The sequence below is a fragment of the Streptomyces sp. NPDC001717 genome, assembly GCF_042892775.1.
GTDB lineage: Bacteria > Actinomycetota > Actinomycetes > Streptomycetales > Streptomycetaceae > Streptomyces.
Map to the genome: position 1 here is coordinate 1 of NZ_JBIAUK010000021.1, position 111488 is coordinate 111488.

General features: G+C 72.5%; 107 protein-coding genes (1 of these 107 running past the window's edge). 61 read left to right on the forward strand and 46 right to left on the reverse strand.

What is annotated here, in order from left to right; translation table 11 throughout:
• Nucleotides 1–165: 165 nt before the first annotated feature.
• Nucleotides 166–477: a helix-turn-helix domain-containing protein gene (locus ACFYZL_RS27290; protein WP_384750762.1), complete on the reverse strand. Its 312-nt coding sequence runs from the start codon at nucleotides 475–477 to the stop codon at nucleotides 166–168.
• Nucleotides 474–848 carry a type II toxin-antitoxin system RelE/ParE family toxin gene (locus ACFYZL_RS27295; RefSeq protein ID WP_388682586.1) on the reverse strand — a complete coding sequence of 125 codons (375 nt, stop codon included), beginning with the start codon at nucleotides 846–848 and terminating at the stop codon, nucleotides 474–476. Before ACFYZL_RS27295 ends, ACFYZL_RS27290 begins: the two co-directional genes overlap by 4 nt.
• A gap of 160 nt (nucleotides 849–1008) precedes the next feature.
• Between ACFYZL_RS27295 and ACFYZL_RS27300 the strand changes: the two genes are divergently transcribed.
• From ACFYZL_RS27300 to ACFYZL_RS27335, 8 genes are all read left to right on the forward strand, one after another.
• Nucleotides 1009–1662, forward strand: coding sequence for an HAD family hydrolase (locus tag ACFYZL_RS27300; RefSeq protein ID WP_384750756.1), 654 nt, complete (start codon nucleotides 1009–1011; stop codon nucleotides 1660–1662).
• A gap of 52 nt (nucleotides 1663–1714) precedes the next feature.
• Nucleotides 1715–2944, forward strand: coding sequence for an MFS transporter (locus ACFYZL_RS27305; protein WP_388682732.1), 1230 nt, complete (start codon nucleotides 1715–1717; stop codon nucleotides 2942–2944).
• Nucleotides 2916–4064: an acetoin utilization protein AcuC gene (locus ACFYZL_RS27310; RefSeq protein WP_384750766.1), complete on the forward strand. Its 1149-nt coding sequence runs from the start codon at nucleotides 2916–2918 to the stop codon at nucleotides 4062–4064. The genes ACFYZL_RS27305 and ACFYZL_RS27310 overlap by 29 nt, the downstream gene beginning before the upstream one ends.
• Nucleotides 4065–4161: 97 nt before the next feature.
• Nucleotides 4162–4992, forward strand: coding sequence for a phosphatase (locus tag ACFYZL_RS27315; protein WP_384750754.1), 831 nt, complete (start codon nucleotides 4162–4164; stop codon nucleotides 4990–4992).
• 114 nt (nucleotides 4993–5106) lie between these two features.
• Nucleotides 5107–5316, forward strand: a complete 210-nt coding sequence (locus ACFYZL_RS27320) for a helix-turn-helix domain-containing protein (RefSeq protein ID WP_008738568.1) — start codon at nucleotides 5107–5109, stop codon at nucleotides 5314–5316.
• Between the two features lie 145 nt (nucleotides 5317–5461).
• Nucleotides 5462–5560 (forward strand): 30S ribosomal protein bS22, encoded by a 99-nt coding sequence (locus ACFYZL_RS27325; protein WP_003948845.1) that lies wholly within the window; start codon nucleotides 5462–5464, stop codon nucleotides 5558–5560.
• Between the two features lie 101 nt (nucleotides 5561–5661).
• Nucleotides 5662–6723, forward strand: coding sequence for an NAD-dependent epimerase/dehydratase family protein (locus tag ACFYZL_RS27330; protein ID WP_384750751.1), 1062 nt, complete (start codon nucleotides 5662–5664; stop codon nucleotides 6721–6723).
• Entirely contained in the window at nucleotides 6723–7709 is a 987-nt protein-coding gene (locus tag ACFYZL_RS27335) for a lysophospholipid acyltransferase family protein (RefSeq protein ID WP_384750748.1), read from the forward strand. The genes ACFYZL_RS27330 and ACFYZL_RS27335 overlap by 1 nt, the downstream gene beginning before the upstream one ends.
• 84 nt (nucleotides 7710–7793) lie before the next feature.
• Here the strand turns inward: ACFYZL_RS27335 and ACFYZL_RS27340 are convergent, their stop codons facing one another.
• The 3 genes from ACFYZL_RS27340 to ACFYZL_RS27350 all read right to left on the reverse strand — a co-directional run bounded on the left by ACFYZL_RS27340 (nucleotide 7794) and on the right by ACFYZL_RS27350 (nucleotide 11427).
• Nucleotides 7794–8990, reverse strand: a complete 1197-nt coding sequence (locus ACFYZL_RS27340) for a DUF5667 domain-containing protein (protein ID WP_388682589.1) — start codon at nucleotides 8988–8990, stop codon at nucleotides 7794–7796.
• Nucleotides 8991–9218: 228 nt separating this feature from the next.
• Nucleotides 9219–10040, reverse strand: a complete 822-nt coding sequence (locus tag ACFYZL_RS27345; protein WP_384750743.1) for an ECF subfamily RNA polymerase sigma factor, BldN family — start codon at nucleotides 10038–10040, stop codon at nucleotides 9219–9221.
• A 415-nt stretch (nucleotides 10041–10455) separates the two neighbouring features.
• Nucleotides 10456–11427: an HAD family hydrolase gene (locus ACFYZL_RS27350; protein ID WP_384750740.1), complete on the reverse strand. Its 972-nt coding sequence runs from the start codon at nucleotides 11425–11427 to the stop codon at nucleotides 10456–10458.
• Nucleotides 11428–11519: 92 nt separating this feature from the next.
• Between ACFYZL_RS27350 and ACFYZL_RS27355 the strand changes: the two genes are divergently transcribed.
• The 8 genes from ACFYZL_RS27355 (at nucleotide 11520) to ACFYZL_RS27390 (ending at nucleotide 19167) form a co-directional block, all read left to right on the forward strand.
• Nucleotides 11520–11798 carry a glutaredoxin family protein gene (locus ACFYZL_RS27355; RefSeq protein ID WP_384750737.1) on the forward strand — a complete coding sequence of 93 codons (279 nt, stop codon included), beginning with the start codon at nucleotides 11520–11522 and terminating at the stop codon, nucleotides 11796–11798.
• Nucleotides 11799–12070: 272 nt separating this feature from the next.
• Nucleotides 12071–12880: a redox-sensing transcriptional repressor Rex gene (locus ACFYZL_RS27360; RefSeq protein ID WP_384750734.1), complete on the forward strand. Its 810-nt coding sequence runs from the start codon at nucleotides 12071–12073 to the stop codon at nucleotides 12878–12880.
• A complete protein-coding gene (locus tag ACFYZL_RS27365) occupies nucleotides 12877–14622 on the forward strand; it encodes a glutamyl-tRNA reductase (RefSeq protein WP_384750731.1) in 1746 nt (581 codons plus the stop codon). Before ACFYZL_RS27360 ends, ACFYZL_RS27365 begins: the two co-directional genes overlap by 4 nt.
• On the forward strand, nucleotides 14619–15584 hold the full coding sequence (gene hemC / locus ACFYZL_RS27370) for a hydroxymethylbilane synthase (protein ID WP_384750728.1): 966 nt from the start codon (nucleotides 14619–14621) through the stop codon (nucleotides 15582–15584). The genes ACFYZL_RS27365 and hemC overlap by 4 nt, the downstream gene beginning before the upstream one ends.
• Entirely contained in the window at nucleotides 15581–17248 is a 1668-nt protein-coding gene (locus tag ACFYZL_RS27375; protein ID WP_384750725.1) for a uroporphyrinogen-III synthase, read from the forward strand. The genes hemC and ACFYZL_RS27375 overlap by 4 nt, the downstream gene beginning before the upstream one ends.
• A gap of 219 nt (nucleotides 17249–17467) precedes the next feature.
• Nucleotides 17468–17770 carry a hypothetical protein gene (locus ACFYZL_RS27380; RefSeq protein WP_388682595.1) on the forward strand — a complete coding sequence of 101 codons (303 nt, stop codon included), beginning with the start codon at nucleotides 17468–17470 and terminating at the stop codon, nucleotides 17768–17770.
• Between the two features lie 43 nt (nucleotides 17771–17813).
• Entirely contained in the window at nucleotides 17814–18173 is a 360-nt protein-coding gene (locus tag ACFYZL_RS27385; protein ID WP_384750719.1) for a hypothetical protein, read from the forward strand.
• 46 nt (nucleotides 18174–18219) lie between these two features.
• Nucleotides 18220–19167, forward strand: a complete 948-nt coding sequence (locus ACFYZL_RS27390; protein WP_388682598.1) for an alpha/beta fold hydrolase — start codon at nucleotides 18220–18222, stop codon at nucleotides 19165–19167.
• A 4-nt stretch (nucleotides 19168–19171) separates the two neighbouring features.
• On the opposite strand, the gene ACFYZL_RS27395 is transcribed toward ACFYZL_RS27390, so the two are convergent.
• From ACFYZL_RS27395 to ACFYZL_RS27405, 3 genes are read right to left on the reverse strand one after another with little or no spacing between them, the layout of a single operon-like run.
• Entirely contained in the window at nucleotides 19172–19690 is a 519-nt protein-coding gene (locus ACFYZL_RS27395) for an SMI1/KNR4 family protein (RefSeq protein WP_388682602.1), read from the reverse strand.
• 5 nt (nucleotides 19691–19695) lie between these two features.
• Nucleotides 19696–19941 (reverse strand): DUF397 domain-containing protein, encoded by a 246-nt coding sequence (locus ACFYZL_RS27400; protein ID WP_388682605.1) that lies wholly within the window; start codon nucleotides 19939–19941, stop codon nucleotides 19696–19698.
• The gene (locus ACFYZL_RS27405; RefSeq protein WP_388682608.1) at nucleotides 19938–20762 is read right to left on the reverse strand and encodes a Scr1 family TA system antitoxin-like transcriptional regulator; all 825 of its coding nucleotides are present in this window, start codon (nucleotides 20760–20762) and stop codon (nucleotides 19938–19940) included. The genes ACFYZL_RS27400 and ACFYZL_RS27405 overlap by 4 nt, the downstream gene beginning before the upstream one ends.
• Before the next feature lie 118 nt (nucleotides 20763–20880).
• Here ACFYZL_RS27405 and ACFYZL_RS27410 point away from each other — a divergent pair, with 118 nt between their 5' ends.
• On the forward strand, nucleotides 20881–21324 hold the full coding sequence (locus tag ACFYZL_RS27410) for an ATP-binding protein (RefSeq protein ID WP_388682735.1): 444 nt from the start codon (nucleotides 20881–20883) through the stop codon (nucleotides 21322–21324).
• A 2-nt stretch (nucleotides 21325–21326) separates the two neighbouring features.
• Nucleotides 21327–22328 (forward strand): porphobilinogen synthase, encoded by a 1002-nt coding sequence (gene hemB / locus ACFYZL_RS27415; protein WP_384750706.1) that lies wholly within the window; start codon nucleotides 21327–21329, stop codon nucleotides 22326–22328.
• 15 nt (nucleotides 22329–22343) lie between these two features.
• Here hemB and ACFYZL_RS27420 read toward each other — a convergent pair whose 3' ends face one another.
• Both ACFYZL_RS27420 and ACFYZL_RS27425 read right to left on the reverse strand, forming a co-directional pair.
• Nucleotides 22344–22520 carry a hypothetical protein gene (locus tag ACFYZL_RS27420; protein ID WP_384750704.1) on the reverse strand — a complete coding sequence of 59 codons (177 nt, stop codon included), beginning with the start codon at nucleotides 22518–22520 and terminating at the stop codon, nucleotides 22344–22346.
• Between the two features lie 197 nt (nucleotides 22521–22717).
• Nucleotides 22718–24376 (reverse strand): CocE/NonD family hydrolase, encoded by a 1659-nt coding sequence (locus ACFYZL_RS27425; protein WP_388682611.1) that lies wholly within the window; start codon nucleotides 24374–24376, stop codon nucleotides 22718–22720.
• Between the two features lie 319 nt (nucleotides 24377–24695).
• On the opposite strand from ACFYZL_RS27425, the gene ACFYZL_RS27430 reads away from it, so the two are divergent.
• The 7 genes from ACFYZL_RS27430 (at nucleotide 24696) to ACFYZL_RS27460 (ending at nucleotide 34014) form a co-directional block, all read left to right on the forward strand.
• Nucleotides 24696–25496: a TIGR03084 family metal-binding protein gene (locus ACFYZL_RS27430; RefSeq protein ID WP_388682613.1), complete on the forward strand. Its 801-nt coding sequence runs from the start codon at nucleotides 24696–24698 to the stop codon at nucleotides 25494–25496.
• Nucleotides 25493–27478: an acyclic terpene utilization AtuA family protein gene (locus ACFYZL_RS27435; RefSeq protein WP_388682616.1), complete on the forward strand. Its 1986-nt coding sequence runs from the start codon at nucleotides 25493–25495 to the stop codon at nucleotides 27476–27478. Before ACFYZL_RS27430 ends, ACFYZL_RS27435 begins: the two co-directional genes overlap by 4 nt.
• Nucleotides 27475–29073, forward strand: a complete 1599-nt coding sequence (locus ACFYZL_RS27440) for an acyl-CoA carboxylase subunit beta (RefSeq protein WP_388682618.1) — start codon at nucleotides 27475–27477, stop codon at nucleotides 29071–29073. The genes ACFYZL_RS27435 and ACFYZL_RS27440 overlap by 4 nt, the downstream gene beginning before the upstream one ends.
• An 8-nt stretch (nucleotides 29074–29081) precedes the next feature.
• Nucleotides 29082–31025, forward strand: coding sequence for an acetyl/propionyl/methylcrotonyl-CoA carboxylase subunit alpha (locus ACFYZL_RS27445; protein WP_388682620.1), 1944 nt, complete (start codon nucleotides 29082–29084; stop codon nucleotides 31023–31025).
• A complete protein-coding gene (locus ACFYZL_RS27450) occupies nucleotides 31022–32182 on the forward strand; it encodes an acyl-CoA dehydrogenase family protein (protein WP_384756222.1) in 1161 nt (386 codons plus the stop codon). The genes ACFYZL_RS27445 and ACFYZL_RS27450 overlap by 4 nt, the downstream gene beginning before the upstream one ends.
• Nucleotides 32183–32674: 492 nt before the next feature.
• Nucleotides 32675–33412, forward strand: a complete 738-nt coding sequence (locus ACFYZL_RS27455; protein ID WP_388682622.1) for an enoyl-CoA hydratase family protein — start codon at nucleotides 32675–32677, stop codon at nucleotides 33410–33412.
• A complete protein-coding gene (locus tag ACFYZL_RS27460; RefSeq protein WP_384756227.1) occupies nucleotides 33400–34014 on the forward strand; it encodes a TetR/AcrR family transcriptional regulator in 615 nt (204 codons plus the stop codon). Before ACFYZL_RS27455 ends, ACFYZL_RS27460 begins: the two co-directional genes overlap by 13 nt.
• Nucleotides 34015–34080: 66 nt before the next feature.
• On the opposite strand, the gene ACFYZL_RS27465 is transcribed toward ACFYZL_RS27460, so the two are convergent.
• Complete coding sequence (locus ACFYZL_RS27465; protein ID WP_376660498.1) at nucleotides 34081–35187, reverse strand: citrate synthase 2; 1107 nt, start codon at nucleotides 35185–35187, stop codon at nucleotides 34081–34083.
• A gap of 237 nt (nucleotides 35188–35424) precedes the next feature.
• On the opposite strand from ACFYZL_RS27465, the gene pdxH reads away from it, so the two are divergent.
• Together pdxH and ACFYZL_RS27475 are read left to right on the forward strand one after the other, a co-directional pair.
• A complete protein-coding gene (gene pdxH, locus ACFYZL_RS27470; protein WP_385128743.1) occupies nucleotides 35425–36048 on the forward strand; it encodes a pyridoxamine 5'-phosphate oxidase in 624 nt (207 codons plus the stop codon).
• 813 nt (nucleotides 36049–36861) lie between these two features.
• Complete coding sequence (locus ACFYZL_RS27475) at nucleotides 36862–38172, forward strand: PAS domain-containing protein (RefSeq protein WP_384756230.1); 1311 nt, start codon at nucleotides 36862–36864, stop codon at nucleotides 38170–38172.
• 189 nt (nucleotides 38173–38361) lie between these two features.
• Here ACFYZL_RS27475 and ACFYZL_RS27480 read toward each other — a convergent pair whose 3' ends face one another.
• The gene (locus ACFYZL_RS27480; protein WP_384756234.1) at nucleotides 38362–39117 is read right to left on the reverse strand and encodes an SIS domain-containing protein; all 756 of its coding nucleotides are present in this window, start codon (nucleotides 39115–39117) and stop codon (nucleotides 38362–38364) included.
• A gap of 219 nt (nucleotides 39118–39336) precedes the next feature.
• Between ACFYZL_RS27480 and ACFYZL_RS27485 the strand changes: the two genes are divergently transcribed.
• From ACFYZL_RS27485 to ACFYZL_RS27495, 3 genes are all read left to right on the forward strand, one after another.
• Entirely contained in the window at nucleotides 39337–40029 is a 693-nt protein-coding gene (locus tag ACFYZL_RS27485; protein ID WP_384582497.1) for a metal-dependent transcriptional regulator, read from the forward strand.
• Nucleotides 40030–40397: 368 nt separating this feature from the next.
• Nucleotides 40398–41258 carry an alpha/beta fold hydrolase gene (locus tag ACFYZL_RS27490; protein ID WP_384747993.1) on the forward strand — a complete coding sequence of 287 codons (861 nt, stop codon included), beginning with the start codon at nucleotides 40398–40400 and terminating at the stop codon, nucleotides 41256–41258.
• A gap of 242 nt (nucleotides 41259–41500) precedes the next feature.
• A complete protein-coding gene (locus ACFYZL_RS27495; protein ID WP_388682628.1) occupies nucleotides 41501–41761 on the forward strand; it encodes a hypothetical protein in 261 nt (86 codons plus the stop codon).
• Nucleotides 41762–41849: 88 nt separating this feature from the next.
• Here ACFYZL_RS27495 and ACFYZL_RS27500 read toward each other — a convergent pair whose 3' ends face one another.
• From ACFYZL_RS27500 to ACFYZL_RS27510, 3 genes are all read right to left on the reverse strand, one after another.
• On the reverse strand, nucleotides 41850–43496 hold the full coding sequence (locus tag ACFYZL_RS27500) for a transporter (RefSeq protein WP_384747988.1): 1647 nt from the start codon (nucleotides 43494–43496) through the stop codon (nucleotides 41850–41852).
• Nucleotides 43493–44365 carry an ABC transporter ATP-binding protein gene (locus ACFYZL_RS27505; RefSeq protein WP_384747985.1) on the reverse strand — a complete coding sequence of 291 codons (873 nt, stop codon included), beginning with the start codon at nucleotides 44363–44365 and terminating at the stop codon, nucleotides 43493–43495. Before ACFYZL_RS27505 ends, ACFYZL_RS27500 begins: the two co-directional genes overlap by 4 nt.
• Nucleotides 44366–44530: 165 nt before the next feature.
• A complete protein-coding gene (locus tag ACFYZL_RS27510; RefSeq protein WP_384747983.1) occupies nucleotides 44531–45214 on the reverse strand; it encodes a bifunctional DNA primase/polymerase in 684 nt (227 codons plus the stop codon).
• A 214-nt stretch (nucleotides 45215–45428) separates the two neighbouring features.
• Here ACFYZL_RS27510 and ACFYZL_RS27515 point away from each other — a divergent pair, with 214 nt between their 5' ends.
• From ACFYZL_RS27515 to ACFYZL_RS27525, 3 genes are all read left to right on the forward strand, one after another.
• A complete protein-coding gene (locus tag ACFYZL_RS27515; protein ID WP_384747980.1) occupies nucleotides 45429–46817 on the forward strand; it encodes a transcriptional regulator in 1389 nt (462 codons plus the stop codon).
• A 115-nt stretch (nucleotides 46818–46932) separates the two neighbouring features.
• On the forward strand, nucleotides 46933–47469 hold the full coding sequence (locus ACFYZL_RS27520; protein WP_384582516.1) for an NUDIX hydrolase family protein: 537 nt from the start codon (nucleotides 46933–46935) through the stop codon (nucleotides 47467–47469).
• Nucleotides 47470–47601: 132 nt separating this feature from the next.
• Nucleotides 47602–49137, forward strand: a complete 1536-nt coding sequence (locus ACFYZL_RS27525) for a hypothetical protein (protein ID WP_388682633.1) — start codon at nucleotides 47602–47604, stop codon at nucleotides 49135–49137.
• Nucleotides 49138–49146: 9 nt separating this feature from the next.
• On the opposite strand, the gene ACFYZL_RS27530 is transcribed toward ACFYZL_RS27525, so the two are convergent.
• On the reverse strand, nucleotides 49147–50451 hold the full coding sequence (locus ACFYZL_RS27530; RefSeq protein ID WP_388682636.1) for an ABC transporter substrate-binding protein: 1305 nt from the start codon (nucleotides 50449–50451) through the stop codon (nucleotides 49147–49149).
• Between the two features lie 196 nt (nucleotides 50452–50647).
• On the opposite strand from ACFYZL_RS27530, the gene ACFYZL_RS27535 reads away from it, so the two are divergent.
• Nucleotides 50648–51094 carry a hypothetical protein gene (locus tag ACFYZL_RS27535; RefSeq protein WP_384748002.1) on the forward strand — a complete coding sequence of 149 codons (447 nt, stop codon included), beginning with the start codon at nucleotides 50648–50650 and terminating at the stop codon, nucleotides 51092–51094.
• A 27-nt stretch (nucleotides 51095–51121) separates the two neighbouring features.
• Nucleotides 51122–52006, forward strand: coding sequence for a formyltetrahydrofolate deformylase (gene purU / locus ACFYZL_RS27540; RefSeq protein ID WP_388682638.1), 885 nt, complete (start codon nucleotides 51122–51124; stop codon nucleotides 52004–52006).
• Nucleotides 52007–52073: 67 nt separating this feature from the next.
• Here purU and ACFYZL_RS27545 read toward each other — a convergent pair whose 3' ends face one another.
• Nucleotides 52074–52592: an EF-hand domain-containing protein gene (locus tag ACFYZL_RS27545; protein ID WP_384747969.1), complete on the reverse strand. Its 519-nt coding sequence runs from the start codon at nucleotides 52590–52592 to the stop codon at nucleotides 52074–52076.
• Between the two features lie 342 nt (nucleotides 52593–52934).
• Between ACFYZL_RS27545 and ACFYZL_RS27550 the strand changes: the two genes are divergently transcribed.
• Together ACFYZL_RS27550 and ACFYZL_RS27555 are read left to right on the forward strand one after the other, a co-directional pair.
• On the forward strand, nucleotides 52935–53516 hold the full coding sequence (locus tag ACFYZL_RS27550) for a sigma-70 family RNA polymerase sigma factor (RefSeq protein ID WP_384747967.1): 582 nt from the start codon (nucleotides 52935–52937) through the stop codon (nucleotides 53514–53516).
• On the forward strand, nucleotides 53513–54817 hold the full coding sequence (locus tag ACFYZL_RS27555) for a maleylpyruvate isomerase N-terminal domain-containing protein (protein WP_388682641.1): 1305 nt from the start codon (nucleotides 53513–53515) through the stop codon (nucleotides 54815–54817). Before ACFYZL_RS27550 ends, ACFYZL_RS27555 begins: the two co-directional genes overlap by 4 nt.
• 100 nt (nucleotides 54818–54917) lie before the next feature.
• Here the strand turns inward: ACFYZL_RS27555 and ACFYZL_RS27560 are convergent, their stop codons facing one another.
• Complete coding sequence (locus ACFYZL_RS27560; protein WP_388682643.1) at nucleotides 54918–56513, reverse strand: class I adenylate-forming enzyme family protein; 1596 nt, start codon at nucleotides 56511–56513, stop codon at nucleotides 54918–54920.
• A 149-nt stretch (nucleotides 56514–56662) separates the two neighbouring features.
• On the opposite strand from ACFYZL_RS27560, the gene ACFYZL_RS27565 reads away from it, so the two are divergent.
• The 6 genes from ACFYZL_RS27565 (at nucleotide 56663) to ACFYZL_RS27590 (ending at nucleotide 61911) form a co-directional block, all read left to right on the forward strand.
• On the forward strand, nucleotides 56663–57877 hold the full coding sequence (locus tag ACFYZL_RS27565) for an amidohydrolase family protein (RefSeq protein WP_384747958.1): 1215 nt from the start codon (nucleotides 56663–56665) through the stop codon (nucleotides 57875–57877).
• Nucleotides 57877–59031, forward strand: coding sequence for an acyl-CoA dehydrogenase (locus ACFYZL_RS27570; protein ID WP_384747955.1), 1155 nt, complete (start codon nucleotides 57877–57879; stop codon nucleotides 59029–59031). The genes ACFYZL_RS27565 and ACFYZL_RS27570 overlap by 1 nt, the downstream gene beginning before the upstream one ends.
• A gap of 5 nt (nucleotides 59032–59036) precedes the next feature.
• The gene (locus tag ACFYZL_RS27575) at nucleotides 59037–59981 is read left to right on the forward strand and encodes an acyl-CoA dehydrogenase family protein (protein ID WP_384747953.1); all 945 of its coding nucleotides are present in this window, start codon (nucleotides 59037–59039) and stop codon (nucleotides 59979–59981) included.
• A 319-nt stretch (nucleotides 59982–60300) separates the two neighbouring features.
• Nucleotides 60301–60765 (forward strand): ATP-binding protein, encoded by a 465-nt coding sequence (locus tag ACFYZL_RS27580; RefSeq protein WP_384747950.1) that lies wholly within the window; start codon nucleotides 60301–60303, stop codon nucleotides 60763–60765.
• Between the two features lie 325 nt (nucleotides 60766–61090).
• The gene (locus tag ACFYZL_RS27585) at nucleotides 61091–61570 is read left to right on the forward strand and encodes a hypothetical protein (protein WP_388682647.1); all 480 of its coding nucleotides are present in this window, start codon (nucleotides 61091–61093) and stop codon (nucleotides 61568–61570) included.
• A gap of 26 nt (nucleotides 61571–61596) precedes the next feature.
• Complete coding sequence (locus ACFYZL_RS27590; protein ID WP_384747944.1) at nucleotides 61597–61911, forward strand: hypothetical protein; 315 nt, start codon at nucleotides 61597–61599, stop codon at nucleotides 61909–61911.
• Nucleotides 61912–62203: 292 nt separating this feature from the next.
• On the opposite strand, the gene ACFYZL_RS27595 is transcribed toward ACFYZL_RS27590, so the two are convergent.
• A complete protein-coding gene (locus tag ACFYZL_RS27595) occupies nucleotides 62204–62914 on the reverse strand; it encodes a hypothetical protein (RefSeq protein ID WP_384747941.1) in 711 nt (236 codons plus the stop codon).
• A 521-nt stretch (nucleotides 62915–63435) separates the two neighbouring features.
• Nucleotides 63436–64362, reverse strand: coding sequence for a cyclase family protein (locus ACFYZL_RS27600; protein WP_384747939.1), 927 nt, complete (start codon nucleotides 64360–64362; stop codon nucleotides 63436–63438).
• 160 nt (nucleotides 64363–64522) lie between these two features.
• Between ACFYZL_RS27600 and ACFYZL_RS27605 the strand changes: the two genes are divergently transcribed.
• Genes ACFYZL_RS27605 through ACFYZL_RS27615 form a run of 3 tightly spaced genes read left to right on the forward strand, consistent with a single transcriptional unit; the run spans nucleotide 64523 to nucleotide 67729 of the window.
• On the forward strand, nucleotides 64523–65434 hold the full coding sequence (locus ACFYZL_RS27605; RefSeq protein ID WP_388682651.1) for an SDR family oxidoreductase: 912 nt from the start codon (nucleotides 64523–64525) through the stop codon (nucleotides 65432–65434).
• Between the two features lie 13 nt (nucleotides 65435–65447).
• Nucleotides 65448–66665: an acyl-CoA dehydrogenase family protein gene (locus tag ACFYZL_RS27610; RefSeq protein WP_384747934.1), complete on the forward strand. Its 1218-nt coding sequence runs from the start codon at nucleotides 65448–65450 to the stop codon at nucleotides 66663–66665.
• Nucleotides 66662–67729: a Zn-dependent alcohol dehydrogenase gene (locus ACFYZL_RS27615; RefSeq protein WP_388682653.1), complete on the forward strand. Its 1068-nt coding sequence runs from the start codon at nucleotides 66662–66664 to the stop codon at nucleotides 67727–67729. The genes ACFYZL_RS27610 and ACFYZL_RS27615 overlap by 4 nt, the downstream gene beginning before the upstream one ends.
• Nucleotides 67730–67834: 105 nt before the next feature.
• On the opposite strand, the gene ACFYZL_RS27620 is transcribed toward ACFYZL_RS27615, so the two are convergent.
• Nucleotides 67835–68767, reverse strand: a complete 933-nt coding sequence (locus ACFYZL_RS27620; RefSeq protein ID WP_384747999.1) for a D-alanyl-D-alanine carboxypeptidase family protein — start codon at nucleotides 68765–68767, stop codon at nucleotides 67835–67837.
• A gap of 161 nt (nucleotides 68768–68928) precedes the next feature.
• On the reverse strand, nucleotides 68929–69540 hold the full coding sequence (locus ACFYZL_RS27625; protein WP_388682738.1) for a flavin reductase family protein: 612 nt from the start codon (nucleotides 69538–69540) through the stop codon (nucleotides 68929–68931).
• A 556-nt stretch (nucleotides 69541–70096) separates the two neighbouring features.
• On the opposite strand from ACFYZL_RS27625, the gene ACFYZL_RS27630 reads away from it, so the two are divergent.
• A complete protein-coding gene (locus ACFYZL_RS27630; RefSeq protein ID WP_384747928.1) occupies nucleotides 70097–70891 on the forward strand; it encodes a VOC family protein in 795 nt (264 codons plus the stop codon).
• Between the two features lie 23 nt (nucleotides 70892–70914).
• Here the strand turns inward: ACFYZL_RS27630 and ACFYZL_RS27635 are convergent, their stop codons facing one another.
• The 3 genes from ACFYZL_RS27635 to ACFYZL_RS27645 form a co-directional block, all read right to left on the reverse strand.
• The gene (locus ACFYZL_RS27635; RefSeq protein WP_388682656.1) at nucleotides 70915–71721 is read right to left on the reverse strand and encodes an enoyl-CoA hydratase/isomerase family protein; all 807 of its coding nucleotides are present in this window, start codon (nucleotides 71719–71721) and stop codon (nucleotides 70915–70917) included.
• 183 nt (nucleotides 71722–71904) lie between these two features.
• A complete protein-coding gene (locus ACFYZL_RS27640) occupies nucleotides 71905–74139 on the reverse strand; it encodes an acetate--CoA ligase family protein (RefSeq protein WP_384747921.1) in 2235 nt (744 codons plus the stop codon).
• Between the two features lie 188 nt (nucleotides 74140–74327).
• Nucleotides 74328–75533, reverse strand: a complete 1206-nt coding sequence (locus ACFYZL_RS27645; protein WP_388682659.1) for a flavin-containing monooxygenase — start codon at nucleotides 75531–75533, stop codon at nucleotides 74328–74330.
• Nucleotides 75534–75904: 371 nt separating this feature from the next.
• Between ACFYZL_RS27645 and ACFYZL_RS27650 the strand changes: the two genes are divergently transcribed.
• Both ACFYZL_RS27650 and ACFYZL_RS27655 read left to right on the forward strand, forming a co-directional pair.
• Nucleotides 75905–76357 carry a DoxX family membrane protein gene (locus tag ACFYZL_RS27650; protein ID WP_384747915.1) on the forward strand — a complete coding sequence of 151 codons (453 nt, stop codon included), beginning with the start codon at nucleotides 75905–75907 and terminating at the stop codon, nucleotides 76355–76357.
• Complete coding sequence (locus ACFYZL_RS27655; protein WP_384747912.1) at nucleotides 76354–76770, forward strand: Zn-ribbon domain-containing OB-fold protein; 417 nt, start codon at nucleotides 76354–76356, stop codon at nucleotides 76768–76770. The genes ACFYZL_RS27650 and ACFYZL_RS27655 overlap by 4 nt, the downstream gene beginning before the upstream one ends.
• 21 nt (nucleotides 76771–76791) lie before the next feature.
• Here ACFYZL_RS27655 and ACFYZL_RS27660 read toward each other — a convergent pair whose 3' ends face one another.
• From ACFYZL_RS27660 to ACFYZL_RS27670, 3 genes are all read right to left on the reverse strand, one after another.
• Nucleotides 76792–77307 carry a hypothetical protein gene (locus ACFYZL_RS27660; RefSeq protein ID WP_388682662.1) on the reverse strand — a complete coding sequence of 172 codons (516 nt, stop codon included), beginning with the start codon at nucleotides 77305–77307 and terminating at the stop codon, nucleotides 76792–76794.
• A 9-nt stretch (nucleotides 77308–77316) separates the two neighbouring features.
• Complete coding sequence (locus tag ACFYZL_RS27665) at nucleotides 77317–78027, reverse strand: pyridoxal 5'-phosphate synthase (RefSeq protein WP_388682664.1); 711 nt, start codon at nucleotides 78025–78027, stop codon at nucleotides 77317–77319.
• 1313 nt (nucleotides 78028–79340) lie between these two features.
• Nucleotides 79341–80570, reverse strand: coding sequence for an acetyl-CoA acetyltransferase (locus ACFYZL_RS27670; protein ID WP_388682666.1), 1230 nt, complete (start codon nucleotides 80568–80570; stop codon nucleotides 79341–79343).
• A 123-nt stretch (nucleotides 80571–80693) separates the two neighbouring features.
• Here ACFYZL_RS27670 and ACFYZL_RS27675 point away from each other — a divergent pair, with 123 nt between their 5' ends.
• Both ACFYZL_RS27675 and ACFYZL_RS27680 read left to right on the forward strand, forming a co-directional pair.
• The gene (locus ACFYZL_RS27675; RefSeq protein WP_384757815.1) at nucleotides 80694–81899 is read left to right on the forward strand and encodes an acyl-CoA dehydrogenase family protein; all 1206 of its coding nucleotides are present in this window, start codon (nucleotides 80694–80696) and stop codon (nucleotides 81897–81899) included.
• Nucleotides 81899–82378, forward strand: coding sequence for a nitroreductase family deazaflavin-dependent oxidoreductase (locus ACFYZL_RS27680; RefSeq protein ID WP_384757812.1), 480 nt, complete (start codon nucleotides 81899–81901; stop codon nucleotides 82376–82378). Before ACFYZL_RS27675 ends, ACFYZL_RS27680 begins: the two co-directional genes overlap by 1 nt.
• Before the next feature lie 107 nt (nucleotides 82379–82485).
• Here ACFYZL_RS27680 and ACFYZL_RS27685 read toward each other — a convergent pair whose 3' ends face one another.
• Nucleotides 82486–83133 carry a TetR family transcriptional regulator gene (locus ACFYZL_RS27685; RefSeq protein ID WP_376660656.1) on the reverse strand — a complete coding sequence of 216 codons (648 nt, stop codon included), beginning with the start codon at nucleotides 83131–83133 and terminating at the stop codon, nucleotides 82486–82488.
• A 294-nt stretch (nucleotides 83134–83427) separates the two neighbouring features.
• Here ACFYZL_RS27685 and ACFYZL_RS27690 point away from each other — a divergent pair, with 294 nt between their 5' ends.
• From ACFYZL_RS27690 to ACFYZL_RS27700, 3 genes are all read left to right on the forward strand, one after another.
• Complete coding sequence (locus ACFYZL_RS27690; protein WP_384757809.1) at nucleotides 83428–84228, forward strand: VOC family protein; 801 nt, start codon at nucleotides 83428–83430, stop codon at nucleotides 84226–84228.
• A gap of 183 nt (nucleotides 84229–84411) precedes the next feature.
• Nucleotides 84412–86850 (forward strand): PQQ-binding-like beta-propeller repeat protein, encoded by a 2439-nt coding sequence (locus ACFYZL_RS27695; protein WP_384757807.1) that lies wholly within the window; start codon nucleotides 84412–84414, stop codon nucleotides 86848–86850.
• A gap of 56 nt (nucleotides 86851–86906) precedes the next feature.
• Nucleotides 86907–87401 (forward strand): peptidylprolyl isomerase, encoded by a 495-nt coding sequence (locus ACFYZL_RS27700; protein ID WP_384757804.1) that lies wholly within the window; start codon nucleotides 86907–86909, stop codon nucleotides 87399–87401.
• A gap of 81 nt (nucleotides 87402–87482) precedes the next feature.
• On the opposite strand, the gene ACFYZL_RS27705 is transcribed toward ACFYZL_RS27700, so the two are convergent.
• On the reverse strand, nucleotides 87483–88334 hold the full coding sequence (locus ACFYZL_RS27705) for a helix-turn-helix transcriptional regulator (protein WP_384757754.1): 852 nt from the start codon (nucleotides 88332–88334) through the stop codon (nucleotides 87483–87485).
• A gap of 169 nt (nucleotides 88335–88503) precedes the next feature.
• Between ACFYZL_RS27705 and ACFYZL_RS27710 the strand changes: the two genes are divergently transcribed.
• Nucleotides 88504–89295, forward strand: coding sequence for an alpha/beta fold hydrolase (locus tag ACFYZL_RS27710; RefSeq protein ID WP_384757756.1), 792 nt, complete (start codon nucleotides 88504–88506; stop codon nucleotides 89293–89295).
• Here the strand turns inward: ACFYZL_RS27710 and ACFYZL_RS27715 are convergent.
• The 5 genes from ACFYZL_RS27715 to ACFYZL_RS27735 form a co-directional block, all read right to left on the reverse strand.
• Complete coding sequence (locus ACFYZL_RS27715) at nucleotides 89285–89587, reverse strand: putative quinol monooxygenase (protein WP_384757759.1); 303 nt, start codon at nucleotides 89585–89587, stop codon at nucleotides 89285–89287. The genes ACFYZL_RS27710 and ACFYZL_RS27715 overlap by 11 nt on opposite strands.
• Entirely contained in the window at nucleotides 89584–90159 is a 576-nt protein-coding gene (locus ACFYZL_RS27720) for an NADPH-dependent FMN reductase (protein ID WP_384757762.1), read from the reverse strand. Before ACFYZL_RS27720 ends, ACFYZL_RS27715 begins: the two co-directional genes overlap by 4 nt.
• A gap of 101 nt (nucleotides 90160–90260) precedes the next feature.
• Nucleotides 90261–91037 (reverse strand): enoyl-CoA hydratase/isomerase family protein, encoded by a 777-nt coding sequence (locus ACFYZL_RS27725; RefSeq protein WP_384757765.1) that lies wholly within the window; start codon nucleotides 91035–91037, stop codon nucleotides 90261–90263.
• Nucleotides 91034–91510: a Zn-ribbon domain-containing OB-fold protein gene (locus ACFYZL_RS27730; RefSeq protein WP_384591439.1), complete on the reverse strand. Its 477-nt coding sequence runs from the start codon at nucleotides 91508–91510 to the stop codon at nucleotides 91034–91036. The genes ACFYZL_RS27725 and ACFYZL_RS27730 overlap by 4 nt, the downstream gene beginning before the upstream one ends.
• Before the next feature lie 7 nt (nucleotides 91511–91517).
• A complete protein-coding gene (locus ACFYZL_RS27735; protein WP_384757768.1) occupies nucleotides 91518–92669 on the reverse strand; it encodes a lipid-transfer protein in 1152 nt (383 codons plus the stop codon).
• A gap of 105 nt (nucleotides 92670–92774) precedes the next feature.
• On the opposite strand from ACFYZL_RS27735, the gene ACFYZL_RS27740 reads away from it, so the two are divergent.
• On the forward strand, nucleotides 92775–94457 hold the full coding sequence (locus ACFYZL_RS27740) for a FadD3 family acyl-CoA ligase (RefSeq protein ID WP_388682674.1): 1683 nt from the start codon (nucleotides 92775–92777) through the stop codon (nucleotides 94455–94457).
• A 1-nt stretch (nucleotide 94458) separates the two neighbouring features.
• Here the strand turns inward: ACFYZL_RS27740 and ACFYZL_RS27745 are convergent, their stop codons facing one another.
• The 4 genes from ACFYZL_RS27745 to ACFYZL_RS27760 form a co-directional block, all read right to left on the reverse strand.
• Complete coding sequence (locus tag ACFYZL_RS27745; RefSeq protein ID WP_388682676.1) at nucleotides 94459–95040, reverse strand: Uma2 family endonuclease; 582 nt, start codon at nucleotides 95038–95040, stop codon at nucleotides 94459–94461.
• A gap of 28 nt (nucleotides 95041–95068) precedes the next feature.
• Nucleotides 95069–95836 carry a methyltransferase domain-containing protein gene (locus ACFYZL_RS27750; RefSeq protein ID WP_388682679.1) on the reverse strand — a complete coding sequence of 256 codons (768 nt, stop codon included), beginning with the start codon at nucleotides 95834–95836 and terminating at the stop codon, nucleotides 95069–95071.
• Between the two features lie 193 nt (nucleotides 95837–96029).
• Nucleotides 96030–96209 carry a hypothetical protein gene (locus ACFYZL_RS27755; protein ID WP_384591454.1) on the reverse strand — a complete coding sequence of 60 codons (180 nt, stop codon included), beginning with the start codon at nucleotides 96207–96209 and terminating at the stop codon, nucleotides 96030–96032.
• 200 nt (nucleotides 96210–96409) lie between these two features.
• Nucleotides 96410–99688 (reverse strand): BTAD domain-containing putative transcriptional regulator, encoded by a 3279-nt coding sequence (locus ACFYZL_RS27760; protein ID WP_388682681.1) that lies wholly within the window; start codon nucleotides 99686–99688, stop codon nucleotides 96410–96412.
• A 131-nt stretch (nucleotides 99689–99819) separates the two neighbouring features.
• Between ACFYZL_RS27760 and ACFYZL_RS27765 the strand changes: the two genes are divergently transcribed.
• The gene (locus ACFYZL_RS27765) at nucleotides 99820–101040 is read left to right on the forward strand and encodes an amidohydrolase family protein (RefSeq protein ID WP_384757849.1); all 1221 of its coding nucleotides are present in this window, start codon (nucleotides 99820–99822) and stop codon (nucleotides 101038–101040) included.
• Between the two features lie 95 nt (nucleotides 101041–101135).
• On the opposite strand, the gene ACFYZL_RS27770 is transcribed toward ACFYZL_RS27765, so the two are convergent.
• On the reverse strand, nucleotides 101136–102368 hold the full coding sequence (locus tag ACFYZL_RS27770) for an MFS transporter (RefSeq protein ID WP_384757852.1): 1233 nt from the start codon (nucleotides 102366–102368) through the stop codon (nucleotides 101136–101138).
• Nucleotides 102369–102423: 55 nt separating this feature from the next.
• The gene (locus ACFYZL_RS27775) at nucleotides 102424–103512 is read right to left on the reverse strand and encodes an alpha/beta fold hydrolase (protein WP_388682685.1); all 1089 of its coding nucleotides are present in this window, start codon (nucleotides 103510–103512) and stop codon (nucleotides 102424–102426) included.
• Between the two features lie 854 nt (nucleotides 103513–104366).
• Here ACFYZL_RS27775 and ACFYZL_RS27780 point away from each other — a divergent pair.
• Both ACFYZL_RS27780 and ACFYZL_RS27785 read left to right on the forward strand, forming a co-directional pair.
• Nucleotides 104367–104858 (forward strand): GNAT family N-acetyltransferase, encoded by a 492-nt coding sequence (locus ACFYZL_RS27780; RefSeq protein WP_384755912.1) that lies wholly within the window; start codon nucleotides 104367–104369, stop codon nucleotides 104856–104858.
• Between the two features lie 101 nt (nucleotides 104859–104959).
• Nucleotides 104960–105796 (forward strand): trypsin-like serine peptidase, encoded by an 837-nt coding sequence (locus tag ACFYZL_RS27785; RefSeq protein ID WP_384755909.1) that lies wholly within the window; start codon nucleotides 104960–104962, stop codon nucleotides 105794–105796.
• A 12-nt stretch (nucleotides 105797–105808) separates the two neighbouring features.
• Here ACFYZL_RS27785 and ACFYZL_RS27790 read toward each other — a convergent pair whose 3' ends face one another.
• The 5 genes from ACFYZL_RS27790 to ACFYZL_RS27810 all read right to left on the reverse strand — a co-directional run bounded on the left by ACFYZL_RS27790 (nucleotide 105809) and on the right by ACFYZL_RS27810 (nucleotide 109912).
• Complete coding sequence (locus tag ACFYZL_RS27790) at nucleotides 105809–106255, reverse strand: NUDIX hydrolase (RefSeq protein ID WP_384755906.1); 447 nt, start codon at nucleotides 106253–106255, stop codon at nucleotides 105809–105811.
• Nucleotides 106256–106378: 123 nt separating this feature from the next.
• Nucleotides 106379–107605, reverse strand: a complete 1227-nt coding sequence (locus ACFYZL_RS27795) for an ABC transporter permease (RefSeq protein WP_388682689.1) — start codon at nucleotides 107603–107605, stop codon at nucleotides 106379–106381.
• Complete coding sequence (locus tag ACFYZL_RS27800) at nucleotides 107602–108297, reverse strand: ABC transporter ATP-binding protein (RefSeq protein WP_384755915.1); 696 nt, start codon at nucleotides 108295–108297, stop codon at nucleotides 107602–107604. Before ACFYZL_RS27800 ends, ACFYZL_RS27795 begins: the two co-directional genes overlap by 4 nt.
• Before the next feature lie 5 nt (nucleotides 108298–108302).
• Entirely contained in the window at nucleotides 108303–109424 is a 1122-nt protein-coding gene (locus tag ACFYZL_RS27805) for a peptidoglycan-binding protein (RefSeq protein ID WP_388682692.1), read from the reverse strand.
• Entirely contained in the window at nucleotides 109421–109912 is a 492-nt protein-coding gene (locus ACFYZL_RS27810; RefSeq protein WP_384755898.1) for a hypothetical protein, read from the reverse strand. The genes ACFYZL_RS27805 and ACFYZL_RS27810 overlap by 4 nt, the downstream gene beginning before the upstream one ends.
• A gap of 89 nt (nucleotides 109913–110001) precedes the next feature.
• Here ACFYZL_RS27810 and ACFYZL_RS27815 point away from each other — a divergent pair, with 89 nt between their 5' ends.
• Nucleotides 110002–110664 (forward strand): response regulator transcription factor, encoded by a 663-nt coding sequence (locus tag ACFYZL_RS27815; RefSeq protein WP_384755895.1) that lies wholly within the window; start codon nucleotides 110002–110004, stop codon nucleotides 110662–110664.
• Nucleotides 110661–111488 carry the 5' portion of an ATP-binding protein gene (locus ACFYZL_RS27820; protein WP_384755892.1) on the forward strand. It continues 468 nt past the right edge of the window, so only the first 828 of its 1296 coding nucleotides appear in the window; the start codon lies at nucleotides 110661–110663; its stop codon lies off the right edge, out of view. The genes ACFYZL_RS27815 and ACFYZL_RS27820 overlap by 4 nt, the downstream gene beginning before the upstream one ends.

Consider the following 111488-nt stretch of genomic DNA (forward strand, 5'->3'; position numbering starts at 1 on the left):
GGAAGCTAAGCCTTTCAGCGCCGATGGTACTGCAGGGGGGACCCTGTGGGAGAGTAGGACGCCGCCGAACAATCATTGTGGGAAAGCCCCGCACCTTCTGGTGCGGGGCTTTTCTGCGTTCACCACCGATTCGCGGCCGGCTTACCGCATGCGCCGCCAGTCGAGTCAGGCCGCGTGTGCGGTGAATCGGACGTAGGTGTCGTCCGCGTCGATCGAGAGGTCGAGTTTGGCGTCCAGCGCGCGGGCCAAGGAATGGAGGAGGCCGAGCTCCGGGGAGACGGCTCCGCCTTCGATGTGTTCCACCTCGGCTTCGGACAGTCCGGCAAGCCGGGCGAGCTCGCTCGGAGAGAGACCCAGCGCGGTGCGTCGATCGTAGACGGCCTGGCCGAGCGCGATCGCGGCACCGGCTTCGATGTAGGCCGCATCTGCGCGATGGGCGTCCGGTACGTCCCACCGGGTGTGGTAGCCCTTGCTCACGACTGCTCCTCGAAGGCGCGATGGTAGATGGCCTCGGCGGCTGAGTGCTCGGACTCGCACTCCTTCTGCTTCCACAGAGCCCGCTGCACTTGGGACTCCTCCCGCATGCGGGACTTGGCGAAGACCGTCAGCAACACGATACGGCGGCCGGGCGCAAGCCAGTACGTGATGCGTACGGCCTCTGCGCCGAGGATGAAGCGAAGCTCCCGAACAGGCCCGTCGAGGTGCCGCGAGTACGGCTCGCCAAGTGTGGTCGGCGAGTCCAGGAGACGGTCGGCGTGGCGTTCCACGGCGCGGTAGTGGGCAACTGGCAGAGCGTCCAACCACTCACGGACCTCTGGTTCGATTTCCATGATCCAGCGTTCGGTCACCGACGGAGCCTAGGACTCGGCAGCGGCCGGGGGACGGGTGATCACGGGGGCGTCACCGGAAGGGGTGAACCCGCCGGGGCCTCGGCCGCATGAGTCTGCTGATCCTCTCATCCGGTGGCGTCGGGGCGGTCTGACACGATCTCGCTCGTAGGGTGGGGGTATGGGCTACGACCTCGTCATCTTCGACAACGACGGCGTGCTGGTGGACAGTGAGCCGCTCGCCAACAGTGTTCTCGCCGAGTACCTGACCGAGCTGGGGCACCCGACCACGTACGAGGACTCGCTCCGCGACTACATGGGCGCCGCCGTGCACCGGATCCACGATCTCGTCCAGGAGCGGACCGGGGAACAGCTGCCCGAGGACTTCGACCGGACCCTGATCGCGCGTACCTCCGCCGCCTTCGAGCGGGAGCTGAAGCCGGTCGCCGGCATCGAGGACGTGCTCGGGGCGCTGACCGCCAGTGGGGTCGGGTACTGCCTGGCGTCGTCCGGGAGCCACGAGCGGATCCGGGTCGGGCACCTGGCGGCCGGGCTCGACGGGTGGTTCGAGGAGGAGTGGATCTTCAGCTCGGACGACGTGGGCGAGGGCAAGCCCTCTCCGGAGTTGTTCCTGCACGCCGCCCGGCAGATGGGGGTGGACCCGGCCCGGTGCGTGGTCATCGAGGACAGCCCGCGCGGCATCGAGGCCGCGCGCGCGGCGGGGATGGACGTGTACGCGTACACCGCCATGCTCCCCGCCGATCAGCTGCCGGGGGCGACCGGGTACTTCGGGGACATGATGCAGCTCCCGGTGCTGCTGCAACTGCCTGTGTGATCTCTCTACCCACGAGTAGCCACGGGGCCTACGCTGTGCCGCCATGACGGCAATGGCAGATGTGCGGCTGCGGCGTGGGCGCGGCGCCCTGGGGTTCGGCTTCTTCGCGCAGGGAGTCACCTTCGCGCTGCTCGTGACGCGGATCCCGGCCATCCAGGACCAGTACGGGATATCCAACGGGCTGCTGCCCGCGTTCCTGGCCGCCGTGCCGATCCTGGCCGGCGCGTCGAGCGTCGCCACCGAGCACCTCGTGAAGCGGGTCGCGCCCAGCGTGGTGCTGCGGTGGGCGCAGCCGCTGGTGCTGTTGGCGCTGCTCGGGGTCGGGGCCGGCAGCCAGATGTGGCACGTGGCGGTGGCGCTGGGGGCGTTCGGGCTGTCGGTGGGTGCACTGGACGCCTCCATGAACATGCTCGGGGTGAGCCTCCAGCGGCAGTACGGCCGCAGCATCATGCTCGGTTTCCACGCCGCCTACAGCCTGGGCGGGATCGTCGGGGCGTCGGCCGCCTGGGCGGGGGCGCACTGGCACCTGGGCCTGTTCACGAGCTATCTGCCGGCCGTGGTCGTGCTCGTGCCGCTCGTGCTGGTGGGGAGCCGGTCGTACGTGGACCAGGGGGACCCCGCCGGCGACGTGGCGGGGGAGAAGGGTGCCGGGGGCGGGTCGTTCAAGCTGCTGCTGCCGCTGTGCCTGGTGATGGCGTGCGCGTACATCGGGGACTCGACGGTGGCGAACTGGAGTGCCAAGTACCTCCAGGACGTGCTGGGGAGTTCGGAGCAGCTCGCCACCGTCCCCTACAACGTCTACATGGTGACCACGCTCCTCGGGCGGGCCGTCGGGGACCTGGGGGTGCGCCGGTTCGGGGCCGTGGCCGTCGTGCGGTGCGGGACGGTGGTGGCCGCCGGCGGGTTCGCGGTCGTGGCGGCGGCGCCGGGGGCCTGGGTGGGGATGCTCGGCTTCACGCTGCTGGGGATCGGGTTGTGCGTGATCGTGCCGCAGACCTTCGCCGCCGCCGGGAGGCTCTTCCCCGGGGCGGCTTCCGACACGGCGATCGCCCGGCTCAACATCTTCAACTACGTGGGGTTCCTGATCGGGTCGCCGCTCGTCGGTGGGATCGGGGACGCCTGGAGCTATCGGGGCGCGATGCTCGTGCCGATGGTCCTGGTCCTGATCACGTTGTTCCAAGCCCGCTCGTTCGGAGCCGTGGAGGCCCGATACCGTGTCGGGCATGAGCGGCGAGCCGGTGACCGGGCTGTTGATGTGGGACGAGGCGGTAACGAAGTATGACTTCGGGCCCAGCCATCCGATGGATCCGGTGCGCCTGGCGCTGACCATGGGGCTGGTGCGCGCCTTCGGGCTGGACCGGGCGATGGAGGTACGGGCGGCCCGTGCGGCCGGGGACTCCACGCTGCGGCTCGTGCACCGGGAGGACTACGTCGCCGCGGTGCGCGAGGTGTCGGCGGACCCGGGGGTCGCGGACGGGTCGTACGGGCTGGGGACCATGGACGATCCCGCCTTCCACGGGATGCACGAGGCGTCCGCGCTGATCGCCGGGCAGTCGGTGGCGGGCGCGGAGGCGATCTGGCGGGGCGAGACCGGGCACGCCGTGAACTTCGCGGGAGGGCTGCACCACGCCATGCCGGGCGGGGCGGCCGGATTCTGCGTCTACAACGACGCGTCGCTGGCCATCGCGCGGCTGCTGGAGCTGGGGGCCGAGCGGGTCGCGTACGTGGACGTGGACGTCCACCACGGGGACGGCGTGCAGGCGGCCTTCTGGGACGACCCGCGCGTGCTGACCGTCTCGATGCACGAGCACCCGCGGACGCTGTTCCCGCAGACCGGTTGGCCGGAGGAGACGGGCGGCGAAGGGGCGGAGGGCAGCGCGGTGAACATCGCGCTGCCCGCCGGGACCGGCGACGAGGGGTGGCTGCGGGCCTTCCACGCGGTCGTGCCGGAGCTGCTGGCGGACTTCCGACCCCAGGTGCTGGTGACGCAGCACGGGGCCGACACCCACTTCGAGGACCCGCTCGCGCACCTCGCGGTGTCGCTGGACGCCCAGCGGGCCGTGCAGGAGGCGTGCCACGCCCTGGCGCACGAGTACGCGGACGGGCGGTGGCTGGCCCTGGGCGGCGGCGGGTACGCGGTGGTGGACGTCGTACCGCGGTCGTGGACGCACCTGGTGGGGATCGCCGCGCACCGGCCGGTGGATCCGCAGGCGGCGGTGCCGGACTCGTGGCGGGACGAGGTGTACGCGCGGACGCGGCAGTCGGCGCCGGCGCGGATGACGGACGGTCGGGTGCCCGAGTGGCGGGACTGGGAGGCCGGTTACGACCCGGCGGACCGTACGGATCAGGCCGTTCTCGCCACGCGGCGGGCGGTGTTCCCGCTGCGCGGGATGTTGACCTGACGGCAGTTGGGGCACAGGTGATGCATCGTTACGCCAACTGTGGGGCCATTACGCGGAATTGATGACCCGACAGGTGTGTGCGGGGCAGCATCGGAGGGTGTTGAGCACCGGCGCGCTGCGTGCGCATCTGCTGGCCGCCCGGTTGGCCGGGCCCGTCGCCACCTCCCGGGAGGAGAGCCTGCGCAGCTACCGGCTGTTCGCCGCGCGTGATCCGCGGGTGCTGCTGGGGCTGGATCCGGAGTGGGGCTGGGGCGAGGGCGATCTGCTGCGGCTGATGGCGGACAAGTGCGGGGTCTCGGCGGACCCGGCGCACGTCAGCGGCCCGGACGTGATCGATCCGGAGCGCACGATGGCCGCGCTGGACGCGTTCGCGGAGCGGCTGCGGGCGGTGGCCGGGCCCGGGGCACCCGTGTTGTTCGGGACGGGTCATCCTCACCGTCTCCTGGGGTTCTACGCCTGTTTGGCCGAGGCGATGTCGGCGGCGGGATGTGTTGTCCTCACCCCGGCGCAGGGGGCGGGTGTCGACATCGCGTCCCGGTTCGGCGTACGTACGTACCGCCTCGATTACGTACGGGGGGTCGCACTGGTGCGGGAACCCGGCGTGCGGTCGCCGGGGAGTGCGACCGGCGCGCACACGCATTCTCCGCTGCCGGTTCGGATCGCCCTGGGGGCCCTGGCGGAGGCCGGCGGGCCGTTGCCGGAGCTGGTGGTGGGTGATCACGGGTGGGTCTGCGGCGCAGGTCAGCTTGGTGTGGAGGCGATCGGGCTGGCCGACACGGATGATCCCGCGCTGTTCGTGGGGGAAGCCGAGGGGCAGGTGTCGGTGGCCGTTCCGCTTGATGACGCGGTGCGTGCGGACTACTACCGGCCGCTCACTCGCTATGTGCTCAATCGGGCGGGTCTGCCGGTTTGGCAGGAGGGGCCGTAGCTCCTCTTCCCCACTCGTCACGCCCGCCCCTACTCTGGGGAGTGAGCGTGCGACGACGAGGAGTAACCGGAGGGGAAGCCGGTGCCCGTCATGCGCGGAAGGTCAAGGTGTGTCATGGCTGCTGGCGAGAGGCCTCTCAGTGAGGTTCAGTTCCTGACCGTGGCGGAGGTCGCCTCGGTGATGCGAGTGTCGAAGATGACCGTGTACCGGCTGGTGCACAACGGTCATCTGCCCGCGATCCGGGTGGGCCGGTCCTTCCGGGTCCCCGAGAACGCGGTCCACGAGTACCTCCGAGAGTCCTATGTGGGGGTGGAGTCGGCCTGATAGTGACGGCCCTTCGGATGCCCTCGTAACTCCTGGGAAGCACTCGGATTACGGGCTCAGAGCTCGGGCGGGTAGGCTAGGCCGACGTAGGTCGTGTGGGCCCAGACGCCCCGCACCAGTGAAGAAGAAGTGAGCGAGGGTAGTCGTGGGCTCTGTTATCAAGAAGCGGCGCAAGCGGATGGCGAAGAAGAAGCACCGCAAGCTGCTCAAGCGCACCCGCGTCCAGCGCCGTAACAAGAAGTAAACGGCAGCTGTACGTGTTCTCCGCAGCCCCTCCACCATTCTGGTGGGGGGGCTGCGGTGCAGCCGGAGACGGGTGTTCCGATCTAGGGAGGCGCTGAGCTCGTGGGGAAGGTCGTGCTCGTCACCGGGGCTGCCCGGCAGCTGGGGGGCCGCTTCGTGCGCCGCATCCAGCGTGACCCGGAGGTCGAGCGGGTGATCGCCGTGGACGCGGTGGTGCCGCCGCACCGGCTGGGATCGGCCGAGTTCGTCCGTACGGACATCAGACAGTCGGCGATCGCCCGCGTGCTGGCCGAGCACGCCGTGGACACCGTGGTGCACCTCGCGGTCACCGGCGGCGCCGGGGGCAGCGGCGGCGGGCACAGCGCCGTCAAGGAAACGAACGTCATCGGGACGATGCAGCTCCTCGGGGCCTGCCAGAAGTCCCCGACGGTCCGGCGGCTCGTGGTGAAGTCCAGTACCAGCGTCTACGGGGGCACCTCCCGCGATCCGGCCGTCTTCACCGAGACCACGCAGCCCAAGTCGCTGCCGGCGGGCGGTTTCGCCAAGGACGCCACCGAGGTCGAGGGTTACGTACGGGGCTTCGCGCGCAGGCGGCCGGACGTCGCGGTCTGCGTGCTGCGGTTCGCGAACATCCTGGGGCCGTTCGCGGACTCGGCGCTCGCCGAGTACTTCTCGATGCCGGTGATGCCGACCGTGCTGGGCTACGACCCGCGGCTGCAGTTCGTCCACGAGGACGACGTGCTCGACGTGCTGCGGCTGGCCGCACAGGAGCCCCGGCGTGGCACGCTGAACAGTGGGACCTTCAACATCGCGGGCGACGGCGTGCTGCTGCTGTCGCAGTGCTCGCGGCGGTTGGGGCGGCCGACGCTGCCGCTGCTGCTGCCCGCGGTGACGTGGGCCGGGCAGGCACTGCGGGCGGTCGGGGTCACCGACTTCTCGCCGGAGCAGATCAGGCTCCTCACCCACGGCCGGGTCGTGGAGACCGCGCAGATGCGGGACGTGCTCGGCTTCGAGCCGATGTACACGACCGCCGAGACCTTCGCGGACTTCGCGCGCAGCCGGGGCGGCGGCCTGCTGCCGCCGGAGCGGGTCGGCCGCGCCGTGGACCGGGTGGCGGCCATGCTGGATGCAGACCTCGAAGCGGTTGAAGGAGCGAAGCGATAGTGGCGGACGCCAAGGTCATCCCGTTCGACGAGGACCGGCCGCGCCGGCGCACCCCGGGGCGGCGGGTCCGCGCGGTGCCCGAGCCGGCGCACGAGCCCGAGACGGCCCCCGTGACCGAGCCGGCCGCCGTCGCGGCTTCGGCGGGGGACGGCTGGGACAAGCGGATCGCCGGGGGACTGGCGTTCCTGCGGCGCCGGATCACCGGGGACTACGAGGTCGACGAGTTCGGCTACGACAAGGAGCTGACGGACCAGGTCCTGATGTCCATGCTCCGGCCGCTGTACGACAAGTACTTCCGGGTCGAGGTCAAGGGCATCGAGAACATCCCCAAGGAGGGTGGTGCGCTGATCGTGGCGAACCACTCGGGGACCCTGCCGCTGGACGGGCTGATGATGCAGGTGGCGGTCCACGACCACCACCCGGCGCAGCGGCACCTGCGGCTGCTGGCGGCGGACCTGGTGTTCATGCTGCCGGTGGTGAACGAGTTGGCGCGGAAGGCCGGGCACACCCTGGCGTGCGCGGAGGACGCGCAGCGGCTGCTGGAGGCCGGGGAGCTGGTCGGGGTCATGCCGGAGGGCTTCAAGGGGATAGGGAAGCCGTTCGGGGAGCGGTACAAGCTCCAGCGGTTCGGGCGCGGCGGGTTCGTGTCGACGGCGCTGCGGGCGGGCACGCCGATCGTGCCGTGCTCGATCGTGGGGGCGGAGGAGATCTACCCGATGGTCGGCAACGCGAAGACGCTGGCGCGGCTGCTGGGGATTCCGTACTTCCCGATCACTCCCACGTTCCCTTGGCTGGGGCCGTTGGGGGCGGTGCCGTTGCCGACGAAGTGGACGATCCAGTTCGGCGAGCCGATTCCCACTGCGGGGTACGCCGCTGAAGCCGCTGATGATCCGATGCTGATGTTCAATCTGACGGATCAGGTGCGGGAGCAGATTCAGCACACGCTGTACAAGCTGCTGGTGCAGCGGCGGTCTGTCTTCTTCTGACCGTTGAGTGCCGGGGCTCTGCCCCGACCCCGCGCCTCAAACGCCGGCGAGGCTGAATTGCCTCGCCGGCGTTTGCGCGTACTACTACCCCGCGTCCTCCGAGTTGAGCCCCAGGCCCGGGAGGATGCCCGGGAGGAGGGGCGGGAGGGTGATGTCCGGCTTGGTCTCGGACGGGCCGCCCGAGGACGGGGGCGCGGACTGGCCCTGCGGCGGGTTCAGCAGGTTGCCCGTACCGCCCAGGAGGCCGCCGGCCGGGGGCGTGGTGCTGCCCGACGGGGACGGCGCGGGGCTGCCGGAAGGCGTGCCCGGTGCGGGGGCGGTCTGCTGCTTGCCGCCGGGGGTGCCCGGTTTGGCGGGGGAACCGGACGGACCGGTGCCGCGCGTCTGCTCCGGGGGCTTGGGGAGCAGGCCCTGGAACGGCGCCACGTCTTCGTCTATGGCCTGGAAGACCGACTCGACGTCGCTGCCCACGTCGCCCAGCTGCGGCGGGAGCTTCTCCCGCAGCTTGCCCCACGCGTCGCGGTGGGCGCGGGAGAAGGACGACAGTGCCTGGATCGGGCCGAGCGAGCCGTCCCGGTCGTGGGCGGCCTGGAGGAGCCGGTGGCCCTCCTCGGCGTCGTGCTTCATGCCCGCGAGGGCCCGGCGGATCGCGCCGAGCGACTCGTGGTCCAAGTCGCCCGTGCGGCCGCGCTCCATCAGCCTGCGGGCTTCCGACAGCCGGCTCGAGGCCTGGTCGAGATAGAGCTCGCCCCGATCCGAATCGTCGTCGGCCATGCCCAGCTTCAGGTCCTCCATGCCCAGCTTCACGGGGTAGAGGTGGTCACCGGGCAGGGCGTCGGAACTGGCAGCGGCCACTCCGCTGAAGGCCCCCGCGGCCACACCCACGGTGAGGCCGCCCGCTGCGATGCCCTTGGACCAGCGGGAGCGGGGCCGCAATTTCCGGAGCGGGGTCGCCCGATGGGCGCCGCGGCCGGTCCGCTGTTCGGGCAACTGAGGGTCGGCGGCACCGCCTCCGGCCCTCTCCTCCAGCGCCATGGCCTCCATGGCGGCAACGAGCTGGGCTCGCTGCACCACTTTGACCTCTGGGTCCAGCACCGGGCGCGGCATTCGTTCGCCGAGCACGCTCGCCAGGGCCAACAACCGGTCGTGGTCGGCAGGTTCGGCAGGTGCCTCGGACTGCTCGGCCGCCGGGTCCGGTTCCGAAAAGTCGGACGGGGTCCGCTCCTCCAGGGCCTGGGCGAAGGCGTTCGCCCGCCGGTGCGGAGTGACGTTCGCGATCACTGGCGGCACCTCCTCTCGTCATGACGATCGACTCCCCAAGGTGTCCGGAAGGTTGCCTTCCTTGAGCACATCCACACTTTCGAGTGAGCGGCTTCGGGCAGGGCGTGTCCACAGGGAGCCTGCATTCCGCACAACGAGCGTCGCGGCACTTGGGTTACGGACGAAGGATGATCGGACCACAGCGTCATCGAGGGGTCACCGAATGTGTTGTCAGTAAGCGTCTGAAGATCAGCGGGCGTCGTCCGGAAGGAGGCGGGCCAGGGTGCGGACCGCCCGGTACTGGAGCGTCTTGATGGCGCCCTCGTTCTTCCCCATCACCCGGGCCGTCTCGGCGACCGAGAGGCCCTGCAGGAAGCGCAGTGTCACGCATTCCTGCTGCTGCGGATTGAGTTTCCGTACGGCCTCCAGCAGGGCCGCGTTGGAGAGGGACTCCAGGACGGAGTCCTCGGGACTGCGCTCGACCTCGTTCGCGTCGAGCATCTCGCCGGTGGTGACCTCCAGCCGGAACCGGCTGGACTTGAAGTGGTCCGCCACCAGGTTGCGCGCGATCGTCACGAGCCACGCACCGAAGTCGCGGCCCTGCCAGGTGAAGGTGGAGATGCGGCGCAGCGCGCGCAGGAAGGTCTCGCTGGTGAGATCCTCCGCGGTCGCCTTGCCGCCGACGCGGTAGTAGATGTAGCGGTACACCGTGTCGCTGTACTGGTCGTACAGGCGGCCGAAGGCCTCGGCCTCGCCTGCCTGGGCGCGCTCGACCAGGTCCATCATGCGGGCCTGGTCGCTGTCCGCGGTGGGGCGGCGGGGTGTGGGGGTGGTCTGGGTGCTCGTGCCGGCGGAGCCGCCCGAACCTCCGGCCGCGCGCCCTCGTCTGCCCACCGTCGCTCCGCCGTCGGTCAGGGCGTAGCAAGGTCCGGCCGGGCCGAAGCCGGCAGGGACCGCGGCGGCGAAGGCGGGGACGGCGTACGCGGTGGGGACGAAGCCGCGCAGGTGGTCGAGGACCGTTGCGCGCAGCGTAGCCAGGCCCGAGGCGTCAACCCCGACAGGTGGGTACACGGGACTCCCAGAGGCAGAGCTTCCATCACGTGCAGTGCGGGACCGTTCACCCGTCGTGGCGACAGATGGCCGGTGGCATGCGTTTGAGGAGAATAACGCTTCGTACAGGCAGCACTACACCCAGTTGCTCAAATCATCGATTCCGACACTTCCGTTGCGTGTCGAGGGCATATTCGGGTGCGGTTGGTGATCGATTCTTGATCACTTGGGTGCGCGGAATGGGCGCTTCCAGGGGGGCCGCGACCGAGTCGCGCGGGTCCGCGTGGTCCGCCGGAGCCGGGGGTAGAGCTGGGGGAATGCCCCGCGCCCACGGGCCCGAAACGCGGGCGGAGCCGCCCCGCGGCGGGCGGGACGGCTCCGGTGCTGGTGGCGGCCGGTGTCGGGCCGCCGGGGCGGTGGTGCGGAGGGTGCCGGGTTACTTGCGGCGGCGGTGCAGGGCGATCGCGGCGGCCGCGCCACCGGCGATCGCGCCGACTCCGGCGGCTGCCGGGACGCCGACCTTCACGGCCTTGCGGCCGGTCCGATAGTCGCGCAGTCGCCAGTCGTTGGTCCGGGCATGCTTGCGCAGTTTTGTGTCGGGATTGATCGCGTACGGATGCCCGACCAGCGACAGCATCGGGATGTCGTTGTGCGAATCGCTGTACGCGGCGCAGCGGGCGAGGTCGAGCCCCTCGGCGGCGGCCAGGGCGCGGACCGCCTCCGCCTTCGCGGGGCCGTGCAGCGGTTCGCCGACCAGGCGGCCGGTGTAGACGCCGTCGACGGACTCGGCGACGGTGCCCAGTGCCCCGGTGAGCCCGAGGCGGCGGGCGATGATCGTGGCCGTCTCCACGGGGGCGGCCGTGACCAGCCAGACCTTCTGACCGGCGTCGAGGTGGGCCTGGGCGAGGGCACGGGTGCCGGGCCAGATCCGCTCGGCCATGTACTCGTCGTAGATCTCCTCGCCGATGGACATCAGCTCGGAGACCCTGTGTCCCTTGACGATGGACAGGGCGCTGTCGCGGGCGTCCTGCATGTGCTCGGGGTCTTCGACGCCGGCGAGCCGGAACCAGGCCTGCTGCCAGGCGAAGCGGGCGAGCTCGCGGCGGCGGAAGAACTCGCGCTTGTAGAGGCCGCGGCCGAAGTGGAAGATCGCGGCGCCCTGCATGACGGTGTTGTCGAGGTCGAAGAAGGCGGCGGCGAGGTCGTCGCCGGCCACGGGGAACTCGATCTCTTCCTCTTCTTCCTCGAGGGCTTCGAGATCGGTGTCGAGATCGAGGTCGGAATCCGTGAGGTGCGGTGATTCGCCGAGTGCGGACTTGCGGGCGGCCTCGGCCGAGGCCTCGCCTGCCAGCACGCTGCGCGCTGTCGCGGAGCGTCTACGGGGTGTGAGCCATCCGAGAGCGGCCATGTGGCGAGCATAGCCACTGTGTTCGGGGGTTCCCGAACCGATGGGAAACGGAGGCGTTAACAGTTCGCTTCGCGGCGGCCGAGAATGGGTGCATGAGCCCTTTGTTGCGCCGTAAAGAGAAGAAGCGTCCCGAGGAGCGGATGGTGACGCTCATCGGGAAGCCGGGGTGCCACCTGTGCGACGACGCCGAGGAGGTGGTGGCGAAGGTGTGCGCCGAGACGGGCGCGCGGTGGGAGAAGAAGGACATCTCGCAGGACGAGGAGCTCCACCGGCTCCACTGGGAGCAGATTCCGGTGGTGCTGGTCGACGGCGAGCAGCACACCTTCTGGCGGGTGAACCCGGACCGGCTGCGGCAGGCATTGGGGGCCTGACCCCGTTCCTGGTTACCATCATGGGCGATTTGTGGGGTCTGGGGGCGTCTGCGTGAGGAGTGTGTACTGCTTTGCCCCCTTTTGGATTTGAACGGGTTCGGCGCACCCTTGACGCCACTCCCCTAAGCCGTGGTTGCGTGACCCCGGTCACTTTGGTCGGACAAATTGGACACAATCTTTGTGCACGCGTTCACAAAGGCATAGCCTGCTGTCGACGGGGCGGTCCTGGGACAAGTGACCGCCTGCAGCCCCGCTCATCCCGCAGGAGCATCGTGGCAACTGGCCGAACTCACCGACCGGCGACCCGCAGCCGAGGTATTCCCGAGGCCACTGTCGCCCGGCTTCCGCTGTACTTGCGTGCCCTCACCGCGCTCTCCGAGCGATCGGTGCCCACGGTGTCCTCCGAAGAGCTCGCGGCCGCGGCCGGAGTCAACTCCGCCAAGCTGCGCAAGGACTTCTCCTACCTGGGTTCCTACGGCACCCGCGGCGTCGGCTACGACGTCGAGTACCTCGTCTACCAGATCTCCCGCGAACTGGGCCTGACCCAGGACTGGCCGGTCGTCATCGTCGGCATCGGCAACCTCGGCGCAGCCCTCGCCAACTACGGCGGTTTCGCGTCGCGCGGGTTCCGCGTGGCCGCGCTGATCGACGCCGACCCCGCGATGGCCGGAAAGCCCGTCGCCGGGATGCCCGTCCAGCACACCGACGACCTCGAGAAGATCATCGAGGAGAACGGCGTCTCGATCGGTGTCATCGCGACGCCGGCCGGTGCCGCCCAGCAGGTCAGCGAGCGGCTCATCGCCGCCGGCGTGACCTCGATCCTGAACTTCGCGCCCACCGTCCTGCAGGTGCCGGACGGCGTGGACGTGCGCAAGGTCGACCTGTCCATCGAGCTCCAGATCCTGGCGTTCCACGAGCAGCGCAAGGCCGGAGAGGAAGCGGCGGCCGCCGCCTCCACCGGCGGCTCCTCCGTGGGCGGCGCCGCCCCCGCCGCGGCCGTGGTGCCGCCGGCCGGCCGGGCCGCCGCCGAGGCGCGCAAGGGCAACCCCGACGGTGACGTCCCGGCGGTGATGCCGGCATGAGTCTGCTCGTCGTGGGGCTGAGCCACCGCAGCGCGCCCGTGAGCGTGCTGGAGCGCGCCTCCCTGTCCGCCGACGCCAAGGTCAAGCTGCTGCACGACACGCTGGCGGCGGAACCGGCGGCCGAGGCGACGGTGCTCGCCACGTGCAACCGGATCGAGCTGTACGCCGACGTGGACAAGTTCCACGCCGGTGTCGCCGAGCTGTCCACGCTGCTGGCGCAGCACAGCGGTGTCGCGCTGGAGGAACTCACTCCGTACCTCTACGTGCACTACGAGGACCGGGCCGTCCACCACCTCTTCTCGGTGGCGTGCGGGCTGGACTCGATGGTGGTCGGCGAGGGCCAGATCCTCGGCCAGATCAAGGACGCGCTGGCGCTGGGCCAGGAGCAGCACACCGCCGGGCGCCTGATCAACGACCTCTTCCAGCAGGCGCTGCGGGTCGGCAAGCGGGCGCACTCGGAGACCGGGATCGACCGGGCCGGGCAGTCGCTGGTCACCTTCGGGCTGGAGCAGCTCGCCGTGCACGTCCCCGTGGGGGAGTGGGCCGCGGGCAAGCGGGCGCTGGTGATCGGCGCCGGGTCGATGTCCTCCCTGGCGGCGGCGACGCTGGCGCGGGTGGGTGTCGCCGAGGTCGTGGTGGCGAACCGGACCGCCGAGCGGGCGGAGCGGTTGGCGGAGATTCTGGTTGCCTCGGGCACCGGGGTCGATGCGCGGGCCATTCCGATGGCGGGTGTCACCGATGAGCTGACACGAGTCGACGTCGTGGTGTCCTGCACCGGGGCGACCGGTCTCGTGCTGACCGCCGACGACGTCCTCGCCGCCGTGTCCCGTGCGGGGCTGGACGTGGCCGATGCCGCGAGTCCGGTGCCGGTCACCGAACGGGGCTCCGCCCCGGACCCCGCGCCTCGAACGCCGGCGGGGCTGGATGTGCGGCTGGACCCGGAAGTCGTGGCGCGGCTCGTGGCTGCCGCCGAGGCGGGTGGCCGGCTGGCCGACGCCGGGGCGGCGCGGACCATTTCGGCCGCCGCCGGGACGGACGGGTGCCCCGTCGGGCTCGACGACCCGGCCGCGGATCCCGCGCGGAGCGCGAACGGGCGGGCCGCTCTGACCGGGGTCGACGCCAACGCCCTCGAACTGCACGGGACCTGGGCCGACCAGGGCGAGGCCGCCGCTCAGCGGCAGCCCCGCAAGAGCGGCCGGAGCCTGGCCGACGGGGCGGCTCCCGTACGGCTCGCGCTGCTCGACCTCGCCATGCCGCGGGACATCGACGCCGCCGTGCACCGGATCCCCGGCGTGCGGCTCGTCGACATCGAGAGCCTGGCCGAGGCCTCCGCCGACGCGCCCATGGCCGCCGACGTCGACGCCGTGCGCGGCATCGTCGCCGAGGAAGTCGCCGCCTTCGGGGCGGCGCAGCGGGCCGCGCACATCACGCCGACCGTCGTCGCGCTGCGCGCCATGGCGGCCGAAGTCGTCGCCATGGAAGTGGCGCGGCTCGACGGGCGGCTCCCCGATCTCGACGACCGGCAGCGGGCCGAGGTCACCCAGACCGTGCGCCGCGTCGTCGACAAGCTCCTGCACGCGCCGACCGTGCGCGTCAAGCAGCTGGCGAGCGAACCCGGCGGCGCCGGGTACGCCGACGCGCTGCGCGAACTCTTCGACCTCGACCCTCAGACGGTGGCATCCGTCAGCCGGGCGGACGCGGCCGATCCGAAGAACGACGACGACCCAGGACGGGCATCATGAACACAAGTCCCGACCAGCCGCTGCGGCTCGGTACGCGGCGGAGCAAGCTGGCCATGTCGCAGTCGGGCCACGTCGCCGACGCGGTACGGGCGATCACCGGCCGTCCCGTGGAGCTCGTGGAGATCACGACGTACGGTGACGTGTCGCGCGAGCACCTCGCCACGATCGGCGGGACCGGCGTGTTCGTCACCGCCCTGCGCGACGCGCTGCTGCGCGGCGAGGTCGACTTCGCCGTGCACTCGCTGAAGGACCTGCCGACCTCCCAGCCCGACGACCTCGTGATCGCGGCCATGCCGCTGCGCGAGGACCCGCGGGACGCGCTCGTCGCCCGTGACGGCCTGACCTTCGAGCAGCTGCCCGACGGGGCCCGGATCGGTACCGGTTCGCCGCGCCGCACGGCGCAGCTCAACGCGCTGGCGCTGTCCCTGGGCAAGCGGATCGAGACGGTGCCGATCCGCGGCAACGTCGACACCCGCATCGGGTTCGTGCAGGCGGGCGAGCTCGACGCCGTCGTGCTGGCCGCCGCCGGGCTGAACCGGATCGGGCGCGGTGACGAGGCGACCGACCTGCTGTCCGTCGACAACATCCTTCCCGCCCCCGGCCAGGGAGCCCTGGCCGTGGAGTGTCCCGCGTCCTCCACGGACCTCATCGCCGCGCTCGGCAAGCTCGACGACCCCCACACCCGGGCCGCCGTCACCGCCGAGCGTTCCCTGCTCGCCGCCCTGGAAGCCGGTTGCAGCGCGCCCGTGGGCGCGTACGCCGATCTCCTGGCCGACGGCCGGAATGTCAATGAAATGCGCCTGCGCGGCGTCGTCGGCACCCTCGACGGCTCGACGCTGGTGCAGCTGTCCACCACCGGTCCCGTGCCCCAGTCGTACGACGAGGCCATGGCGCTCGGCCGCGAACTCGCGGACGAGATGCTGGCCAAGGGCGCGGCCGGTCTGATGGGGGAGCGAGCGTGAGCCCCACAAGTCCGAACACCTCCGCCTATCCGGCCTTCGCCGCACACGGGCACGTCACCTTCCTCGGTGCCGGCCCCGGCGACCCGGGTCTGCTGACGCTGCGCGCCGTGGAGGCGCTCGCGGCAGCGGACGTACTGATCGCGGAACCAGAGGTGCTCGACGTCGTACGGACGCATGCGCGCGCGGGTGTCGACACGCCGCAGCTGACGGTCGCTGACGAGGCGTCAGCAGCCGCCGGGCTCCCGGTGATCCGCGATGCCGCCAATCTTGTCATGGAGGCCGCGCGCTCCGGCAGGCGGGTCGTCCGTGCCGTCACCGGCGACCCCGGACTCGACGGGAGCGCGGCCGAGGAGATGCTCGTCTGCGCCACCGAGGGCATCCCCTTCGAGGTGGTCCCGGGCGTCGCGACCGCGGTCGGCGTGCCCGCGTACGCGGGTGTGCCGCTCAGCGACAAGAAGGGCGCGGACGTCCGCTTCGTCGACGCGCGCAACGCCTCGGCGCGCTGCTGGAGCGAGGTCGGCGCGAGCGACGGCATCCTCGTCGTCTCCGCGACCCTGGAGACGGTCTCGGCCGCCGCCGCGGAACTGGTGAGCGCCGGGCGCAAGCCCGACACCCCGCTGACCGTGACCGTCGCCGGCACGACCACGCGCCAGCGCACCTGGCGTGCGACCCTCGGCACGATCGCCCAGGTGTTCAAGCAGGGCAAGGTGCTCCCCTCGCCCGAGGGCGCCCGGCCCGTCATAGCCGTGGTCGGTGAGCACGGCGCCGCCGCGTGCCGCGAGGAGCTGGCCTGGTTCGAGTCGAAGCCGCTGTTCGGCTGGCGGGTCCTCGTGCCGCGCACCAAGGAGCAGGCCGCCTCGCTCTCCGACCAGTTGCGTTCGTACGGCGCGGTGCCCCACGAGGTGCCGACCATCGCCGTGGAGCCGCCGCGCACCCCGCAGCAGATGGAGCGCGCGGTCAAGGGCCTGGTGACGGGCCGCTACGAGTGGATCGCCTTCACCTCGGTCAACGCCGTCAAGGCCGTCCGGGAGAAGTTCGAGGAGTACGGGCTCGACGCGCGTGCCTTCGCGGGCATCAAGGTCGCCGCGGTGGGCGAGCAGACCGCGGCCGCGCTCGTGGAGTTCGGCGTGAAGCCGGACCTGGTGCCGAGCGGCGAGCAGTCCGCCGCCGGTCTGCTGGAGGACTGGCCGCCCTACGACCCGGTCTTCGACCCGATCGACCGCGTGTTCCTGCCGCGCGCCGACATCGCCACCGAGACGCTGGTGGCCGGTCTGATCGAGCTGGGCTGGGAGGTCGACGACGTCACGGCCTACCGGACCGTGCGCGCGTCGCCGCCGCCGGCGGACACGCGCGAGGCGATCAAGGGCGGCGGCTTCGACGCCGTTCTCTTCACGTCGTCCTCGACCGTGCGCAACCTCGTCGGCATCGCCGGCAAGCCGCACAACGTGACCGTCATCGCCTGTATCGGGCCGGCGACGGCCAAGACGGCGGAGGAGCACGGCCTGCGGGTGGACGTCCTCTCCCCGGAGCCGAGCGTGAGCAAGCTCGCGGAGGCCCTCGCCGAATACGGCGCGGCGCGCCGCGAGGCGGCCAAGGAGGCCGGCGAAACGGTCTTCCGGCCGAGCGAACGCCGACCGGGGGCGCGGAGGCGTCGTACGACCTGAGGGTCGGTGGATTGAGGGGAAGGGCCCGGGTGCGCGCTGCGCGCCCGGGCCCTTCCTTTTCCCGGTGCGGGTGGCGGGGGGTGCGATCTAGGGTGGCCACCAGGGCTCGCCCCGGTTCTGGCTCCTGACCGATGCCGTCGTCCTCGCCCACCGGCCGACGTCCGGTGATCCGGGGCGCGTGGACATCGTCGTCGGCGCCGGTGTGAAGGTGGAGGCCTGGTGGGGTCCGCACGTGCTGCCCGACTCACCCCTGTTTGCGAGGCGATCCTCGGCCCCGGGGCGCATTACGGCAACGGCCTCGATTCGGTGCAGGACCACCTGAGCGGCGGGCCCTTGGTCGTCCCCCCGTTCACCCTCGTCTGGCACCGGGCCGACGTCGCCCGGGAGGCCCTGGCCGGGCACATCGTGGACCACGACCCCCGCCGCTCGTACTTCGAGGTGCTCGTGGAGTTCCTGCGCGAGCGCGGAGTCAGCGTCGTACTGGAGGAGCCGGGCAACGCTACCCAGGCGGGATCTGAGTAGCCGAGCGGATCCGGGGACGGGGCCGGCCAGGTTGAGTGTCCCCATGACCGATCTCGCTCCGAACCTCGACCCCGACCGGGACTCCCGGGCTTTCATCGCCCCGCTGGTCTCCACCCTGCTGACGCTGCCGCTGGGCCTGGTGTCGCTGTTCTTCGCGGGGATCTCGCCGATGGCGTGCGACTCCTGCAACGGACAGGCCGCCCACGACTTCGACGCGAGCTTCCGGATCGCCTGGCTGGTGCTCATGGCGGGGTTCGTGGTTGTTCTGGCACTGCTGGTGTGGTGCTGGGCCCTGCCCTGGCGCAAGGCCAACGCCGCCCGGCGCGTCGGGCTCGCGGTCGCCGCGCCGGCGGTGGTGGTGCTGGGCACCGTGGTGTTCTGGGCGCTGCTGGACCTGCCGTAGGGGTTCGCGAAGGGCTGGTGACGGAGGCCCGACGGATACTGGATCCATGCGCATCGAGCGGCGCTCCCCGGCCCGGCGGAGGACGGCCCTGGCGGTCGTCGCGGCCGTCGCTGCCGTCGTGTGCGCCGCTCCGGCGGCGGTGGCGGGCGATACCGGCGGGCGCACGGTTTCCCTCCCGGGAGGGCGGGTCGTCCATCTGGAATGCAGAGGGTCCGGCTCCCCGACCGTGGTGCTGGTGTCCGGCACGGGAGGCGCGGCGGACGAGTGGACGCACGTGGCCGCGCCCGCCGCCCCCGGCGCCCCGGCGGGAACCCTGGAGCTCAGGCCGAGCGCGTCGGCGGTGCTGCCGAGGGTCGCCGGGTACACCCGGGTGTGCGCCTACGACCGGCCCGGCACGACCCGGGCCGACGACACCCCCACCACCTCGACCCCGGTGCCGCAGCCGACCTCGGCGCGGGACGGCGCGGACGACCTGGGGGCGGTGCTCTCCGCCGCCGGTGAGAAGGGCCCGTACGTGCTGGTCGGCGCCTCGTGGGGAGCGATGATCACGGGCCTGTACGCGCGCACCCACCCGGCGGAGGCCGCCGGCCTGGTCACCGTCGACGGCGCCTCGCCGCACCTGCGCGACACCCTGACCCCCGAGCAGTGGGCGGACTGGACGCGCGCGGTCAGGGCGATGGCGAAGGGGGAGGGGAAGGAGAAGGGACGGGAGGTGCCCGACTACACGGCCTCCGTCGCCGAATTCCGCGCCGCCCCACCGCCGAGGGCGTCCGTACCGGCGGTGGTCCTGACGTCCGACCACCCGTGGGACCTGAAGGTCGGGACGACCGGGTCGACCTGGCCTGCGTGGCTCGCCGCGCAGCGGCGGCTGGCGGACGAACTCCACGCGCGGCACGTCACCCGCACCGACAGCGGCCACGGGATCGCGGTCGAGCAGCCGCGGCTGGTCGCGGACGCGATCCGCGAGGTCGTGGACCGGGCCCGTGCCCGGTAGCCCCTCAGAGGAACTCGTAGTACGGGCCGTCGGGGGTCCAGTTGCGGGAGCAGAGGGTGACGTCACGGCCCTTGAGGTAGGCCAGCAGCCACTCGCCGAACGTCATCTCGTACAGGGTCCAGGCGGGGCTGTCGAACTCCTGGACGACGGTGCGCCAGGGGCCGTCCGGCCCGTCGGGGACGCGGAGGAAGACCGCCTCGCCGGTGGTGGCCGAGGCGACGGGGAGGAGCTCCCCGGGGTTCCCGCCGACCGGGCTCGGGAGGTACTCGACCATGTCCTCCTGGCGCCAGAGGTCCAGGTCGAGCCGGATGTCCTTCCCCAGGTTGTGGAGGAGGTGCGGGGCGGGGTGGTTCAGGTACAGCTGGTTGTTGACCATGACCGAGCCGTAGGCGTCGACGATCTCGCGGAAGTCGGCGGGGAAGGTGGTGCCGAGTTCCTGTTCCAGGGCGAGCCAGGGGGTCGGGTCGGTCCAGTTGAACCGGGGTTCGCCGAGGAGGGCGGTTATGTCGGGGAGCGTTGCCACCGGGGCTACTGGGTGCTGACCCAGGCGGTGAGACCGGCCCAGGCGGTGGGGGTGAGGGTGAGGTTCGGACCGTCGGCGACCTTGGAGTCCCGGACGTGGACTTGGTCGGCGGGGCAGGTGGCGACCTCGACGCAGGCGTCTTCTACGCCGTTGCTGTACGAGGACTTCTGCCAGGTGATGGCGGCTTCGAGGCAGTTGCCGCCGTCGCTGCCGCTGTAGCTGGACTTGAACCACGCGAGTGGGGTGCTCATGGATCTCCTAGCAACTGGTCCAACAGGTCCCTGGTTTCCTCGGGGTTGAGGGCCTGTGTCCGCAGCATGGCATACCTCTGGGCAAGGATGCTGACCTCATCGAGATGGGAGACGACCAGGCTGCCGCGTTGGCTCTCGACGTACGCGATGTGCTCGTGTTCCTCCGTTTCCAGCAGGACGAACGGGCCGTCGAGGGCTGGATGGGTGGTTCGCGCGAGGGGGAGTACCTGAATGGTGACGCCTGGCAGGCGAGAGCAGGTCAAGAGGTGGCGGAGCTGTTCATCCAGCACATCGCGGCCGCCGAGCGGGCATCGGAGGACCGGCCCCCAGATCACAAAGCTCGCCAGCATGGGCTGGGGCCGGTGCAGGGCCGACTGGCGATCGAGGCGGGCGGCCGTCTGCGCGGCCAGGTCGTCCGCAGAGTAGAGAGGTATGCGGCTCTGGAAGACGGCTTCGGCGTAGGCCTGGGTCTGGAGAAGGCCCGGTACGACCTGATTCTCGTACGAGGAGACGGCCTGAGCCCGCTGCTCCAGGTTGATCAGTGGCTCTGCCCAGGGAGGGACCACGTCGATCTGGGGCATCTTGTGGGCAGCGACGGCCAGGATGCCAGGCAGTCCGAGTTCCCGGTCCATCACCTCCGCCACGTCAGGCATCAGCGGCCGTCGTCCCTGCTCGATGGAGGCGATGCTCTCCTCCGTGAGCCCCACCAGCTTGCCAAGTTCCTTCTGCGTGAGCCCCTTGGCGGTCCGGGCGACGGCGACCATCTCTCCGACCATCTTCATCGCCGTGCCGTTGGGACGTGTCCTCTTGCGTGGTGGCATGAACGTGAACTCCCCGCCCGAGTAGGCGAACTACCCGTACCAACCCGTACTGATCGCCGGGTACGGGTCTCCGTACTGCAAGAGGCTAGTCACGCACGGCAACCATCGTCCCGTGAACGTGGAAATCCAACCCGCCCTGCTGCGCGAGCGTTTCTACCCCCGCAGCCGTCAAAGCGTCGCTTCTGCCAGGGAGTTCGCACGTATGACACTTCACGCGTGGGGTGTCACACCCCGCCACGACGACGTGTTGCTCTGCGTGAGCGAGCTCGCGACCAACGCCCTGCTGCACGGCGTGCCGCCCGGCCGCGGGTACCGGCTGCGGATGCTGCGCTTCGAAGGGGTCGTACGGGTCGAGGTGCACGACAGCGGCGGCGGGCGGCCGCGGATCGAGGGTCGGGACACCGGGGCCGAGGGTGGGCGGGGGTTGCTGCTGGTGGCGGCGGTGGCCGACCGGTGGGGGGTCGGGATGCGGGTGCCGGGGAAGGTGGTGTGGTGCGAGTTCGCCACGGACACGGGGCCTACGCTTGACCCGACTGCTGTCGAAGCTCGAAGAGGCGACTGAAGATGAGCGCGTACGGATCCTTCCCCGGCTCGCGGCCCCGCCGGCTGCGTACGACCCCTGCCATGCGGCGCATGGTCGCCGAGTACCGGCTGCACCCCTCCGACCTGATCCTCCCGGCCTTCGTACGGGAGGGGATCTCCGAGCCGCTGCCGATCTCGGCGATGCCGGGCGTCGTCCAGCACACGCGGGACACGCTGCGGAAGGCGGCCGTGGAGGCGGTCGAGGCGGGCGTCGCGGGGATCATGCTCTTCGGCGTTCCGGCGGACGAGAACAAGGACGCGCTCGGCACGGCCGGCACCGAGCCGGACGGGATCCTCCAGGTCGCCATCCGCGACGTGAAGGCCGAGGTCGGGGACGATCTCGTGATCATGTCCGACCTGTGTCTGGACGAGTACACCGACCACGGCCACTGCGGGGTCCTCGACGAGAACGGCCGCGTCGACAACGACGCGACGCTGGAGCGGTACGCCGAGATGGCGCAGGTCCAGGCCGACGCGGGCGTCCACGTGGTGGGCCCCAGCGGAATGATGGACGGCCAGGTCGGCGTGATCCGCGACGCGCTCGACGAGACCGGGCACGAGGACGTCTCGATCCTCGCGTACACGGCGAAGTACTCCTCCGCCTTCTACGGACCGTTCCGCGAGGCCGTCGCGTCGAGCCTCCAGGGCGACCGCAAGACCTACCAGCAGGACCCGGCCAACGCCCGCGAGTCCCTGCGGGAGCTGGCCCTCGACCTGGAGGAGGGCGCCGACATGGTGATGGTCAAGCCGGCCGGTCCCTACCTCGACATCCTCTACCGGGTCGCGGAGTCCGTGGACGTGCCGGTCGCGGCGTACCAGATCAGCGGCGAGTTCGCGATGATCGAGGCGGCGGCGGAGAAGGGCTGGATCGAGCGGGACCGGGCGATCATGGAGACCCTCCTCGGCATCAAGCGGGCCGGCGCGGACACGATCCTCACGTACTGGGCGACCGAGGTCGCCCAGTGGCTGCGCGCCGAGCGCTGACGCCTCGGGGTCGTCTCAGAGGCGGGCCGCCGCCGGATAGTCCGGGCCCCAGCCGGAGGCGGACGTGGCGGAGGACTTCGCGGGGGCCTTCTCCCCGTCCGGGAAGTCCTGGCCCCACCCGCTCGCCACGGCCAGGACCGCCGCCAGGGCGAGGGCGCTGAGGGCGGCGAGGAGGGCGCTCTTCGTCTTCATGGCCGGGAGCATCTCAGGGGTGCCCCGGCGGACGGAAGGGTTCACGCGCGGCCGGTCGCCGAACGGCCCGACCTTGGCGTGGAATTCACGAGCCGGTCGTGAAACCGAAGCGGGTCGGCACGCGTCCCTGAATCCGTACGCCGTCCGGCCGGTCACGGGGGTCCGGCCGGACGGCGTACGCGGCGCTACGCGCGTTCCTAGCCGAGCGGCAGGTCCAGGTACGACGGGGTCGCCTCGGGTGAGGTGAAGGCGAGGGTCGCCCGCGGCAGGTTCGCGTCCCCGTAGAAGGGGTCGCGGGCGTCGATCACCAGCAGCAGGCGGTGCCCGCGCGGTACGTCGTACGCCGTGGCCTGGAGGTCGATGTCCGCGCTGACCAGGCTGTCGGGCGCCGAGCCGAGGTCGGTGTAGGGGGCGTGGGTGACGATGTGGCCCGTGCCGTCCGGGGCCGTGTCGAGCAGGTACGCGATGAAGGTGGAGCCCGGGTTCGGGGCCCGGTACGTCACGCGCAGGCGCGGGGTGCCGCGCAGCCGGGTGGTCTCGCGGGCGGGTTCCGAGGCCCAGACGGCGGCGACGGAACGGTCGATGGTCCCGGTCGGGTAGACCTTCGGGCGCCCGGCGATCTCCGCGTATCCGGACTCGACGACCTTGTCGGCGACGGTGGCGGGGGTGTCGATCCCGCACAGTACGGTCGCCGTCCAGCCGGCCTCCGGTTCCTCGGCGAGTTCCCCGCTGCCCGCCAGGTGCAGCCGGTGGACCCGCTCGGTGAGGGAGTGCCAGGTGGGGCGCGGTTCGAGCGTCTTGCTCCACATGACCTCGCTGATCACCTGGCCCTCGTCGGCGATGCCGTTCTCGATGTCCCTGAGGTGGTGGTCGAACCAGCGGTGGGCGTCCGTCCAGATCCGGTTGGGGAGGCCGACCATGCCCGTCATCTCGGGCCCGGAGTGGTCGCCGATGGACAGGACGAGGCGTTTGGGGCCGGTGAGTTCGTTGAACGTCTTCAGGGTCTGGTTGGTGGGGAAGAGCGTCTCGTGCCAGGCGTGCGCGAAGAGGACGGGCACCTGGCGGCGGTTGAGCTCCTTGATGTGGGTGAGGGGCGAGCGCTGCTCGGCCCAGCGCAGGGTGCCCTCGATGTCCCGGTTGGCGAGGACGTTGTCGAAGACGCTCCGGGTCTGCGGGCTCAGCCGCGCCTTCGCGGCCGCGCCGAGCAGGGCCCGTACGGCGGCGACGTGGCGGGTGGAGTTCTCGTAGAACGCCTCGCCGAGGTCGCCCCAGGTGCTGAGCGCGACGACGGCGCCGACGCGGGTGTCGTGGGCGGCGACGAGCTGGCTGATGCCGGAGCCGTACGAGTCGCCGAGGAAGCCGATCTTCGTCACGGGGCCGGTCGTGCGCTCGATGAGGTGGTCCAGGGCGCGGCTGCCGTCGGCGACGTCGAGGGGGCCGGCCACTTCGACGCGGCCTTCGGAGGAGGAGAAGCCGCGGGTGGTGTAGGCGAGGACGTTGTAGCCGCGGGCCGCGAAGAGGGTGGCCTGGACGGCGTAGAGGATCCAGCCGTGGTTCGTCCACGGGGACGGCATCACGATCAGCGGGCGCGGCAGACTGCCGGTGTGCCGCCACATCCCGGCGTCGAGGAGGTCGCCGTCGGCGCCGGTCACCTTGGTGCGGGTGAAGACGGCGACGGAGCGGGCCTCGGCGACCTCGGCGGCGCGGGCGGGGGGAAGGCCGGTGACGTCGCCGGTCTCCAGGGCTGCGACGAAGGCGGCGAGGGCGGCGGCGTCGAGCTCGGGGTAGAGGGAGGCGGGGGTGTCGGCGTTGTCGGCGGCGTCGGGCAGTCCGGGGGATTGGGCGGGTGGGGTCACGGCGGGTACGTCCTCTTCGTCGGGCGGCAGCGAATGCCGGCGAGTACATGAACGTGTGCGCGCGCCCGGGCCCGGAGCGGAACGCCCAGTATCGACGGGACATCCGGTGACGTATCGCTAGTTTCCGGATTCCGGCCTGAATCGTCCCCCGGCCCACGGTCTCCGCGCCCGGTCGGCAACGTGCCGTTCCCTGACGGGGGTTGGGGCGGCCGGCGGGAATCCGTCGGCTCGCGAAGGCTTTCCAACAAAACATGCAAGCGTGCTTGATTGTTTTGTTCGGGGCTGCCAGTCTTCCCTCACGCCGAGAGGGGAGCACGCCGTGCCCGATCCGTCCGCCGCCGCCGTCTACGCCGACCTGCGCGAGGAGAGCCGTGAACTCGACGCCCTGGTAGGGGAGTTGAACGAGCGGGACTGGGCGCGACCCACGCCCGCGCCCGGCTGGAGCATCGGCCACCAGATCGCCCACCTGCACTGGACCGACCGGGCCGCGCTGCTCTCCCTCACCGACGCCGCCGCCTTCGGGCAGATGGTCGAGGAGGCGTTGAAGGCCCCCGACTCCTTCGTCGACGAGGGTGCGGAGCAGGGCGCGAAGCTGCCGCCCGCCGAGCTGCTGGCCCGCTGGCGGGCCACCCGCACCGCCCTCGACGAGGCGCTCGCCGCAGCCTCCCCGGACACCCGTTTCCCCTGGTACGGGCCGCCGATGAAGGCCGCCTCCATGGCGAGCGCACGGCTGATGGAGACCTGGGCGCACGGGCAGGACGTGGCGGACGCGCTCGGCGTGCGCCGCGCCCCGACCGCGCGGCTGCGGCACGTGGCGCGGATCGGGGTACGGGCCCGCGACTACGCCTTCGCCGTACGGGGACTGCCCGCGCCCACCGAGGAGTTCCGGGTCGAGCTGGAGGCCCCGGACGGCTCCGGGGTGTGGTCGTACGGGCCCGAGGGCGCCGCGCAGCGGATCACCGGCCCGGCGCTCGACTTCTGCCTGCTGGTGACCCAGCGGGCGCACCGCGCCGACCTCGCCCTGACGGCCACGGGCCCTGACGCGGACCGCTGGCTGGACATCGCCCAGGCCTTCGCGGGGCCGGCGGGGGCGGGGCGCGAGCCGGGGGCGTCCCGATGACCGGGTCGCCGGGGGCTGCGGTGCGCCGGCCGCTGCGGATCGGGAACGCCTCCGGTTTCTACGGGGACCGCTTCGACGCGCTGCGGGAGATGCTGACGGGCGGCCCGCTGGACGTGCTGACCGGGGACTACCTGGCCGAGCTGACCATGCTGATCCTCGGCCGGGACCGGCTGAAGAACCCGGACCACGGCTACGCCAAGACCTTCCTGCGCCAGCTGGAGGAGGGACTCGGCCTCGCGCACGAGCGGGGCGTACGGATCGTCGCGAACGCGGGCGGACTCAATCCGGCCGGACTCGCGGAGGCGGTAAGGGGGTTGGCGGCCAAGGTGGGGGTGCCGGTGACCGTGGCCCATGTCGAGGGCGACGACCTGATGCCGTACGGGGAGGGTCCGGAGGGCGCGTTGACCGCGAACGCCTATCTGGGCGGTGGTGGGATCACCGCGTGCCTGCGGGCGGGCGCGGACGTGGTCGTCACCGGGCGGGTCACGGACGCGGCGCTGGTCAGCGGTCCGGCGGCCTGGTGGTTCGACTGGGCCCCCGACGACCACGACCGGCTGGCGGGGGCGGTGGTCGCGGGCCACGTCCTGGAGTGCGGAACGCAGGCCACCGGCGGCAACTACTCCTTCTTCACGGGGCACGACGTGCGGCGGCCCGGGTTCCCGCTGGCGGAGATCGCCGAGGACGGCTCGTCGGTGATCACCAAGCACCCGGGCACGGGCGGGGTCGTCTCGGTCGGGACGGTCACGGCGCAGCTGCTGTACGAGACCCAGGGCGTGCGGTACCTCGGCCCGGACGTCACGGCCCGCCTGGACACGGTCCGGCTGAGCGGGGACGGGCCGGATCGCGTGCGGATCTCCGAGGTGCGGGGGGAGGCGCCGCCGGACTCGCTGAAGGTGGGCGTGACCCGGATCGGGGGCTGGCGCAACGAGGTGGTGTTCGTCCTGACCGGCCTGGACATCGAGGCGAAGGCGGCGTTGGTGCGGGCGCAGTTGTCCGAGGCGCTGGCGGGGGTGGCCGAGGTGGCCTGGACCCTGTCCCGCACGGACCACGAGGACGCGGGGACGGAGGAGACGGCGAGTGCGTTGCTGAGGCTGGTGGTGCGGGATCCTTCGGCGGAGCGGGTGGGGCGGGGGCTGACGTCCGCCGCGGTCGAGCTGGCGCTCGGCAGTTATCCGGGGTTCCACGTCACGGCTCCGCCGGGGGCCGCGCAGCCGTACGGGGTGTTCGCCTCCTCCGTGGCCGCGGCCGGCTCGGTGCCGCACGTGGCGGTGCTGGCGGACGGCACCCGTCTGCCGGTGTCCGCCGCGCGGGCCTCTTCCCCCACCCCGCCCCTTCCCGAAACCGGGGGCTCCGCCCCCGGCCCCCCGTCCCGGGGCTCCGCCCCGGACCCGGCGGGGGCTCCGCCCCCGGACCCCCGCGCCTCAAACGCCGGCGGGGCTGGATGTGCCCCCGGCGGGGCTGTGGTTGCCCCTCGGGTAGACGAGCCGCACGTGGGGGACGGCAGCAGCCCGAATCCAGCCCCTCCGGCGTTTGAGGAGCGGGGTCTGGGGCGGAGCCCCGGTTCGGGAAGGGGCGGGGCGGGGGAGAGCCCCACAGGGACCGGAGCAGGCGGCGTCCCCGCCGAAGTGACCACCTGGGCGCCCCTCGGGGCAGTGGCGGGGGCCCGGAGCGGGGACAAGGGGGGCGACGCCAACGTCGGGGTGTGGGTGGAGGGCGACGCCGCCTGGGAGTGGGTCGAGCGGACCCTCACCGTCGAGACCTTCGCCCGGCTGCTCCCCGAGGCCGCCGGCCTTCCCGTCACCCGGCACGTTCTGCCGAACCTCCGCGCACTGAACTTCACCATCGAGCGGATCCTCGGCGACGGCGTTGCCTCCGGGCACCGTTTCGACCCCCAGGCCAAGGCCCTCGGCGAGTGGCTGAGGGCCCGGCACCTGGACATTCCGACACACCTGCTGCCCACCCCGGAGGGGACCGGCTCATGACCCGTCTCGGTACCACCGTCGACCCCCACGCCCCCGAGCACGCGCAGGCCCGTACCGCGGCCCTCGAACGGCTGGCCGCGCTAGACGCCGAGCACGCCAAGGCGCTCGCCGGCGGCGGCGAGAAGTACACCGCCCGGCACAAGGACCGCGGCAAGCTGCTCGCGCGCGAGCGGATCGAGCTGCTCCTCGATCCGGACACGCCGTTCCTGGAGCTGTCCCCGCTCGCCGCCTGGGGAAGCGACTACCCCGTCGGCGCCTCCATGGTGACCGGCATCGGCACGGTCGAGGGCGTCGAATGCCTGGTCACCGCCAACGACCCGACCGTCCGCGGCGGGGCCAGCAACCCCTGGACGCTGAAGAAGGCGCTGCGGGCCAACGAGATCGCCCTGCAGAACCGGCTGCCCGTCATCAGCCTCGTCGAGTCCGGCGGCGCCGACCTCCCCTCCCAGAAGGAGATCTTCATCCCGGGCGGCGCGATCTTCCGCGATCTGACCCGGCTCTCGGCCGCCGGGATCCCCACCGTCGCCGTCGTGTTCGGGAACTCGACCGCCGGAGGCGCGTACATCCCCGGCATGTCCGACCACACCGTCATGATCAAGGACCGTTCGAAGGTGTTCCTCGGCGGGCCGCCGCTGGTGAAGATGGCCACCGGCGAGGAGAGCGACGACGAGTCGCTCGGCGGCGCCGACATGCACGCCCGTACCTCCGGCCTCGCCGACTACTACGCCCTCGACGAGCAGGACGCGATCCGCCAGGCCCGCCGTGTCGTCGCCCGGCTGAACCACCGCAAGGAGCGGCCCGATCCGGCGCCGGCGGCCGAGCCGCTGTACGACCCGGAGGAGCTGCTCGGGATCGTCCCGGAGGACCTCAAGACGCCCTTCGATCCGCGGGAGGTCATCGCGCGGATCGTCGACGGGTCCGACTTCGACGAGTTCAAGCCCTTGTACGGGCCGAGCCTGGTCACCGGCTGGGCCACCCTGCACGGCTATCCGGTCGGCATCCTCGCCAACGCGCAGGGGGTGCTGTTCAGCGCCGAGTCCCAGAAGACCGCCCAGTTCATCCAGTTGGCCAACCAGCGCGACATCCCGCTCCTCTTCCTCCACAACACCACTGGCTACATGGTCGGCAAGGAGTACGAGCAGGGCGGCATCATCAAGCACGGCTCGATGATGATCAACGCGGTCTCCAACTCCCGCGTGCCGCACCTGTCCGTGCTCGTCGGGGCTTCCTACGGCGCCGGGCACTACGGCATGTGCGGGCGGGCCTACGAGCCCCGGTTCCTCTTCGCCTGGCCGAGCGCCAAGTCCGCCGTCATGGGGCCCCAGCAGCTCGCCGGCGTGCTGTCCATCGTGTCCCGGCAGTCCGCCGCCGCCAAGGGCCTGCCCTACGACGAGGAGGCCGACGCCGGGATGCGCGCCTTCGTGGAGGCGCAGATCGAGTCCGAGTCCCTTCCGATGTTCCTGTCCGGGCGGCTGTACGACGACGGAGTCATCGACCCGCGCGACACCCGCACCGTCCTCGGCCTGTGCCTGTCCGCCGTGCACAACGCCCCGATCGAGGGCGCCCGCGGCGGCTTCGGCGTCTTCCGGATGTGAGCCCGCAGATGATCAACACCATTGCTTCCGCCGCCCCCATCGCCTCCCTGCTGGTCGCCAACCGGGGGGAGATCGCCGTGCGGATCTTCCGTACGGCCCGCGCCCTCGGCCTGGACACCGTCGCCGTCCACTCCGACCCGGACTCCGAGGCCCTGCACGTGCGCAGCGCCGACAGTGCCGTACGCCTGCCGGGCGCGGCCCCCGCCGACACCTACCTGCGGGGCGACCTGATCATCAAGGCCGCTCTGGCGGCCGGTGCCGACGCCGTCCACCCCGGTTACGGGTTCCTCTCCGAGAACGCCGACTTCGCCCGCGAGGTCGAGGCCGCCGGGCTGGTCTGGATCGGGCCGCCGCCCGAGGCCATCGAGGCCATGGCCTCCAAGACCCGGGCCAAGGAGCTGATGCGCGCCGCCGGGGTCCCGCTCCTGGACCCCGTCGATCCGGCGGCCGCCACCCACGCGGACCTGCCGCTCCTGCTCAAGGCCGCGGCGGGGGGCGGCGGGCGCGGGATGCGGCTGGTCCGGGACCTCGTCCAGCTCAAGGCCGAGCTGGACGCCGCGTCCGCCGAGGCCCGGTCCGCCTTCGGGGACGGCGAGGTCTTCGCCGAGCCGTACGTGGAGCGCGGCCGCCACGTGGAGGTGCAGATCCTCGCCGACGCCCACGGCACCGTCTGGCCGCTCGGCACCCGCGACTGCTCCCTCCAGCGGCGCCACCAGAAGGTCATCGAGGAGGCCCCCGCGCCCGGCCTGCCCGAAGCGCTGCGCGAGAACCTCCACCAGGCCGCCGTGGCCGCCGCCCGCGCCGTCTCCTACCGGGGGGCCGGCACGGTCGAGTTCCTGGTCACCGCCGACGGCCGCCCGTACTTCCTGGAGATGAACACCCGCCTCCAGGTGGAACACCCCGTCACCGAGGCCGTGTTCGGCCTCGACCTCGTGGCCCTGCAACTGCGCGTCGCCGAGGGGGCGGCCCTGCCGCTCACGCCCCCGGCGCCCACCGGCCACGCCGTGGAGGCCCGCCTCTACGCCGAGGACCCCGCCCGGGACTGGCGGCCGCAGACCGGCGTCCTGCACACCCTCGCCGTGCCGGGGGCGGTCCGCGTGGACACCGGATTCGCCGACGGGGACACCGTCGGCATCCACTACGACCCCATGCTCGCCAAGGTCGTCGCCCACGCCCCCACCCGCGCCGAGGCCGTCCGCGCCCTCGCCCACGCCCTGTCCCGGGCCCGGATCCACGGACTCACCACCAACCGGGAGCTCCTCGTACGGTCGCTGCGCCACCCGGAGTTCGCGGCCGGACGGCTCGACACCGGCTTCTACGACCGCCATCTCCCCGATCTCACGGCCCCCGCCGAGGACGCCCCCGACATCACCCTGGCGGCCCTCGCGGCGGCCCTCGCCGAGGCGGCCCCCGCCCCGGGAGCGCCGCTGGCCGCGCGGCTGGGCGGCTGGCGCAACGTCCGCTCGCAGCCGGCGACCCGCCGCTACACCTCGGCCGGCACCGAGTACGAGGTCGGCTACCGGCCGGTCGACCACCCGGGGGTGCGGGTCCTGTCGGCCACCCCCGAGCTGGTCACGCTCGAAGTCGACGGCGTCCGGCGCCTGTTCCACGTGAAACAAAATTCGAACAAGCCCGAGGTCTACGTCGATTCGGCCCTCACCGGCGCCCACACCTTCGCCCCCGTCCCCCGGTTCGCCGATCCCCAGGACCGCACCGAACCGGGCTCCCTGCTCGCCCCCATGCCCGGCACCGTCGTCCGCGTCGCCGAGGGCCTCGCCCCCGGCCGGCCCGTCACCGCCGGGCAGCCACTGCTCTGGCTGGAGGCCATGAAGATGGAGCACCGCATCCTCGCCCCCGCCTCCGGCACGCTCACCGCGCTCCACGCCGCCACCGGCCAACAGGTCGAGTTCGGCGCCCTGCTCGCCGTAGTCCAGGAGGAACCGCAGTCATGAGCCACACCATCGAGTCCGAGGAACACAAGGCCCTGCGCACGGCGGTCGCCGCGCTGGGACAGAAGTACGGGCGCGAGTACCTGGCCCGCGTGGCCCGCGAAGGAGGCCACCCCGACGAGCTGTGGGCCGACGCGGCCAAGCTCGGCTACCTCGGCGTGAACCTCCCCGAGGAGTACGGCGGCGGGGGCGGCGGCATCGCCGAGCTGTCCATCGTCCTCGAAGAACTCGGGGCCGCGGGCTGTCCGCTGCTGATGATGGTCGTCTCGCCCGCCATCTGCGGCACGGTCATCTCCCGCTTCGGCACCGAGGAGCAGAAGCGGGCATGGCTCCCGGGTCTCGCCGACGGCAGCCGCACCATGGCCTTCGGCATCACCGAACCGGACGCCGGCTCCAACTCCCACCGCATCACCACCACCGCCCGCCGCGACGGCGACGACTGGATCCTGAGCGGGCGCAAGGTCTTCATCTCCGGCGTGGACATCGCCGACGCGACCCTCGTCGTCGGCCGCACCGAGGACGCGCGTACCGGGCGGCTCAAGCCGTGCCTGTTCATCGTGGACCGTGAGGCTCCCGGCTTCGGCCGGTCCGTGATCGACATGGAACTCCAGGCGGCGGAGAAGCAGTTCGAGCTGGTGCTGGACGAGGTGCGGCTGCCGTCCTCGGCGCTGGTCGGGGACGAGGACGCGGGGCTGCTCCAGCTCTTCGCGGGGCTGAACCCCGAGCGGATCATGACGGCCGCGTTCGCGATCGGCATGGGGCGGTACGCGCTGGCCAAGGCCGTGGACTACGCGAAGACCCGCCAGGTGTGGAAGGAGCCGATCGGCGCCCACCAGGCCGTGTCCCACCCGCTGGCGGCGGCGCACATCGAGCTGGAACTGGCCCGGCTGATGATGCAGAAGGCCGCTGCGCTGTATGACGCGGGGGACGACATGGGGGCGGGCGAGGCCGCGAACATGGCGAAGTACGCGGCGGGGGAGGCGTGCGTGCGGGCGGTGGACCAGGCGGTGCACACCCTTGGCGGGAACGGGCTCACCCGGGAGTACGGGCTGGCGTCCCTGATCACGGCGGCCCGTGTGTCCCGGATCGCTCCGGTCAGCCGGGAGATGATCCTGAACTTCGTCTCCCACCAGACCCTCGGACTGCCGAAGTCCTACTAGCCCGGCCCCGATCGTCCTCGAACGCCGGACGGGCCGAGCGGCCCTGGGGCCCCCGTGAACGCCGCTGCGGCTCAACCCCCGGGGCTCCGCCCCGTACCCCGCGCCTCAAACGCCGGCGGGGCTGCATTTCCCCCGACCGGGGCCGGATTCCCGGGCCGGGGCCGGATTCCTCGGCTGGCACCGGCCCCCGGCTCCCGCCGAGCCCCGGCACCGGCCCCGCGCAGCCCGGCCAGGCCCTCCCGATCACGGCCAGGCCTTGCCGGTCCCGGCCAGGCCCGGTCGGGGTTGGCCGGGACCGGTGTCCCCGCCGAGCGCCCCGCAGGGGTCTGCCCCGCCAGGATCGTGTCGAGCACCCCGCAGGGGTCCGCCCCGCCAGGGTCCTGCCGAGCACCCCGCAGGGGACCCGGCACGGGGCCGGGCCGCCCCACCCGTCGAGCCCCCCGCAGGGGACCCGGTAGCGTCCCATCCGTTCAACGCCACTCCGGAGGAGACATGACACCCGTTCACGCCGCGCGAGCGACCGGCGTCGCCACGCTCACCCTCGACTCCCCGGCCAACCGCAACGCGCTCTCCGCCGACCTCGTCGCAGCCCTCCGCGCAGCGCTCGCCGACGCCGGGGCTGACCCCGCCGTCCGGGCCGTCGTGCTGACGCACACCGGGACCACCTTCTGTGCCGGCGCCGACCTCAAGTCGCCCTGCGACCCCGCCGACTTCCTCGCCCTGCTCCGCGAGATCGCCGAACTCCCCAAGCCCGTCGTCGCCCGCGTCACCGGACACGTCCGCGCCGGCGGGCTCGGGCTGCTCGGGGTCTGCGACATCGCCGCCGCAGGGCCGCAGTCCTCGTACGCCTTCACCGAGACCCACCTCGGCCTCGCGCCCGCCGTGATCTCCATCCCGCTGCTGCCGCGCCTCGACCCGCGCGCCGCCGCCCGCTACTTCCTCACCGCCGAGGCCTTCGACGCCGCCGAGGCGGCCAGGATCGGGCTGCTGACACTCCACTCGGAGGGGAACGTCGACGACGCGCTCGAACCCGTCCTCGCCGGGCTGCGCAAGGCCTCCCCGCAGGGTCTGGCCGCCACCAAGTCGCTGACCGCCGCCGCCGTGCGCGAGGCCGTCGCCCGTGACGGCGCCCGCCTGACCGAGCTGTCCGCAGGACTCTTCGCCTCCGACGAGGCCCGCGAAGGCATCACCGCCCGCTTCGAACGCCGGAACCCGTCGTGGGCCCTGTGAGCGAGATCCAGATCAGGCAGGGACCCAAGCAGGCCCGCAGCCGCGTCACCCGCCGCCACCTCCTGGAGGCGGCCGTCTCCTGCCTCGCCGAACACGGCTGGGCCGGCTCCACCGTCGCCGTCGTCGCCGAGCGCGCCGGCGTCTCGCGGGGCGCCGCCCAGCACCACTTCCCGACCCGCGAGGACCTCTTCACCGCCGCGGTCGAGTACGTCGCCGAGGAACGCTCCACCGCCCTGCGCGAGCTCTTCCAGGCCGGCCCCGTCGCCCGCCCGTCGGCCGTCGAAGCCATCGTGGACCTGTACACGGGCACCCTCTTCCGGGCCGCCCTCCAGCTGTGGGTCGCCGCCTCCAACGAAGAGCAGCTGCGCCCCCGCGTCACCGAGCTGGAGGCCCGCGTCGGCCGCGAGACCCACCGGATCGCGGTCGGGCTGCTCGGCGCCGACGAGTCCGTCCCCGGCGTACGGGAGACCGTGCAGGGCCTCCTCGACATGGCCCGCGGCCTCGGCCTGGCCAACGTCCTCACCGACGACACGGCCCGCCGGGCCCGGGTGGTGGCCCAGTGGTCCCGCATCATCGAAGCCACCCTGGCGGAAACGGGGTGAAAAGCGCGAGGGCGCCGCACCCCGTTGCGGGGTGTGCGACGCCCTGACGGCGACGAGGTGCGCGGATCAGGCCGTCTCGGCCATGTCCGCGTAACCCGAGATCTCCCGCGGGTCGCGCCGGCTCGGGCCCGTGTAGCGGGCCGACGGGCGGACCAGGCGGCCCGTGCGCTTCTGCTCCAGGATGTGCGCCGACCAGCCGGCGGTACGGGCGCACGTGAACATCGAGGTGAACATGTGCGCCGGGACCTCCGCGAAGTCCAGCATGATCGCGGCCCAGAACTCCACGTTCGTGGCGAGCACCCGGTCGGGACGGCGCGCGTGCAGCTCCTCCAGGGCGGCCTTCTCCAGCGCGGCGGCGATCTCGTAGCGCGGGGCGTCCAGCTCCTTGGCCGTACGGCGCAGCACGCGGGCGCGCGGGTCCTCGGCGCGGTAGACGCGGTGCCCGAAGCCCATCAGGCGCTCGCCCTTGTCCAGGGCCTTCTTCACGTACGCCACGGCGTCGCCGGTGCGCTCGATCTCCTCGATCATGCCGAGGACGCGGGACGGCGCACCGCCGTGCAGCGGACCGGACATGGCGCCCACGGCACCCGACAGCGCGGCCGCGACGTCGGCACCGGTCGAGGCGATCACCCGGGCGGTGAACGTGGAGGCGTTCATGCCGTGCTCGGCGGCGGAGGTCCAGTACGCGTCGACCGCCTTGACGTGCTTCGGGTCGGGCTCGCCCCGCCAGCGGATCATGAACCGCTCCACCACGGACTCGGCCTTGTCGATCTCCTTCTGCGGCACCATCGGCAGGCCCTGACCGCGCGCCGACTGGGCGACGTACGACAGGGCCATGACGGCGGCGCGCGCGAGGTCGTCGCGGGCGGTCTGCTCGTCGATGTCCAGCAGCGGTTTCAGACCCCACACGGGGGCGAGCATGGCGAGCGCGGACTGCACGTCGACCCGGATGTCACCGGAGTGGACCGGGATCGGGAAGGGCTCGGCGGCAGGCAGACCGGGGTTGAACGCACCGTCGACCAGCAGGCCCCAGACGTTCCCGAAGGAAACGTGGCCCACGAGGTCCTCGATGTCGACACCGCGGTAACGGAGCGCACCACCCTCCTTGTCGGGTTCGGCGATCTCCGTTTCGAACGCGATGACTCCCTCGAGACCGGGTACGAAGTCGGACATCAGGCGGCTCCTCAGATAGTGCGAACACGCGCGGCTCCCGGCGTGATTCGCGGTCCGGCGCGGTCATCCCCGTTGATGCCCGGCACGGCCGATGGTCACCCGTGTGGGACCGTCGGACCGGCCCCAAGATTTTGTCGGCTCCGGATGCGGTGCGGAAGCGTGACATACGGCACACCGGTGGCGGTCCCGCTGCGGCAGGATGGCCGGGTGACCGACCAGGACCTTGATCCCGCCACCATGCGCAAGCAGTACCGCTCGGAGATCGTCGAGGAGGAGAGCCTCGCCGAGGACCCGATGCGGCAGTTCGCCAGGTGGTTCCAGCAGGCCGCCGACGCCCACGTCTTCGAAGCGAACGCGATGATCGTCTCGACGGCGACGGCGGACGGCCGCCCCAGCTCCCGCACGGTGCTGCTGAAGCAGTTCGACGACCGCGGCTTCGTCTTCTTCACCAATTACGACTCCCGCAAGGGCCGGGAGATCGCCGAGAACCCGCGCGTGGCGCTGCTCTTCCCCTGGCACCCCATCGCCCGGCAGGTCGTCGTCACCGGCACGGCGTCCCGGATCGGCCGCGACGAGACGGCGGCGTACTTCCGCTCCCGTCCGCACGGCTCGCAGCTGGGCGCCTGGGCGAGCGAGCAGTCCAGCGTGATCGGCTCCCGCGCGGAACTGGACCGCCGTTACGCGGAGCTCGAAGCCCGCTACCCGGAGGGCGAGCAGGTCCCGGTCCCGCCGCAGTGGGGCGGCATCCGGGTGGTCCCGGACGAGGTGGAGTTCTGGCAGGGCCACGAGAACCGCCTGCACGACCGGCTGCGGTACGTCCTGGACGCGGAGGAGTGGCGCGTGGAGCGGCTCTGCCCTTAGCCGTGCGGCGCTGACCGGGCCAGGCGTCCACGTGGGCCAGGCGTCTCCATCGGCCCGGCCCGCCCGTTCGGCGCCCGGCCGCCCGGCGGGACCCGCCAGGCCGTGCGCCCGCGCGCTGCGGGTCCGGTCCCGTCACCCGAGCGGGAGCGGGAAACGCAGACGACCCGCGGGCTCGGGTCTCTCCCCTGCAGTGGGAGAAGCCGGCCGGACGTACCGGCGAGCCCGCGGGTCGGGTGACTGCTGTGGATTGGCGCTCGGCGATCCCGCCGGGCACCGCACTGGGTGCGTGCGACGACGGGCGCTTAGCCCGCAGCCACCTCACGCGTCCGGAGTTCGTACATTTCCGGGATCACCTCCTTTCAGTGTGCGACCACTGTAAGCAGCCCTGCCCTGTCCGCTCAATCGAATTTCGGCGGCGAATCCACAGCCGTATCCATCGGCTCTCCGGAGCAGCCGCACATTCCGATAGGAGACGTCAAAGCTGCTGGTCAACGTGGTGATGCGATGCCGGCCACTGGTCCGGACCGTCGGATCGACTCAGTCGCGTGATGAGGGACAGCGTGGAGTCGATGCGATGGCGCAAGGACGGGGGAAGCCGGCCGTCCGGAGCTGTACGCCCCCGACGGGATCGACCGGAGTCACTCGAACGTGTGGTCGCCCTGGTCGCGGGTCCCGCCCTTGCTCCTCGGCCCGTCCTGACGGGAGCCCGACGGGTTTCCCGGACCCAATCCGCGGAAAGCAGTGTGGGCTGCGTCACGTTCGCGTTCAATGATCTGACGTGCCGCACACGCGAACACCTGCAGGGGGTGCCAGGTGAGTGCTTCCGGACGTAACGAGACCACCGACGATCTGCTCGCAGCGCTGCTCGACGGGATGGACGCCGCCTTGTGCGCGTTCGACTCCGACGGCGTGATCACCCACTGGAACCGCGAAGCCGAGCGGATCCTGGGCTGGTCGGCCGCCGAGGCCGTGGGGCGCAAGGGGTTCGAGGGGTGGGCGGTACGGCCCGCCGACGCCCAGGACGTGCAGGACAGACTCATGGCCGCCCAGGACGCACCCGGGCGGCAGGTCCACGAGTTCGCCCTGCTGACCAAGGACGGCGGGCGGGTCCTCGTACGGACCCAGTCCGCCGGGGTGCCGGGCGCGGACGGGAAACCCGCGGGGGTGTACTGCGCGTTCAGCGAGGTGCACGCGCAGATCGACCTGGAGCGGTCCATCGCGCTCAGCGAGGCCCTGATGGAGGACGCCTCCTGGGGCGTCGTCCTCGTGGACGTCGACCTGCGGCCCGCCGTGGTCAACGCGCACGCCGCACGCGCCTTCGGAACCGGCCGCACCGTACTGCTCGGCAGACCCCTCGGGGAGCTGCTGACGCAGGGCGTGGAGGAGCTGGAGGGCGCCCTCCAGCACGTGCTCGCCGAGGGGGCGCCGCCCGCGCCCGTCGAGATGTGGGTCTCGGTGCGCACGTCCGAGGGGGTGCGGCGGCGGTGCTGGCGGTGCGGGTTCCTGCGGCTGGCCTCGCCCCTGGCGGAGGAGCCGGTGCCGCTGGGGGTCGGCTGGCTCTTCCAGGACGTCACCGAGGAGCGGCAGGCGCAGCTGGACACCGCGCAGCTGCGGTTCCGCGCCCACCAGCTGCACCGCGCGGGGCGGGCCGCCGCCGAGTGCGAGGACCCGGCGGAGGCGGCGGCGGTACGTCTGGACTTCGCCTTGGCGGGCTTCGCCGAGCACGCGCTGCTGGACGTACTGGACCCCTCGGTGGGCCTGGAGCGGCGCAGGCTCGTACGGTCGGCGGCCTCGCCGCCCGAGCTGCCGGGGCCCGGTTCGATCCCCGTACGGTACGAGGCCGGTCACCCGGCGTTGCAGGCCCTGGACCGGATCGGTTCGGTGCGCGCCAGTTCCCCCCGCGGGGAGGCGGACCCGGAGTGGGCGCGGGCCCGCCAGTGGCCGGAGGGCGCGGCGCACGGACTGTGCACGGTGCTGCGCAGCCGGGGGCGGACCCTGGGGGCGCTGACCTTCCTGCGCGGCCCCTCGCGGCCGGCGTTCGAGCGCGCGGACGCCTCGTACGCGGAGGAGGTGGCGGCGCGGGTCGCGGCGGACCTGGACCTGGCGGGCCTCGACCTGGGCTAGAGGTGGGCTGGAGGTGGGCTGGGGGTGGTCTTGAGGCCGGGCGTTCCGGCCTCGCCGGCGTGGGAGGCGCTGGGTCCGGGGCAGCGCCCCGGGAACGGCGCCGCCCCGGACTTCTGCGTACGTACCGCACTCGTCCCAGGCCGCACCGGAGCCCGGCCCCCGCAGGGTCCGTCCCCCTGCCCGGGAGGGCTAGTGGCGGAAGAAGATCCGGTCGCCGTACTCCTGCATGACGCGACCGTTCCACTCGTGGCCGCCGTCCACGTTGCCCGAGCGCAGCAGCGGCGGCTCGATGCCGCGGGCGACGAGTTCGCCGGCCGCCGCGGCCATGACCGCCTGCATGATCGCGCTGGTGACGACCGTGGAGGCGGGGGCGAAGGGGGCGTCGATGCCGTCGAGGCTCAGCTCGGCGTCGCCGACCGCGATCTTGCTGTCGAGGACCACGTCGCAGTGGTCCTTCAGGAAGGTGCCGGAGACGTGCCGCGACTTGGTCCCGGTCGCGTACGCCACCGAGGTCACGCCGACGACCTTGAGGCCGAGGGCGCGGGCGTTCATGGCCATCTCGACCGGCAGGGCGTTGCGGCCGGAGAGGGAGATGATCACGAGGACGTCGCCCTCGGAGGCGGGGCTGCTGTCCAGGACGGCGCCGGCCAGGCCGTCGACCCGCTCCAGGGCGCTGCCGAGGGTGGCGGGCATGACGTCGACGCCCGCCGTGCCGGGGACGGCGAGGAAGTTCATCAGGGCCAGGCCGCCGGCCCGGTAGACCACGTCCTGGGCGGGCAGCGAGGAGTGGCCGGCGCCGAAGGCGAAGAGCCGGTTCCCGGCGGCGACGGCGTCGGCGACGAGCGCGCCGGCCTCGGCGATGCGCGGCCCCTCCTCGTCCCGCACCCGCTCCAGCAGGCCGATGGCGGCGTCGAAGAACTGACCGGCCAGCTTGCTCTCGCTCATACGCCGATGGCCCTTCCGGAAGGTGGGGGTGGGGTGCGTGCGTGTTCGCCGCTCACCGTGCGGTCTGGACCAAGGGCGTGTCAATACGAACGTCAATCCTGTGGCTCGACATGTCGGGGACATGTCCGGGACGGGGCTTGACGCTCGACACGGGACGGTTGTCGGCCCGATGCGTCAGAATTGGGGGCAGGGCCAGCGCACGCAATCCGAGGGGCACGAATGTCCGGACTGATCGACACCACGGAGATGTATCTCCGCACCATCCTTGAGCTGGAAGAGGAAGGTGTGGTCCCCATGCGCGCCCGGATCGCCGAGCGGCTCGACCAGAGCGGCCCGACGGTGAGCCAGACGGTGGCGCGGATGGAGCGCGACGGCCTGGTGGCCGTGGCGAGCGACCGGCACCTGGAGCTGACCGACGAGGGCCGGCGGCTGGCGACGCGCGTGATGCGCAAGCACCGGCTCGCCGAGTGCCTGCTCGTCGACGTCATCGGCCTGGAGTGGGAGCAGGTGCACGCCGAGGCCTGCCGCTGGGAGCACGTGATGAGCGAAGCGGTGGAGCGGCGGGTGCTGGAGCTGCTGCGCCACCCGACCGAGTCGCCGTACGGGAACCCGATCCCGGGGCTGGAGGAGCTCGGGGAGAAGGCCGAGGCGGACCCGTTCCTGGAGGACGGCATGGTGAGCCTGTCGGAGCTCGACCCGGGCACCGAGGGCAAGACCGTGGTCGTGCGCCGGATCGGGGAGCCGATCCAGACGGACGCCCAGCTGATGTACACGCTGCGGCGGGCGGGCGTGCAGCCCGGCTCGGTGGTCAGCGTGACGGAGTCCCCGGGCGGGGTGCTGGTCGGCAGCGGCGGCGAGGCGGCGGAGCTGGAGGCGGACGTCGCCTCGCACGTGTTCGTGGCGAAGCGCTGACGCGAGCCGGTGCACGTGATGCCGGTGCACCGGTGCCGGTGCGTCAATGTCGGTGCACTGGCGCCGAACCGCTGACGCGGGCGGCTCCGGCGTGGTGTGGTGTTCTGTGACGTGGTGTGTGGACGGTCCCGGCGCCTCGCGGCGCCGGGACCGATCCTCCCCTGGTGACCTGGAGCCCCGAGCTCTCAAGGTCTTCCCCTTCGGACCGTCTTCCCCGAGCGGCCCGCCTCCCTGTTGAAAGGATCTCCATCGGCAGCGGCGGCCAATCCTTGAGCAAGGTCACTCGAAAGAGCGGTGTTGCCGACGAGAAGTCCGTTTTCGAATGAGGGTTCGATAGTCTGGCCGGGAGCGAAGGGGGTGCATCTGCGGTGGTACAGCGCATCGATGTGACAGGGGCCGATGGCGTGCGCCTGGCCGCCTGGGAGTTTCGCGAACCGGCCGCCGAGGCGGACCCCCGACCGGGCGTGCTGTTACTGCACGGCCTGATGGGCCGCGCCTTCCACTGGGCGTCCACCGCCCGCTGGCTCGCCGAGCACCGCCGCGTCGTGGCCCTGGACCAGCGCGGACACGGCCAGAGCGATCGCCCGCGCGGCGGCCCGTACACGCGCGAGGCCTTCGTGGCCGATGCCGAGGCCGCCGTCGAACAACTCGGCCTCGCGCCCGTCACCCTGATCGGCCACTCCATGGGCGCCCTCACCGCCTGGCAGCTCGCCGCCCGCCGCCCGGACCTGGTCGAAGCCCTCGTCATCTGCGACATGCGCGCCTCGGCCCTCGGCGAAGCCTCCCAGCGGGAGTGGGAGGAGTGGTTCACCCGCTGGCCGCTGCCCTTCCCCACGCAGGACGCGGCCCGCCGCTGGTTCGGCGAGGACGACCCCCGAGTGGAACGCCCCGACCCCGGCCGCGGAGCCTTCTTCGCCGAGGTGATGCACGAGGCCCCGGACGGCTGGCGTCCCCTGTTCTCCCGCCGGCAGATGCTGACGGCCCGTGAGACCTGGGTCCACGACGCGCACTGGGAGGAGCTCGCCCAGGTCCGCTGCCCGACCCTGGTGGTCCGCGGCCTCGACGGCGAACTCGGCCGCGCGGAGGCCCAGGAGATGGTCCGCGTCCTCCCGGCCGGCCAGTACGCGGAAATCCCCGACGCGGGCCACTACCTCCACTACGACCAACCGGCGGCCTGGCGCGCGGCCCTGGAGCCCTTCCTGGAGGGGGTCGGAGCCCAAGCGCCCTGAGTCGGGGGCCGGTCGCACCGCATGGCAAGCGGAAACGGTCAGGTGTGCAGCCTGATGTGATGGCGCATCCGTTTCGTGAAGGGGGTCGTGTGTCATTCGAGGCGGAATGGGCGGGGTTCAAGGCAGACGCACTCACCCGTCAGTCGGATTCGGTACAGATGCGTCCGAACGGCGGCATGGGTGAAACCACCCGGAAGCCTCCGGGGGGCGCCTCGCCGATCGGGTCGGCCGTATGTGCCGTTGTGCTGGTCCTGGGGCATCTGGCGACGGGGTACTGCGGTCTTCTCGCCCACACGATCGAACCGGACGGCCCTTGGGACACCGACGCCGGCGCCTACTCCGGCTTCGCGACCGGGACCGGGCCGGCCCTCGCCCTCGTGTTCGCCCTGCTCACCTGGGTTTTCGTGAAGGCCGAGTGGCTGACCAGGCGATGGTTCGTGGTCCCGGCCGTGCCGGCCCTCGCCTTGGGCGTGCGGTTGCTCGCCGTCCTCGCCACCGCCTGACCCGCACGGGCCGGGCACCCGCCGCGGCCGGAGCACGTACGGCCCTCCCGGAGCGGGAGGGCCGTCGGTCTGGAGGTGCGGGGGCGGGTCAGCCCTTGCTGACCGCCTGGAGGATTTCCGGGAGTTTGCGGGCCACCGTCGGGGCCGAGAGGCGCAGGCCCGCCCATGTGGCCAGGGTGCCCCAGGCGATGCCCACCGGGAGCAGGAGCCAGCCGATCGACTGCTGGTCGGTCACGGCGGCCCAGACCGTCAGGGCGATCACCGGGGAGCTGATCAGCGCCGAGGCGAGCAGTCCGCCGAAGATGCCGCTCCAGGCGAGTCCCGCCTGCCCCGGGGCGACGTTCTTGAAGGCGCCGTCCGACGGGATCGAGTACGGGAACCGCGCCGAGGCCAGGGCGCCCGTGCAGAGCATCGAGCCCAGCAGGCCGAGGGCCAGGCCCAGGGCGGCCGGGAATCCGGCCCAGTTGTCGACCAGAGCGGCCGTGAGCGCCGTGACCAGCACCGTGTACGGGACGGTGACCAGGGCCGTCGCAAGGGCGCGGGCCCGCAGTTCGACGTACGCGTCGCGCGGGGTGGAGATGGTCTGGGCGACCATCCAGAAGGCCGAGGTGTCCTGACCGAACTGGTTGTACATCTGCACGCCGAGCATGCCCGCGCCGAAGCAGGCGAGGTAGACCGAGCCGGTGCCCTGGAGGGCGTTGAAGACCGGGACGATCACGCCGATCGCCAGTGCCGTCACCCACGCCGACTTCGTCTTCGGATCGCGCACGACGTAACGCAGGGTGCGCTGCATGGCCGCGCCCGTGCGTCCGCCCGGGAGGAGGGACCAGAACCCGCCGCCCGTGCCGCGGTCCTTCTCGGGCTTGGCGGCCGCGATGGTCGAGCCGTCCGGGGTGACCATCAGCTTGGTCAGGCTGCGCTCCCAGAACCACAGCAGCCCGGCGAGCGCCGCCAGGGTCACGGCGAGCTGGGCCGCGGCGACCCCGTACGAGCCCTCGCTCGCGGAGTCCACCATGCCGACGGCCGTCGCGGGCGGCAGCCACCGCACGACCGCCTCCACCGGCTCCAGCTGGGCGAGCCCGCCCGCCTGGAACAGGCGCTGGCTCGCGAAGTTGACCAGCTGCCCGCCCAGCGCGATCAGCAGACCGCTCAGCAGCGCCAGGTCGCGTCCCTTGCGGCTGGTCAGCAGCCGCACGTTGGCCGTGGCCACCGCGCGGGCCAGGGCGACGCAGCCGAGGATCAGGAGGGGGACGGCGAGGACGGCGGCGGCGATGCCCGCGCCGCCGCGTGCGACCGCCACGACCGAGCCGATGGCCAGGCACAGGGTGAACAGCGGCCCGATGCCGACGAGGGAGGAGGCGAGGAGGGCCCGTACGAGCGGCCGCGGGCGCAGCGGCAGCATGACCAGCCGGCTCGGGTCGAGGGTCTCGTCGCCGGTCGGGAAGAACAGCGGCATGAAGGCCCAGGCCAGCGCGATGATCGCGGCCAGCATGACCACGACCGTGCCCGCGTGGGCGTGGCCGCGCAGCAGGGCGAGGCCGAGCGTGACGAAGAAGCCGACCACGAGGGTGAAGGCCAGGGTGCCGAACCAGGCGGCCTTGCGCTTCGAGTTGCCCTTCAGCCCGTTGCGCAGCAGCGACAGCTTGATCCGGATGAAGATCGGCGTCAGCGGTACCGAAGCGGTGGGGGAGGCGGGAGCGGCGGAGGTGATGGATGTGGCGGAGGCGGCGGTCATCGTGCGGCCGTCCCGGAGCCGGAGGCAGGCGCCGTGCCCGTGCCCGCGCCGCCGCCCAGCCAGTCCAGGGAATCCCCGGCCGCGGCCCGCCCGTGCGCGCCGACCAGTTCGAGGAACGCGGCCTGCAGCGAGGGCGCGGAGCCCCGTACGTCGGCCAGCGGGCCCGCGGCGCGGATCCGGCCGGCGGCCATCACGGCCACCCAGTCGCACAGCGACTCGACGAGCTCCATCACGTGGGAGGAGAAGACGACCGTGGCACCGGACGAGGTGTAACGTTCCAGCACCCCGCGGATGGTCTGCGCGGACACCGGGTCCACGCCCTCGAACGGCTCGTCCAGGAACAGCACTTCCGGGTTGTGCAGCAGCGCGGCCGCCAGGCCGATCTTCTTGCGCATGCCCGTCGAGTAGTCCACGACCAGCTTGTGCTGCGAGCCCGCGAGGTCGAGGACCTCCAGCAGCTGCGTCGCCCGCTTGTCGGTCTCCTCACCCGACAGGCCCCGCAACCGGCCCATGTAGCCGAGCAGTTCGCGTCCCGACAGCCGCTCGAAGAGGCGCAGCCCCTCCGGCAGGACGCCGATCCGCGACTTCACCTCGGCCGGGTCCGCCCACACGTCGTGGCCCGCGACGAACACCCGCCCCATGTCCGGACGCAGCAGGCCCGTCACCATCGACAGGGTCGTCGTCTTGCCGGCCCCGTTGGGGCCGACGAGGCCGATGAACTTGCCCGCCGGCAGTTCCAGGTCGATGCCGGAGACGGCCACCTGGTCCCCGAAGCGCTTCCACAGACCTTCCACCCGCACGGCGGACGGCGCGGATCGCGCACCGTCCGTCCCGTACGTCCCGCCCGTCGCATCTGCCTGGTCCGGCATGTGCGCCTGCCTCTCTCCACGTCCCCGTTTGGTCGTACTCGTCGTACTCGTCGTTCGTTCCTCACCATAGGAGGAGGGGGAGGGGGGCGAGCAGTTACTTATGTCATGAGTTCTCAGGGTGAAATCGCAGGTGCGCGCGCCGGCGGGGGACCGGCCGGGCGGCCGTCAGCCCTGGCGCCGCCTGCGTTCCGCGGCCTCGCTGCCACAGGCGTACGCCAGCACGTCGATCAGCTCCTCGATGTCCGGCAGCCACCGGTTCGCCGGCGTGGGCCGCCGTGCCCACTGGACCGAGCCCCGGCCGCCGTAGCGGGTCGGCGGCGCCGCCACGTACTCGCCCTCGCCGCGCGCCACCAGGTCCAGCCCGGACGGCGACCAGCCGGACTTCCGCACCAGGTCGGCGACCTTCGCCCCGGCCCCCGGCAGTACGAAGAACAGCATCCGGTGGTGGGGGGTCAGGGTGACCGGCCCGATGGTGCGCTGCATCCGCTCCAGCCGCGCCAGCGCCAGGAACCCGGCCGAGTCCGGTACGTCCAGCGCGTCGAAGGTACGACCCGTCGGCATCAGGATCGAGGCCTCCGGCTGCCGTGCCCAGATCCGCCGCACCTGCACCGCGCTGCCGGTGGCGTGCGCCGCCCAGTCCTTCACCGCGGGGTGCGCGCCGGGCGCCGCGCAGTCCGCCGCACCGCAGGAGCACAACTCCCGACCGTCCGCGGGTTCCAGCCAGGTACCGGCGAAGACGTCCCAGTGCCGTTCTTCCGCGTACCGCACGGCATGGTCCAGCAGCAGTTCGCCCCGCTGCTTGGGGATGGGCGCGGTCTCCGTGACTCCGATGGTCTCTTCCACGCCCATCACAACTGCCCGGGTCACCCGGGGTTACGGGCGTAAACCGGCCGGTGGGCGGAGCATCGATCCTGCATGCGGGGCGCACCGATGCACACGTGGGGGCGCGTAGGAGCCCGGGGCGCCGGAGTTGGGTAGCGACACGACGCAGAGCGGATGATTCTCCGCACATCAGGCGGGAAGTGATCATTCCAACGATCACCCGCGGCCACTGGGGGTTTTCATGGCAGCCAGGCCTCTCGTCGCGCGCCAGCCGAATGAACGGCTTCAGGCGCTCATCCAGGAAGCCGGGTGCTCGAACGCCGGGCTCGCCCGGCGCGTCAACATGTGCGGGGCCGAACACGGCCTCGACCTCCGCTACGACAAGACCTCCGTGGCCCGCTGGCTGCGAGGGCAGCAGCCGCGCGGCCGGGCACCCGGGATCATCGCGGAGGCACTCGGACGCAAACTCGGCCGGACCGTCACCATCGACGAGATCGGCATGGCCAACGGCAAGAACCTCGCCTCGGGCGTCGGCCTGCAGTTCTCCCCGACCGTCATCGGCGCGATCGAGCAGGTCTGCGAGCTGTGGCGCAGCGACGTCGGCCGCCGCGACTTCCTGGCCGGCTCCAGCGTGGCCGCCTCCGCACTGGTCGAGCCGAGCCGTGACTGGCTGATCACCGGGGCCGATTCGCAGGTGGCGCGCAACGGCGGCTCGCGCGTGGGGATGTCCGACGTCGAGGCCGTACGGGCGACCACCGAGGCCCTCAAGGACCTCGACCACCGCTTCGGCAGCGGGCACGTGCGGCCGGTGGTGGTGCACTACCTGAACTCCGTGGTGTCCGGGCTGATCGGCGGCTCGTACCGGGAGCCGGTGGGCCGCGCGCTGTTCGCGGCGGTGGCCCGGCTGACGGAGCTGGCCGGCTACATGGCGGTCGACACCGGCCAGGCCGGGCTCGCGCAGCGCTACTACATCCAGGCGCTGAGGCTCGCCCAGGCGGCCGGCGACCGCGCGTACGGGGGCTACGTACTGGCCGCGTCGATGAGCCACCTCGCCGCCGAACTGGGCAACCCGAGGGAGATCGCGCAGTTGGCGCGCGCCGCGCAGGAGGGGACGCGCGGGCAGGTCACCCCGCGGGTGGAGGCCATGTTCTACGCCGCCGAGGCGCGCGGCCACGCGTTGCTGGGCGACTCCCGGGCGACGGCGGTGCTGTCCTCGCGGGCGGTGAACGCGCTGGAGCGGGCCGAACCGGAGTCCGGCGACGACCCGGTGTGGATCGGCCACTTCGACCAGGCGTACCTCGCGGACGAACTGGCGCACTGCCACCGGGACCTGGGTCAGGGGGACGCGGCGGCCAAGCGGGCCGAGGAGGCGCTGCGCGGGCTGCCGGCGGGCAAGGCGCGGCGGCGGGCCATCGGGATGCTGCTGCTGGCTGCGGCGCGGGTGCAGCAGCGGGAGGTGGAACAGGCCTGCCAGACGGCCGCGCAGGCGGCGGAGCTGCTGGGCGGGCTCCGCTCGAACCGGGGCGCGGAGTACCTGGAGGACTTCCGGACGCGGCTGGACCCGTACCGGGACGAGGCGGCGGTACGGGAGTTCACGGCGCGACTGGACTCGGCGGCGAGGGTCGCGTAGCGGAGGGCCGGGCGGCGGCCCGGCGTGGTGGGGGCGGCCACAGGATGTACGGACCATCCATATTGGGGCGGCCATGACTCCTGTGGGCCGCCCCTCGGGAAATTATGATCAAGCAATGTCTGACATGACCGAAACCGCGTCCGGCTGGCTGTCCGCGGACGAGCTGGAGACAGCCAGGGCCCGGATGCCGATCCTGTACGTCGAGGCCGTGCCCGTGCGCGTGGACGCCAGCGGCGAAGTCACCGATATCGGGCTGTTGCTGCGCATCGGTCCGGACGGAACGGTCAGCCGGACCCTCGTGTCCGGCCGCGTCCTCCACCACGAGCGGGTCCGCGACGCCCTGTTGCGCAACCTGGAGAAGGACCTCGGCCCGGTGGCCCTGCCGCGGGTGCCCGCCTCCCTCCAGCCGTTCACGGTCGCCGAGTACTTCCCCACGGCCGGCATCACCCAGTACCACGACCCGCGCCAGCACGCGGTGTCCCTGGCCTACGTCGTGCCGGTGACCGGGGACTGCCGCCCGCGTCAGGACGCGCTGGACCTGGTCTGGGTCAGCCCGCAGGAGGCGGCCTCCGCGGCCCTCCAGGGCGAGATGCCGGGCGGTCACGGGGTGCTGCTCAAGCAGGCGCTGGCCCACGTGGGGCACGCGTACTGACCTCCGTCCGCCGCGGGCTGCGCTCACGGGCCGTCGGGGAGCCGTTGCCGGACGGGCTGCCGGGGGTGCGGGGGAACCGGGTAGCGTGGGCCGCCGGTCGAACGGGTCGGGCGAGTCGGAGAAGGAGTCCCCGTGACGCAGAACGGACAGGGGGGTGCCCCCCAGCCGGGTGCCCCGTGGGGTCCGGACCCGGCGTCCGGGTATCCGGCGTACCCACCGCAGGAGCCGGGCGGGCCCGCCTACGGCTACCCGCAGGCGTACCCCGACCCGCAGGCCGTGGCGCCCGGGCACGTGGTGGGTCCCGGGTACGAGGGGCCGGGCGATCCGCACGGCTACGGCTATCCGCCGATCCCGGAGGCCGCCACCCAGTACATACCGCCCGTACCGGCGGACCCCGCGGGGCCCGGGCCCGACGGGGCGCCGACGCAGTACGTTCCGCCCGTACCGGCCGCGCCCGCGACTCCGCCGGGCCCGGGGGTGCCCGCGCACCACGAGGCGGCCACCCAGTACATGGCCCCGGTGCCGGGCGGTTCCGTGCCGGGCGGTCCTCTGCCGGGCGGGGCGGCGGCGCCGTTCGCTCCGCCCGCCCCCGGAGCCCCACCCGCCCCCGGAGCCCCGGCCGCGCCCGCGCACCACGAGGCGGCGACGCAGTACGTCCCGCCCGTACCGGCCGCGCCCGCGCACGAGGAGGCGGCGACCCAGTACATCGCCCCGGTGCCGGGCGGCCCCGCGGCGCCCGCCGCGCCGGGTGCGCACGCCGCCCCCGCGCACGAGGAGGCGGCGACCCAGTACATCCCGCCCGTGCCGGCGGGCCCCGCCGACGGGTTCGACGGGCTGTTCCGCGGCGAGGAGGCCGGGCACACCCAGCAGCTCCCGCCCATCCAGGAGCCGGTGCTGCGCCGGCCGCCGCCGAGGTCCCAGGCGCCGCGCGCGCAGGGCCCCGTACCGCCGCACGCGCAGCAGCAGTACCAGCACCAGCAGCAGTACCAGCCTCAGCCCCAGCAGCAGTACGCCCCGGCGCCCCCGCCCGAGGACGCGGCGCGGAGGATCTCGCCCGGCATCATCGCCGCCGTGGTCATCGGCCTCGTCGTGGTCGGTCTCGGCGTCGGCTCGCTGCTCGGCGACGGCAAGCCGCAGAACAACGACCCCGGCGCGGTCGCCCCGGCGCCCACCGCCTCCGGCGGCAAGGCGGCGGCCGGCGAGGCCCCCGTCGACCCGGCCCGCCCGCAGGCCGTCCAGTTGGACAAGCTCCTCGCGGACAGCAACGACAGCCGGGCCGCGGTGATCAAGGCCGTGGACGACATCAAGGGCTGCAAGAACCTCGACCAGGCCGCCTCCGACCTGCGTGACGCTGCCCGCCAGCGCGAGGAACTGATCACCCGCCTCCAGGAGTTGAAGGTGGACCAGCTCCCCGAGAACGCCCGCCTGACCGCCGCCCTCACCAAGGCCTGGCAGTCCTCCGCGGACGCCGACAACAGCTACGCCGCCTGGGCGGACGACGTCGACGACGACAAGTGCAAGGACGGCAAGGCCAAGAACTCGTCCAACGCCTCCGACGGCAACAAGTCGAGCGGCGAGGCGACGAGGGCCAAGGAGCAGGCCGCGACGCTGTGGAACAACATCGCGGCCAAGTACGGACTCACCAAGCGGGACAAGTCCCAGCTCTAGGCACCGGCGCTACGCGCCCCGTGGTGCGCGTTCCAGGGTCGGGGTCATGTCCAGGGACTGCTCGCCCGGCTGCGCCACGAGGCGGCCGGACTGCACGACCTGGAACGTGACCCGGCCGTTGACGATGCGGGGGAAGCCGGTGACGGCGCGCATGTCCTGGTAGCGCCAGCTCAGATCGGGGGTGAGTCCGCCGGTCTTGACGGCCTGCACCTGGTTCAGGGCGCGGGCGACCTTGCGGGCGCTGACGTCGTCGTCCTTCTTGAAGCCCTTGAGGATCTGTTCCAGGACCGTGTACGCGATCCACGTCGTCTGCGTGCCGCTGTCGTCGGCGTCGACGGTGTCGTCGCCGAAGGCGAAGTCGGCGATGACCTTCTTCATCGGCTGCCAGAGCGGATCGGCGGCCACCGGGTACCAGCTGGTGACGTACGCGCCCTCGAAGGGGCTGTCCTTGCCTCCGGTGCGGTCGACCAGGGACTGGCTGACACTGCCCAGGACCGAGGAGATCTGCGGCTTCTTGCGCTGGGGCTCGGTACGGCGGAAGGCGTCGAAGAAGGTCTCGGTGCGCTCGCCGAGGACCGCGGTCACGCAGCCGTTGTTCTTGTCCTTGTCCTTGGCCCCGCCGCCCCCGCCGCCCCCGCCGGTGCTGGTGAGGGCCTCGCGCGCCTGCGCCGTGAAGTCGGCGGAGTCCTCGGCGGCGCGGATGTCGGAGGCGTCGGGCATCTGGTTGGCCCGCAGACCGGCGTTGAGCAGCACCGGCAGGGTGTCGCCGACGAGGGTGTCGGGCCGGACCAGGGCGACCTTCTCGCAGGCGCGGCCCAGCTGGTGGCCGGCCCCGGTGATGAGGACGGGCTGGCCTCCGTTGACGGGGTAGGAGAGGGTGGACTGGAACTCCTCGGAGGAGACCCCGTATCCGCCGATGAAGGGGATCCCCTCCACTTCCAGCGGGGCCATGAAGGCGCGTCCGTGCTGGCTGTAGGAGCCGACGACGGCCACGGCCTTCTCCGAGATGGCCTTGCGGGCGCAGTCGGCGGCGCCGTTGGCCGTGTTCTTCTCGTTGCAGGTCAGGACGCGGAGCTTGCGGCCGTTGATGCCGCCCTTGGAATTCACCCAGCGTTCGTATGCCTTGGCCATGCCGATCATTCCCGGCATGTTGGTCGCTTTGGTGCCTTCAGGTGCGAAGGTCATGACGGTGAGGGTGTCCCCTGAGCCCCCCGAGCCCCCTGGGAGCGCCCCGCATCCCACGAGGAGACATGCGCCCATCGCCGTGGCCACCAAGGTGCGGGAGAAGGATGCGGAGCGTCGAGAGATGGTCATGTCCATGCACCATTCCGCGCCGCAGGTAACTGAGGAGTGAGATGGACACAACATCGGGTGACGCCACGGTGAATTACAGGGGTGTCGTCCTCCACGGGCGCTTCAAGATCGTGCCCAACGGGAACGTACGATCGAAAGCGTGACATTCGCCCAAGACCCGAAGAACCCTTCCCGCCGGGGCAGCCGCTCCTCCACCATGGGCGGCATGCCCCTCAACGACATGCCGTGGTGGCGCTGGCGCGGCAACGTGCGCTCGGCGCTGCACATGCTCTCCGATCCGGCCTTCCACGAGGACACCTGGCTGGTCGGCGCCGAAGGGTACGGGGACGTCACCGACGCCGTGTACCGGCTCGTCGAGGACACCTGGCTCGACAGCTGGTCCGCCGAGAAGTACGTCGGCACGATCTTCCGCGACCCGCAGGAGGCGACCCTGGTCGACCTCGCCGTGCTGCGCGTGCTCCGGATCATGCACCAGGTCGGCCCCGACGCCCCCGTCTCCGCCTACCTGGAGCACCACGCCTGGCCCGAGGCGGTGCGCGCGGCGCGCGAGGCCCACGTACGCATGGCCGCGGCGGACGGGGACGACCCGGACATGCGGCCGACCTCGCTGGAAGTGCTGAGGATCCTCACGCGCGCGGTGTGACGGCGCGGTGTGAAAGGCTGTGCGGTCATGAGCGACCCGCACAACGAGGCCCAGGCCCAGCCCTTGCCCCAGTACGTCCTGACCGTGTCATGCCCCGACAAGCAGGGCATCGTGCACGCCGTGTCGAGCTACCTGTTCATGACCGGCTGCAACATCGTGGACAGCCAGCAGTTCGGAGACCGGGAGACCGGGCTCTTCTTCATGCGGGTGCACTTCGAGGCCGAGCCCGAGGTGACGGTCGAGAAGCTGCGGGCGAGCTTCGCCGCGATCGGCGACTCGTTCAAGATGGACTGGCAGATCCACCTCGCCGATGAGCGCATGCGGATCATCCTGATGGTGTCGAAGTTCGGCCACTGCCTCAACGACCTGCTGTTCCGTGCGCGGATCGGGGCGCTGCCGGTCGAGATCGCGGCCGTGGTCTCCAACCACACCGACTTCGCGGAGCTGGTGGGCTCGTACGACATCCCGTTCGTGCACATCCCGGTGACCAAGGACACGAAGGTGGCGGCCGAGGCGGAGCTGCTGGAACTCGTCCGTGCCGAGAACGTGCAGCTGGTGGTGCTGGCCCGGTACATGCAGGTGCTGTCGGACACCCTGTGCAAGGAGCTGAGCGGGCGGATCATCAACATCCACCACTCGTTCCTGCCGAGCTTCAAGGGCGCGAAGCCGTACCACCAGGCGCACGCGCGGGGCGTGAAGCTGATCGGCGCGACCGCGCACTACGTGACGGCCGACCTCGACGAGGGGCCGATCATCGAGCAGGAGGTCGAACGCGTGGGCCACGAGGTGACCCCGGACCAGCTGGTGGCGGTGGGTCGGGACGTGGAGTGCCAGGCGCTCGCGCGCGCGGTGAAGTGGCACAGCGAACACCGCGTCCTGCTGAACGGCTCCCGCACGGTGGTCTTCGCGTAGCGCGACTGAGATCCAGCCGCTCCGGCGCTTGCCGGCGGGCCCGCTCACCCGGGCCCGCCGCCAGGCGTCACGCGTCCGGTGCCTCCACGCCGCAGTACCCCGCGAACGCCGCCAGCACGTCGTCCTCCGCGAGGCGCCCGTCCCCGTCGGGGTCGAGGGCCGCGGCCACCTGACCGGCCAACTCGGGCGCGGTGCCCAGTACGCGCAGGACACGGGACGCCGCGGCCGGCGTGGCGCCCGCGCCGTCCTCGTCCGCCACCGCGATCACGGCCCGCAGGAACGGCCGGGCGATCTCCGCGAACCGCTGCGGATTGTCCCGCAGCCGCTTCGCCGCACCGGTGATGAACTCCTCGCGGGACACCCGCTGGTCCCCGTCGACATCGGCGATCCCGGCCATTCCCTGCCAGAACGCCTCCGCGCCCGCGAAGACGGCCTGGCCCTTGTCCGACCGGGCGGTGGTGCCGAATTCGGCCAGGACGGCCTTCGCGGCAGCGCTGAAGTCCTCCCGGTCGATATAGCCGGACCCATCCTGGTCGAAGGTGGCGAATCGGGCGGCGATCTTGCGCTCGTATTCTGCGCTGTCCATATTCGGCGTTCCGCCTTCACGTGTGCGGTGGGGTACAGATCAAGACAGGACAGGAGCGTAAGGCCTATGTGGCCTGCGCGTTAAGCGAAGCGGTCAAGCAGGTGGCCGCATCGAACCCGCGCACGGGGAGCGCGGTGGGGCGCGTACACCAGTGCCATGTGCCGCCGCCCGCAACACCGTTCGTCACACCCTTCGCACCACTGCCCACACGTGCTCACAACCGGCCACGGCCCTATCACGGAGGGCATCCTTCCGGGCCGAGGTTCCCCCAAAACAGGCGCGGGACGCTGCGTGCCCATTACATTCGATGGGTCGACACACGGCCCACGGCTGGGGGCACTTATGGCGAAGGACGTACCACCGCGCTGGGACCGCCGCATGCAGCAGCGCCTCGCGCGCGGCGAGGCGGCCGCGCTCGGTGAGCTCTACGACCGTTTCGCCTCGCTCGTGCACAGCCTCGCGCACCGGGTGCTGGGCGACGAGAAGGCGGCGGACCGGATCACCCGTGAGGTGTTCGGCTACATCTGGGAGAACCCGGACGCCTACGACCCCAAGCAGGGCTCCATGCGTTCCTGGGTCGCCCGGATCACCCAGGGGCAGGCCGTGGCACGGCTGCGCCAGGTCGAACTGGGTCGGGGATCGCGTGAAGAGCTGGAGCAGAAAGTGCGCAGTGCCAACGCGGCCGCCCGCGCGGACTACATCGTGACCTCCATGCCCGCACCCCTGCGCGCCGCCCTCGAACTCGCCTACTTCAAGCGGCGTGACTACCGGCAGGCCGCCGCAGACCTCCGGATCAGCGAGGACGAGGCGCGCCGCCGGCTGCGGCTCGGCCTCCAACTGCTGTCGACCGCCAACACCCTCCCCCAGGAGGACACGGCCCGGCCGCCCGGCTACGGCCCGAGCGAATATGGAACGTCCCGATGAACGGCCCCGCCGAATCGCCCGACGACGGATACGACGGACACGAGGGATACGACGGGTACGACGGCCCGGGCGGCCGCGACGGCGGTGGTGACTCCGGTGCCCCCGGATCCCGCCCCGGCGGCGGTTCACGGATACCGGGCCCCCGCGGAGCCGCCGACGACCTCGACCCGCGGCACGCCCCCGTGCCGCTGCCGCAGCCGCCGCCCTCGCACGCCGTACTGAAGTCCCTGCTCGGCGCGTGGGCGCTGGCCGCCTGCTCCTCCGAGGAGACCCAGGCCGTCGAGGACCACCTCACCGAGTGCGCGGCCTGCGCGGACGAGGCGCTGCGCCTGCGCGACGCCGTAGGGCTGCTGCACCCCGAGGAGAGCCTCGATCTCAAGCCGCTGCTGCGCTCGCGGGTGCTGGAGGACTGCCTCGGCAAGCGGCCGGCCCGCATCCCGGTGCCGGTGTGGGCGAGTCCGTACGACACCGAGACCGCGCGGCTGGACGCCCTGCTCCAGGACTTCGGGGACTCGGAATGGCACACCCCGGTGCGCCTGAAGTGGTTCGAGGACGAGCACAGCCGCACCCGGCGGACCACCGTCGCCGGGGTCATCGGACACCTGCTCACGGACGACGGCCTGGTCGCGGGCGCCCTCGGTCTGGACGATCCGCTCGGCCCCGACGCGCCGAAGGGCGACCCGGCCGCCCGTACCGAGTACTTCTGGAGCACGGCGTCGTACCCGACGCCGCGGCAGGTCCGCGAGCCGTGGCGGGACCAGGGGCACACCCTGGTGCGCACGGTGTCCTTCGCGGGGAGGGGAGTCGCGGAACTGTCCGTGGACTACGGCCCCTTCGCGCTGCCGCTCGGGGACGCTTTCCTGGAGCGGGCCTTCGAGTGCTGGGTGCACGCGTGGGACATCGCGGAGGCGGTGGACTACCCGTACGAGCCGCCGTCCGGCCCGCACCTGCACCGCATGATCGACCTGGCGGCCCGCCTGCTCCCGGCTGCCCTGGCCCAGCGCCGCCGCGCGGGCCTGGCGGCTCCGGCCCGCGGTCTGGTCGCGGCGGGCGCACCGGGCCGCACGCTCCACCTGGAGATCGAGGGCGCGGGCGGTGGCGGCTGGGACATCGCCCTGGACTCACCGGGCGCGAAGCCGTCGGCGGAGCACACGGTGGCGGAGATCGCCCTGGACGGCATGGAGTTCTGCCAGCTGGCCGCGGGCCACATCTCCCCCGAGGAGGCGGCGGTGGGCCAACACGGCGACCGCGAGGCGATCAGGGACGTCCTCTTCGCGGCGGCTTCGCTGAGCCGGCTGTAGGGGTACGCCTTCACGCGCGGTGGGCGCCGGTGCGCCCTCACGTGCGTGCGGGGGCACTCCCGACCGCGCGTGCCCCCGTACCCTCGCCCCCGCCGGCCCCTCAGGCGTACCGCTCGCGGAGTTTGTACTTCAGGACCTTGCGCAGGGCGTCGTTGCGGGGGAGGGAGTCCAGGAGTTCCAGTTGTTCGGGGAGTTTGTGGGGGGACAGGCCCTGGGCGCGCAGGTGGGACGTGAGTTGGGGGAGGGTCAGGGGGGTGGCTCCCGGGGGTTGTTCGACGACCGCGCAGACGCGTTCGCCGCGGATGGGGTCCGGGAGGCCGATGACCGCCACGTCCGCCACGGCGGGGAGTTGGTGGAGGAGGTCCTCGATCTCCTTCGCCGAGATGTTCTCTCCCTTGCGGATGATGACGTCCTTGCTGCGGCCCGTGAGGACCAGGTAGCCGTCCGGGGTGAGGTGGCCGAGGTCGCCCGTGATCAGGTAGCCGTCCTGGTCGAAGACCTCCGATGACTGGTCGGCGTTGAGGTAGCCCTGGCAGACCGCCTCGCCGCGGAGGCGGACCTCACCGTCCGTGTCCGGGGGGAGCGGGGTGCCGTCGGGGGTGGTGATGCGGATCGACATCCCCTCCGGAGGGCGGCCCTCGGTGGTGGCGAGGTTTTCGGGGGTGTCGTCCGGGGCGCCCATGGTGATCATCGGGACTTCGGTCATGCCGTAGCCGTGGGTCAACTGGCAGCCGAGCTCGCGTACGACGGCGTGGTAGATCTCCGGCGGTTTGGGGGCGCCGCCGCCCGCGAGGAGGCGGAGGCTCGGGATGAGGGGGGTGGAGGGGGCTTTGCGCTGCTCGGCGAGGAACATCGAGTAGAAGGCCGTGGAGCCGCCGGCGACGGTGACGCCGTGGCGGCGGTAGCCGTCGAGGGCGTCAGGCATCGCGAACTTTTCGAAGAGGACGGCGGGGAAGCCGTAGAGGAGCAGCATCACCGTGTAGTCCGGTCCGGCTATGTGCGCGAAGGGGAAGGCCATCGAGCCGACGTCCGCCGGGGTCAGGTGCAGTGCGTGAGCGAGGCAGGAGCCGCCGGCGATCAGGGAGCGGTCGGTGTGCAGTACGCCCTTGGGGTCGGAGGTGGTGCCCGAGGTCCAGTAGATCCACCGGACGTCGTTGCCGGTGGCGGGCGGCGGGGGGAGCAGTTCCGGGTCGCCGTCCGGGAGGGTCTCGTACGCCTCGAAGACGCCGCGCGCGCCGAGCCGGGAGGCCATCGCGGTGTGGTCGTAGCCCCGCCAGGTGCCGGGGACGGCGAAGAACTCGGCCTTGGACTCGCGCAGCGCGAAGCCGACCTCCCGGTCCCGGTAGAAGGGGATGACGGGGGACTGGACGGCGCCGATGCGGGCGAGGGCGATCGAGAGGAGCACCGTCTCGATGCGGGTGGGCAGCTGCCAGGCGACGACGGTGCCGCGGCGTACGCCCATGTCGTAGAGGCCGGCGGCGACGCGCTCGGCGCGGTCGCGGAGCTCGCCGAAGGTGAGCGTGCGGTCCGCGGCGGGGTCCTCGGCGGCCTCGATGAGGACGGTGGTGCGGGGGCTGAGCGCCGCCCGGCGGGCGACGAGTTCCCAGAGGGTGGCGCTGCGGCCCAGTTCGGTGGCGGTGGCCGTGTCGCCCGTGCTCCTGCCGGTGTCGGCGGCCGTGCCCGGCGTCTCCGTCATCCCAGACCTCCCCATAGCTGACGGATAGTCAGATCAAGCGCAGAGCGTAGAGCGCCGACGCTTGTCGGTCCAGGGGTGGCGGGGCTAGCTTGTTTCTGACGATCCATCAGATTGATGGCATGCGTGTACGGGAAATGGGGAGACGGCCAATGGGACTGGAACTGCCTCGGATCATCAGCGTCGACGACCACGTGATCGAACCCGCCCACCTCTTCGACGTCTGGCTGCCGGCCAAGTACCGCGACCGAGGACCCAAGGCGCTCACCGCCGGCATCGGCGAGCTGGAGTACACCGGCGGCAAGTACGTGATCACCATGGACCCCGACGGCCCGCCGACCGACTGGTGGATCTACGAGGACCTGAAGTTCCCGTACAAGCGCAACATCGCCGCCGTCGGCTTCGACCGCGACGACATGACGCTGGAGGGGATCACCCGCGAGGAGATGCGGCGCGGCTGCTGGGACCCCAAGGCGCGGCTCGCCGACATGGACCTCAACCACGTCGAGGCCTCGCTGTGCTTCCCGACGTTCCCGCGCTTCTGCGGGCAGACCTTCGCCGAGGCCCAGGACAAGGAAGTGGCGCTCGCCTGCGTGCGCGCGTACAACGACTGGATGGTCGAGGAGTGGTGCGGTGACAGCGGCGGCCGGCTGATCCCGCTCTGCATCATCCCGCTCTGGGACATCGACCTCGCGGTCGCGGAGATCCGGCGCAACGCCGCCCGAGGCGTGCGCGCCGTGACCTTCTCCGAGATCCCGACGTACCTGGGGCTGCCGTCCATCCACTCCGGCTACTGGGACCCCTTCTTCGCCGTCTGCCAGGAGACCGGCACGGTGATCAACATGCACATCGGGTCCAGCTCCCAGATGCCCGCCGCCTCACCCGACGCGCCGCCCGCCGTGCAGGCCTCGCTCAGCTTCAACAACGCCATGGCCTCGATGATGGACTTCCTCTTCAGCGGGGTGCTGGTGAAGTTCCCGACGCTGAAGCTCGCCTACAGCGAGGGCCAGATGGGCTGGATTCCGTACGCCCTGGAGCGCGCGGACGACGTCTGGCAGGAGCACCGGGCCTGGGGCGGGGTGCGCGATCTGATCCCCGAGCCGCCGTCCACGTACTACTACCGGCAGATGTTCTGCTGCTTCTTCCGCGACAAGCACGGCATCGCCTCGCTGGACGTGGTGGGCCGCGACAACGCCACCTTCGAGACCGACTACCCGCACGTGGACTCGACCTTCCCGCACACCAAGGACGTCGCCCTCGACCACGTGAAGGGGCTGGACGACGAGACGATCTACAAGCTCATGCGCGGCAACGCCATCCGCATGCTCGGCCTCGACCTCGACAAGGGTCGGGGGCGGGTCGAGTAGTGGACCTCACCTACACCGAGGAGGAGCGGGAGTTCCGGGCGCGGCTGCGCGAATGGCTCGCCAAGGTGCTCCCCGAGCTCCCCGCCAAGCCGTCGCCCGACGACTGGCCGGGCCGGCGGGCGTACGACATGGGCTGGCAGCGCAGGCTGTACGAGGCCGGGTACGCGGGGCTGCACTGGCCGGTGGACGCGGGCGGTCGCGGGGCCACCCCCACCCAGCACCTGATCTACCTGGAGGAGACCGAGCGCGCGGGAGCCCCGTACGTCGGGGCGAACTTCGTCGGGCTGCTGCACGCCGGCCCCACCATCGCCGCCGAGGGCACGGCGGAGCAGCGGGCGCGCTGGCTGCCGCCCGTGCTGCGCGGGGACGAGGTGTGGTGCCAGGGCTTCAGCGAGCCGGACGCGGGCTCCGACCTGGCCTCGCTGCGCACGCGCGCGGTCCGTGACGGCGACGAGTACGTGATCACGGGGTCGAAGATCTGGACCTCGCACGCGGAGGTCGCCGACTGGTGCGAGCTGCTGGTGCGGACCGACCCGGCGGCCCCGAAGCACCGCGGGATCTCCTGGCTGGCCATGCCGATGGACGCGCCGGGGGTGACGGTGCGGCCGCTGCGGACGCTCGCCGGGTCGACGGAGTTCGCGGAGGTGTTCCTCGACGAGGTGCGGGTCCCGGTCGCCAACCGCGTCGGCGCGGAGAACGACGGCTGGCGGGTCACGATGGTGACGCTGTCCTTCGAGCGGGGCACCGCCTTCGTCGGCGAGGTCGTCGCCTGCCGCCGCACCCTGGGCGAGCTGGCCCGCACGGCCAGGGCGAACGGCCGCTGGGACGACCCGGTGCTGCGGCGCCGGCTGGGGCGGCTGTACGGGGAGTTCGGCGCCCTGTGGCGGCTCACCCAGTGGAACGTGAGCGAGGCGCAGCGGGCCGGCGGGGTCCCCGGGATCGGGGGCTCGGTCTTCAAGCTGGCGTACTCGCACGCCCGGCAGGAGCTGTACGAGGTGGCGGCGGAGGTGCTGGGGGCCTCGTCCCTGGTGCTGGAGGAGGAGTGGACCCTGGACCGGCTCTCCTCGCTCTCGTACACGATCGCGGCGGGCACCTCGCAGATCCAGCAGAACATCGTCGCCGAGCGGATCCTCGGCCTCCCGAAGGGCCGGTGACGGGCGTGGACTTCCAACCGACGGAGGAGCAGGGGGACCTGAGGGCGGGCGTACGGGACCTGCTGGAGGGCCGGTACGGGCGCGAGGCGCTGCGGGCGTCGGTGGACGCGGTGGACGGCGGTGCCCCCGTCGTCGACCGTGCGCTGTGGCGGGAGCTGGGCGAGGCGGGCTTCTTCGCGCTGCGCCTCCCCGAGTCCGAGGGGGGTGTCGGCCTCGGGCTCGCGGAGGCGGTGCTGGTCTTCGAGGAGGCCGGGCGGGTCCTGCTGCCGGGGCCGCTGGTGGCCACGCACCTGGCCGCCGGGGTGGTTCCGGGGGCGGCCGAGGGGACGGCGGTGGTGACGGCGTGCGACCTGGGCGGGGGCCTGGTGGCGTACGCGGGGGAGGCGGACGCGGTGCTGGGGGCCGAGGGGGCCACGGGGGCCGAGGGGGTGCCCGCCGGTTCTCCCGTGCGCTCGGCGGACCCGCTGACGCCGCTGCACCGCATCTCTTCGTCTTCGTGCGCGGACGTGTCGTACGGCTCGGAGCACCGCTCCGTGGGGGCGTTGCTGACGGCGGCGCTCCAGGTGGGCAGCGCGCTGCGGACGGTGGAGTTGGCGGTGCGGTACGCGGGGGAGCGCGAGCAGTTCGGGCAGCCGATCGGGGCCTTCCAGGCGGTGAAGCACCTGTGCGCGCAGATGCTGGTGCGGGCGGAGGTGGCCCGTACGGCGGTCTACGCGGCGGCGGTGACGTCCGACGACGGTGAGATCGCGGCGGCGAAGCTGCTGGCGGACGAGGCGGCGGTGCGGGGCGCCCGGGACTGCCTGCAGGTGCACGGCGGGATGGGCTTCACGTGGGAGGCGGACGTGCACCTGCACCTGAAGCGGGCGTGGGTGCGGGCCGAGCAGTGGCGGACGGCGGGGGAGGCGGAGGAGCTGCTGGCGGCCGAACTCCTGCTGTCCGCTGCTGTGTAGCCCACTGTCACGGAAGGCACGGGTGGGACGGCGGGGGACGCATGTCCGATTACAGAGAGTTGATATCGGTTTGTGTCCTTCGCCCGCCCGTCAACGGCCCGGAGTGGCGGGCCCGTCACGGTACGCTCCCACGATGCGGGCGGTTGAGCGGCGCGGGAGCCGCACAGTATGCACCACATCCACTGCATCGCGCGGGAATATGCCCGAAGCGCTTGTTGTGGTGACTGTATGTCAACCATGCTGCTCGACACGGGGATCACGCTGGGTGATCCCATCCTGTCGCGAGGCGAAGTGTCCGCCGGTTCGGATGGTGTGAGCGGTGCAGGTGCTTCAGGTTCAGCTGGAGGTAGGACCGGACCCAGCCGAGGTCGGCCGGGCCCGCCGGTGGGCGCGTTCGCGGCTGGCCGGGTCGGGCATAGGCGATGACGAGCCGCTCGCGGAGACGCTGATCCTGCTGATCTCGGAGCTGGTCACGAACGCGGTCGTGCACACGGGCTGTCCGGCCGTGCTGCGGATGCTGTTCCGGGGGCCGGGCGTACGGGTCGAGGTCGCGGACACGAGCGACCGGGCGCCGAGCCGCCGGCAGGCGGCGGGAGACGACACCAACGGCCGGGGCCTGGAGCTGGTGGACGGCCTGGCGGACCGGTGGGGCTGGCAGCGCGAGGGTGCGGGCAAGCGGATCTGGTGCGAGGTCGACCGGGCGGAGAAGGCGGCGTCGGACGGGGCCACGAGCGGCCCGCCGAAAATTCACCCCTCCGGTCGGGAACCACACGTGTACCTCTAACGAGATATTGACGATCCGTCACATCTTGATCACCCTGGTGTGGAGCGATTCGACGCGAGGGGACGCCAAGGGCCTGCCTTGACGAGTGCGGGTCGCGGGGTGGCGGCCGCCGTGCCGCGCTCGGGGCGTGCATGCGCGCCGCCGCCACCCGCAACAGCCCGGCCGGGGTGGGTCCCGCCGATGAAACGCGTCCGGGTGGGACGGAACCTGTCCTGGTCCATGGCTAGAGTCGGGCTCGGTCACCAGCACGAGCTGGGGCTGATCGACCGCAAGTACGCGCCGAGCGGTTCGGTGGCTGGGGTCGGCGGACGCGTAGGTGGCTGGTATGGACGGTTCCCAGGGCGGCTTCCGCCTTGAGACGGGGGCGACCGGGTTCTGGCACGCGGGCGAGGCGCCGCTGCGTGAGGTCGAGGTCGGGAGGTGCCGGGCCGCCTGGTACGCCGCCGCCTTCGCCGCCGGCGGGCAGCCCGGGGATTTCGTGGAGCGGGCGTACCCGTACGACTTCCACAGTGCGACGGTTATCGACGGGGCCGGTGGACGACACGTGGTGCTGTTCCATGCGCACCAGCCGCTGGTCGCCTTCGTCGAGGAACGGAAGCACGGGTACACCGACGAGTTCCTGGAGCCCCCCGCCTGGGGCGTCGCCGCGTTCGGCGACGCCGGGTTCGTGGTGCCGAGCGCCGCGCAGCTGCTGTCGCCGCTCGGGGAGTGGGACACCTCGGTGCTGTCGGCCGCCGAGCTGAAGCAGATCGCGTACTGGGGGCCGAGGACCCTGGGGGCCGCGCTGTTCAATGCCTGGGATTGACGGGCGGGGCGGGAACAATGGCGGGCGTGGAGCTTTTCGAAGAGGCCGTGGCCGCTCTGTCCGTCGAGTATCCGGGGGACGAGCGGGGGCGCATGCTGCGGTCGCTCGGGGTGAAGACCGGGGGGAAGTTCTACGCCTTCGCCACCGAGGCCGACGTCGTGGTGAAGCTGCCCGCCGGGCGGGTCGCCGAGCTCGTCGGGGCGGGGGTCGGGTCGCCGTGCGAGACGCGGCCCGGGCATCCGATGCGGGAGTGGGTCCGGCTCGTGCCGCAGGACGTGGACGGGTGCCTGGCGTACCTGCGGGAGGCGCGGGCCTTCGTGGCGGCGTCGGCCGCTTCGTGAGCCCCGTCCCGGACCCGGGGCAGGGCCGCACCCGCGTGCCGTGGCGGAGGCCGATGCGGCGGCGTGCCGGGCGGGCGCCGTGCCCCGCCGCCGTGTGGGCGGCGGGGGCGTCGGCGACGGGGGCGGACTAGGCCGTCTCTTCCGGATCTTGCCTGGCCCGCGCCGCCCGGCACCGCACCTCGCCGCCTTGGCGGAGCGCCCGAGTACGTCCAGTACAAGGGCGCCCCGCCAAGGCGCCGATGCACGGCACCGGACGACGCGGGCCTGACCGGCAAGATCCGAAAGAGACGACCTAGCCCTCCGCGCAGATCACGTCGTACGGGCGGCCGACCGCGATCGTGAGTTGCATCGGTTCCGTGGTGCCCGACGGGCATTCGTCCTTCGTCTTGACGAGGCCGAGGACCTTGTACGTGCCCTTGGGGGCGCCCGCGCAGGGGACTTCCTTCGCCTGGTCGGTTATGCAGTCGCCCTTGACCAGCTGGCCGCCGCCGGCGCCCGCGTCGCCGGGGTGATCGCCGGAGAGGTTGCGGCCGCAGACGGTGTTGGTGGGGATGCCGCTGCTCTTGCCGCCGTTGTAGGAGATGCTCACCTTGATCATCAGGTCGGTGCCGGCCGGGCACTGGATCGAGCCGGGGAGGATGCCGGCTTCCTTGATGTCGATGGCCTTGAAGGTGGCGCCGGTGGCGTCGCACTTCTGGCGCCGGTAGCCGTCGGGCTGGTCGTTCGGGTCCGGGCCGCCGCAGTCGCCGACCTTCCAGGCGCTGGAGGTGTCGGAAGAGGACTCCGGGTTGCCGGGGTCGGAGGGCTTGAAGGAGGGGGCGCCCAGGGTGGGGGACGAGGAGGGCTTGCCGTTGCCCTTGGAGTCGTCCGCGAGGAGCACCCGGGAGACGCCGTAGAGGGCCGCGATGACCACGAAGACGACCACGAGGACTGCGGCGGTGTTGTTCTGGCGGCGTGGCGGGGGTGAGGGCGGGGGCGGAAAGGCCTGGTACGGGTTGGACATCGTTTCTCCTGGGGGCGGCGGTGGGGACCGGGGTGTCCGCTTCCGATCAGTGACGCGTCATGGACACCTCATGGTTCCAGGGAGGTGCGGGCGTCGGATCGGTGGCTCGTGAACGCATGCGCGCCCGTCGGGCTGGTGCACGGCGGATGCGCGGCGGATGCGCCCGGAATCGGTCCCGCCCCTGCCGGTTCCGGCCGCTCCGGGCCCCGGTCCTGGCCGCTGCGGCGCCCGCGCGGATACGTTCGGCAGCCTGCCGCCACACCGTGGGCGCACGGCCCGTAGGGACTCGCGGCAGTAGAGGTGGACGGTGTTCAAGCGCATCTCGATCAAAGCCGTGACGGCGGGAACGGCGACCGTACTGGGACTGATCGCCGCCGGGTGCGGGGCGTCGGAAGGTGTGGGCGGTGCGGGGGAAGGCCCCGCACCTCGGGCGCCCGCGGCCGTGACCCCGGGTGCGGTGACCCCGGCCGATGCGGCGCCCACCGATGCGCCCCGGCCGCCGTGACCCCGGGCCCCGGAGTTCAGAGGACGGCGACCGGGGCGACCGGGGTGCCCACCGCGCCGACGAAGGGTTCCGGCATCGCCGAGAGGAGGAAGGCGTACCGGCTTTCTTCTGCACAGGCTGTGGACAACTTTTCGAGGTTCCAGTTCTGACCCTGGTGCATGCCCATCTCGACGAGGTCGAGGGCGTGCACCGGGAGCCAGAGGTTCTCGATCTCCGGCGGGAAGATCTCGAAGGTGAGGGTGTCGTTCGCGACCGCCGCCACGTCCCGGGCGTGGAACCACTCCGGGGTGCGCACGGACAGGCCGGGTGACGGGAAGCCGTAGGCGTGCTTGTCGCCCGCCAGGTAGACCTGGATCTGGCCGGTGCGGACCAGGACGATGTCCCCCGCGCGGACCGTGACCCCGCCGAACTCCTCCGCCTCGGCCAGGTCTTCGGGAGTGACGGCGTGCCCGCCGGGGAGGCGGTCGAGGCCCTTCGCACGGGCCACGTCGAGCAGGACCCCGCGCGAGACGATGTGGCCGGCCTTGTCGATGCCGCTGAACTCGGCGCGGCCGTGCGCCGTGATCGTGGACGCCGGGCGGCCGTTGTAGATCCGGCCCGAGTGGGAGACGTGGGTCAGGGCGTCCCAGTGGGTGGCGGACTGGAGGCCCATCGTCACGGCGTCGTCGCTGCACGCCACCGTGCCCGGGCCGAAGAGTTCCTGGTTGATCTGCACCATCGTGTGCAGCGGATTGATCCGGCCGGGGATCATGCCGGCCTGGACCCCGTCCTCCTTGAGGGGCAGGGCGAGCGGTATCCGGCGGCCGCTGCGGATCTCCGCCGCGGCGGCGCGGACGACCTCGTCGGTGATGAGGTTGAGGGTGCCGATCTCGTCGTCGGCCCCCCAGCGGCCCCAGTTGTTGACGCGCTTGGCGATGTCGTGGAACTCGGCGGGCATGGTCATGGGCGTCGACAGCTCCTTGCGTGGAGAACCGTGGCGGACGTGGCGGACGTGGCGAGCGGAGAGGCGGCGAGCGGAGAGAAGGCAACGGGGGCTTGTGCTCCGGCGTCGGCGTGCCCATAGAATCTAACGGTCCGTCAGAAAACGTGGGAAGGGGCCGGACGTGGGGAACTTCTTGGCAGGCAAAGTCGTCGCCGTCACCGGCGCCGGCCGGGGCATCGGGCGGGCCGTGGCACTCGCCGCGGCCGCCGAGGGGGCCAAGGTCGTCGTCAACGACTACGGGGTGGGCATCGAGGGCGGAGAGCCGACCAGCGAGATCGCCGAAGGCGTGGTGAAGGAGATCCTCGCCGCGGGCGGCGAGGCCGTAGCCGTCGCGGACGACATCTCCACCATGGCCGGTGGGCAGCGCATCGTCGACACCGCCCTCGCGCAGTACGGACGCATCGACGGGGTCGTGTGCGTCGCCGGCATCCTGCGCGAGCGGATGCTGTTCAACATGTCCGAGGAGGAGTGGGACCCGGTCGTCGCCACCCACCTCAAGGGCACCTTCACCGTGTTCCGCGCCGCCTCCGCCGTGATGCGCAAGCAGGGCACCGGCACGCTCATCGGCTTCACCAGCGGCAACCACCAGGGCTCCGTCGCCCAGGCCAACTACAGCGCCGCCAAGGGCGGGATCATCTCGCTCGTACGCAGCGCCGCCCTCGGGCTCGCCAAGTACGGGGTCACGGCCAACGCGGTCGCGCCCGTGGCACGTACCCGCATGTCCGCCAACGTCCCCATGGAGCTCAAGGAGATCGGCGAGCCCGAGGACGTGGCCGCGCTCGTCACCTACCTGCTCAGCGACCGCGCCAAGGCCGAGGACATCACCGGGCAGGTCTACACGATCGCCGGCCCCAAGATCGCCGTCTGGGCGCAGCCGCGCGAACTGCGCGCCGGGTACGCCGAGGGCGCCTGGACCCCGGAGAAGATCGCCGACTTCCTCCCCGGAACGGTCGGCAAGGACCCGATGCCGATGCTGGCCCAGCTGGAGGCCATGGCCAAGGCGGCGGCCGCCAAGGACCGCCCCAACGCCTGACGGGGGGAGCGCCGTGGATTTCGGCTTCGGGGCCGAGGACGAGGAGCTGCGCGGCCACGCCCGGACGTGGCTGACGGAGCACCTCGTCGGCCCGTACGCGCAGGCGGTCGGCCTCGGCGGACCGGGCAGCGAGCACGAGGAGGTCGGCGCCCGGCGCGCGTGGGAGCGCGAGCTGGGCCGCGGGGGCTGGATCGGGCAGGGCTGGGACGTGCCCGCGGGGGCGTACGGGCAGCGGCGGCTCTCGCTGACCGGGCAGGTGGTGTGGGCCGAGGAGTACGCGGCGCTGCGCGCCCCCGGCCGGGTCGGCCACATCGGGGAGAACCTCCTCGCGCCCACGCTCATCGCGTACGGCACCCGGGAGCAGCAGGGCCGCTTCCTCCCCGGCATCGCGGCGGGCGAGGAACTGTGGTGCCAGGGCTACAGCGAGCCCGGCGCCGGCTCCGACCTCGCCGCGATCCGCACGGCCGCCGTCCGGGACCCGGCCGACGGGCTGTACCGGGTCACCGGCCAGAAGATCTGGACCTCGCTCGCCCAGGACGCCGACTGGTGCTTCGTCCTGGCCCGCACCGAGCCGGGCTCGCGCCGTCACCGGGGGCTGTCGTTCCTCCTCGTACGGATGGACCAGCCGGGGCGGGTCGAGGTCCGGCCCATCCGCCAGATGTCGGGGACCTCTGAGTTCAACGAGGTCTTCTTCGACGGGGCGGTCGCGGCGGAGGTCGTCGGCGCGGAGGGCGAGGGCTGGGGCGTGGCCATGGGGCTGCTCGCGCTGGAGCGGGGGGTCTCGACGCTGGTCCAGCAGATCGGCTTCGCGGCGGAGCTGGAGCGCGTACTGGCCTCGTACGCCGCGTCCGGCGCGGCGGCGGGCGCGGACGATCCCGTACTGCGGGATCGGCTGGTGCGCCAGTGGGCGGAGCTGCGCACGATGCGGTGGAACGCCCTGCGCACCCTGGGCGCCGAAGGGGATCCGGGGGCCCCGAGCGTGGCCAAGCTGCTGTGGGGCGGCTGGCACAAACGGCTCGGCGAGCTCGCGGTCGAGGTCCGCGGCGCGGCGGCGACGGCCGGACCGGCCGGGGCGGCCTGGGCGCCCGGGCTCCCGTACGAGCTCGGACTCGACGAGGAGCAGCGGCTGTTCCTGTTCACCCGTGCCGACACGATCTACGGCGGCTCGGACGAGATCCAGCGGAACATCATCGCCGAGCGCGTGCTCGGCCTGCCTAAGGAGTCGCGGTGAGAGGCGTCGTATTCGACGGCAAGCAGGCGCAGGTGGTCGACGACCTGGAGATCCGGGACCCGGGGCCGGGGGAGGTGCTCGTCGCGATATCGGCGGCCGGGCTGTGCCACAGCGACCTCTCGGTGATCGACGGGACGATCCCCTTCCCGCCGCCGGTGGTCCTCGGCCACGAGGGCGCGGGGGTCGTGGAGGCGGTCGGTTCCGGGGTCACGCACGTGGCTCCCGGGGACCACGTGGCGCTGTCCACGCTGGCCAACTGCGGGGCGTGCGCGGACTGCGACCGGGGGCGGCCCACGATGTGCCGCAAGGCGATCGGGATGCCCGGGCAGCCCTTCTCGCGGGGCGGGAAGCCGCTGTACCAGTTCGCGTCGAACTCGGCCTTCGCGGAGCGCACGATCGTCAAGGCCGTGCAGGCCGTGAAGATCCCGGCGGACATCCCCCTCACCTCGGCCGCGCTGATCGGCTGCGGGGTGCTGACGGGCGTGGGCGCGGTCCTGAACCGGGCCCGCGTGGACCGGGGCGAGTCGGTGGTCGTCATCGGCACCGGCGGGATCGGGCTGAACGTGCTCCAGGGCGCGCGGATCGCGGGCGCCACCACCGTCGTGGCGGTCGACGCGAACCCGGCGAAGGAGGCGGTGGCCCGGCAGTTCGGGGCCACGCACTTCATCGACGCGTCCGCGGTGGCGGACTCCTCGGCCGCGGTGAAGGAGATCCTCCCGACGGGCGCGGACCACGCCTTCGAGTGCGTGGGCAACGTCAGGCTGATCCGGCAGGCCATCGACCTCCTGGACCGGCACGGGCAGGCCATCCTGCTCGGGGTGCCCGGCTTCAAGGAGGAGGCGTCCTTCCAGGTCTCCTCGATGTACCTCGACAAGACCATCATGGGCTGCCGGTACGGCTCCTCGCGGCCGCAGCGCGACATCGCGCTCTACGCCGAGCTCTACCGGCAGGGCAGGCTGCTGCTGGACGAGCTGGTCACGGAGGTCTACCCGGTCGAGGACTTCGCGAAGGCCGCCGACGACGCCCACCACGGGCGCGTGGCGCGGGGCGTGCTCACCTTCTGAAGGGCTCGGAAACGACGGAGCTCCCCCGCCGGCGGGTGGTCGTACCCGCCGGTGGAGGAGCCGTCGATCAGAGCGACCGGATCGAGGTCGACGTCAACGTCAACGTCAGTCGAGGACGTCGGGGATCGGCTCGGTGTTGCTGCGCTGCAGCGCCGCACCGGAGCCGGCGCTCGCGCCGAGAGCCCAGTCCATGAGCTTCATGGCGTCCGCGTAGCGCTCCTCGTCGTTCAGCATGACGCCGATGACGGTCTTGCCGTTGCGGGTCGCGGAGAAGACGAGGCACTTGCCCGCGGCGGTGCCGGTGCCGGTCTTGACGCCGATGGCACCCGGGTACGCGTAGCCGGTGGGACGCTCGCGGATGAGCAGGTTGGTGTTGTACCAGGTGGCGTCGGTGGAGGTGCCGCCGCTGCTGTACGACGTGGACTTCACGATCGCCGGGAACGTGGTGCCCATCATGGCGTACTTGGTCAGCTTCGCCATGTCGCGCGGGGTCGTGAGGTTGTTGCCGGTCGGCGAGATGCCGTCGAAGGAGTCGTAGGTGGTCCGGGTCATGCCCAGGGCCTTCGCCTTCGCGTTCATCTGCGCGATGAAGTCCTTGGTGCGCTCCGCCGTGGTCGCGCCCTTGCCGAAGGTGTCGGCGAGCGCGTAGGCCGCGTCGCAGCCCGACGGCAGCATCAGACCGTAGAGGAGCTGACGGACGGTCGGAGTGGCGCCGGCCTTCAGGTGGGCGGTGCTCGCACCTTCCCGGACGACGTAGTCCAGGTACTCCTGCTTGATGGTGACCTTCTTGTTGAGGTCGACACCGGGCATACGGATGATCAGTGCGGCCGTCATGATCTTCGTGGTGCTCGCGCCCTGCCGCTTGGTGTCGGCGTTCTTGGCGTCGAGCGTGGCCCCCGTGGTGCCGTCGATCAGGATCGAGCCCGCGGCCGTGTTCGGAGGCGCGGCGGTCGGCGCGGCCGACGCGGCGGGCACCGCGGCGACGAGCAGGGCTCCCGTGGCGACGCTGACGGCGACGGCGCCGCGCGCGCGGCGCATCATGTTCAAAATCAAGCCAAATCCCCCTGGATGAGTGGAAATCGAGGGGCCGGGACGACAGTGAGGTGTCTCGGCCCCCGGGGGGAGCTTACGCATCGGTAGCCTGCTTTGCGGACGGGTGGGCGCCGGGTGGGCGCGGGACGGGGGCGGGACGGGGGCGCTCAGGCGCTGAACCGGCCGAACCTGCCCTTGTGGAACAGCAGCGGGCCGTCCTCGCCGGCCGCACCCATGGCCTCGACCCGGCCCACGACGATGAGGTGGTCGCCGCCGGTGTGGACGGCGTGGATCCGGCAGTCGATCCAGGCGGGTACGTCGTCGAGTTGCGGCGACCCGGTGGCGGGGGCGGGGCTGTGGCCGACCCCGGCGAACTTGTCGGCGCCGCTGACGGCGAAGGCCCGGCACAGCTCGCCCTGTTCGGCGCCGAGGATGTTCACGCAGAACACCCCGGCGCGGGCGATGCGGGGCCAGGTGGTCGACGTACGGGCCACCATGAAGGTGACCAGCGGCGGGTCGAGGGAGAGCGAGGCGAACGACTGGCAGGCGAAGCCGGCCGGTCCGTCCTCCCCCTCGCCGGGCGGGGCGGTGATGACGGTGACCCCGCTGGCGAAGTTCCCGAGCACGGCACGGAACTCGGCGGGGCTCACGGGGGCGCGTTCGTCCTCCCCGACGGCCCGCAGGTCGGGGCGCGGCAGAACGTCCACGGGCTCCGCTTCCGCCGCGGTGGAGGTGGGGGAGCCTACTGACCTGAGGTATCGGACGACGGTGGCCGCCATCCCTGCGTGTCCCATCACATCCACGATTGAACCTGACGGAGCGTCAGATGGGAAGCCGTGGGACGCCGCGGCCGCCCCCACGTTCCATGACGTTGTGAACTCCCTCGTGCGACACGGGACATGAACGGCACCGGCCTGCTCTGCTCGGCGTGCGGCTTCACCACGCCCGGAAGCCGGGAGTCCCAGGCCGCTCGGCTGCCGGGAGGGCAGTCGTCACCCCTGCTGTCCCCGACCCACCCCGACCGGCCGGCGAGGCGGCTCGGCGAGCTGCTCGCGGGCGGGGCGGGGACGAGGCCTTCAGGGAGGCGGAGGAACGTTCCCCGGACCTGAAGGCCGCCTTCCACGACCAGTTCCGCGACCTGCCCTCCCTGCGGGACGTCCCGGCCCCGTCCTCCGCCCCTGCCCCGTCCTCCGCCCCGTCCCCCTCCACGGCCGGGTAGGTGCCTCCACTCGGGTGAAGCCCCCGTCCGGTGGGCGGCGGGTACGTCCCCGCGCGCGCGGGGTTCGGCATCGTGTCGGGCGCACCCGAATCCTCACCACCTTGGGAGAGTCGCCCATGCTCGGCACCGACTTCCGCACCGGATCACCCAACTGGCTCGACCTCGGCAGTCCCGACGTCGACGCCTCCGCCGCGTTCTACCGGCACGTCTTCGGCTGGGACTTCGTATCCGCCGGGCCCGACGCCGGCGGGTACGGGTTCTTCCAGGTGGCGGGGAAGACCGTGGCCGCGGTCGGACCCCTGACGGAGGGCGGCGCGCCCTCCGCGTGGATGACGTACTTCAACACCGAGAACATCCGCGCCACGGCCCGGGCCGTCGGGGACGTGGGCGGGACGGTGCGCACGGAGCCCATGGACGTGATGGGCCAGGGCTGGCTCGCCCAGTTCACCGACCCGCAGGGCGCGCAGTTCGCGTGCTGGCAGCCGGGGAAGACGGTCGGGCTGGAGCTGACGTCCGCGCCGAACAGCCTGGTGTGGGTGGAACTGCACGTGCCCGACCCCGACTCGGCCATCGCCTTCTACCACGGGCTCTTCGGCTGGCGGCACGAGGAGATGCAGACGCCCGGCATGACGTACCGGGTACTGAGCACGGCGGAGGGCGACAAGCAGATGACGTCCTTCGGCGGGATCGCGCCGTTGGGCGAGGGCGCGGGCGGCGCGTCGAACATGCTGCCGCGCTGGGTGCCGTACTTCAACGCGGCCGACGTCGACGCCGCCGCCGTGGCGATCGAGGGCAACGGCGGTGAGGTGCTGATGCCCGCGGTGGACGTGCCGGGCGTCGGCCGCATCGCCTGGGGCTCGGACCCGGCGGGAGCGGTGTTCGCGCTGCTGAGGCCGGACCCGCGGATGTAGGTGCCGGGGCTTCGTCGTGCGGATCAGCGTCCGAGGTACTTGGGCGTGCGGCGTTCCACGAAGCTCGCCACGCCCTCGTTCGCGTCGGCGGTGGTCATGTTGATCTCCTGAGCGGTGGCCTCGGTGGCCAGTGCGGTCGCCCGGTCACTGTCCAGGGACGCGTTCACGAGCTGCTTCGTCATGGCGATGGCCCGGGTCGGGCCCTGGGCGAGGCGCTCGGCCCACTCGCGGGCGGCGGCCTCCAGGTCCTCGGGTGCCACGACCTTGTTGACCAGGCCGAGGCGCTCCGCGTCCGCGGCCGGGAGGGCGTCGCCGAAGAACATCAGCTCCTTGGCCTTCTGCGGTCCGACGAGGCGGGGGAGGAGGTACGCGCCGCCGCCGTCGGGCACGAGGCCGCGGCGGACGAACACCTCGATGAAACGGGCGGTGTCGGCGGCGATGACGAGGTCGCAGGCGAGGGCGAGGTGGGCGCCGATGCCGGCGGCCGTGCCGTTGACGGCGGCGAGTACCGGCTTCTCGCAGTCGAGGACCGCGGTGATCAGCCGCTGCGCGCCGAGGCGGATCACGCGGGCCACGTCGCCGGCGACGCGGTCGGTGGGGGCGGGCCCTCCGCGGAGGTCCGCGCCCGCGCAGAAGCCCTTGCCGGTGGCGGTGACGACCACGGCGCGGATGGCGGGGTCGGCGGAGGCGTCCGCGAGCAGGGCGATGACGCGTTCGCGTTGGTCCCAGGTGAGGGCGTTCATGGCGTCGGGGCGGTTGAGGGTGATCCAGGAGACGTTGTTGTCCGTGCGGTGCAGGATGGTCGCGTCCTGGGCCGGTGCCTCGGTCATCGCTGAACTCCCGTTCGGGGTGGGTGGACGGTCGACGGATGGTGGGTGGCGAGTGAGTGCTGCGGGTACGGGTGGGTTGCCGCTGCGCGGAGCCGCTCCCCGCCCCGCCCTTCCACCGTTCCCTGGGGCTCCGCCCCCGAGCGCGGCGGCGGGGCGCGGGGGCAAGCGGGGCTGAGCGCAGCGTCAGCGGCAGATGGTGAGGGCGTCCAGTGCCACCGCCCCCTGCCCGCGGGGCAGGACCATCAGGGGGTTGATGTCCAGCTCGGAGAGTTCGTCGCCCAGTTCCAGGGCCATCCGCTGGATCCGGAGGATGACCTCCACCAGCGCGTCCACATCCGCCGGCGGAGCCCCCCGGACCCCCTCCAGCAGCGCGTGCCCGCGCAGTTCGCCGAGCATCGCCCGCGCCTGGTCCTCGCCGAACGGCGGCACGCGGACCGCCGCGTCCCGCAGGACCTCGACGAGGACGCCGCCGAGTCCGACGGTGACGGTGGGGCCGAAGAGGTCGTCCTGGGTGACGCCCACGACCATCTCCACGCCCCGCTCCACCATCTGGCAGACCAGGATGCCGTCCAGCGGGACGTTCTCGTAGCGCGCGATGTCCGTGAGCTCGCGGTACGCGTCGCGGATCTGGCTCGCCGAGGTCAGGCCGATCTTGACCAGGCCCAGTTCCGTCTTGTGGGCCAGCTGCGGTCCCGACGCCTTCATGACCACCGGGTAGCCGACCAGGCCCGCCGCCCTGACCGCCGCCGCCGCGCTCGTCACGAGCTGCTCGCGCGGGACCCGTATCCCGTACGCCCGCAGCAGCTGCTTCGCCGCGTGCTCGCTGAGCTGCTGGCCGGGGCGCATCAGCGCCTGCGCCTTGCGGTACGAGGGCGAGGGCGTGCGGGGCGCGTCCTCGAAGGGGGAGCGGTACCCGGCGGTGAAGCGGTGGTGGCCGAGGTAGGCCCGTACGGCGGTGATGCAGTTGCCGAACGTACGGAAGGTGGCCACGCGGGAGGAGCCCAGGAGGGTGCTGCGGTAGGCCTCCTCGGTGCCGACGGGGGAGCCCCAGATCACGCAGATCAGCTTGTCCGTGGCCTCGGCGGCGTCCACCAGGTCCTGGGCGAGCTTGTCGCTCATCGGGGGGAACGGGCCGGTGATCGGGCAGATCAGGACGCCGACGGACGGGTCGGCCAGGATGGCGTCGATGATCTTGCGGCCGCGCCAGTCGCCGACCGGGTGGCCGCCGTTGTCGACGGGGTTGGCGACGTTCAGGTACTCCGGGATCCACTGGTGGAGTTCGGCCTGTTTGGCGTCCGAGAGGGTGGGGAGGGTGAGGCCCGCCTCCGTGGCCAGGTCCGAGAAGTGGGCTCCGGTGCCGCCGGAGATCGAGTACACGACGACCCCGTCGGCCTTCGGCTTGCGGGCCCGGGCGAGGAGGGCGGCGGTGTCCTGGAGCTCGTCCAGGCCGTCCACCCGGATGACGCCGAACTGGCGCATGGCCGCGTCCACGACGGTGTCCGCGCCGGTCAGCTTCCCGGTGTGGGAGGCGGCCATGCGCGCGCCGGTCTCGGTGCGGCCGACCTTGACGGCGACGACGGGGACCCCGTTGCGGGCGGCCCGGTCGGCGGCGAGGAGGAAGGAGCGGCCGTCCTTGAGTCCCTCGACGTAGCAGGCGATGGCGCCGACCTCGGGCTGCTCGGCGAAGTAGGAGATGAAGTCGGCGGTTTCGAGGTCCGCCTCGTTGCCCGTCGGCGCCCAGTGGGAGAGGCGGATGCCGAGCTCCTGGAGGGTGTAGACGGGCCGGCCCTGGTGGCCGGACTGGGTGATCAGCGCGATCGCCGGTCCGTCGAGGTCGTCGCGGAACTTCTCGAAGGCGTTGAGGTTGGTGTTGGGGCCGAGGAGGCGCAGGCCCGAGCGCTGGACGGCGGCGCCGAGGCGGGCCTGGGCGGCCGCGCCCGCGTCACCCGTCTCGGCGAAGCCGGAGGCGAAGGCGACGGCGAACTTGACCTTCGTCTCGGCGAGTTCCTCGATGACGGGGAGGGGGTCGCCGACCAGGAGGACGGCGAGGTCCACCTGCTCGGGCAGGTCGGCCACGGAGGCGTGGCAGGGCAGTCCGAAGACGGTGGCGCGGGTGGGGTGCACGGGATGGATCCGGGCGCCCACGCGCTCCGCCCACGCGATCAGCTGGCGGGTGATACCGGTGTTCGGTTTGCCCTCGGCGTCGGAGGCGCCGACGACGGCCACGGACTCGGGCCGGAAGAACCGGTCCAGGTCGGGCACGTCGGCATGCAGTGGCCGTCCGCTGACGTCCACCGCGACCGTGTCCTCGGCGGACGGCGCGGCCGTCGAGTGGACGGCCGTTCTGGGGGACTCCCCGCAGGCCTCGACACGTGCGCGGAAGTCGGTGGTGAGGGTGCCGTGAGTAGATCCAAGCATCGTTCCGCCCGCTCCTGCTCGATGAACATCGATGGAACCTCAAATAACTGACGCGTAGTCAGATTACTGAACTGACGCGCCGTCAGGAACAGGGCTGCGCAGGAAAGGTGGTGGAGGTGATGTGTGGAACGGTCGCAGACGCTTAGGGGAAGGTCCAGACTCCTTTCGGTCGGAGTAGGTCGCCCGACCTAGTCGCCGAGGCGCCGCGCCACCGCCTTCGCGATCCGCTCCGCGTCCAGGGCCATTTCCCGGAACATCCCGCTGATGGGGTTGGAGAAGCCCGTGAAGTACAGGCCGGGTGCCCGGGCGGGGGTGCGGGCGCCGTGTACGAGGGGGCGTCCGCGCCCGTCCAGGACGTCGAGGTGCCCGACCAGGCCCTCCAGGGCGCGCCGGTACCCGGTGGCCGCGATCACCGCGTCCGGGCTGATGCGGGTGCCGTCCGCGAGGACCACGGCGTCGCCGTCGAGGGAGTCGACGGCCGCCACCGGCTCGACCCGGCCGGCCCGGACCGCGTCGATCAGGCCGACGTCCTGGACGGGGATCGCCCCCTCCTTGACCCTGCTGTACAGGCCGGTGTCGGGGCGCGGGAGCCCGTACGCCGACAGGTCGGGCACGGACGCCTTGGCGACGAGCCGGCCGAGCCGGTCCACGAGCCGCACGGGCAGCCGTCGGACGAGGATCCCCGTGCGCTGGGCCGGCCAGCCGGCGGTGGAGCGGCGCACGATGTGCGGGGCGGTGCGCACGGCGAGCCGTACCCGCGCCGCCCCGCCCTCGACGAGGTCCACGGCTATCTCGGCGCCGGTGTTGCCCACGCCGACGACCAGCACGTCGCGGCCCGCGTACGGCTCGGCATTGCGATAGTCGGCGGCGTGCACCAGCTCGCCGGTGTACGCGTCCCGGCCCGGCCAGTCGGGCAGCGCGGGCGTGTGGTTGAACCCGGTGGCGACGACCACGGCCGAGGCCGCCAGCACCCGGCCGCCGGTGGCGTGCAGGGTGAAGCCGTCGTGGTCGCCGTCGGCGGGGGTGCCGGTGCCGGTGCCGGTGCCGGTGTCGGTGTTGCCGTCGGCGTCGGCCGCGCGTTCGATGCGGGTCACCTCGACGCCGGTGACGACCTCCAGCTCGTGGAACTCGGCGTACTTCTCCAGGTACCGCACCACGTCGTCACGGGAGACCCAGCGTCCGAAACGGCGCGGCATGGCCAGGCCGGGGAGGGCGGAGAGCCGGCGCGTGGTGTGCAGGTGGAGCCGCTCGTAGTGGCGGCGCCACGAGGCGCCGACCTCGTCGGACTTCTCGACGACCACGGCGCGCACCCCGCGGGCCCGCAACGCGGCGGCCGCGGCGAGCCCGCCGGGGCCGCCCCCGATGACGTACACGGGGCGGGGCTGGGTGGTCATGTCGGGTGCTGTGGGGACTCCGGGCATGAGGTGTGAGCGTATCGCCACGCAGCGTTGATGGGTCGCGGGCAGGGAGTGAATCGATTGCGGATCGGTTACGGGCCGTTTGGCGCGGGGTGCCGCCCGGGCGGGGACCGCGGGTCTGCGGCGGGGTGCCTCCCGCTCCGCGACCGCGGTCGGGGCTTCGCGGTCGACCGCCTCCCTGGGTGGATCCGGAGGAGGGGGAGGCGCCGGACGGGCCGGCGCTCGATCCGTTCTCCGTCCGGGTGGGCGATGTCGGCGCGGCCTCGACCCGACCGGGCCCTTGCGGGATCGCCCCGGATCCGCTGAACTGACGTACCGTCAGATCGATTCGAGGGGTGGGAGCTGCGATGCAGACCATCTGGCTCAGCGGCGCCGAATGGCTCGCCGTGCTCCGGATAGGCCTCGGCCTGTGGTGGCTGGAGAGCTGGCGGCACAAGGACAAGAAGGGCTGGTTCGAACGCGGCACCGGCATCGCCTGGGCCGCCGACGTCGCGGGCAAGCACCGCTGGGCGTTCGTGAAGGGCGGCTTCGAGACGGTCGTCGCGCCCCGCCCGAAGCTGATGGCGTACGTCGTCGTCTACGCGGAGCTGGCCCTCGGGCTCGGCCTCGTACTCGGCTTCCTCACCCCGATCGCACTGGTCGGCGGCCTGCTGCTCAACCTGCTCTACCTGGTGCTGATGATCCACGACTGGGCCGAGCAGGGGCAGAACGCGATGATGGCGCTCATCTCGCTCGTCGCCCTCTTCGCCATGGCCTGGCAGACCTGGTCCCTCGACTCCGCGATCGGACTCTTCCTTTGAACACCGTGCGGTACGACCTCCCCGAGGCGGACGATTTCACCCGGCCCTACTGGGACGCGGCCGCGGAAGGCCGCCTCCTGCTGCGGCGCTGCGCCGACTGCGGGCGGGCCCACCACTACCCGCGCGAGTTCTGCCCGTTCTGCTGGGCAGGCGAGGACCGCGTCTCCTGGGAGACGGCGAGCGGCGGCGCGACCCTCTACACCTGGTCGGTGATCCACCGCAACGACCTCCCGCCCTTCGGCACCCGCGTCCCGTACACGGCCGCGGTGGTCGACCTGGCGGAAGGCCCCCGGATGATGACCGAGGTGGTGGACTGCGAGGCGGCGGACCTCCGCATCGGGATGCCCCTGACCGTCACCTTCCGCGAGGCGGCGGAGGGCCTGGCGGTCCCGGTGTTCCGGCCTTCGGCCTGACGGTCCTGCCGACCCCTCCGCTCACTCCACGCCGAGGTCCTCGCGCATGGCGTGCCGCATGGCCCGGAGGTGGACCCATACCGCCTGCTGGGCCTGGGCCGCGCTCTCGAACGTCTCGTCCGGCCCGGGCTCACCGCGTTCCAGGCGTTTGACCTGTCCGTAGAGCTCGCTCAAGGCGTCGTTGGAGGCGCTCGCCAGGGCGAGCACCTCGCGGGGGGCGATCATCTGCGCCTCGGAGTACCGGTCGCGGTGGGCGTTGCGAGCCTCGTCGAGCGCGACGCGGTCGGCGTCCTCGACGGTGCGCTCCCGCATGACGTGCAGGTGCTTGTTGAGTGCGGTGTTCAACTGCCTTGCTTCCCGGTTGAGTTCCGCATAGCAGGTGCGACGGAGCACGAGCTGCTCACGTATCTCCTGGTGGCCGCGCAGAAGCTCTATCTCCTTGCGCTTGACGCGCTCGGAGCCCCGCTGGGTGAGGATCGCGCCCCCCAAGGTCCCCGCCACGCCCACCACCGCAATGACCACCGACCCGATCTCCATCAACTCACTCTAAGGCCAGAGCAATTCACGCTCCCAGGACCCCTCGGCCGTACGCCGGTACCGCAGCCGTACGTGCCTGCGCGCCGGGTCGCCCTGGAAGAACTCCACCTCGGCCGGGTCGAGTACGTACCGCGTCCACGTCGGAGCCGGCGCATCCGGCTCGGCACCCGCCCGCTCCCAGGCGGCCTGTGCCACCCGTGCCAGCTCCTCCACCGACCCGAGCACCTCGCTCTGCCGCCCCGTGAGCGCGGCGGCCAGCGCGCCGCGCGAGCGCACGGCCAGGTCCGCCCGGCTCTCCTGCGGCCCGCACGCCGTCACCCGGCCCCGGATCCGCACCTGCCGCGCCACGGCCGGCCAGTAAAACCCGAGCGCGGCCTCGGGCTGCGCGGCCAGCTGCCGGCCCTTGGCGCTGGTGGCGTGCGAGGCGAAGTGCCAGCCCCGCGCGTCGGCGTCGTGCAGCATCAGCGTCCGCACGTCGGGCCGCCCCTGAGCATCCACCGTCGCCAGGCTCATGGTGTGCGGCTCGAGCTGGCCGGCCTTGGCGGCCGCCACGAACCACTCCCGGAACAACGGCAGCGGCTTGGTGGGCGCGGCGGAGGTGTCGAAGGCGGGGAGCGGGGAGTCCCAGACGCGCAGGGAGTGCAGGATCTCCCGGAACTCGTAGGCGCTCGTCGCGTCGGCGCCCGTCGTTCCGCCGGCTTCGCTGCTCTCGTTCGTCATGCGGCCAGGCTACTTCGGGCCCGTCGGGATCTTGACCGAATGGCGGGGCGGGGGTGGGGGCTTTCGGCGCCCCGGTCGGTCGGGACCGAAAAGGGTTGGGGCTTTCCCGTCGGTCCCATGGTCCTTCCGCGTCGGGCCGCCCTGTCAAGGGCGCTCCTTCGTCGCGTCGCTGCGCGATGTCGCTGCGCTCCACCCTTGACAGACCGACCCGCCACGGAAAGACAAGGACCAACGGGAAACCCCCAAAAGAACGGGCCGGGAGGAACAGCAACAACCAGCCGGGACAGGAATGTCCGACCCGGCTCCGCGCCGGCAGGCCCCCCAAATGTCGACCACAAGAGCCCCAGCCGCAGGAAGGGCGCCCCAGATCGCTACGCGCTCCTCATTTCTCAGCTTCTGCGGTCCGTCTGGGGCTGATCTCGCCCCAGATCGCTACGCGCTCCGCGTTGACGGCGTCCGACGGCTGTTTGGGGCTGGACATAGGCCGCCCAAGGCCTCGATTCCTCTTCCCTGACCGCGTCCGACGGTCGTCGAGGGGGAAGACGGAGCCAAACGGCGACTATTTCAACCTGTAGTGCAGTCAGGGCAGGTGAGCAGCCAAAATGCTTGAGGTTATGCCCTAATTCATGCGATATGGGTGTGGGTTTTTGGTGTCCATCGTGCTCTCCCGCGGGTACCCGTCGGCTGGGGCGGATATCTGGTCCGAATTCGGGTCCATCAGCCCCAGGAGGGGGTCGGTCGCGGTCGTCGGGAAGCGCGTAGGGATCGTGGGCGGCTTATGTCCAGCCCAAAGCGACCGCCGACGCCGTCAAAGAGAAGCGCGTAGCGATCTGACGCGTGACCAGCCCCAGGCGGACCGCAGACGCTGAGACGTGAGGAGCGCGTAGCGATTTGGGGCGCCCTTCCCCCCCGTCGGGGCTCTTGTGGTCGACATGTGGGGCAGTGGCCTGCTGGGCCGGAGCCGGGTCGGACATTTCTGCTCCGCCCGGTCGTTTCCGTTCCTCCCGGCCCGTTCTTTTGGGGGTTTCCCGTTGGTCCTTGTCTTTCCGTGGCGGGTCGGTCTGTCAAGGGTCGCCGTAGGCGATCGCGCAGCGACGCGACCGCAGGGAGCGCCCTTGACAGGGCGGCCCGACGCGGAAGGACCATGGGACCGACGGGAAAGCCCCAACCCTTATCCGTCCCGACCGACCGGGGCGCCGACAACTCCCTTGTTCCGGTTGGCTGCTCGCCTCCGACCCGGTGGGGCACCCCACCCCCACCCCCGGCAGGCTTCAGGCCCCCCTCACCCCCACCCTCCTCACCCCCCACCCCCCTCACCCCCGCCCCAGCACCACCGTCCCCGACGAGCAGAACCAGCCGCCCGTGCCCGAGGCGACCGCGATTTCCGGGAGGCGGCCGCCGGGTTTGGTGACCTGGCCCGCGCCCGCCTCGCCGCGGAGTTGGCGGACCGCTTCGACCAGCAGGAAGAGGCCGCGCATGCCCGGGTGGCAGGCGGAGAGGCCGCCGCCGTCCGTGTTGACCGGGAGTTCGCCGTCGCGCAGGAGGCGGCCCTTCTCCACGAAGGCGCCGCCTTCGCCCTTGGCGCAGAAGCCGAGGTCCTCCAGGGTCACCAGCGTCATGTACGTGAAGGCGTCGTAGATCTCGGCCAGGTCCACGTCGGCGGGTGTCAGGCCCGCCCGCTCGAAGGCGAGTCGGCCGGAGACGGCCGCCGGGGAGACCGTGAAGTCCTCCCACTCCGACATGGTGGTGTGGGAGACGGCGGTGCCGGAGCCCAGGATCCAGACCGGGGTCTTGGCGGTGTCCGGTACGTAGTCCTCCGCGGCCAGCAGCACCGCGCAGCCGCCGTCCGAGCGGATGCAGCAGTTCAGCTTCGTGAACGGGTCCGCGATCATCTCGGACGACAGCACCTCGTCGACGGTCAGCGGTTCGCGGAACATCGCGTCGGGGTTGGTGGCCGCGTTCGCGCGGGCCTGCACGGCCACCGAGGCGAGCTGCTCCAGCGTGGTCCCGTACTCGTGCATGTGGCGGCGGGCGGCCATGGCGTACTTGGAGATCAGCGTGTGGCCGTAGGGAACCTCGAACTGGAGGGGTCCCCGGGCGCCGAAGGAGAGGTTCGAGGTCCGCCGGCGCGCCTTGATGTCGGCCCGGGCCGTGGATCCGTAGACCAGCAGCACGGCGTTGGCGTGGCCGGCGGCGATGGCGTCCGCCGCGTGGGCCGCCATGACCTCCCAGGTGGAGCCGCCCACGGAGGTGGAGTCGACCCAGGTGGGGCGCAGGCCCAGGTACTCGGCGACCTCCACCGGGGCGAGCGTGCCGAGGCCGGCCGAGGCGAAGCCGTCGATGACGGAGCGGTCGAGCCCCGAGTCGGCCAGGGCGCGGCGGGCCGCCTGTGCGTGCAGGGCGTAGGGGGTCGGGCCGTCCACCCGGCCGCAGTCCGAGAGGGCGACGCCGACGACGGCGACGCGGCGGCGGGGGCGCGGTTCGGGGCGGGATCCGGGTCCGGCCGTGGTTCCAGGTGTGGGTCCGGGTGTGAGTCCAGGCATGAGGGGAAGGTACATCTGACGTCGTGTCAGTTTCTAGAGCCAACCCGCGGCTCCCGCCCCCTGTGCATCCCTCACCGCCCGCCCTAATATGACGCACCGTCAGATACGGGAGGGAGCCCGACGATGGATGCCGCCTTCACCGCGGAGCAGGACGAGATACGCCGTACCCTGCGCGAGATCCTGGGCAAACGCTGCGGCCCCGACGAGGTCAAGGCCGCCGTCCGCACGGCCGAGGGGTACGACCGTGAGCTGTGGCAGCAGCTCGCCCAGCAGCTCGGGCTGCCCGGCATCGCCGTCGCCGAGGAGTACGGCGGGGTCGGCTGCACCCCCGCCGACCTGGCCCTGGCCTGCGAGGAGACCGGGCGGGCCCTGCTGCCCTCCCCGCTGCTGGCCACCGCCGCGCTGTGCGCGCCGCTGATCACCGCCCTCGGCACGTCCGCCCAGCGTTCCGCGCTGCTCCCGCCGCTGGCGGCCGGCACCCTCACCGCCGCCCTCGCCGTACCCGGCCCGTCCCTGGCCACCGCGCTCGCGCTGACCGGCGACAACGCCGCCGGGCCGTGGTCCGGCGGCGGCCGTGCGGGCGGGGTCCAGGCCCGCGCCGCGGAGGACGGGGCCGGTTGGCGGCTGTACGGGGAAGTGCCCCAGGTGCTCGACGGGCACAGTGCGGGCCTGCTGCTGGTCGCCGCGCACACCGGCGGGTTCGCCCGCAGTCGCACGCTGCTCTTCCTCGTACGGCAGGACGCGTCCGGGCTCGTGACCTCGCGGCAGACCACCCTGGACGAGACCCGCCCGCAGGCCCGCATCGAACTGCGGGACGTGTCGGCCGAATTGCTCGGTGATCTCGACGGCGGCGAAGGGGACGGATCCGAAGTGCTCGCCGCCCTCGCCGCCACCGGTCGTACCGCCTCCGTGGTGCTCGCCGCCGAGGCGGTCGGCGCGGCGGCGCAGGCGCTCGCCCGCACCGTGGACTACGTGCAGCAGCGCGAGCAGTTCGGCCGTGCCGTCGGATCCTTCCAGGCGGTCAAGCACCGGCTCGCCGACCTCTACGTACGCGTGCAGGCGGCCCGGTCGGCGGCCTACTACGCGGCCTGGGACCCGGAGCAGGGCGGCCTCGCCCTCGCCCAGGCGCTGGAGACCCTGCGGGTGACCGCCGGCGAGGCCATCCAGCTCCACGGCGGCATCGGCTTCACCTGGGAGCACGACGCGCACCTGTACTTCAAACGGGCGGCGGCCGACGAGCTGCTGTTCGGCCCCGTCCACCGGCTGCGAGCCCACGCCGCGGACCGTGCGGACCTGTTCACCCCCCAGCCGCGGAAGGTGGCCGTCTGATGGCTGTGACCCTCGGAGTCAAGGTGATGCAGAAGGTCTCCTCGACCATGCTGTTCGCCAGGATCGCACCGCATTTCATCCCGGCCATGGACAAGGCCGTGCACAAGCTCACCCGCGGCAAGGTGATGCTCAGCGCCCAGATGCTGCCGGGCGTGATCCTCACCGCGAAGGGCGCCAAGACCGGCGAACCCCGCACGACCCCCCTCGCCTGCATGCCGGAGGCCGACGGGGTGAGCTGGCTGCTGATCGGGTCCAACTTCGGCCGGCCCGGCCACCCGGCATGGACCGGGAACCTGCTCAAGCACCCGGACGCGGACGTGAGCTGGCGCGGCCAGGACATCGCCGTACGGGCCCGGCTGCTGGAGGGGGAGGAACGCGCGGCGGCGTGGCAGGCGGTCCTGAAGTTCTGGCCGCCGTACGCGACGTACCAGGCGCGCATCGAGCGCGAGATCCGGCTGTTCCGCCTGGAGCGTCGCTGATCGCAGGCGGGCGACACGGTCGGAGCAAGGTCAGGGCGCGGCCGGAGCGCGGTCAGGGCGCGGTCAGGGCAAGGCCGGGGCGGCGGACCCTCTCGCAGGGCCCGCCGTCACTTGGTCGGCTTCTTGCCGGTGATGCCGAGGTGGACCAGGAGGGCCAGGTTCGGCTTGAGTTCGGCCTGCTTGACGCCCCAGGTCTGGAAGCCCTTCTGGTGCGAGGCGACCGCGGCCAGCATCGCGACCAGTGAGCCGGCCATCGCCGCCGGGCTGACGTCCTTGTCGACCTTGCCCTTGGCCTGGAGCTCCTTGACCGACTCCGTCAGGGAGTTGGTGACGGAATTGAGGATCTTCATGCGGATCTTGTAGAAGCGCTTGTCGCCCTCGGCCGCGCCGAGGTCCACTACACGCAGGATCGCGTCATTGCGCCGCCAGAAGTCCAGGAAGCCCTCGACGAGCTCTTCGGCGGCGGCCCACCCGGATTTGCCGACCCAGGTGCGCCCCTCGACCAGTGAGGTCAACTGCGCGCCTTCGGTCGCCATTTGCTCGGCGATCTCCAGGACGGCGCCTTCGACGTCCGGGAAGTACTGGTAGAAGGTCGCGGGGGAGGTACCGGCCTTGCGGGCGACGTCGATCACTTTGACGTCGCGGTACGGCGAGGAGCTGAGCATCTCGCTGAGGCAGTCGAGCAGCTTCTGCCGCGTCGCTTGGCCGCGCCGGCCGGCGACACGCCCGTCGACGGTGCGTACTTGTCCTGTCATGCCGTCAGCTTACCGAGGGGTGATCGGGGCGCTATTCGGCCGCCTGCAAATGGGGTTATGGGGCCCCCGGCCTGGCCGGAAAGCGGATTTGAGAGGCTTTGGCGGTGGATTCCGGCCGGGGGTGAACCCGTCGGCGGGTCCTGCGGCGGGTCGCCCGGTTGCTCAGTGTTTCCCCCGAATAGTCTTATCAACAGGCTGTGGACAAGTTTTCGGGCAGATCATGGCCGTGGAAAGTGGGACAGGTGGGAGAGGTGGGACGGTACGCACCCCCGCACAACGGAAGGAACCGGGCTCATGGCCGCATTCGCGGAAGGCGCACCCTGCTGGGTCGACGCCTCGCTGCCGGACGTCGAGGCGGGCAAGCGCTTCTACGGTGAGCTCTTCGGGTGGACTTTCGGGGACAGCGCGGGAGCCGAGTACGGCCACTACACCCAGGCCTACAGCCGCGGCCGCAACGTCGCCGCCCTCGCCCCCAAGCCCGACGGCCGGATGCCCACCGTCTGGGGGATCTACCTCTACACCACCGACGTCCACGCCTGCGCCCAGCGCATCCGGGCCGCCGGCGGTCACATGGTGATGGACCCGATGCCCGTGGGCCCGTACGGGGCCGCCGCGATGGCCGCCGACCCCGGCGGGGCCGTCTTCGGCCTGTGGCAGCCCGGCACCCATCACGGCTTCGAGGCCCAGAACGAGCCGTACACGTACTGCTGGAGCGAGGTCTACACCCGGGCCCGCGACGCCGTCGACGTCTTCTACGCCAAGGTCTTCGGCTACGTACCGGAGGACCAGAACGACGACGAGGCCGGCATCGAGTACCGCGTCTGGTCCCCGCCCGGCAAGGCGCCCGGCAGCGACACCGCCGTACTGGGCCGCAGCCTGATCACCGACGCGTTCCCCGACATCATGCCCGCGCACTTCCTCGCGTACTTCGCCGTCCCGGACTGCGACCAGTCCGTCGCGACGGTCCGGCGGCTCGGCGGGCGGGTCACCGCCGATCCCGTCGACACCCCGTACGGCCGCATCGCCGTCGTCGCCGACAATCAGGGGGCGGTCTTCGGGCTGCTCTCGGAGCCCCGGACGCGCCTGGGCCGGTGACGAGTGGGCCATCCCACCCGACCCGGCGGGCCGTGCCGGGGCCGGACCAGGCGCGGGCCTGACAGAATCGGGGTTGCGCGACCCGGGCGGCGCCCGGAGTGAGACGCTGCACGGGGCATGGCCCCGTACCGGTGGAAGCGGGCCCGGAGCGTGGGTCCGTACGGGGATGTGAAGGGGCGAGTGGTGGAGCAGCTGACGCAGCACGACCCGAGACGGATCGGCCCCTTCGAGGTGCTGGGACGGCTCGGCGCCGGCGGCATGGGGCTGGTCTATCTCGCGCGGTCCGCGTCCGGACGACGGGTCGCGATCAAGACGGTGCGCACCGAGCTCGCCGAGGACCAGCTCTTCCGCGTGCGGTTCACCCGCGAGGTCGAGGCGGCGCGCGCCGTGTCGGGCTTCTACACCGCGGCCGTGGTCGACGCCGACCCGCGGGCGGCGGTGCCGTGGCTGGCGACCGCGTACGTGCCGGCGCCCTCCCTGGAGGAGATCGTCAACGAGTGCGGGCCCATGCCCGCCCAGGCCGTGCGGTGGCTCGCGGCCGGCATCGCCGAGGCGCTGCAGTCCATCCACGGGGCGGGACTGGTCCACCGCGACCTGAAGCCGTCCAACGTGCTCGTCGTCGAGGACGGCCCGCGCGTGATCGACTTCGGCATCGCCAGCGGTGTCTCCAACACCCGTCTGACGATGACGAACGTGGCCGTCGGCACCCCCGCCTACATGTCGCCGGAGCAGGCGAAGGACTCGCGCAGCGTCAAGGGCGCCAGCGACGTCTTCTCCCTCGGCTCGACGCTGGTGTTCGCCGCGACCGGGCACCCGCCGTACCACGGGGCGAACCCGGTCGAGACGGTGTTCATGCTGCTGCGCGAGGGGCCGAACCTGGAGGGGCTCCCCGACGAGCTGCGGCCGCTGATCGACTCCTGCATGCAGATGGACGCGACGCAGCGTCCGACCCCCGCCGACCTCCAGGCACAGCTCGCCCCGCACCTCTTCGAGGGCGACGACGAGAGCGGCACCGCCTCGGCGTGGCTGCCCGGGCGCGCGGTCGCGATGATCGAGGCCCGGCGGGCGGGCAACCGTACGGCTCCCACCACCTCCCTGAACCCGCCGCGCCCGGGCTCGGACCGCAGGCCGGGGGCCGATCCGCGTCCCGGTGCGGACCCGCGTCCCGGTGCGGGCTCCGGGGGGCGTTCGGACGACGCCACGCACCGCCGCCCGCGCGGCGCCGACTCGTGGGTGGACCCGCGCACCGGGCAGGCCCTGCCGCAGCGCCCGGACCGCCCGCCGATGAACCCGGTGTCCTCGGGCGAGCCCGTCCGCCTCGGCGGTTCCCCGGTGCCGATCGGGCCCGGTCCGCGGGCGACGGCCGCGGCCCCGGCCGCGCACGCCTCCGGGGCGGATTCCGCGACCGGCTGGGTCCGTCCGCCGGGCGGCTCGGCGGTGGCCGCGCCCTCGGGCGTCGTCGTACCGACGCCGAGCGCGGCGCCGGACAGCGGGCGCTGGCGGCCGTGGCGCTTCCGCATGTCGAACGAGGTGTGGGGCACCCCGACCGTCGCGGGCGACCTGCTGTACGTCACGTCCTTCGAGGTGCACGCCCTGGACGTGGCGAGCGGCCGACGCCAGTTCAAGACCCGGGACGTGGCCTGGGCCATGGCCGTCGCCGACGGCCGTATCCACGCCTCCGACGGCCCCTCGCTCTACGCGCTCGACGCCAAGGACGGCTCGGAGCGGTGGCGGCTGTCGACGGAGTCCTGGGCGTACGCCGTGCGCGCCGAGCGGGGCACCGTCGTCACCGCGACGCGCGGGGGCGGCGTGCAGGGCTGGGAGGCCTCCAGCGGTCAGCAGCTGTGGCAGCTGAGCGGGGCCCAGACCGACTTCGAGACCCGGGAGGCGGCGCCGGTCCTGCACGACGGCACCGTGTACGTCTGGCAGGACGCCCGGCTGCGTGCGCTGGACGCCCGCTCCGGCCGCGAGTCGTGGTCGTACCCGGTCGGCGACGCGGGCTCCTGCGGCAACGTTCCGGTGCGGGTCACGCCCGGCCCCGACGGCAACGTCTACGTGGCCGCCGGCACCCGCGTGCTCTCCGTCGACCGGGCCTCGGGCCGGGTCCGCTGGCACTTCGAGGCCCCCGCGGTCTTCCTGGCGCCCCCGGCCTTCGCGCCGGGCGCGGCGGTCACGGGCGGCGGGGTGTACCTCGTCGACTACCTCGGCACGGTGTACGCCCTGGACGCGGCCACCGGTCAGGACCGCTGGCGCATCGCGACGGAGGCGCGCTCGTCCGTCGATCCGGTCGTGGTCGAGGCCGGCAACATCCACCTGGGCGCGGGCAGTGCGCTGTACACGCTCGACGCGGTCACCGGCACCCCGAAGTGGCGGTTCGCGGCGGGCGGCGAGATCACCGGCATGCCGGCGGTCGCGGACGGCCGGGTGCACTTCGGCTCCGCCGACCACTGCCTGTACACGCTGGACGCGGCGGGCGGGCAGCTGCGCTGGAAGCTGGCCACGGGGGGCGAGATCACGGGCGCCCCGGTGGCCGAGGCGGGCGTGGTCTACGCGTGCAGCAAGGACCGCTGCGTGTACGCCCTGGACGCCGCGAAGGGGACGGGTACGCGTACGTCCGCATGACGGGCTTCCGGCCCCGCCGGGTAGCGCACGGCACCGGGAGTGACAGGATGGACCCCATGAGCAACGTTTACTTCGACATCAACATCAACGGCGAGGCCGCCGGCCGCATCGTCTTCAACCTCTTCGACGAGGTCGTCCCGAAGACGGCGCGCAACTTCCGCGAGCTGGCCACCGGCCAGAACGGCTACGGCTACGCGGGCTCCGGCTTCCACCGCGTCATCCCGCAGTTCATGCTGCAGGGCGGTGACTTCACCAACCACAACGGCACCGGCGGCAAGTCCATCTACGGCGAGAAGTTCGAGGACGAGAACTTCCAGCTGAAGCACGACCGCAAGTACCTGCTGTCGATGGCGAACGCCGGCCGCAACACCAACGGCTCGCAGTTCTTCATCACCACCGTCGTCACCCCGTGGCTGGACGGCAAGCACGTCGTCTTCGGCGAGGTCGTCGAGGGCTCCGAGATCGTGGACCAGATCGAGAAGCTGGGCTCCCCCTCGGGCGCCACCCGCGCGAAGATCGAGATCGCCGCTTCGGGCGTCGTCGAGGCCTGATCCACCCCGCCTGCCCGGCCGGTCGGCCCCGCCCTTCACCGGGGCCGGGGCCGCCGCCGTTTCCGGGGCCGGTGGGCGGGCTCAGCCCGCCGGGGTGAACTGGCCCGTGCCGACCACCTTGAGGAGGGCGAGGCGCTCGGCGGTGTCACTGCCGACGGGCGGCGTGTAGAGGACCACGCGCTGGTCGCCCTCCGGGGCGAGCAGGACCTGGCAGTCCAGCTCGACCGGCCCGATCAGCGGGTGCAGGACCCGCATGCGCGAGGCCCGGCGCACGGCGACCTCGTGCAGGTCCCAGAGGGTGGTGAACTCCTCGCCGGTCCCCTTCAGCCGCTCCACCAGGCGCGCCGCCGCCGGGTCGCCCGCGCGCCGGCCCACGGCCGCCCGCAGGTCGGCCACGTGCAGCCGGCTGTAGTACTCGTGTTCCTCCGCCGGGTACGCGGCGCGCTGGGCCGGGTCGGCGAACCAGCGCCAGGCCACGTTGCGGCCGTGCTCGGACACCGTGCACACACCGCCGAGCAGGGCTTCTGCCATCGGGTTCTGGGCCAGGACGTCACCGAGGTCGCCGAGGACCTGGACGGGTGTGTCGGGGAGCCGGTCCATCAGGTGCAGCAGTCCCGGGCCGACGTGGTCGCCCGAGGTCCGCGCGGCGGGCGGACGGCGGCCTGCGAGGAGGTGGAGGTGGTCGCGTTCGTCGTCGGACAGGCGCAGGGCCCGTGCCAGGGCGGCGAGCATCTCGGGCGAGGGCTGCGGGCCGCGGGCCTGTTCGAGGCGGATGTAGTAGTCGGCCGACATGCCGGCGAGCTGGGCGACCTCCTCGCGGCGAAGGCCCGGCGTGCGGCGTCGGGGGCCGACCGGCAGGCCGGCGTCCTGGGGCCTTACCCGCTCGCGGGAGCGGCGCAGGAAATCGGCGAGTGCCTCACGGTCGATCTTCATACGGTCATCCTGCCGGATGGCCTGGTGCCCAACCAGGGACTGCCGATCCCAGGGTGAGGAGGGCTCTCCCGGCCCTTTCCGGGCGGCGCCAATGTGGGTCGGGCCGGAGCGAGAACGCCCCGGACGACACCGCCGACACGGTCGGCACCGCAGACACCGGGAGCACATCATGGCCATCGTCGACGTCAACGGCGCGCAGGTCCACTACGAGAAGACCGGCTCGGGCCCCGCCCTGGTCCTGGTCCACGGCACCGGATCGGCCGGCGCGGCCCTCAACTGGGGTCAGACCGCTCCCCGGTTCGCCCCGCACCACACCGTGATCACCCCCGACCTGTCCGGCACCGACGCGACCGTGGACGACGGTGCCCCGCTCACGGCCGAGGGTCTCGCCGCCCAGGTCATCGCCGTCATCGAGGACGCGGTGGACGCGGCGGACGGGCCGGTCGACCTGCTGGGCTTCTCGATGGGCTCCACCGTCGCCGCCACCGTCGCCGCGCTCCGCCCCGACCTGGTGCGCAGGCTGATCCTGGTCGCCGGTTGGGCCCACACCGACAGCGACGAGTACCTGCGCAGCCTCTTCACGCTCTGGCAGGACCTCGGCACCTCCGACCCCGCCTCCTTCGGCCGTGCCGTGGCGATGACCGGCTTCAGCAGCGGGTTCCTCAACGCCATCGGCCGCGCGGCGTTCGAGGCCCTGATCCCCAACATGCCGCCCACCGAGGGCACCCTGCGCCACATCGACTACGACCTGCGGGTGGACATCCGTCCGCTGCTGCCCCGCATCGAGGCTCCCACCCTGGTGATCGGCGGCACCCAGGACATCACCGTCCCGGTCCGGCACAGCCGCGAGCTGCACGCCGCCATCGCGAACAGCTCCTACGCCGAGATCGACGCGGGCCACGTCATGCTCTTCGAGCAGGAGGACGCCTTCGTCAAGCTCGTGAGCGACTTCATTGCGTGAACACCCGCACCACCGGAGGCTCCGCCAGGAGCGCCGTCGTGCGGGCCAGGGCGGCGGCCAGGTGGGGGGAGGCGAGGTGGGCCTGCCAGGAGGAGTCGTCGGCCCATTCCTCCAGGACCACCCAGGCGCCGGGGGCGACCGGGTCCTCGTACGGGCGGTAGGAGAGGTTGCCGGCCTCGGCCCGGGTGGGGGCGACGAGGGCGAGGGCCTGGGCGCGGACTTCCGCCTCCCGGCCGGGGAGGGCCCGGAGACGGGCGATCGCCGTCACGGAGGTCTGCGGGGTGGAGGTCATCGCGCCGACGCCGCCTTCGCCTTGGCCTCGAGGGCCGCGAGCAGGTCCCGGACGAGGGAGATGGTGGTCTCGTCCGTCAGGTTGCCGTCCCCGTCGAAGCGCTCGTGCGATCGGAACACCTGCACCTCGGGCTTGACGACGACGTCGCTGTCGGTCCACACGAACACCTGCCGCAGCGCCAACTGCGCGCGCACGGTGCCGAAGTTGGTGGGCGCGGCGCCCAGGATGGCGATCGGCTTGCGCAGCAGGGGCAGGCCCTCCTGCTTGGTCCAGTCGGTGCTGACCCAGTCGAGGGCGTTCTTCAGGGTGCCCGGGATCGAGTAGTTGAACTCCGGGGTGGCGATCAGCAGTCCGTCGGCCGCGTCGATCCGGCGGCGCAGCTCGGCCACGGCGGCCGGACGGTCCCGCGGGTTGTCGAGGTCCTGGTCGTACGGGGGGATCTCGCGCAGGCCGTCGTAGATCTCGATGTCCAGGCCACCGGGCTGGTGCTTGCGCGCGGCGCGCAGCAGGGCGGTGTTGTGCGAGTCGGCGCGCAGGCTGCCGGAGATGGCAAGGATCTTGAACCCGGACATGACGGTCCCCCTCGGTGAGCGGCGTGGTCGTGGTGACCCCGGCACCGAAAAGACTAAACAGAACGGTTCAGTTCTGCAACTGAACCGTTCGGTAACCTGCGTCAGCGCAGTCGGAACTCCTTCCCGGGTCGGCGGGACGCGAAGAGTTCCGCCTGGTCGTCCGGTGTCAGGTTGCCCAGCGAGATCAGCGCCGGCGCCTGGGACAGGGCCTGTTGGAGCGCGGCCTGCTTCGCCGACCACAGCGCCCGTACGGTGCCCTGCACGGCCCCCGTCGGATGACCGGCCAGGGTTTCCGCCGCCCGCAGGGCCGCCGGGAGGAGTTCCCCGGGCTCGGTCAGTTCCGAGACGAGCCCGATCTCGTACGCGCGCCGCGCCGAGAGCCGCTCGGCCGTGCCCATCAGGGACATCCGGGCCGCCTCGCCGAACGGCATGCGCTGCGCCATGTACACGGCCTCGTAGGCGCTGACCATCCCGTAGGTGGTGTGCGGGTCGAAGAAGCTCGCCGAGGAGGACGCGACGAGGAACTCCGACTCGCCCAGCAGGTAGAACGCCCCGCCGCAGGCCATGCCGTTGACGGCGGCGACCACCGGCTTCCACAGGTCGCCCGCCTTCGGGCCGATTGCGGCCAGCGGATCGTCGACCGAGTACGGGGAGCCGGGCTGCGGCACCTCGACGCCCCGGTCGATGCCCGTGCAGAAGGCGGCCGTCCCCGCGCCCGTCAGCACCACCGCCCGCACGTCGTCGTCGAAGCGGAACTCCCGCCACGTCGCGACCAGTTCGGCGGCCGTCTCCAGGTCGATCGCGTTGTGCCGGCGCTCCCGGTCCAGGGTGACGACCGCGACCCCGGTCGCCTTGTCCCGCTCCACCCGCAGCGTCAAGACTTCTCCAGGATCCAGCGCGGCACGGCCATCCCGTCGACGCTCGTGAAGGTCACCTGGACCCGCGCCCCGATGCGCAGCCTGGCCGGGTCCACGGAGTCGAGCGGGGCGTCGGCGGAGGTCACCAGGTTCCCGGCGAGCCGGATCCGGGGCGCGTCGGCGAGCTCCACGAGGATCACGTTGTACGGGGCCTGCGCCGCGTACGCGGGCAGCAGCGGCGGGTGGGGCAGCACGTAGGACCAGATCCTGCCCCGGCCGCTCATCGGCCGCCACTCGCTGTCGAAGGACCGGCAGTGCGGGCAGCAGGGGCGGGGCGGGAAGCGGAGCTCGCCGCAGGCCGTGCAGGCCTGGACGCGGAGCTCGCCCCGGGCGGCGTACTCCCAGAAGGGCGCGCCGTCCTCGTCGGGGACGGGCAGCAACAGGCCCTCGGCGGAGGGGGACGTGGGCGCGTGCGTGGGTACGGATGCGGTCATGGCCGGCTCAGCTCCTCAGCAGGATCGCGGACGTCGGGACACCCTCGCCCGCCGTCACCAGGCAGGTCGCGGCGTCCGGCACCTGGGCGGTGGAGATGCCGCGCAGCTGCTTGACGCCCTCGTTGATCAGGTTGAAGCCGTGCACGTAGGCCTCGGACAGACCGCCGCCACCCGTGTTGATCGGGAGCCTGCCGCCCATCTCCAGGGCCCCGCCCTCGGTGAAGGCGGCGCCCTCGCCGCGCCCGCAGAAGCCGTAGCCCTCCAGGGAGAGCGGGATCAGCGGGGTGAACGCGTCGTAGATCTGGGCGACGTCCACGTCCTGGGGCCCGAAGTCGGCCTGCTTCCACAGGTGTCGGGCGGCCGTCCAGGCGGGGCCGCTCAGCGGGTCCTCGTTCCAGTAGTTGACCATGCCGTGGTGCTGCGAGGGCAGGCCCTGGGCGGCGGAGTGCACGTAGACGGGCTTCTGGCGGCAGTCCCGGGCGCGTTCGGCGGAGACGATCACGCAGGCGAGCGCGCCGTCGGTCTCCAGGCAGTTGTCGAAGAGGCAGAGCGGGTCGCTGATCATGCGGGAGGTCATGTACATCTCGCGGGTCAGCGGGCGCTCGTACATCATCGCGGCCGGGTTCTCGTTGGCCCGGTTGCGGCAGGCCATCGCCACGTTGAAGAGGTGGTCGCGGGTGGCGCCGTACTCGTGCATGTAGCGGCGGGCCAGCATGCCGATCTCGTCGGCCGGCCGCAGCAGCCCGAAGGGGCGGGTCCACTGGCCGGGGGTGGGCAGCTGGACGGCGGTGTTCTTCCAGGGGCGGGGGCCCGAGCCGCGCTTGCGGGAGCGCCAGGCGACGCCGACGGTGGCCTGGCCCGTGGCGACGGCCGCGGCGAGGTGTCCGACGGTGGCGCAGGAACCGCCACCGCCGTAGCCGATCTTGGAGAAGAAGGTGACGTCGCCGGCGCCGATGGCCTTGGCGACCTCGACCTCGTCGGTCTCCTCCATGGTGTACGAGGAGAAGGCGTCGACCTCGGACGGGTCGATGCCCGCGTCGTCGAGGGCCGCCAGGATGGCCCGGCAGGCCAGTTCCTTCTCGGACTGCGGCAGTCGTTTGGCAAAGGGCGTCTGGCCGATGCCGACTATCGCCGTAGCGTCCTTGAGCGTTGCCGCCATCGCCACCTCCGTGGGTGAGGGGTGCACCGGTACTGCTGACAGCCGCGAAGGCTACAGCTAATCTGACGGATAGTCAGCTACTGGGTTCGCGGAGGGGTGGCACGGATGGGCGACGAGGGGCGCGAGGGCGGGCACGGCGACCGGCACGGAGACCTGCCCGGAGGCTTGCCCGGCGACCGGCGGGAGGACGCACGGGCGGACCTGCGCTGGGGCAGCATCGGCGGGCTCGTCCGGGCGGCAGCCGTACGGTACGCCGACCGCGAGGCCGTCGTCGACGGCCGCGTCAGGATCGACTACGCCCAGCTCGGCGAGCGCGTCGAGCGCGCCGCGGCCGCCTGCCTGGCCGCCGGCGTCGAACCCGGCGACCGCGTCGCCGTCTGGGCCCCCAACACCCTCGACTGGATCGTCTCCGCGCTCGGCGCCGTCTCGGCCGGCGCCGTGCTCGTCCCGCTCAACACCCGCTTCAAGGGCGCGGAAGCGGCCTACGTCCTGCGGCGCAGCCGCGCGAAGCTGCTCTTCATCACCGGGACCTTCCTCGGCACCTCGTACGTCGCCTCGCTGCGCCGCGCCGCCGCCGAGGGCCCCGGCACGGGTCCGCTGCCCGGGCTGCCGCACCTGGAGGAGGTCGTCGTCCTCGCCGAGGACGCGCCCGAGTCCTTCCGCACCTGGAAGGACTTCCTCGCCGGCGGGGACTCCGTCCCGGCGGCGGTGGTCCGCGAGCGCGCGGAATCCGTTCGCCCCGACGCGCCCTCCGACATCATCTTCACCTCGGGCACCACCGGCAGCCCCAAGGGCGCCGTCATCACCCACGGCCAGTCCCTGCGCTGCTACGAGGTGTGGAGCGAGCTCGCCGGACTGCGCGAGGGCGACCGCTACCTGATCGTGAACCCCTTCTTCCACACCTTCGGCTACAAGGCCGGGATCATCGCCTGCCTGATGCGCGGCGCCACGATGGTCCCGCAGCCCGTCTTCAACGTGGACACCGCCCTCGCCAACGTCGCCGCCGAGCGGATCTCCGTCCTCCCCGGGCCGCCCACCCTCCACCAGTCGCTCCTCGACCACCCCCAGCGCGACCACCACGACCTGTCGGCCCTGCGCCTGGTCGTCACCGGCGCGGCCGTGGTCCCGCTCCAGCTCGTCGAGCGGCTCCGCAGCGAGCTGCACATCGCCACCGTCCTGACCGCCTACGGGCTCTCCGAGGCGAGCGGCATCGTCACGATGTGCCGGCAGGGGGATCCGGCGCAGGTCATCGCGGAGACCTCGGGACGGGCCATCCCCGACACCGAGGTGATGATCACGGACTCCGACGGGCAGCCGCAGCCGGCCGGCCGGGTCGGCGAGATCCTCGTGCGCGGGTACAACGTCATGCAGGGGTACTTCGAGGACCCCGAGGAGACCGCGAACACGATCGACGGCGAGGGCTGGCTGCACACCGGCGACGTCGGGTTCAAGGACGCGCACGGCAACCTGCGCATCACCGACCGGATCAAGGACATGTTCATCGTCGGCGGCTTCAACGCCTACCCCGCCGAGATAGAGCAGCTCCTCGGCCTGCACCCGGACATCGCGGACGTCGCCGTCGTCGGCATCCCCGACCCCCGCCTCGGCGAGGTCGGCAAGGCCTACGCCGTGCGCCGCCCCGGATCCACCCTCACCGCCGACGACCTGATCGCCTGGTCACGCCGGGAGATGGCCAACTACAAGGTGCCGCGCGAGGTGGAGTTCGTCGCCGAACTGCCGCGCAACGCGAGCGGCAAAGTCCTCAAGCGGGAACTGCGCACGCGTTGAGTCAGGGGACGAGCCTGCCCAGGTCGATGGCCGCGGGGAACGGCACCGACACCTTCAGCCACTCGCGGTGGATCCCGGTGGGGACGTAGGTCCGGGTGACCGTGTCCAGCTCGTAGACGTGGACGGCGGGCTCGCCCGCCTCGTCCTCGACGCGCCAGAAGTGGGGGATCCCGGCCTGGGCGTACTTGAAGGGCTTGATGGAGCGGTCACGGTCGGCCGATTCCTCGGAGACCACTTCGATCACCAGGACGACCTCGTTCGGAAGGTAGCGGGTGCGGTCGGGATCGTAGGCGACCGTCGCGGCCAGGATGTCCGGCTCGGGACGGCTCCTCTTGTCGAGCCGGACCGTCATCTCCCGCGAGACCTCGATGCCCTCGGGTGCGGCTTGTTCCAGGCTGGTGGTCAGCTTCTGCACGAGCCTGGAGTGCCAGTTCCGCTGAGGGGACATCCTGAAGATCAGCGCGCCGTCGATGAGCTCGGTGTGCCGGGGGGCCTGGGGCAGGTGATCGAGGTCGTCCGCTTCCCAGCCGCTCGGGCGGGGCGGGTACATCCAGTCGGGGAGTTCGGGGAGCTCGGCTGCCATGGTTTCCTCCAGGGGATCCTGGGCCAGCCTACTCAGCCGGGACCTTCGGTATCGGCGTTCGGCCCGGCCCCTCCGGGCGCCGGGCCAGGACCAGCCTCCACCGCGGGGCGCCGCCCGGCTGCCGCCCGAAGTGCTCCAGCGGCACGGTCTCCACCGTGAAACCGGCCGCCCGCAGGTCCTCCCGGACCCCGCTCAGCGGGAAGGTCCGGTAGTACATGACGAAGGGCGGCCGCCACACCGCGTTGCGCACCCGCATCGCCGCGTCGAAGCCCGCCACCGCCCACCACGCCGGCGAGGCGGGCGGCATCGGCGCGCCGATCGGGAACGCGAAGACCCCGCCGGGGCGCAGCGCCCGGTGGACTCCGGAGAACAGGGCGGGCCGCTCGGCCGGCAGGAAGTGGCCGAAGGCGCCGAAGCTCACGGCCAGGTCGTACGAGTCCCCGAGCGCGGCCGGCAGCGCCCGCGCGTCGGCCCGTACGAAGTCCACGCGCTCGTCCGCGTGCGCGCGGGAGGCCTCGGCGAGCATGCCCGCGCTGACGTCCACCCCGGTCACCCGCCCCCGACACAGCCGCCGCAGCATGCCGATCGCCGCGCCCGTGCCGCAGCAGACGTCCAGGCCGGCGTCGAAGGAGCCCTCCCGCTGGGCGAGGGTCTCCTCCACCGCGTCCAGCATCCGGTCCGGGGTGCGGAAGGGGGTGTGGTCGAACTTCGGCGCGAGCAGGTCGTAGCCCCGCTCGACCGAGGTGAGGGCCTGTGCGGCGAGTTCGCGGACGCTCGGCCCGTGGGAGGAGAACACCGTCCCCAGGGTAGTGATCGCGAGCCTCTCGGCGGGGATCGCGGGATCTTCGGCCTTTCCCGGACATGCGAACGCGGCGGCCGCGGTGGCTCCCCCTCCGGGCCACCGCGGCCGCCGTTCCCCCGTTCCCCCGTACCACTGGGTCCCCGGTACCCCCGTACCCCCGTGGGTCCCCAGTGGCGCGGCGCCGCCGTTACGGCAGGGTGCCGGTCGCGTGGTTGTCGAGCGTCACGATCTCCTCGTCGGCCGGGGCCGTGGTGAGCGGTTCGCCCGTGGCGTGGTTGTCGAGCGGCTTGATCTCGATGCCCGTGGCGTGGTTGTCCAGCGGCTTGATGTCGCCGTCGACCGGAAGGATGTTCTCGTTCGTCGTCATCACGCACTCCTGATGGTGGGTCGGGACCCGCTCGGCGATTCCCCCGCGGACCGCCGAGCGGGTTGTCCAGCCGACCCGCGTGCCCCCCGACGCGACGAGTCGATGCACTTACGATGACGGGCGGCGATAAACGAACGATGAACGTCTCATTCAGCGCCCGATCGCGCAGGTCAGAACAGTTCCGGACAGCCCGGTCCGGTTCAGGCCGCTATCTCGGACGCCAACAGCGCACGCACTTCGGCCAGTTCGAAGGAGCCGAGTTGGGCGAACACCGCCTCCGCGTCCCGCCAGCACGCCCGCGCCCGGTCCCGCTGACCCAGCCGCCGCAGCGCCCGCCCGAGCACCATCAGCACGCAGGCCCGACGCCACTCGCCGCCCATCACCCGCAGCGCGACGGCCTGTTCGGCGTGCGCGGCCGCCTGCGTCGCCCTGCCGGCCGACAGGTGGACCTCCGCCAGCCTGTAGTGGGTGATGCCCTCCCACAGTGGCTGGCGGTTGTCGTGGAACAGCCCGAGCGCCTCGGTGAGCTGCGCCAGCGCCTCGCCGTGCCGCCCCGCCTGCGTGAGGGCGATGCCCAGCGCGTAACGGCCGTTGGCCAGACGCAGGGTGAGGCCCATCTGGTCGTAGATGGCGATGCCCTGCTGGGCGAGGTCGATGGCGCTGGGGAGCCGGCCGAGCTCCACGTGGATCCGGGAGAGGTTGCACAGGGCGCTGGCCTCGCCGACGTAGTTGGCGTCGGCGCGGAAGTTGGAGATGGCCTCCAGCAGGTAGCGCTCGCCGTCCGCGTGCCGTCCCTGGTGGAGGGCGATGATCCCGCGGTCGTTGGGCGCCCAGCAGCTGGGCAGCGGGTCGCCGGCCTCGCGGGCCAGGGCCGTGGCCTGGCGGGCCTCGTCGTCGGCCTCGGCGAAGCGGCCCGCGACGAGGTGGACGTTGGTGAGCGTGGTGCGGGCGCGGCCCTCGGCGTACGGGTCCTTCGTGGCCTGGGCGGCGTCGCGCAGGGCCAGGGAGGCCGACTCGTACTGCTTGGAGTTGGCCCCGGATTCGGCCAGGTCCTTCGCGGCCCACAGCAGGTCCACGGCCCGGCGCAGCACCGTCGAGTCGCCGCCCCGTACGGAGGCCTGCCGTACGCATCCCAGCAGCGGGTCGGCCTCCTGGTACAGCCAGTCCATGGCGGCGCGGGAGTCGGGGAAGACCAGGCCGGGGTAGTGGGTGTCGGAGAGGTGCGCGGGGAGCCGGTCTCCGGGGCGTTCCAGGGCGTAGACCCCGGAGGCGGTGGCCAGGTAGAAGTCCAGCAGCCGGTCCAGGGCGGCGTCCCGGCTGCTCGGCGGCTGCTCGTCGCGTTCGGCGCACGCACGCGCGTAGAGGCGTACGAGGTCGTGGAAGCGGTAGCGGCCGGCGGCGGCGGATTCCAGGAGGGAGCAGTCGACTAACGCCTCCAGGAGGTCCTCGGTGTCGTACTCGGGCAGATCCAGTACGGCGGCCGCCGCCGAGAGCGAGATGTCGGGCCCGTCGGCGAGGCCCAGCAGCCGGAAGGCGCGCTGCTGGGCGGGCTCCAGCTGGCCGTAGCCCAGCTCGAAGGTGGCCTTGACGGCGAGGTCGCCGGCCTGGAGTTCGTCGAGGCGGCGGCGTTCGTCGGCGAGCTTCGCGGCGAGGACGGACACCGTCCAGGTGCGGCGGGCCGCGAGGCGGGAGGCGGCGATGCGGATGGCCAGCGGCAGGAAGCCGCAGGCGCCGACCACGTCGAGGGCGGCCTGGCGTTCGGCCCCGACCCGCTCCGCACCCACGATCCGGGTGAAGAGCTGGAGGGCCTCCTCGGGGCTCATCACGTCGAGGTCGACGAGGTGGGCCCCGGCGAGACCCGCCATGCGGACCCGGCTGGTGACCAGGGCGGCGCAGCCGGCGGTGCCGGGCAGCAGCGGTCGCACCTGGGCGGCGTCGCGGGCGTTGTCGAGCAGGACCAGGACGCGGCGGCCGTCGAGGGCGGAGCGGTAGAGCGCGGCGCGTTCGTCGGCGGTGTCCGGGATGGAGGCGTCGGGGGTGCCGAGGGCGCGCAGGAAGGCGCCGAGGACGGCGACGGGCTCGGCGGGCCGCGGCTCGGTGCCCTGGAGGTCGACGTAGAGCTGGCCGTCGGGGAAGTGGGCTCGGGCGGTGTGGGCGACGTGCACGGCGAGGGTGGTCTTGCCGACGCCGCCGATGCCGGCGAGCGCGGAGACGGCCATGACCCGGCCTTGGGCGCCACCGCCCAGGATGGCGCCGAGCTCCTCGACGAAGCCGGTGCGTCCGGTGAAGTCGGGCACGGTGGCCGGAAGTTGGGCGGGCCTCACGTGGACGGCCGCGGCGGCCGGCGCCGGGTCCTCGGCGCGGGCCAAGTCGGCGTCGGCGTTGAGGATGCGCTGCTGGAGGGCGGACAGTTCGGGGCGCGGGTCGACGCCGAGCTCGCCGGCGAGGAGGCGGCGGGTGTCCGCGTAGACGGCGAGTGCCTCGGCCTGCCGGCCGCTGCGGTAGAGGGCGAGCATCAGCAGCTCGCGCAGGCGTTCGCGCAGCGGGTGGGCGGCGGTGAGGGCGGTGAGCTCGGAGACGGCCTCCGCGTGGTGGCCGACCTCCAGGTCCAGGTCGAGGCGGGTCTCCAGCAGTTGCAGGCGCCACTCCTCCAGCCGGGTGCGTTCCGTCTCGGCGTGCGGGCCGGGGACCCCGGCGAGGGGTTCGCCGTCCCACAGGTCGAGGGCGCGGGTCAGGAGCGTACGGGCGCGGGCGCGGTCGCCGGCCTCGCGGGCCGCCTCGGCGTCGTCGGCGAGGCTGCGGGCCACGCCGAGGTCGAGGGTGGCGGCGGAGCGCAGGCGGATGGCGTAGCCGCCGGATTCGGAGACGAGCAGCCCGGGGTCGAGGACCTTGCGCAGCCGGGAGGCGTACGTGCGGATGGTGGCGAGGGCCTGCTGGGGCGGGTCGTCGCCCCAGATGGCGTCGATGAGTTCGGGGGCGGTGGCGGTACGGCCGCCGCGCAGCAGCAGCGCGGCGAGCAGGGCGCGCTGCTGGGGCGTTCCGGAGGGCAGCACGTCGCCGCCCCGCCAGGCGCGGATGGGGCCGAGGACGGAGAACCGCGAGTCCCCTGCGGGGGTGCTCGCGGGCGCCGGGCTCGACCGGGGCGCGGGGGCGTCCGTGCCTGCGGCGGGCGCGGAGGCCGCGCCGACTGCGGCGGTGCCGGTGCCGGTGGCGGCTGCGGTACGGGGTGCGGTGCCCGTGGCGGCGGGAGCGGCGGTGGAGTCGGGCTGCGGCGCGGGGGTGGGCGCTGCGGCGCCGGCTGCCGGGGTTCCCTCGGGGAAGGGGGCGGGCGCAGCGGCGGCCGGGGGCGCCGCAGTGCCCGCGAGGGGTGCGGCGGTGGCCGGAGTGGCTCCCGGTTCGGGTGCGGCCGCAGCCGCAGGGGCGCGCCGGGTCGTACCGGGGTGCCGCCGTGGGCTCGGGATGGCCGGTACGCCGTCCATCTGTCCTCCCCCTGCCTTCCGTCGGTGTAAGGGTCAGTCTGCCCTGTCTTGCACGTACACGTCAGCCCGTCCCGGACCGATCGGCTCCCAACTAGCTGACGGTTCGTCAGATCAGCGCTACCGTAGGGGTCATGGAGACCTTCCCGAAGATCATCTCGGTGGACGACCACACGGTTGAGCCCCCCCACGTCTGGCGGGACCGGCTCCCGTCCAAGTACAAGGACACCGGTCCCCGCGTCGTCCGCGCCCCCCTGAAGGAAATGACCTTCCTCGGCGGCAAGTTCGCCCCCGTGATGGGAGCCAAGGGGGACGACGGCCCGATCGGCGACTGGTGGGTGTACGAGGACCTGCACCGGCCGCTCACCCGCCTCGACACGGCCGTCGGATACGACCGCGACGAGATCAAACTGGAAGTCATCACCTACGAGCAGATGCGCCCGGGCTCCTTCTCGGTTCCCGACCGCCTCGCGGACATGGACGTCAACCACGTCCAGTCGGCGCTCTGCTTCCCGACCTTCCCGCGCTTCTGCGGCCAGACCTTCACCGAGGCCAAGGACCGCGAGCTCGGGCTGCTCGGCGTCCGCGCCTACAACGACTGGATGGTGGAGGAGTGGTGCGGCCCCGAGGCCCGCGGCCGCCTGATCCCCCTCACCCTGATCCCGCTGTGGGACGCGCGCCTCGCCGCCGCCGAGGTCCGCCGCAACGCCGCCCGCGGCGTGCGCGCCGTCGCCTTCTCCGAGATACCCCCGCACCTCGGGCTCCCGTCCATCCACACGGACGAGTGGGACCCGTTCCTGGAGGCCTGCGACGAGACCGGCACGGTCATCGCCATGCACATCGGCTCGTCCTCGCGGATGCCGTCGACCTCGGCGGACGCCCCGCCGGCGGTCGGCTCCACCATCACCTTCGCCAACTGCTGCTTCTCGATGGTCGACTGGCTGATGAGCGGCAAGTTCGAACGCTTCCCGAACCTGAGGATCATGTACGCGGAGGGCCAGATCGGCTGGATCCCGTACATCCTGGAACGCGCGAACGTGGTGTGGGAGGAGAACCGCGGCTGGGGCGGCGTCGCGGACAAGGTCCACCGGCCGCCGTCGGAGCTCTTCGCCGAGCACGTCTTCGGCTGCTTCTTCGACGACGCCTTCGGGCTCAAGAACCTCGACTCCATCGGTGTGGCCAACGTCCTCTACGAGACGGACTACCCCCACTCGGACTCCACCTGGCCGAAGTCCCGCGAGGTCGGCGAGGCGCAGATGGGCCACCTGGCCCCGGACGTCGTGGACCGCATCGTGCGCGGCAACGCGATCGACCTGCTCGGTCTGACCCCGGACGGGCTGTGGGCGGGCGCGTAGCCCCGGGCTCGGCTTGGCCCGGTCCGTGTCCCCCGCCGGGCACGGGCCGGAGCGGAGCCCCGATCCGTGAGCCGCACCCGCCCACGTGGTCGAACTCAGCTCCGGGCCGGTGAAGCCGGCCCCTCCGGAGTTCGAGCAGCAGCCGGGTGAGGTCGCCGGGACACGAGCAGCAGCGTCGCCACGGCCAGGCCCGCCGCGGCGAGCAGCGGCAGCAGGACCCGTACGTCCGTGAACGCCACCAGCCCCGCGCCCAGCGCCAGCGCCACCGCGTTCGGCACGAAGAGCACGGTGTTGGCCGTGGCGGCGGCGCGACCGAGGACGGCGTCGGGGACCTCGCGCTGCACCGCCGTCAGCGCGGCGATCAGCACGCACGGCAGGCCCGCGCCGATCGCCGCGCTGCCCACCAGCGCCACCGCGTCGTACGGCACCGCCCTGACCCCGGCGCCCAGGGCGAACAGGGCCGTCCCCGCGGCGGCGAACAGCCACCCCGGCAGCCGCCGCAGCAGCGGCCCCGCCGCGAGCCCGGCCACCACGGAACCCGCGCCCTGCACCGCGTACAGCAGCCCCACGTAGGCCGGGGGGCGCCCGAGCACGCCGTCCGCGACGGCCCAGACGGCGGCGCCGTTCAGCCCGGCCAGGAACATCACGGTCCCGCCGGCCAGGAGCAGTGGTCGCAGCGTCCGCGACCCCCACAGCCGGCGGGCGCCCTCCGCGAACCCGCCCGGCGCCGGGCCGCGTTCGGGAGCCGCCCCGCCCGCCCGCACCCGTAGGAAGATCCCCGCCGCCAGCGCGAACGTCACCGCGTCGAGCAGCGCCACCGAGGCCCCGCCGTACCGGGCGAACAGCCCCGCGCCCACCAGCGGCGCCAGCAGCTTCATGCCCTCCCCGGCCGCGAGCCGCAGTCCGCCCAGGTCCCCGAGCAGGCGCGGCTCGACGGCCTGCGCGACCAGCGCCGCCTCCGCCGCGTCGTGCAGGGTGCCGCAGATCCCGTACACCAGCAGCACCGCGAACAGCAGCCACACCCGGTCCGCCGAGTCGAGCAGGAGCAGCACCGGCAGCAGCGCCGCCATCAGGAGGTCCACCGCGACGATCACCGGCCGCCGTGGCAGCCGGTCCACGAGCGCCCCGAGGGCCGGGCCCGCCAGGACGGGCGCCCACATCGCGAAGGCGGTGAGTGCCGCGAGCGGGTCCGAGCCGGTCAGCGACTTCACCCACACCCCGGCGACCAGCCACATCGCGCTCGTCCCGAAGCCGGACACCACCACCCCGGACAGATACAGCCCCGCGTCGCGATCCCGCAGGACGCGCATCGTTCCCCACCTGCTCATGGGGCCAGCGTGCGGCTAAGGGGGGTGCGGCGGGATCGGGCAACTGCCCTACCCGTTAGCGGATCGAGGGGGTCGGGGTGCCCGTGATCACCGGGCGGACGCGGGTCAGGAGGAGCTCCAGGAAGCGGTCCGGGCGCCGGATCCACGCGAAGTGGCTCGCGTCCTCGATCAGTTCGAACCCCTTCACCGGCGCCTCGACCGCGTCGAAGTACGCCTTGGCCCGCGCCGCGGGGGTGATCACGTCCAGCGCGCCCTGGAAGACGAAGAACGGGATCTCGAAGCGCGTCCCGTCGGCCCAGTCGTCGAACCCGGCCGCCCCTTCCGTGACGGTCTCCGAGAAGGACTGGGCCTGGAAGTACGCCTTGATCCGGCCGAGGGTGTACAGCGGCGACAGCCACATCGACCCCAGGACCACCTTCTTCACCGTGTCCAGGGTCAGCGGGTCGCTGCCGGCGCAGAGCTTGTCGTACGCGGTCCGCTGCGCCCGGGTCCACTGCCCGGGGTCGGACCCGATCGCTTCGATCTCCGCGGCCTGCCTCGTCTTCCCGGCCGCCCGCAGCCGCTCCAGCGTCGCCCGGTAGGCGGAGGTGTCCCGGCCGGCCTCGTGGACGTTCTGGTCGGTGCCGACGTACGCCGAGTAGAGCTCGGGGTGGTTGCGGGCCAGGCGCAGCCCGAAGACGGTGCCGAAGGAACTCGGCACGAGCACCACCCGCTCCACCTGCATCCTGTCCAGGACGTAGCGGGTGACCTCCAGGGCGTCCTCGTAGAGCCGGTCGAAGGTGACCGGCCCACCCTGGGTCGCGGCACCGCCGCGGGCGAAGGTCAGGCCGGCGCCGCGCATGTCCCAGCGGACGAGGGTGAAGTGCTTCTCCCACTCCCGGGTGCGGGCCCCGTAGGGGGAACTCGCGGCGCCGGGCCCGCCGTGGACCTCCAGGAGCACGGGGTTGGCGCGGTCCTCGCCGCGGATCGAGATCCACTGCTCGATCCCGCCGATGCGGACGAAGCGCTGCTCGTCGATGCCGGTGGGCGAGTCGATCCGCATGAGGGCGGCGTTGGCGGACCGGCGGACGGCGCGGTGGCCGAAGAGGACGGCGACGGGCGCGGCGAGCGCGGCGGTGGTGGCGGCGAGGATGACACCGATCATTACTGTTTCCCCCAGACACTGTTTTGGCTTCGAGGGAAGGGTACGCGAGATCCGCGATCTGGCAAGGCGTCAATTCCGTTGCGGTGGGGTGGGTTCGGCCGAGTGCGGCACCGGTGCTCGGCGGGGCGGCCCACGCCCGTACCCCCGCGCCGGCGGGGTCGGGTGTGTGGCGGGGCGCCCCCGCAGGGCGTCGAACGAAACCCGCTCGTCTTGCCGGTGCCGCACCCCGTTCGACGCCCGAGGAGGTGCCCCGGCGCGCGCCCGGCCCCGACGGCCCACCCTGCGGCCCGCCCTCGGCCGGGGTGCCGCTGCGCGGAGCCGGTCCCCTACCCGCCCTTCCACCGTTCCCCGGGCTCCGCCCGGACCCGTCCTGGGGCTCCGCCCCAGACCCCGCGCCTCAAACGCCGGCGAGGCTGGAGGGTGGCCCCGCGCCTCGAAAGCCGGCGAGGCTGAAAAGGTCCCCCGCGCCTCAAACGCCGGCGAGGCTGGAGGGTGGCCCCGCGCCTCGAAAGCCGGCGAGGCCGGAAAGGTCTCCCGCGCCTGGAAAGCCGGCGAGGCCGGACGGTGCCCCGCGCCTCAAGCGCCGCCGCGCACCGGAGTCCCGGGCCCTGCGGGGACGCCGCCGCGCACCGCAGTCCCGGGCCCTGCGGGGGCGCATCGCACACCGGCGTTCGGGGCCCTGCGGGGGCGCACCGCGCACCGGAGCCCCGGGCCCTGCGGGGGCGCACCGCGCACCGGCGTTCCGGCCCCTGCGGGGGTGCGCCGTGCATCGGATCCGGTGGTGTGGGAGTGCCCGCGCACGCGGGCCCGGCGGGGTTCGGTGTGCCCTGCGGCCGCAGCGTTAGCATCGGGGCATGCCCGAACTCGAACTGCTCCGTGTCGACCACGCCCCGGCCCTGCTCGCGTTCGAGCGGGAGAACCGGGCGTACTTCGCCGCCTCGGTTCCCGACCGGGGCGATTCCTACTTCGCGCACTTCGACGAGCGGCACGGCGCCCTGCTGGCCGAACAGGCCGACGGGCTGTGCTTCTTCCACCTGCTCGTCGGCGACGACGGGGAGGTGCTCGGCAGGGTCAACCTCGTCGACGTCGAGGACGGCTCGGCCGAGCTCGGCTACCGGATCGCCGAGCGGGCCGCCGGCCGCGGGCTGGCCACGGCCGCCGTGCGCGAGGTCTGCCGGCTCGCCGCCACCCGGTACGGAGTGACCACGCTGCGGGCCGTCACCACGCTCGACAACACGGGCTCCCGTACCGTCCTGACCCGCACGGGCTTCGTGTCCACCGGTGAGATTCCCGTGGACGGCCGCCCGGGCATCGGCTTCGTCCGGTCCGAGCCCGGAACCCGCTGATTCCGTCCGGTACGAAGCCCGCCACGCCCCGCCGCGCCCTTGCAACGTGCCCGCCGCCAAGGCATGCTTCGCCGGGGCAAAGCGGAAGGATCATCATGCCGGTGGACAGGCGGAACGTGGTGACGGTGGTGCTGTGCGCCTTGGCGGCGCTGGGCGCGTCCGCGGCGGTCGCCGAGTTGGTGCCGCCGCCCGAGGGGGCCCCGCCCGCGCGGGCGAAGTCCGCACCGACCGCTTCGCCGACCGCCTCGTCGCGTTCGCAAGCTTCGCCGAAGTCTCAGCTCGCCTCGCCGATGCCCGCGCCGGTGACCCCCAAGCCCGGCGGCCCGGCCGCCTTCACCGGGGCCCTGTTCACCGGCGGCCTGGACGGGGACCACTTCTGTACGGCGACCGTCGTGCGCAGTCCGGGCAAGAACCTGATCGTCACCGCCGGCCACTGCCTGCTGGCCGGGGACCAGACCAAGGGCGAGGGCGGTGCCGTCTTCGCACCCGCGTACGCCAACGGGTTCGCACCGTACGGGACGTGGAAGATAGAGAAGGTCTTCGAGGACGAGCGCTGGGCCGAGGGCACGGACGACGACTACGACCTCGCCTTCGCCCGCATCCTCCCCGACGACAAGGGGCGCAACATCGAGGACGTGACCGGCGCGGCCGCCCTCGACACCACAGGCCGCACCGCCGAGGAGGTGACCGTCACCGGTTACCCGGCCGACCGCAAGGTGCCCCGTACCTGCACGGCGGTGGCGGTCCGCCTCAGCGACACCGAACAGCGCTTCGACTGCGCCGACTTCCCCGGCGGCACCAGCGGCAGCGCCTGGATCGCCCGCGACGGGAAGATCGTCGGCATCCTCACGGGCGGCGACACCGACGACGAGTCGACCAGCACGGTGCTCGGGGAGTACGCCGCCTCGCTGTACGCCAAGGCCACGGGGAAGGGCTGAGGGCGCGACGACCTAGGCCAGCAGCCCCAGGTGGACCGGTTCCGCCGGGGCATCGGCCAGCAGTTCCGGGAGGCGCGGCGGCCACAGCGGTTCGCCGAGGGCGGCCAGCCGTTGCGGGGAGAGCCACTGCCAGTGGATGCCGGGGTACTCCAGCACCGGCTCGCGGTGCGGGCCCCGGGCGAGGTAGATGTGCTCGTGCTGGCGCACCGGGATCCCCTGGTGCGTGAAGTCGTGCTCCCAGGTGCACAGCAGGCGCTCGGGTTCCAGGTCGGTCCACCCGGTCTCCTCGCGCAGCTCGCGCCGTACGCACTCCTCGGGGCTCTCGCCGGGATCGATGCCGCCGCCCGGAGGCAGCCAGTGGATGCCGACCTCCACGTTGTTCTCGCGGAAGAGGAACACCGAACCTTCGGGGGAGACGATGACAACACGGGCCGCGTGACGTGGAGTTCGAGTGCGCATCGATCCAGCGTACGCCGGGGGGCGGAGGCGGGGAATGCGTTTTGTCCCCCTGTCTCCGACCGCCCCGTGCACTCCTCTCTCCGCCCGCCCCGCACGCCCTGCCTCCCCCGCCCCGGGGCCCGCCTACCCCGCCGCCAGCGCCAGCGTCGGCGAGAGCCGGGCCGCGCGCACCGCGGGGTAGAGGCCGGCCAGCGTGCCGATCGCCAGGGTCGACGCGAAGCCGCCCGTCACCGCCCACAGGGGGACCACCCAGGGCAGGTCCCCGGCCCGGGCGTAGACCGCCGTGGCCGCGCAGCCCAGGGCGATGCCCGCCAGGCCGCCGAGCCCCGACAGCAGCAGGGACTCGGTGACGAACTGGATCCGGACCTGGCCCTTGGTGGCGCCCAGCGAGCGCCGCAGGCCGATCTCGTGGCGCCGCTCCAACACTGAGATGATCATGGTGTTGGCCACCCCGACCCCGCCCACCAGCAGGGCGATCCCGCCCAGCCCCAGCAGCAGCGTGCTGAACGCGCCCTCCGTGGCCGCCTTCGCCTGCAGCGCCGCCGAGGGGTCGGTGACCGCGACCGCGCTCGGCGTCTGCGGGTTGGCGGTCCGCGCGACGAGCTTCCTGACCGCCGCCACCCGGTCGTCCGCCGAGCGCTCGTACACCGCCGTCGGGTGCCCGTCGAAGCCCAGCAGCCGCTGCGCCGCGTCCCAGCCGATCAGCGCGGACCGTTCGATCTCCGGGGCCAGCGGGACCGGGTCCAGGATGCCGATCACCGTGAAGTACCGGCCACCGATGAACACCTGCTGCCCCGGCCCGGTGATGCCGAGGCGGCGCGCGGACACGTCGCCGAGCACCACCGCCGGGTACCGGCCGGTGGCGTCGTCGATCCATGTCCCGCGGCCCGTCCGCGCGCGCAGGGTGCCGAGCAGATCGTCCTTGGTCGCCTTGAGCACGATCCCGCCGGTCTCCTCCTTCGGGACGTTCTCGGAGCGGCGTACGGACTCGGGCACGTCGCCGGTGGTGCCGACCGACTCGACGCCCTCGATGCGGGAGATCATGCCGGGGGATTCCTTCGGCAGCTTGGTGTCCTGGCCGGTGAACATGCCCTGGCCGGGCGTCACGACCAGCATGTTCGTGCCGAGCGCGTCGAGTTCCCGCAGCAGTTTGGCCTGGCTGGACGACGAGATCCCGACCACCGCGATCATCGTCGCGATGCCGATGGCGATGCCGAGCGCGGACAGGAAAACCCGCATCGGACGCGACCGCAGACCGGCCGATCCGACGTGCAGGACGTCCCCGGGGGAAAGCCTCGGCGGGGTGAGCCGCCGGGCGCGGGCACGGGTGTCCGTGCGAGCACCGCTCATGAGCGCACCACCCCCGCCCCGTTCCGTACGTCCGCCACGATCTCCCCGTCCCGGATCCGCACCTGACGCGGCAGGCTCGCGGCGATCTCGTTGTCGTGGGTGATCACCGCGATCGTGGCGCCGTCCCGGTTGAGTTCGTGCAGCAGCTCCATCACCGATTCCCCGGAGGCGGTGTCCAGCGCGCCCGTCGGCTCGTCGGCCAGCAGCAGGTCCGGGGCGCCCGCGACCGCACGGGCGATGGCCACGCGCTGCCTCTGCCCGCCGGACAGCTCGTGCGGCCGGTGGTCCAGCCGGTCCCCGAGGCCGACCCGTTCCAGGGCGGCGGCCGCCCTGCGACCGCGCTCGGCGCGCGAAAGGCCGGAGTACAGCAGGCCCTCGGCCACGTTCGCCCGGGCGCTGATGCCCGGCACCAGGTGGAAGGACTGGAAGACGAAGCCGACGTGCCGCGAGCGCAGCGCCGACAGCGCGCGGTCCGACAGGGCCGCGACGTCATGGCCGGCGATGCGCACGCCGCCTGCCGTCGGGCGGTCCAGGGTGCCGACGATGTGCAGCAGCGTGGACTTCCCCGACCCGGACGGGCCGACGATCGCCAGCAGTTCGCCGCGGCGGACGGTCAGGTCGACCCCGCGCAGGGCGGCGACCCCGCCCGGGTACTCCTTGGTGACCCCGGTCAGCTCCACGACCGTTCCGATGCCGCTCACAGTTTGGGTATCCCCACCTGCATGCCCTCCTTGAGGGCGTCGCCGGTCACCTCGACCCGGCCGTTGCCGAACATGCCCGGTTCGACCTTCACCTCACGCGCCCTTCCGTCCTCCACGACCTGGACGCCGAAGCCGCCGCCCGCGAGGGCGAGCAGCGCGCCCACCGGCACGGAGAGCACGCCCTTGCGGGTCTCCCCGGTCAGGCCGACGGTCACCGGTGACTGGTCCGGGGCGTTGACCTCGGCAGGCTTGTCGAAGGTGACGGACACCTCGACCCTGGCCTTCTTGTCGCCTCCGCCTCCGCCGGCGCCCGCACCGCCGCCCGCACCGCCCGCGCCGTCGCCCCCGTCGCCCGAACCGGCCGCGGTGCCCACCGAGTCGACCTTGCCGGTGGCCGTCGCCCCTCCCGGCAGCCGGACCGTGACCGGCTCGCCGACCTTCGCCGCGGCCGCCTTGGCCGCCTCCAGTCGGAAGCGGACGATCCGCTCGGTGCCGGTCACCGTGAGCACCGGCTTGCCCGGCCCGAGTTCGTCACCGACCGCCGCGTCGCCCTTGCGGACCCGCTGCGGCCCGGAGGCGAAGGCGACGTCCTCCTTGCCGACCTCGCCCGTCTCCGCCGTCTTGTGCGCCTTCTGCCACCGCTTGACCGCGGTCGCCGTGCCCGCCGTGAACACGGGGTCCTGCGGGTCGAGTCCGGTGCCGTACCCCAGTGCCTGGAGGTTGCGCTTCAGCTGCTTGACGTCCTCGCCCTCGTCCCCGGCCTTCAGCGGCCGGTACATCGGCACGGACCCGTACATCAGCCGCACCGGCCGCCCGTTGACCTCGTACAGCCTCCCGTCCCGCTCGACGGCCGTGCCCTCGCCCGCGACCCAGGTCAGCACGCCCGGTCCGGCCGCGTTCAGCTTGCGCTCCTGCGCGTACCCGAGGGTCCCCTCCACCTGGAGCCCCGAGCTGAGGTCGCCGCGCCGCACCGGCGCCGTGGCCGGAGGCAGTCCGTCCGCGCGCCGCTCCCGCGCCGTGTCGTCCCGCTGCGGCTGCGCCATGACGGCGTACCCGCCGCCCGAGACCGCCAGTACGACGGCCAGCGCGCCGAGCAGCCACTTGGAGCGCGGCTTCACCGGGCCGCTTCGCACTTCTTCCGGGCGTCCTCGAAGGCCTGCTCCTGGCCCTGGGGTATCTCGATGCCCGTGCGCGCGCCCCCGCTGTACTCGGGGTCCTTCAGCGCGACGCCGTTCTCACGCATGCAGCGGATCCACCGGAGTTCCTTGTCCTTCTCCTCCTGCGTGGGCTCCTTGCCGGAACCGGGGCCGCCCATTCCGCACGCCTTCATGGCCTCCTGCATCTTCTGCGGATCGGCGCCGCCGCCGACCGTCATCCCGCGCGGGTCCTGGCCCGGCGCCGGGTCGGGGGCGTCGATGCCGTGCTCGCGCAGGCACTGGCGCATCTTCACGGCGTTGTCGGCCTCGGTCCCGCCGCCCGAATCCTTCTTCCCGCCCGAACCCGCGGAGCCGCCGGAGCCGCCGGAGCCGTCGTTCGCGCAGGCGGTGGCGAACAGGGTCAGCCCGGTGACGACCGCGGCCGTGGTCATGATCAGGGATCGCTTCATGGTGCGGAGCCTTGCGCCGAAGGGGGTTTCGCTTCCCTCTCGCACCCTGCTTACAACGGCGAAATGTGCTCTTCCGGTAAAGAGGGGGCATGCGCGTACTGGTCGTGGAGGACGAGGAATTCCTCCGGGAGATGATCGCCGAGGGGCTGCGCCGCGACGCCCTCGCCGTCGACGAGGCAGGCGACGGCCCGGAGGCCCTGCGCCGCCTGCGGCTGGACGCGTACGACGTCCTCGTCCTCGACCGGGACCTGCCCGGCCTGCACGGCGACGAGGTCTGCCGCCAGGTGGTCCGCGAGGGGCTCCCGACCCGCGTCCTGATGCTGACCGCGTCCGGGACCGTACGCGACCGGGTCGAGGGGCTGGGTCTGGGCGCCGACGACTACCTGACCAAGCCCTTCGCCTACGACGAGTTGCTCGCCCGGGTGCTGGCACTCGGCCGGCGCGCCCGCCCCGCCCTGCCGCCCGTGCTGGAGAGCGCCGGGATCGCCCTCGACACCGCCCGCCGCACCGCCACCCGCGACGGGCACCGGCTCGCGCTGTCCCGCAAGGAGTTCGCCGTGCTGGAGACGCTGATGCGCGCCGAGGGGGCCGTGGTCAGCAGCGACGACCTGATCGAGCAGGTGTGGGAGCAGGACACCAGCTACTCCACCAACGCCGTCCGCGTCACCCTCAGCAAGCTCCGCGCCAAACTGGGCGAGCCGCAGCCGATCGAGACCGTGCCGGGCGCCGGCTACCGGATCGCCGACCGGTGAGGTCCCTGCTCCCGCGCACCGAACGCGCCCGCCTCACCGCCCTGTACGGGGCTTTGCTGCTCCTCGCGGGCGGCGGACTGGTGGCGCTGGTCTACGTCCTCGTCGGCCAGGGCCTGTACGCGAGCGTCAGCGGGGTCGTCCGTACGGTCAGCCCGGCCTACCGGCTCCCCGTGCCGGGCGAGACGGTCGACGCGGGCCGGCGCCCCGAGCCCGCCCGGACCATGGCGCCCGGTGAGAGCCCCACCCCCGAGGAGCTCAGGGGATACGCGTTCACCCAGAACCTCTCCGACGCCGTCACCGAGGCGACCCGGCACCGGATGCTGGTGTACTCGCTGCTCGCGCTGGCCGTCTTCGCGGTGCTGTCGATCTGGCTCGCCTGGTGGATGGCGGGCCGGGTGCTGAGGCCCGTCGGGGTGATCACCGAGACCGCGCGCCGGCTGTCCGGCGAGAACCTGCACCAGCGGATCTCCCTCGACGCCCCGCCCGGCGAACTCAAGGAACTGGCCGACACCTTCGACGCGATGCTCGGGCGGATGGAGGACCTGGTCGGCGCCCAGCGGCGGTTCGCGGCGAACGCGGCCCACGAGCTGCGCACCCCGCTGGCCGTGCAGCGGGCCGCGGCCGAGATCGGGCTGGCGGGGGAGCCGTCGCCGCGGAAGGTGGCCCGGATCCGGGAACGGCTGATCGGGGTCGCGGAGGAAGGCGAGCACCTGGTCGAGTCGCTGCTGCTGCTCGCGGTGTCGCAGGAGGGCCTGGATCCCGCCTCGACCGGGCCGGTGGACCTGGCGGCGCTGACCGGAGCGGAGCTGGCGGCGATCGAGCGG

Coding starts and splice junctions, on each gene's coding strand:
- ACFYZL_RS27665 (WP_388682664.1), bottom strand. CDS start 78,027: ATGACGAACGAGAGCAGCGAAGCCGGCGGAACGACGGGCGCCGACGCG.
- ACFYZL_RS27595 (WP_384747941.1), bottom strand. CDS start 62,914: ATGTCCAACCCGTACCAGGCCTTTCCGCCCCCGCCCTCACCCCCGCCA.
- ACFYZL_RS27350 (WP_384750740.1), bottom strand. CDS start 11,427: ATGGCCGCTCTCGGATGGCTCACACCCCGTAGACGCTCCGCGACAGCG.
- ACFYZL_RS27445 (WP_388682620.1), top strand. CDS start 29,082: ATGATCAACACCATTGCTTCCGCCGCCCCCATCGCCTCCCTGCTGGTC.
- ACFYZL_RS27720 (WP_384757762.1), bottom strand. CDS start 90,159: ATGTCCGGGTTCAAGATCCTTGCCATCTCCGGCAGCCTGCGCGCCGAC.
- ACFYZL_RS27670 (WP_388682666.1), bottom strand. CDS start 80,570: ATGCCTGGACTCACACCCGGACCCACACCTGGAACCACGGCCGGACCC.
- ACFYZL_RS27485 (WP_384582497.1), top strand. CDS start 39,337: ATGTCCGGACTGATCGACACCACGGAGATGTATCTCCGCACCATCCTT.
- ACFYZL_RS27320 (WP_008738568.1), top strand. CDS start 5,107: ATGGCTGCTGGCGAGAGGCCTCTCAGTGAGGTTCAGTTCCTGACCGTG.
- ACFYZL_RS27675 (WP_384757815.1), top strand. CDS start 80,694: ATGGATGCCGCCTTCACCGCGGAGCAGGACGAGATACGCCGTACCCTG.
- ACFYZL_RS27630 (WP_384747928.1), top strand. CDS start 70,097: ATGCTCGGCACCGACTTCCGCACCGGATCACCCAACTGGCTCGACCTC.
- ACFYZL_RS27385 (WP_384750719.1), top strand. CDS start 17,814: ATGACCGATCTCGCTCCGAACCTCGACCCCGACCGGGACTCCCGGGCT.
- ACFYZL_RS27745 (WP_388682676.1), bottom strand. CDS start 95,040: ATGGCAGCCGAGCTCCCCGAACTCCCCGACTGGATGTACCCGCCCCGC.
- ACFYZL_RS27305 (WP_388682732.1), top strand. CDS start 1,715: ATGGCAGATGTGCGGCTGCGGCGTGGGCGCGGCGCCCTGGGGTTCGGC.
- ACFYZL_RS27790 (WP_384755906.1), bottom strand. CDS start 106,255: ATGCGCACTCGAACTCCACGTCACGCGGCCCGTGTTGTCATCGTCTCC.
- ACFYZL_RS27700 (WP_384757804.1), top strand. CDS start 86,907: ATGAGCAACGTTTACTTCGACATCAACATCAACGGCGAGGCCGCCGGC.
- ACFYZL_RS27815 (WP_384755895.1), top strand. CDS start 110,002: ATGCGCGTACTGGTCGTGGAGGACGAGGAATTCCTCCGGGAGATGATC.
- ACFYZL_RS27765 (WP_384757849.1), top strand. CDS start 99,820: ATGGAGACCTTCCCGAAGATCATCTCGGTGGACGACCACACGGTTGAG.
- ACFYZL_RS27585 (WP_388682647.1), top strand. CDS start 61,091: ATGGACGGTTCCCAGGGCGGCTTCCGCCTTGAGACGGGGGCGACCGGG.
- ACFYZL_RS27420 (WP_384750704.1), bottom strand. CDS start 22,520: ATGAAGACGAAGAGCGCCCTCCTCGCCGCCCTCAGCGCCCTCGCCCTG.
- ACFYZL_RS27535 (WP_384748002.1), top strand. CDS start 50,648: ATGGGCGGCATGCCCCTCAACGACATGCCGTGGTGGCGCTGGCGCGGC.
- ACFYZL_RS27400 (WP_388682605.1), bottom strand. CDS start 19,941: ATGAGCACCCCACTCGCGTGGTTCAAGTCCAGCTACAGCGGCAGCGAC.
- ACFYZL_RS27520 (WP_384582516.1), top strand. CDS start 46,933: ATGTCTGACATGACCGAAACCGCGTCCGGCTGGCTGTCCGCGGACGAG.
- ACFYZL_RS27780 (WP_384755912.1), top strand. CDS start 104,367: ATGCCCGAACTCGAACTGCTCCGTGTCGACCACGCCCCGGCCCTGCTC.
- ACFYZL_RS27545 (WP_384747969.1), bottom strand. CDS start 52,592: ATGGACAGCGCAGAATACGAGCGCAAGATCGCCGCCCGATTCGCCACC.
- ACFYZL_RS27735 (WP_384757768.1), bottom strand. CDS start 92,669: ATGGCGGCAACGCTCAAGGACGCTACGGCGATAGTCGGCATCGGCCAG.
- ACFYZL_RS27810 (WP_384755898.1), bottom strand. CDS start 109,912: ATGAAGCGATCCCTGATCATGACCACGGCCGCGGTCGTCACCGGGCTG.
- ACFYZL_RS27775 (WP_388682685.1), bottom strand. CDS start 103,512: ATGATCGGTGTCATCCTCGCCGCCACCACCGCCGCGCTCGCCGCGCCC.
- ACFYZL_RS27740 (WP_388682674.1), top strand. CDS start 92,775: ATGGGCGACGAGGGGCGCGAGGGCGGGCACGGCGACCGGCACGGAGAC.
- ACFYZL_RS27510 (WP_384747983.1), bottom strand. CDS start 45,214: ATGGGCGTGGAAGAGACCATCGGAGTCACGGAGACCGCGCCCATCCCC.
- ACFYZL_RS27730 (WP_384591439.1), bottom strand. CDS start 91,510: ATGACCGCATCCGTACCCACGCACGCGCCCACGTCCCCCTCCGCCGAG.
- ACFYZL_RS27550 (WP_384747967.1), top strand. CDS start 52,935: ATGGCGAAGGACGTACCACCGCGCTGGGACCGCCGCATGCAGCAGCGC.
- ACFYZL_RS27300 (WP_384750756.1), top strand. CDS start 1,009: ATGGGCTACGACCTCGTCATCTTCGACAACGACGGCGTGCTGGTGGAC.
- ACFYZL_RS27465 (WP_376660498.1), bottom strand. CDS start 35,187: ATGTCCGACTTCGTACCCGGTCTCGAGGGAGTCATCGCGTTCGAAACG.
- ACFYZL_RS27450 (WP_384756222.1), top strand. CDS start 31,022: ATGAGCCACACCATCGAGTCCGAGGAACACAAGGCCCTGCGCACGGCG.
- ACFYZL_RS27660 (WP_388682662.1), bottom strand. CDS start 77,307: ATGGAGATCGGGTCGGTGGTCATTGCGGTGGTGGGCGTGGCGGGGACC.
- ACFYZL_RS27635 (WP_388682656.1), bottom strand. CDS start 71,721: ATGACCGAGGCACCGGCCCAGGACGCGACCATCCTGCACCGCACGGAC.
- ACFYZL_RS27480 (WP_384756234.1), bottom strand. CDS start 39,117: ATGAGCGAGAGCAAGCTGGCCGGTCAGTTCTTCGACGCCGCCATCGGC.
- hemB (WP_384750706.1), top strand. CDS start 21,327: ATGAGCGCGTACGGATCCTTCCCCGGCTCGCGGCCCCGCCGGCTGCGT.
- ACFYZL_RS27770 (WP_384757852.1), bottom strand. CDS start 102,368: ATGAGCAGGTGGGGAACGATGCGCGTCCTGCGGGATCGCGACGCGGGG.
- ACFYZL_RS27500 (WP_384747988.1), bottom strand. CDS start 43,496: ATGACCGCCGCCTCCGCCACATCCATCACCTCCGCCGCTCCCGCCTCC.
- ACFYZL_RS27390 (WP_388682598.1), top strand. CDS start 18,220: ATGCGCATCGAGCGGCGCTCCCCGGCCCGGCGGAGGACGGCCCTGGCG.
- ACFYZL_RS27760 (WP_388682681.1), bottom strand. CDS start 99,688: ATGGACGGCGTACCGGCCATCCCGAGCCCACGGCGGCACCCCGGTACG.
- purU (WP_388682638.1), top strand. CDS start 51,122: ATGAGCGACCCGCACAACGAGGCCCAGGCCCAGCCCTTGCCCCAGTAC.
- ACFYZL_RS27365 (WP_384750731.1), top strand. CDS start 12,877: ATGAGTCTGCTCGTCGTGGGGCTGAGCCACCGCAGCGCGCCCGTGAGC.
- ACFYZL_RS27685 (WP_376660656.1), bottom strand. CDS start 83,133: ATGACAGGACAAGTACGCACCGTCGACGGGCGTGTCGCCGGCCGGCGC.
- ACFYZL_RS27690 (WP_384757809.1), top strand. CDS start 83,428: ATGGCCGCATTCGCGGAAGGCGCACCCTGCTGGGTCGACGCCTCGCTG.
- ACFYZL_RS27650 (WP_384747915.1), top strand. CDS start 75,905: ATGCAGACCATCTGGCTCAGCGGCGCCGAATGGCTCGCCGTGCTCCGG.
- ACFYZL_RS27600 (WP_384747939.1), bottom strand. CDS start 64,362: ATGACCATGCCCGCCGAGTTCCACGACATCGCCAAGCGCGTCAACAAC.
- ACFYZL_RS27680 (WP_384757812.1), top strand. CDS start 81,899: ATGGCTGTGACCCTCGGAGTCAAGGTGATGCAGAAGGTCTCCTCGACC.
- ACFYZL_RS27435 (WP_388682616.1), top strand. CDS start 25,493: ATGACCGGGTCGCCGGGGGCTGCGGTGCGCCGGCCGCTGCGGATCGGG.
- hemC (WP_384750728.1), top strand. CDS start 14,619: ATGAACACAAGTCCCGACCAGCCGCTGCGGCTCGGTACGCGGCGGAGC.
- ACFYZL_RS27555 (WP_388682641.1), top strand. CDS start 53,513: ATGAACGGCCCCGCCGAATCGCCCGACGACGGATACGACGGACACGAG.
- ACFYZL_RS27705 (WP_384757754.1), bottom strand. CDS start 88,334: ATGAAGATCGACCGTGAGGCACTCGCCGATTTCCTGCGCCGCTCCCGC.
- ACFYZL_RS27515 (WP_384747980.1), top strand. CDS start 45,429: ATGGCAGCCAGGCCTCTCGTCGCGCGCCAGCCGAATGAACGGCTTCAG.
- ACFYZL_RS27715 (WP_384757759.1), bottom strand. CDS start 89,587: ATGACCTCCACCCCGCAGACCTCCGTGACGGCGATCGCCCGTCTCCGG.
- ACFYZL_RS27405 (WP_388682608.1), bottom strand. CDS start 20,762: ATGCCACCACGCAAGAGGACACGTCCCAACGGCACGGCGATGAAGATG.
- ACFYZL_RS27355 (WP_384750737.1), top strand. CDS start 11,520: ATGAGCCCTTTGTTGCGCCGTAAAGAGAAGAAGCGTCCCGAGGAGCGG.
- ACFYZL_RS27625 (WP_388682738.1), bottom strand. CDS start 69,540: ATGGCGGCCACCGTCGTCCGATACCTCAGGTCAGTAGGCTCCCCCACC.
- ACFYZL_RS27455 (WP_388682622.1), top strand. CDS start 32,675: ATGACACCCGTTCACGCCGCGCGAGCGACCGGCGTCGCCACGCTCACC.
- ACFYZL_RS27440 (WP_388682618.1), top strand. CDS start 27,475: ATGACCCGTCTCGGTACCACCGTCGACCCCCACGCCCCCGAGCACGCG.
- ACFYZL_RS27310 (WP_384750766.1), top strand. CDS start 2,916: ATGTGGGACGAGGCGGTAACGAAGTATGACTTCGGGCCCAGCCATCCG.
- ACFYZL_RS27505 (WP_384747985.1), bottom strand. CDS start 44,365: ATGCCGGACCAGGCAGATGCGACGGGCGGGACGTACGGGACGGACGGT.
- ACFYZL_RS27755 (WP_384591454.1), bottom strand. CDS start 96,209: ATGACGACGAACGAGAACATCCTTCCGGTCGACGGCGACATCAAGCCG.
- ACFYZL_RS27645 (WP_388682659.1), bottom strand. CDS start 75,533: ATGACCACCCAGCCCCGCCCCGTGTACGTCATCGGGGGCGGCCCCGGC.
- ACFYZL_RS27560 (WP_388682643.1), bottom strand. CDS start 56,513: ATGACGGAGACGCCGGGCACGGCCGCCGACACCGGCAGGAGCACGGGC.
- ACFYZL_RS27620 (WP_384747999.1), bottom strand. CDS start 68,767: ATGCGCCGCGCGCGCGGCGCCGTCGCCGTCAGCGTCGCCACGGGAGCC.
- ACFYZL_RS27795 (WP_388682689.1), bottom strand. CDS start 107,605: ATGAGCGGTGCTCGCACGGACACCCGTGCCCGCGCCCGGCGGCTCACC.
- ACFYZL_RS27640 (WP_384747921.1), bottom strand. CDS start 74,139: ATGCTTGGATCTACTCACGGCACCCTCACCACCGACTTCCGCGCACGT.
- pdxH (WP_385128743.1), top strand. CDS start 35,425: ATGCGCAAGCAGTACCGCTCGGAGATCGTCGAGGAGGAGAGCCTCGCC.
- ACFYZL_RS27565 (WP_384747958.1), top strand. CDS start 56,663: ATGGGACTGGAACTGCCTCGGATCATCAGCGTCGACGACCACGTGATC.
- ACFYZL_RS27530 (WP_388682636.1), bottom strand. CDS start 50,451: ATGACCATCTCTCGACGCTCCGCATCCTTCTCCCGCACCTTGGTGGCC.
- ACFYZL_RS27710 (WP_384757756.1), top strand. CDS start 88,504: ATGGCCATCGTCGACGTCAACGGCGCGCAGGTCCACTACGAGAAGACC.